Annotated in this window: 104 protein-coding genes and 1 riboswitch (1 of these 105 cut by a window edge); of the genes, 55 read left to right on the top strand and 49 right to left on the bottom strand. The window is 67.3% G+C overall.

The window, feature by feature from the left end; genetic code table 11:
• From gcvT to AC1DNE_RS08655, 3 genes are all read right to left on the bottom strand, one after another.
• On the bottom strand, positions 1–733 hold the 5' portion of the coding sequence (gcvT, locus tag AC1DNE_RS08665) for a glycine cleavage system aminomethyltransferase GcvT (protein ID WP_441468847.1). The gene continues 422 nt to the left of window position 1, outside the view; the window shows 733 of its 1,155 coding nt (coding positions 1–733); the start codon lies at positions 731–733; its stop codon lies off the left edge, out of view.
• A gap of 161 nt (positions 734–894) precedes the next feature.
• Positions 895–994, bottom strand: a riboswitch (glycine riboswitch).
• A 74-nt stretch (positions 995–1,068) separates the two neighbouring features.
• Positions 1,069–1,671 carry a hypothetical protein gene (locus AC1DNE_RS08660; RefSeq protein ID WP_441468848.1) on the bottom strand — a complete coding sequence of 201 codons (603 nt, stop codon included), beginning with the start codon at positions 1,669–1,671 and terminating at the stop codon, positions 1,069–1,071.
• A complete protein-coding gene (locus tag AC1DNE_RS08655; RefSeq protein ID WP_441468849.1) occupies positions 1,668–2,177 on the bottom strand; it encodes an invasion associated locus B family protein in 510 nt (169 codons plus the stop codon). Before AC1DNE_RS08655 ends, AC1DNE_RS08660 begins: the two co-directional genes overlap by 4 nt.
• 348 nt (positions 2,178–2,525) lie before the next feature.
• On the opposite strand from AC1DNE_RS08655, the gene coxB reads away from it, so the two are divergent.
• From coxB to AC1DNE_RS08595, 12 genes are all read left to right on the top strand, one after another.
• On the top strand, positions 2,526–3,404 hold the full coding sequence (gene coxB / locus AC1DNE_RS08650) for a cytochrome c oxidase subunit II (RefSeq protein ID WP_441468850.1): 879 nt from the start codon (positions 2,526–2,528) through the stop codon (positions 3,402–3,404).
• A 20-nt stretch (positions 3,405–3,424) separates the two neighbouring features.
• The gene (gene ctaD, locus AC1DNE_RS08645) at positions 3,425–5,050 is read left to right on the top strand and encodes a cytochrome c oxidase subunit I (RefSeq protein WP_441468851.1); all 1,626 of its coding nucleotides are present in this window, start codon (positions 3,425–3,427) and stop codon (positions 5,048–5,050) included.
• Positions 5,051–5,196: 146 nt separating this feature from the next.
• Positions 5,197–6,141: a heme o synthase gene (locus AC1DNE_RS08640; protein WP_441468852.1), complete on the top strand. Its 945-nt coding sequence runs from the start codon at positions 5,197–5,199 to the stop codon at positions 6,139–6,141.
• A complete protein-coding gene (locus AC1DNE_RS08635; protein ID WP_441468853.1) occupies positions 6,138–6,311 on the top strand; it encodes a hypothetical protein in 174 nt (57 codons plus the stop codon). The genes AC1DNE_RS08640 and AC1DNE_RS08635 overlap by 4 nt, the downstream gene beginning before the upstream one ends.
• Positions 6,311–6,922 carry a cytochrome c oxidase assembly protein gene (locus tag AC1DNE_RS08630; protein WP_441468854.1) on the top strand — a complete coding sequence of 204 codons (612 nt, stop codon included), beginning with the start codon at positions 6,311–6,313 and terminating at the stop codon, positions 6,920–6,922. Before AC1DNE_RS08635 ends, AC1DNE_RS08630 begins: the two co-directional genes overlap by 1 nt.
• Before the next feature lie 53 nt (positions 6,923–6,975).
• Positions 6,976–7,839, top strand: coding sequence for a cytochrome c oxidase subunit 3 (locus tag AC1DNE_RS08625; protein WP_441468855.1), 864 nt, complete (start codon positions 6,976–6,978; stop codon positions 7,837–7,839).
• A gap of 82 nt (positions 7,840–7,921) precedes the next feature.
• A complete protein-coding gene (locus AC1DNE_RS08620; RefSeq protein ID WP_441468856.1) occupies positions 7,922–8,296 on the top strand; it encodes a DUF983 domain-containing protein in 375 nt (124 codons plus the stop codon).
• Entirely contained in the window at positions 8,293–9,057 is a 765-nt protein-coding gene (locus AC1DNE_RS08615) for an SURF1 family protein (RefSeq protein WP_476764888.1), read from the top strand. Before AC1DNE_RS08620 ends, AC1DNE_RS08615 begins: the two co-directional genes overlap by 4 nt.
• A 71-nt stretch (positions 9,058–9,128) precedes the next feature.
• Positions 9,129–10,544, top strand: coding sequence for a threonine synthase (thrC, locus tag AC1DNE_RS08610; RefSeq protein ID WP_441468858.1), 1,416 nt, complete (start codon positions 9,129–9,131; stop codon positions 10,542–10,544).
• Positions 10,545–10,558: 14 nt separating this feature from the next.
• The gene (locus tag AC1DNE_RS08605; RefSeq protein ID WP_441468976.1) at positions 10,559–11,881 is read left to right on the top strand and encodes a M16 family metallopeptidase; all 1,323 of its coding nucleotides are present in this window, start codon (positions 10,559–10,561) and stop codon (positions 11,879–11,881) included.
• A 6-nt stretch (positions 11,882–11,887) separates the two neighbouring features.
• Positions 11,888–12,487: a GNAT family N-acetyltransferase gene (locus AC1DNE_RS08600; protein WP_441468859.1), complete on the top strand. Its 600-nt coding sequence runs from the start codon at positions 11,888–11,890 to the stop codon at positions 12,485–12,487.
• A gap of 77 nt (positions 12,488–12,564) precedes the next feature.
• A complete protein-coding gene (locus AC1DNE_RS08595) occupies positions 12,565–15,507 on the top strand; it encodes an EAL domain-containing protein (RefSeq protein WP_441468860.1) in 2,943 nt (980 codons plus the stop codon).
• Between the two features lie 120 nt (positions 15,508–15,627).
• Here the strand turns inward: AC1DNE_RS08595 and AC1DNE_RS08590 are convergent, their stop codons facing one another.
• A complete protein-coding gene (locus AC1DNE_RS08590) occupies positions 15,628–16,248 on the bottom strand; it encodes a YqgE/AlgH family protein (RefSeq protein WP_441468861.1) in 621 nt (206 codons plus the stop codon).
• 238 nt (positions 16,249–16,486) lie between these two features.
• On the opposite strand from AC1DNE_RS08590, the gene AC1DNE_RS08585 reads away from it, so the two are divergent.
• Together AC1DNE_RS08585 and AC1DNE_RS08580 are read left to right on the top strand one after the other, a co-directional pair.
• The gene (locus AC1DNE_RS08585; protein WP_476841009.1) at positions 16,487–17,350 is read left to right on the top strand and encodes a protein-disulfide reductase DsbD domain-containing protein; all 864 of its coding nucleotides are present in this window, start codon (positions 16,487–16,489) and stop codon (positions 17,348–17,350) included.
• A 51-nt stretch (positions 17,351–17,401) separates the two neighbouring features.
• Entirely contained in the window at positions 17,402–17,887 is a 486-nt protein-coding gene (locus AC1DNE_RS08580) for a peroxiredoxin (RefSeq protein ID WP_441468863.1), read from the top strand.
• A gap of 246 nt (positions 17,888–18,133) precedes the next feature.
• Here the strand turns inward: AC1DNE_RS08580 and AC1DNE_RS08575 are convergent, their stop codons facing one another.
• Positions 18,134–18,691, bottom strand: a complete 558-nt coding sequence (locus AC1DNE_RS08575; RefSeq protein ID WP_476764885.1) for a dihydrofolate reductase family protein — start codon at positions 18,689–18,691, stop codon at positions 18,134–18,136.
• 271 nt (positions 18,692–18,962) lie between these two features.
• Here AC1DNE_RS08575 and AC1DNE_RS08570 point away from each other — a divergent pair, with 271 nt between their 5' ends.
• Both AC1DNE_RS08570 and AC1DNE_RS08565 read left to right on the top strand, forming a co-directional pair.
• The gene (locus AC1DNE_RS08570) at positions 18,963–19,412 is read left to right on the top strand and encodes an N-acetyltransferase family protein (protein WP_476764884.1); all 450 of its coding nucleotides are present in this window, start codon (positions 18,963–18,965) and stop codon (positions 19,410–19,412) included.
• 199 nt (positions 19,413–19,611) lie between these two features.
• The gene (locus AC1DNE_RS08565) at positions 19,612–20,634 is read left to right on the top strand and encodes an LLM class flavin-dependent oxidoreductase (protein ID WP_441468866.1); all 1,023 of its coding nucleotides are present in this window, start codon (positions 19,612–19,614) and stop codon (positions 20,632–20,634) included.
• A 61-nt stretch (positions 20,635–20,695) separates the two neighbouring features.
• Here AC1DNE_RS08565 and rnhA read toward each other — a convergent pair whose 3' ends face one another.
• The 3 genes from rnhA to ispH all read right to left on the bottom strand — a co-directional run bounded on the left by rnhA (position 20,696) and on the right by ispH (position 23,274).
• The gene (rnhA, locus tag AC1DNE_RS08560; protein WP_441468867.1) at positions 20,696–21,142 is read right to left on the bottom strand and encodes a ribonuclease HI; all 447 of its coding nucleotides are present in this window, start codon (positions 21,140–21,142) and stop codon (positions 20,696–20,698) included.
• Positions 21,139–22,104 (bottom strand): homoserine kinase, encoded by a 966-nt coding sequence (locus tag AC1DNE_RS08555; protein ID WP_441468868.1) that lies wholly within the window; start codon positions 22,102–22,104, stop codon positions 21,139–21,141. Before AC1DNE_RS08555 ends, rnhA begins: the two co-directional genes overlap by 4 nt.
• 198 nt (positions 22,105–22,302) lie before the next feature.
• Positions 22,303–23,274 carry a 4-hydroxy-3-methylbut-2-enyl diphosphate reductase gene (ispH, locus tag AC1DNE_RS08550; RefSeq protein ID WP_441468869.1) on the bottom strand — a complete coding sequence of 324 codons (972 nt, stop codon included), beginning with the start codon at positions 23,272–23,274 and terminating at the stop codon, positions 22,303–22,305.
• A gap of 201 nt (positions 23,275–23,475) precedes the next feature.
• Here ispH and AC1DNE_RS08545 point away from each other — a divergent pair, with 201 nt between their 5' ends.
• The 3 genes from AC1DNE_RS08545 to AC1DNE_RS08535 are packed head-to-tail and all read left to right on the top strand — an operon-like array spanning position 23,476 to position 27,672.
• The gene (locus tag AC1DNE_RS08545; RefSeq protein WP_441468870.1) at positions 23,476–25,341 is read left to right on the top strand and encodes a monovalent cation:proton antiporter-2 (CPA2) family protein; all 1,866 of its coding nucleotides are present in this window, start codon (positions 23,476–23,478) and stop codon (positions 25,339–25,341) included.
• The gene (locus AC1DNE_RS08540; protein WP_476764883.1) at positions 25,338–26,756 is read left to right on the top strand and encodes an MATE family efflux transporter; all 1,419 of its coding nucleotides are present in this window, start codon (positions 25,338–25,340) and stop codon (positions 26,754–26,756) included. Before AC1DNE_RS08545 ends, AC1DNE_RS08540 begins: the two co-directional genes overlap by 4 nt.
• Before the next feature lie 22 nt (positions 26,757–26,778).
• A complete protein-coding gene (locus AC1DNE_RS08535; protein ID WP_476841008.1) occupies positions 26,779–27,672 on the top strand; it encodes a DUF937 domain-containing protein in 894 nt (297 codons plus the stop codon).
• 62 nt (positions 27,673–27,734) lie between these two features.
• Here the strand turns inward: AC1DNE_RS08535 and AC1DNE_RS08530 are convergent, their stop codons facing one another.
• Together AC1DNE_RS08530 and AC1DNE_RS08525 are read right to left on the bottom strand one after the other, a co-directional pair.
• Positions 27,735–29,624 carry a methyl-accepting chemotaxis protein gene (locus tag AC1DNE_RS08530; protein ID WP_476767042.1) on the bottom strand — a complete coding sequence of 630 codons (1,890 nt, stop codon included), beginning with the start codon at positions 29,622–29,624 and terminating at the stop codon, positions 27,735–27,737.
• Positions 29,625–29,784: 160 nt separating this feature from the next.
• The gene (locus AC1DNE_RS08525; RefSeq protein WP_476767041.1) at positions 29,785–30,144 is read right to left on the bottom strand and encodes a DUF1127 domain-containing protein; all 360 of its coding nucleotides are present in this window, start codon (positions 30,142–30,144) and stop codon (positions 29,785–29,787) included.
• Positions 30,145–30,328: 184 nt separating this feature from the next.
• Between AC1DNE_RS08525 and AC1DNE_RS08520 the strand changes: the two genes are divergently transcribed.
• The gene (locus tag AC1DNE_RS08520) at positions 30,329–31,210 is read left to right on the top strand and encodes a LysR substrate-binding domain-containing protein (protein WP_149130562.1); all 882 of its coding nucleotides are present in this window, start codon (positions 30,329–30,331) and stop codon (positions 31,208–31,210) included.
• Positions 31,211–31,237: 27 nt separating this feature from the next.
• Here the strand turns inward: AC1DNE_RS08520 and AC1DNE_RS08515 are convergent, their stop codons facing one another.
• From AC1DNE_RS08515 to AC1DNE_RS08505, 3 genes are all read right to left on the bottom strand, one after another.
• The gene (locus tag AC1DNE_RS08515) at positions 31,238–31,414 is read right to left on the bottom strand and encodes a Flp family type IVb pilin (RefSeq protein WP_476767040.1); all 177 of its coding nucleotides are present in this window, start codon (positions 31,412–31,414) and stop codon (positions 31,238–31,240) included.
• Positions 31,415–31,510: 96 nt separating this feature from the next.
• The gene (locus tag AC1DNE_RS08510) at positions 31,511–32,890 is read right to left on the bottom strand and encodes a glutamate--cysteine ligase (protein WP_441468876.1); all 1,380 of its coding nucleotides are present in this window, start codon (positions 32,888–32,890) and stop codon (positions 31,511–31,513) included.
• Positions 32,891–33,160: 270 nt separating this feature from the next.
• A complete protein-coding gene (locus tag AC1DNE_RS08505; protein WP_476767039.1) occupies positions 33,161–33,907 on the bottom strand; it encodes a 16S rRNA (uracil(1498)-N(3))-methyltransferase in 747 nt (248 codons plus the stop codon).
• Positions 33,908–34,100: 193 nt separating this feature from the next.
• Here AC1DNE_RS08505 and AC1DNE_RS08500 point away from each other — a divergent pair, with 193 nt between their 5' ends.
• Positions 34,101–34,580, top strand: coding sequence for a hypothetical protein (locus AC1DNE_RS08500; protein WP_476767038.1), 480 nt, complete (start codon positions 34,101–34,103; stop codon positions 34,578–34,580).
• 15 nt (positions 34,581–34,595) lie between these two features.
• Complete coding sequence (gene ubiA / locus AC1DNE_RS08495) at positions 34,596–35,567, top strand: 4-hydroxybenzoate octaprenyltransferase (protein WP_441468879.1); 972 nt, start codon at positions 34,596–34,598, stop codon at positions 35,565–35,567.
• A 44-nt stretch (positions 35,568–35,611) separates the two neighbouring features.
• On the opposite strand, the gene AC1DNE_RS08490 is transcribed toward ubiA, so the two are convergent.
• On the bottom strand, positions 35,612–36,133 hold the full coding sequence (locus tag AC1DNE_RS08490; RefSeq protein WP_441468880.1) for a DUF6101 family protein: 522 nt from the start codon (positions 36,131–36,133) through the stop codon (positions 35,612–35,614).
• A gap of 248 nt (positions 36,134–36,381) precedes the next feature.
• Here AC1DNE_RS08490 and AC1DNE_RS08485 point away from each other — a divergent pair, with 248 nt between their 5' ends.
• The 5 genes from AC1DNE_RS08485 to lpxK all read left to right on the top strand — a co-directional run bounded on the left by AC1DNE_RS08485 (position 36,382) and on the right by lpxK (position 40,742).
• The gene (locus AC1DNE_RS08485) at positions 36,382–37,209 is read left to right on the top strand and encodes a 3'(2'),5'-bisphosphate nucleotidase CysQ (protein ID WP_441468881.1); all 828 of its coding nucleotides are present in this window, start codon (positions 36,382–36,384) and stop codon (positions 37,207–37,209) included.
• Positions 37,210–37,298: 89 nt separating this feature from the next.
• Complete coding sequence (locus AC1DNE_RS08480) at positions 37,299–37,541, top strand: DUF4170 domain-containing protein (RefSeq protein ID WP_441468882.1); 243 nt, start codon at positions 37,299–37,301, stop codon at positions 37,539–37,541.
• Between the two features lie 28 nt (positions 37,542–37,569).
• The gene (locus AC1DNE_RS08475; RefSeq protein WP_441468883.1) at positions 37,570–38,310 is read left to right on the top strand and encodes a lysophospholipid acyltransferase family protein; all 741 of its coding nucleotides are present in this window, start codon (positions 37,570–37,572) and stop codon (positions 38,308–38,310) included.
• Positions 38,307–39,611 (top strand): 3-deoxy-D-manno-octulosonic acid transferase, encoded by a 1,305-nt coding sequence (locus AC1DNE_RS08470; RefSeq protein WP_441468884.1) that lies wholly within the window; start codon positions 38,307–38,309, stop codon positions 39,609–39,611. The genes AC1DNE_RS08475 and AC1DNE_RS08470 overlap by 4 nt, the downstream gene beginning before the upstream one ends.
• A 45-nt stretch (positions 39,612–39,656) precedes the next feature.
• Positions 39,657–40,742, top strand: coding sequence for a tetraacyldisaccharide 4'-kinase (gene lpxK / locus AC1DNE_RS08465; protein ID WP_476767037.1), 1,086 nt, complete (start codon positions 39,657–39,659; stop codon positions 40,740–40,742).
• On the opposite strand, the gene AC1DNE_RS08460 is transcribed toward lpxK, so the two are convergent.
• Entirely contained in the window at positions 40,714–40,935 is a 222-nt protein-coding gene (locus tag AC1DNE_RS08460) for a DUF2093 domain-containing protein (protein WP_441468886.1), read from the bottom strand. The two genes, lpxK and AC1DNE_RS08460, sit on opposite strands and share 29 nt — an antisense overlap.
• A 110-nt stretch (positions 40,936–41,045) precedes the next feature.
• Here AC1DNE_RS08460 and AC1DNE_RS08455 point away from each other — a divergent pair, with 110 nt between their 5' ends.
• Positions 41,046–41,858, top strand: a complete 813-nt coding sequence (locus tag AC1DNE_RS08455) for a dienelactone hydrolase family protein (RefSeq protein ID WP_441468887.1) — start codon at positions 41,046–41,048, stop codon at positions 41,856–41,858.
• A gap of 3 nt (positions 41,859–41,861) precedes the next feature.
• On the opposite strand, the gene xseA is transcribed toward AC1DNE_RS08455, so the two are convergent.
• Positions 41,862–43,457: an exodeoxyribonuclease VII large subunit gene (gene xseA / locus AC1DNE_RS08450; RefSeq protein ID WP_441468888.1), complete on the bottom strand. Its 1,596-nt coding sequence runs from the start codon at positions 43,455–43,457 to the stop codon at positions 41,862–41,864.
• A gap of 232 nt (positions 43,458–43,689) precedes the next feature.
• Here xseA and purD point away from each other — a divergent pair, with 232 nt between their 5' ends.
• The 3 genes from purD to AC1DNE_RS08435 all read left to right on the top strand — a co-directional run bounded on the left by purD (position 43,690) and on the right by AC1DNE_RS08435 (position 46,988).
• Positions 43,690–44,967 (top strand): phosphoribosylamine--glycine ligase, encoded by a 1,278-nt coding sequence (gene purD / locus AC1DNE_RS08445; protein ID WP_441468889.1) that lies wholly within the window; start codon positions 43,690–43,692, stop codon positions 44,965–44,967.
• 33 nt (positions 44,968–45,000) lie between these two features.
• Positions 45,001–45,915 carry an alpha/beta fold hydrolase gene (locus AC1DNE_RS08440; protein WP_441468890.1) on the top strand — a complete coding sequence of 305 codons (915 nt, stop codon included), beginning with the start codon at positions 45,001–45,003 and terminating at the stop codon, positions 45,913–45,915.
• A gap of 203 nt (positions 45,916–46,118) precedes the next feature.
• Positions 46,119–46,988, top strand: coding sequence for a patatin-like phospholipase family protein (locus AC1DNE_RS08435; RefSeq protein WP_441468891.1), 870 nt, complete (start codon positions 46,119–46,121; stop codon positions 46,986–46,988).
• Here the strand turns inward: AC1DNE_RS08435 and AC1DNE_RS08430 are convergent.
• Positions 46,948–47,706 carry an ArsR/SmtB family transcription factor gene (locus AC1DNE_RS08430; protein ID WP_441468892.1) on the bottom strand — a complete coding sequence of 253 codons (759 nt, stop codon included), beginning with the start codon at positions 47,704–47,706 and terminating at the stop codon, positions 46,948–46,950. The two genes, AC1DNE_RS08435 and AC1DNE_RS08430, sit on opposite strands and share 41 nt — an antisense overlap.
• A gap of 105 nt (positions 47,707–47,811) precedes the next feature.
• Here AC1DNE_RS08430 and AC1DNE_RS08425 point away from each other — a divergent pair, with 105 nt between their 5' ends.
• Positions 47,812–48,555, top strand: coding sequence for a sulfite exporter TauE/SafE family protein (locus AC1DNE_RS08425; protein ID WP_441468893.1), 744 nt, complete (start codon positions 47,812–47,814; stop codon positions 48,553–48,555).
• Positions 48,556–48,657: 102 nt separating this feature from the next.
• Positions 48,658–48,909 (top strand): hypothetical protein, encoded by a 252-nt coding sequence (locus AC1DNE_RS08420; protein WP_441468894.1) that lies wholly within the window; start codon positions 48,658–48,660, stop codon positions 48,907–48,909.
• Positions 48,910–49,031: 122 nt separating this feature from the next.
• Here the strand turns inward: AC1DNE_RS08420 and AC1DNE_RS08415 are convergent, their stop codons facing one another.
• Positions 49,032–49,496, bottom strand: a complete 465-nt coding sequence (locus tag AC1DNE_RS08415) for a nucleoside deaminase (RefSeq protein WP_441468895.1) — start codon at positions 49,494–49,496, stop codon at positions 49,032–49,034.
• 123 nt (positions 49,497–49,619) lie between these two features.
• Here AC1DNE_RS08415 and AC1DNE_RS08410 point away from each other — a divergent pair, with 123 nt between their 5' ends.
• From AC1DNE_RS08410 to AC1DNE_RS08395, 4 genes are all read left to right on the top strand, one after another.
• The gene (locus AC1DNE_RS08410) at positions 49,620–51,785 is read left to right on the top strand and encodes a pseudouridine synthase (RefSeq protein WP_441468896.1); all 2,166 of its coding nucleotides are present in this window, start codon (positions 49,620–49,622) and stop codon (positions 51,783–51,785) included.
• A gap of 3 nt (positions 51,786–51,788) precedes the next feature.
• Positions 51,789–52,349: a 16S rRNA (guanine(966)-N(2))-methyltransferase RsmD gene (rsmD, locus tag AC1DNE_RS08405; protein ID WP_441468897.1), complete on the top strand. Its 561-nt coding sequence runs from the start codon at positions 51,789–51,791 to the stop codon at positions 52,347–52,349.
• Between the two features lie 97 nt (positions 52,350–52,446).
• On the top strand, positions 52,447–53,184 hold the full coding sequence (locus AC1DNE_RS08400; protein ID WP_441468898.1) for a hypothetical protein: 738 nt from the start codon (positions 52,447–52,449) through the stop codon (positions 53,182–53,184).
• On the top strand, positions 53,181–53,552 hold the full coding sequence (locus tag AC1DNE_RS08395; RefSeq protein ID WP_441468899.1) for a DUF2019 domain-containing protein: 372 nt from the start codon (positions 53,181–53,183) through the stop codon (positions 53,550–53,552). Before AC1DNE_RS08400 ends, AC1DNE_RS08395 begins: the two co-directional genes overlap by 4 nt.
• A gap of 4 nt (positions 53,553–53,556) precedes the next feature.
• Here AC1DNE_RS08395 and mutL read toward each other — a convergent pair whose 3' ends face one another.
• From mutL to AC1DNE_RS08350, 9 genes are all read right to left on the bottom strand, one after another.
• Positions 53,557–55,362: a DNA mismatch repair endonuclease MutL gene (mutL, locus tag AC1DNE_RS08390; protein ID WP_441468900.1), complete on the bottom strand. Its 1,806-nt coding sequence runs from the start codon at positions 55,360–55,362 to the stop codon at positions 53,557–53,559.
• Positions 55,363–55,502: 140 nt separating this feature from the next.
• Complete coding sequence (locus tag AC1DNE_RS08385; protein WP_441468901.1) at positions 55,503–56,828, bottom strand: glucose-6-phosphate isomerase; 1,326 nt, start codon at positions 56,826–56,828, stop codon at positions 55,503–55,505.
• A gap of 37 nt (positions 56,829–56,865) precedes the next feature.
• The gene (locus AC1DNE_RS08380) at positions 56,866–58,161 is read right to left on the bottom strand and encodes a M16 family metallopeptidase (protein WP_441468902.1); all 1,296 of its coding nucleotides are present in this window, start codon (positions 58,159–58,161) and stop codon (positions 56,866–56,868) included.
• A gap of 54 nt (positions 58,162–58,215) precedes the next feature.
• Positions 58,216–59,505 (bottom strand): M16 family metallopeptidase, encoded by a 1,290-nt coding sequence (locus AC1DNE_RS08375; RefSeq protein WP_441468903.1) that lies wholly within the window; start codon positions 59,503–59,505, stop codon positions 58,216–58,218.
• Between the two features lie 121 nt (positions 59,506–59,626).
• The gene (locus AC1DNE_RS08370) at positions 59,627–60,283 is read right to left on the bottom strand and encodes a hypothetical protein (RefSeq protein ID WP_441468904.1); all 657 of its coding nucleotides are present in this window, start codon (positions 60,281–60,283) and stop codon (positions 59,627–59,629) included.
• Positions 60,284–60,354: 71 nt separating this feature from the next.
• On the bottom strand, positions 60,355–60,840 hold the full coding sequence (lspA, locus tag AC1DNE_RS08365) for a signal peptidase II (protein WP_441468905.1): 486 nt from the start codon (positions 60,838–60,840) through the stop codon (positions 60,355–60,357).
• Positions 60,840–63,854 (bottom strand): isoleucine--tRNA ligase, encoded by a 3,015-nt coding sequence (gene ileS / locus AC1DNE_RS08360; RefSeq protein ID WP_441468906.1) that lies wholly within the window; start codon positions 63,852–63,854, stop codon positions 60,840–60,842. Before ileS ends, lspA begins: the two co-directional genes overlap by 1 nt.
• Before the next feature lie 206 nt (positions 63,855–64,060).
• Entirely contained in the window at positions 64,061–65,059 is a 999-nt protein-coding gene (locus AC1DNE_RS08355; RefSeq protein WP_441468907.1) for a bifunctional riboflavin kinase/FAD synthetase, read from the bottom strand.
• Between the two features lie 95 nt (positions 65,060–65,154).
• The gene (locus AC1DNE_RS08350) at positions 65,155–65,610 is read right to left on the bottom strand and encodes a MaoC family dehydratase (RefSeq protein WP_441468908.1); all 456 of its coding nucleotides are present in this window, start codon (positions 65,608–65,610) and stop codon (positions 65,155–65,157) included.
• A 249-nt stretch (positions 65,611–65,859) separates the two neighbouring features.
• Between AC1DNE_RS08350 and AC1DNE_RS08345 the strand changes: the two genes are divergently transcribed.
• A complete protein-coding gene (locus AC1DNE_RS08345; protein ID WP_441468909.1) occupies positions 65,860–66,246 on the top strand; it encodes a response regulator in 387 nt (128 codons plus the stop codon).
• Between the two features lie 70 nt (positions 66,247–66,316).
• Here AC1DNE_RS08345 and AC1DNE_RS08340 read toward each other — a convergent pair whose 3' ends face one another.
• From AC1DNE_RS08340 to AC1DNE_RS08330, 3 genes are all read right to left on the bottom strand, one after another.
• Complete coding sequence (locus AC1DNE_RS08340; protein ID WP_441468910.1) at positions 66,317–67,186, bottom strand: TIGR01459 family HAD-type hydrolase; 870 nt, start codon at positions 67,184–67,186, stop codon at positions 66,317–66,319.
• Between the two features lie 102 nt (positions 67,187–67,288).
• Positions 67,289–68,782 carry an EAL domain-containing protein gene (locus AC1DNE_RS08335; RefSeq protein WP_476767035.1) on the bottom strand — a complete coding sequence of 498 codons (1,494 nt, stop codon included), beginning with the start codon at positions 68,780–68,782 and terminating at the stop codon, positions 67,289–67,291.
• Positions 68,783–68,949: 167 nt separating this feature from the next.
• The gene (locus AC1DNE_RS08330) at positions 68,950–70,752 is read right to left on the bottom strand and encodes a tetratricopeptide repeat protein (RefSeq protein WP_476841007.1); all 1,803 of its coding nucleotides are present in this window, start codon (positions 70,750–70,752) and stop codon (positions 68,950–68,952) included.
• Positions 70,753–70,929: 177 nt separating this feature from the next.
• Here AC1DNE_RS08330 and aptA point away from each other — a divergent pair, with 177 nt between their 5' ends.
• Positions 70,930–72,270 carry an omega-aminotransferase AptA gene (gene aptA / locus AC1DNE_RS08325; RefSeq protein ID WP_441468913.1) on the top strand — a complete coding sequence of 447 codons (1,341 nt, stop codon included), beginning with the start codon at positions 70,930–70,932 and terminating at the stop codon, positions 72,268–72,270.
• 123 nt (positions 72,271–72,393) lie between these two features.
• Positions 72,394–72,684: a GIY-YIG nuclease family protein gene (locus AC1DNE_RS08320; protein ID WP_441468914.1), complete on the top strand. Its 291-nt coding sequence runs from the start codon at positions 72,394–72,396 to the stop codon at positions 72,682–72,684.
• A gap of 90 nt (positions 72,685–72,774) precedes the next feature.
• Here AC1DNE_RS08320 and AC1DNE_RS08315 read toward each other — a convergent pair whose 3' ends face one another.
• From AC1DNE_RS08315 to AC1DNE_RS08295, 5 genes are all read right to left on the bottom strand, one after another.
• Entirely contained in the window at positions 72,775–73,269 is a 495-nt protein-coding gene (locus AC1DNE_RS08315) for a peptide deformylase (RefSeq protein ID WP_441468915.1), read from the bottom strand.
• Positions 73,270–73,283: 14 nt separating this feature from the next.
• On the bottom strand, positions 73,284–75,485 hold the full coding sequence (locus AC1DNE_RS08310) for an FAD-dependent oxidoreductase (protein ID WP_441468916.1): 2,202 nt from the start codon (positions 75,483–75,485) through the stop codon (positions 73,284–73,286).
• Positions 75,486–75,508: 23 nt separating this feature from the next.
• On the bottom strand, positions 75,509–76,717 hold the full coding sequence (locus AC1DNE_RS08305) for an acetyl-CoA C-acetyltransferase (protein ID WP_441468917.1): 1,209 nt from the start codon (positions 76,715–76,717) through the stop codon (positions 75,509–75,511).
• 138 nt (positions 76,718–76,855) lie between these two features.
• Complete coding sequence (locus AC1DNE_RS08300; RefSeq protein WP_441468918.1) at positions 76,856–78,652, bottom strand: acyl-CoA dehydrogenase C-terminal domain-containing protein; 1,797 nt, start codon at positions 78,650–78,652, stop codon at positions 76,856–76,858.
• A 190-nt stretch (positions 78,653–78,842) separates the two neighbouring features.
• Entirely contained in the window at positions 78,843–79,295 is a 453-nt protein-coding gene (locus AC1DNE_RS08295; RefSeq protein WP_441468919.1) for a MerR family transcriptional regulator, read from the bottom strand.
• Positions 79,296–79,639: 344 nt separating this feature from the next.
• Here AC1DNE_RS08295 and AC1DNE_RS08290 point away from each other — a divergent pair, with 344 nt between their 5' ends.
• The 3 genes from AC1DNE_RS08290 to AC1DNE_RS08280 all read left to right on the top strand — a co-directional run bounded on the left by AC1DNE_RS08290 (position 79,640) and on the right by AC1DNE_RS08280 (position 84,880).
• Entirely contained in the window at positions 79,640–83,005 is a 3,366-nt protein-coding gene (locus AC1DNE_RS08290; RefSeq protein ID WP_476767033.1) for a hypothetical protein, read from the top strand.
• Between the two features lie 178 nt (positions 83,006–83,183).
• Complete coding sequence (locus AC1DNE_RS08285) at positions 83,184–84,113, top strand: sulfite exporter TauE/SafE family protein (protein ID WP_441468921.1); 930 nt, start codon at positions 83,184–83,186, stop codon at positions 84,111–84,113.
• Positions 84,110–84,880 carry a TIGR02186 family protein gene (locus AC1DNE_RS08280; protein WP_441468922.1) on the top strand — a complete coding sequence of 257 codons (771 nt, stop codon included), beginning with the start codon at positions 84,110–84,112 and terminating at the stop codon, positions 84,878–84,880. Before AC1DNE_RS08285 ends, AC1DNE_RS08280 begins: the two co-directional genes overlap by 4 nt.
• 15 nt (positions 84,881–84,895) lie before the next feature.
• On the opposite strand, the gene AC1DNE_RS08275 is transcribed toward AC1DNE_RS08280, so the two are convergent.
• Complete coding sequence (locus tag AC1DNE_RS08275) at positions 84,896–86,143, bottom strand: molybdopterin molybdotransferase MoeA (protein WP_476767324.1); 1,248 nt, start codon at positions 86,141–86,143, stop codon at positions 84,896–84,898.
• A 178-nt stretch (positions 86,144–86,321) separates the two neighbouring features.
• Here AC1DNE_RS08275 and AC1DNE_RS08270 point away from each other — a divergent pair, with 178 nt between their 5' ends.
• From AC1DNE_RS08270 to AC1DNE_RS08260, 3 genes are all read left to right on the top strand, one after another.
• On the top strand, positions 86,322–86,549 hold the full coding sequence (locus AC1DNE_RS08270) for a sulfurtransferase TusA family protein (RefSeq protein WP_441468924.1): 228 nt from the start codon (positions 86,322–86,324) through the stop codon (positions 86,547–86,549).
• A 30-nt stretch (positions 86,550–86,579) separates the two neighbouring features.
• Complete coding sequence (locus AC1DNE_RS08265) at positions 86,580–87,695, top strand: Mrp/NBP35 family ATP-binding protein (RefSeq protein ID WP_441468925.1); 1,116 nt, start codon at positions 86,580–86,582, stop codon at positions 87,693–87,695.
• Positions 87,696–87,784: 89 nt separating this feature from the next.
• Positions 87,785–88,186 carry an SRPBCC domain-containing protein gene (locus AC1DNE_RS08260; protein ID WP_441468926.1) on the top strand — a complete coding sequence of 134 codons (402 nt, stop codon included), beginning with the start codon at positions 87,785–87,787 and terminating at the stop codon, positions 88,184–88,186.
• 15 nt (positions 88,187–88,201) lie between these two features.
• On the opposite strand, the gene mobA is transcribed toward AC1DNE_RS08260, so the two are convergent.
• Positions 88,202–88,816, bottom strand: coding sequence for a molybdenum cofactor guanylyltransferase MobA (gene mobA, locus AC1DNE_RS08255; RefSeq protein ID WP_441468927.1), 615 nt, complete (start codon positions 88,814–88,816; stop codon positions 88,202–88,204).
• A 45-nt stretch (positions 88,817–88,861) separates the two neighbouring features.
• Complete coding sequence (locus AC1DNE_RS08250) at positions 88,862–89,377, bottom strand: DUF2478 domain-containing protein (RefSeq protein ID WP_441468928.1); 516 nt, start codon at positions 89,375–89,377, stop codon at positions 88,862–88,864.
• A 188-nt stretch (positions 89,378–89,565) separates the two neighbouring features.
• On the opposite strand from AC1DNE_RS08250, the gene AC1DNE_RS08245 reads away from it, so the two are divergent.
• The 3 genes from AC1DNE_RS08245 (at position 89,566) to AC1DNE_RS08235 (ending at position 92,475) form a co-directional block, all read left to right on the top strand.
• Positions 89,566–90,822 carry a peptide ABC transporter permease gene (locus AC1DNE_RS08245; RefSeq protein ID WP_441468929.1) on the top strand — a complete coding sequence of 419 codons (1,257 nt, stop codon included), beginning with the start codon at positions 89,566–89,568 and terminating at the stop codon, positions 90,820–90,822.
• Between the two features lie 130 nt (positions 90,823–90,952).
• Positions 90,953–91,921: a threonine ammonia-lyase gene (locus AC1DNE_RS08240; protein ID WP_441468930.1), complete on the top strand. Its 969-nt coding sequence runs from the start codon at positions 90,953–90,955 to the stop codon at positions 91,919–91,921.
• Positions 91,922–91,953: 32 nt separating this feature from the next.
• Entirely contained in the window at positions 91,954–92,475 is a 522-nt protein-coding gene (locus AC1DNE_RS08235; RefSeq protein ID WP_441468931.1) for a GNAT family N-acetyltransferase, read from the top strand.
• Between the two features lie 18 nt (positions 92,476–92,493).
• Here the strand turns inward: AC1DNE_RS08235 and AC1DNE_RS08230 are convergent, their stop codons facing one another.
• The gene (locus tag AC1DNE_RS08230; RefSeq protein WP_441468932.1) at positions 92,494–92,805 is read right to left on the bottom strand and encodes a hypothetical protein; all 312 of its coding nucleotides are present in this window, start codon (positions 92,803–92,805) and stop codon (positions 92,494–92,496) included.
• A 450-nt stretch (positions 92,806–93,255) separates the two neighbouring features.
• Here AC1DNE_RS08230 and AC1DNE_RS08225 point away from each other — a divergent pair, with 450 nt between their 5' ends.
• Together AC1DNE_RS08225 and AC1DNE_RS08220 are read left to right on the top strand one after the other, a co-directional pair.
• A complete protein-coding gene (locus AC1DNE_RS08225; protein WP_441468933.1) occupies positions 93,256–94,431 on the top strand; it encodes a M20 aminoacylase family protein in 1,176 nt (391 codons plus the stop codon).
• A 10-nt stretch (positions 94,432–94,441) separates the two neighbouring features.
• Entirely contained in the window at positions 94,442–95,545 is a 1,104-nt protein-coding gene (locus tag AC1DNE_RS08220; RefSeq protein WP_441468934.1) for an NAD(P)/FAD-dependent oxidoreductase, read from the top strand.
• Between the two features lie 134 nt (positions 95,546–95,679).
• Here AC1DNE_RS08220 and eda read toward each other — a convergent pair whose 3' ends face one another.
• The 8 genes from eda to AC1DNE_RS08180 all read right to left on the bottom strand — a co-directional run bounded on the left by eda (position 95,680) and on the right by AC1DNE_RS08180 (position 104,069).
• Positions 95,680–96,324: a bifunctional 4-hydroxy-2-oxoglutarate aldolase/2-dehydro-3-deoxy-phosphogluconate aldolase gene (gene eda, locus AC1DNE_RS08215; protein WP_441468935.1), complete on the bottom strand. Its 645-nt coding sequence runs from the start codon at positions 96,322–96,324 to the stop codon at positions 95,680–95,682.
• 39 nt (positions 96,325–96,363) lie between these two features.
• Complete coding sequence (pgl, locus tag AC1DNE_RS08210) at positions 96,364–97,050, bottom strand: 6-phosphogluconolactonase (protein WP_441468936.1); 687 nt, start codon at positions 97,048–97,050, stop codon at positions 96,364–96,366.
• The gene (gene zwf / locus AC1DNE_RS08205; RefSeq protein ID WP_441468937.1) at positions 97,050–98,552 is read right to left on the bottom strand and encodes a glucose-6-phosphate dehydrogenase; all 1,503 of its coding nucleotides are present in this window, start codon (positions 98,550–98,552) and stop codon (positions 97,050–97,052) included. The genes pgl and zwf overlap by 1 nt, the downstream gene beginning before the upstream one ends.
• 169 nt (positions 98,553–98,721) lie before the next feature.
• Entirely contained in the window at positions 98,722–99,474 is a 753-nt protein-coding gene (locus tag AC1DNE_RS08200; RefSeq protein ID WP_441468938.1) for an ABC transporter ATP-binding protein, read from the bottom strand.
• Positions 99,471–100,343, bottom strand: a complete 873-nt coding sequence (locus AC1DNE_RS08195; RefSeq protein ID WP_441468939.1) for an ABC transporter ATP-binding protein — start codon at positions 100,341–100,343, stop codon at positions 99,471–99,473. The genes AC1DNE_RS08200 and AC1DNE_RS08195 overlap by 4 nt, the downstream gene beginning before the upstream one ends.
• Before the next feature lie 4 nt (positions 100,344–100,347).
• Positions 100,348–101,253: a nickel transporter permease gene (nikC, locus tag AC1DNE_RS08190; RefSeq protein WP_441468940.1), complete on the bottom strand. Its 906-nt coding sequence runs from the start codon at positions 101,251–101,253 to the stop codon at positions 100,348–100,350.
• 10 nt (positions 101,254–101,263) lie between these two features.
• Positions 101,264–102,328, bottom strand: coding sequence for an ABC transporter permease (locus tag AC1DNE_RS08185; RefSeq protein WP_476767321.1), 1,065 nt, complete (start codon positions 102,326–102,328; stop codon positions 101,264–101,266).
• A gap of 136 nt (positions 102,329–102,464) precedes the next feature.
• Positions 102,465–104,069 (bottom strand): ABC transporter substrate-binding protein, encoded by a 1,605-nt coding sequence (locus tag AC1DNE_RS08180; protein WP_476841006.1) that lies wholly within the window; start codon positions 104,067–104,069, stop codon positions 102,465–102,467.
• Positions 104,070–104,301: 232 nt separating this feature from the next.
• Here AC1DNE_RS08180 and AC1DNE_RS08175 point away from each other — a divergent pair, with 232 nt between their 5' ends.
• From AC1DNE_RS08175 to AC1DNE_RS08165, 3 genes are read left to right on the top strand one after another with little or no spacing between them, the layout of a single operon-like run.
• Positions 104,302–107,703: a transglutaminase family protein gene (locus AC1DNE_RS08175; protein ID WP_476841005.1), complete on the top strand. Its 3,402-nt coding sequence runs from the start codon at positions 104,302–104,304 to the stop codon at positions 107,701–107,703.
• An 8-nt stretch (positions 107,704–107,711) separates the two neighbouring features.
• Entirely contained in the window at positions 107,712–110,234 is a 2,523-nt protein-coding gene (locus AC1DNE_RS08170) for a circularly permuted type 2 ATP-grasp protein (RefSeq protein WP_441468944.1), read from the top strand.
• A complete protein-coding gene (locus tag AC1DNE_RS08165; RefSeq protein ID WP_441468945.1) occupies positions 110,231–111,109 on the top strand; it encodes a transglutaminase family protein in 879 nt (292 codons plus the stop codon). The genes AC1DNE_RS08170 and AC1DNE_RS08165 overlap by 4 nt, the downstream gene beginning before the upstream one ends.
• 5 nt (positions 111,110–111,114) lie before the next feature.
• On the opposite strand, the gene AC1DNE_RS08160 is transcribed toward AC1DNE_RS08165, so the two are convergent.
• Positions 111,115–111,477: a winged helix-turn-helix transcriptional regulator gene (locus AC1DNE_RS08160; protein ID WP_441468946.1), complete on the bottom strand. Its 363-nt coding sequence runs from the start codon at positions 111,475–111,477 to the stop codon at positions 111,115–111,117.
• Positions 111,478–111,576: 99 nt separating this feature from the next.
• Between AC1DNE_RS08160 and AC1DNE_RS08155 the strand changes: the two genes are divergently transcribed.
• Positions 111,577–112,590: a zinc-binding alcohol dehydrogenase family protein gene (locus tag AC1DNE_RS08155; protein ID WP_441468947.1), complete on the top strand. Its 1,014-nt coding sequence runs from the start codon at positions 111,577–111,579 to the stop codon at positions 112,588–112,590.
• A gap of 57 nt (positions 112,591–112,647) precedes the next feature.
• On the opposite strand, the gene AC1DNE_RS08150 is transcribed toward AC1DNE_RS08155, so the two are convergent.
• Positions 112,648–112,960: aldehyde dehydrogenase family protein (locus AC1DNE_RS08150; RefSeq protein WP_476841004.1), on the bottom strand; the 313-nt coding region annotated here is incomplete at its 5' end.

Genomic DNA, 112,960 nt, shown 5'->3' with positions numbered 1-112,960 from the left:
AATCGCGGGCCCCCAGCCCGATCGGCTTGACACTGGCGTCGAGCAGCAGCGTGTCCCAGATCTCGCCGATCTTGGCCGCGGCCGCGGAAATCTCGTAGCCGTCCTCACCGGTATAGCCGGAGCGGCTGACATTGGCCTTGATACCCGCGACCTTCATGGTGCGCGAGGACATGAAGCCCATCTCGGCGGCTTCCGGCGCGATCTTCGCGAGCGCGGCTTCGGCGCCCGGCCCCTGCAGCGCGATCAGGCCGCGATGCTCGGCCTTGACCAGCTTCACATTGGCCGGCAGCCGCGCCTCGATATGGGCGTAGTCGGCGTCCTTGCAGGCGGCGTTGACGACGAGATAGAGCGCGCCATCCTCATCGGGATCGATCGAGCGCGTCACCATCAGGTCGTCGAGGATGCCGCCCTCCTCGTTGAGAAGCTGCGAATAGCGCTGCTTGCCGGGCGCGAGATTGACGATGTCGGCGGGAATCAGCGCTTCCAGCGCCTTTGCCGTGGTCTCGTGGTCGGGGCCGACCAGGAAGGCCTGGCCCATATGCGAGACGTCGAAGAGCCCTGCCTTCTCGCGCGTCCAGTTGTGCTCGGTCAGGATGCCGGCCGGGTACTGCACCGGCATGTCGTAGCCGGCGAAGGGCACCATGCGGGCACCGAGCGCGACATGGCGGGCATGAAGCGGCGTCTTCAGCGGCGCGGGCGCGCCGGCGGTATCGATAGTGGCCTCGGCCGCCATGGCGTGCCCCTCCCAGAGTCAAGCGCAAGCCCCGGACAATATCGTCCGGAACGCGCCCCCTCTGTCTTGGGACCTGAGAGATTTCCCCGCCTGACCGTGAGGCCGGACGAGTTACACCCGTCGGTGGGCGGGAATCGCTTCCCGCCTCTTTCCAGAGCGCCAAATCCCCAGCGGTCCTTGTTGCCTGAGCGTTTCCGGGGCGGTTGCGCCTTCGGCGCCGGGTCCTGACGGATCAGGCCCGGTCTCTTCCGCGGGGATATGCGGCTTGGGCAGAGATACAGGAGGCGCCGCCCCAGTCAATCCGGGCGGCGCCTTCTTTCACGGCAAAGCTGCTTTTAACGGCGGCGATGCCGCGCCGGGGCGGCTGCACCACCCTGACCGAGACTGACGATGATCTCGACCTCGCCATTGCCAGCCGGCACGACGATGCCGTCCTCGACATGGGAGAAGTCGACGCCGCTCTGGCCGGACGGGATCGTGCCGCCGACGCGCGAGCCGCGGCGCGCAACCGTCGCCGTGCCGCGCGTCACCGTCGTGTTCAAGGTCGCACCGTAGCTGCCCGGGCTGCCGGCCGGGCCGAGAAGCACACGACCCTCGACACCGACCTTGAGGCGGAAGCCGCCATTGCCGGTCGGCGTGCACTCGCGCGCGACGTTGGTGATCGAGACCTGGTAGCGCAGACCGCTGCTGTCCTGACCGGCCTGAGCGCGGATCGCGGCGCCGCCATCGGCGATGATGACCTCCGGGCAGACCGTATCGTTCCGTTCCTCCTCCTTCGGCAGCTGGTCAGGCGCCGGCGGCTTCGAGGACTGGAACATCAGCATGTTGAGCGCCGTGCTGCCGGCGGAGGGCGATGAGGAGGAGCCGCAGCCGGCGAGACCCAGGCAAAGCAGCGGCAGGGCGAGCCAGCGGCCCGTAGTCAGAGTCTGGTCGATCAAGGCAGCGCCTCCACGCCGGGGCCGAAGCCGTTGAGCGAGACGGGCACGCCCACCCCCTCCTCCGGCGTCTGGAATACGATGAATGTCGCGCTCTTGCCGCCCTTGAGCTGGCCGAGCAGGTTGTCGTCCATGACGACCTCGGCAACGCAACCGGTGGTCAGGCAGCGCACGAAGCCGGCGCGGCCGATATCCTTGTCATCGATCTTGAGGCCGAGGCCGGATGGCAGCAGCACGCCAAGCGGCGCGACGACGCGCAGAAGCCGGCTCTTCTGATCGGCAGTCTTCAGCACGATGACGAGGAGCGTCAGATTCGGCCGGTCCTCGGCCGCGACGTTCTGGACCAGCGCGCATTGCTCCGCCTTGGCGCCGGGCGGCACTTCGCAGCGCATCTGCCAATCGCCATGTGTGGAACGCACCGCGCCCTGCGCGAGAGCGGAGCCGGCGTAGAGGCTCGTCCCCATGAGCGCCAGCGCCAAGGCGCCTGCCGCTCCGATGATCCTCATCATCCCTGCCATCCTTCGAAACCCGTCCAGAAACCGCAGCAAAAGCGCAAGATTCAGGCAAAACGCCGACAGCGCCAGAGAATCCTACCGCTCTTCACATAAAATGCGTTGGGACCATGCAGGCCCGGCCCTGTCAAGGCGTGCACGCGGGTGCGGGCGTGGTTCCGTCAAGGCCTCGCGCGATTATGCCGCACTGATGATGATGGACCGTGTCATTGCCCCACTGGCGCAAGCGTGATCTTTGATTTATCGCAATCCCGAAGAACGAGGCGACCTTCGCGGTCGCCCCTTCGTGCGTGGGGCAAAGCCGGTCGGTTCCCATGCAGGTCGATTGAGGAGCATGTCGGATCGATGCGATTTCTGAGCAGGACCTTTGCAACCGCGGCCGCCACGGCCCTTGCCGTCGCCGCGCTGGCGACCGTCCCGGCCGTCGCCGGCACCGGCATGCCTTCCCCCTGGCAGATGAACCTGCAGGGCGCCGCGACCCCCGTCGCCGAATTCATTCACTGGTTTCATGACTGGCTGAACATCATCATCGGCGTCGTCACGCTCTTCGTGCTGGCGCTGCTGATCTATGTCGTCTTCCGCTTCAACGAGAAGGCCAACCCGGTCCCCTCCAAGACCACGCACAACGCCCTGCTCGAAGTGTGCTGGACGGTGATCCCGGTCCTGATCCTCGTCGTCATCGCGATTCCCTCCTTCCGCCTGCTCAAGCTGCAGCTTGAGGTGCCGCAGGCCGACCTCACCCTGAAGGTCACCGGCAAGCAGTGGTACTGGTCCTATGAGTACGCGCAGGACAACGGCGCCTTCGGCTTCGACTCGCTGATGCTGGACGAGAAGCAGCGTGCCGAGGCGATCGCCAGCAAGAAGATCGCCGAGGCCGAGGCCCCGCGCCTGCTCGCGGTCGACAACGAGGCGATCGTGCCGGTCGGCAAGATCGTCCGCGTCCAGGTCACCGGCGCCGACGTCATCCACAAGTTCACGGTGCCGTCCTTCGGCATCAAGATCGACGCGATCCCCGGCCGCCTGAACGAAACCTGGTTCAAGGCCGAGCGCGAAGGCATCTATTACGGCCAGTGCTCGTTCATCTGCGGCCAGAACCACGCCTACATGCCGATCGCCTTCCGCGTCGTCAGCCAGGAGCGCTACGCCGCCTGGCTCGCCGAAGCGAAGCAGAAATTCGCCAATGCCGAAGACGCGGGCAGCAAGCTCGCCGCCGCGTCCAAGTAATTCGCCGAGGAGACAACACGATGGCAACAGCGGCTCAGCACGCTCACGGCCATGACGAGGCCCATCACGACCACCCGACCGGGTGGCGCCGGTGGCTTCTGTCGACCAACCACAAAGACATCGGCACGCTCTACCTGATCTTCTCGATCATCGCGGGCCTCGTCGGCGGCTTCCTCTCGATCATGATGCGTATCGAGTTGATGTACCCCGGCGTGCAGATCTTCGCGAACGGCCAGAGCTACAACGTGTTCGTCACCGGCCACGGCCTGATCATGATCTTCTTCATGGTCATGCCCGCGGTCATCGGCGGCTTCGGCAACTGGTTCGTACCGCTGATGATCGGCGCGCCGGACATGGCCTTCCCGCGCATGAACAACATCTCGTTCTGGCTCACCGTCGCAGCCTTCGTGCTCATGATCATCTCGATGTTCATGGAAGGCGCCCCGGGCGCGCACGGCGTCGGCACGGGTTGGACGGTCTATCCGCCGTTCTCGACCGCCGGCCACCCCGGCCCCTCGGTCGACTTCGGCATCCTGTCGCTGCACCTTGCCGGCGCGGCTTCGATTCTGGGCGCGATCAACTTCATCACCACCATCCTGAACATGCGCGCGCCTGGCATGACCATGCACAAGATGCCGCTGTTCGCCTGGGGCGTGCTGGTCACCGCCTTCCTGCTGCTGCTCTCGCTGCCGGTCCTCGCCGGTGCGATCACCATGCTGCTGACGGATCGCAACTTCGGCACAACCTTCTATGATCCGGCCGGCGGCGGCGATCCGATCCTGTACCAGCACCTGTTCTGGTTCTTCGGTCACCCCGAAGTGTACATCATGATCCTGCCGGCCTTCGGCATCATCAGCCACATCATCTCGACCTTCTCGAAGAAGCCGATCTTCGGCTACCTCGGCATGGCCTACGCCATGGTCGCGATCGGCGTGGTCGGCTTCATCGTGTGGGCGCACCACATGTACACGGCCGGCCTTTCGCTCAACACGCAGCGCTACTTCGTGTTCGCGACGATGGTCATCGCGGTGCCGACGGGCATCAAGATCTTCTCCTGGATCGCGACGATGTGGGGCGGCTCGATCCGCTTCACCGCCCCGATGGTCTGGGCGATGGGGTTCATCTTCCTGTTCACCGTCGGCGGCGTCACCGGCGTCGTGCTGGCCAACGCCGGTGTCGACCGCTCGCTGCATGCGACCTACTACGTGGTGGCCCACTTCCACTACGTGCTGTCGCTCGGCGCCGTGTTCGGCATCTTCGCGGGCTTCTACTACTGGTTCCCGAAGATGAGCGGCTATGTGATGCCGGACTGGATCGGCCGCCTGCACTTCTGGGTCGCCTTCATCGGCGCGAACCTGCTGTTCTTCCCGCAGCACTTCCTCGGGCTCGCCGGCATGCCGCGTCACTATGTGGACTATCCCGACGCCTTCGCCGGCTGGCATTATTGGTCGTCGATCGGTTCCTACATCTTCGCAGCTGGCCTGCTGATCTGGCTTTACGGCATCGCCGTGGCCTTCAGCCGCAAGCAGCTCGCCGGCGACAATCCGTGGGGCGAAGGCGCGACGACGCTGGAGTGGACCCTGTCCTCGCCGCCGCCCTTCCACCAGTTCGAGACGCTGCCGCGCATCACCGGCTCGGACCACTGAGACAAAGGCGGCGGGCCTCATGGGGCCCGCCGCCGCCCCTCCCCCGAGCGCCTTGCGAGGCGTTCCGGAGACGGGCGGCACGATCCAGCCGCGAACACCCTGCGCCCATGGGCGCTGTTCACAAGAGTACGAAGACGATCCAACCGATGTCTGCTGCGTTCGAAACCCGCACCGACGGCCTGACCGCCTCCACCGGAGAGGCGCGCGACTTCTTCGCGCTGCTGAAGCCGCGTGTGATGTCGCTTGTCGTGGTGACGGCGCTGACCGGCATGGCGACGGCACCGGGCTCCCTGCATCCCGTCCTCGGCTTCGCCGCGCTTTTGGCGATCGCAGTCGGCGCCGGCGCGTCGGGCTGCCTCAACATGTGGTACGACGCCGATATCGACGCGCTGATGAGCCGCACGGCCAAGCGCCCGATCCCGGCGGGCCGGATTCTGCCCTCTGAGGCGCTCGCCTTCGGGCTGACGCTCTCGATCGGCTCGGTGCTGGTGCTCGGCCTGATCGCGAATGCGCTCGCGGCCTTCATGCTGGCCTTCACGATCTTCTTCTACGCCGTCGTCTACTCGATGTGGCTGAAGCGCTGGACGCCGCAGAACATCGTGATCGGCGGCGCTGCGGGCGCCTTCCCGCCCATGATCGGCGAAGCCGTGGTGACCGGCAATTTCGGCTGGCACTCCCTCGTTCTGTTCGCGATCATCTTCCTGTGGACCCCGCCGCATTTCTGGGCGCTGGCGCTGATCAAGTCCGGCGACTACGAGCGCGCCGGCATCCCGATGATGCCGAATGTCGCCGGCCCGGCCGCGACCCGCCGGCAGATCGTGCTCTATTCGCTGATCATGGCTCCGGTCGCCGTCCTGCCGGCGCTGATGGGCTTCGGCGGCCTGATTTACCTGGCCGTCTCGGTGACGACCGGGCTGGCGATGATCTGGCTCGCGATCCAGGTCTGGCGCCGCACGGAGGGTCAGCCCGCCGTGAAGGCAGCCTGGTCGCTGTTCGGCTTTTCGATCATCTATCTTTTCCTGCTCTTCGCGGTTCTGCTCGTCGAAAACGGGCTCGGCCTGATGTGGGCCCTGCCGAAGGTGATCGGATGAGCGAGCAACGCCCCCAGAAGCCCGCGCCGGCGCCGTTCTCGCCGGAAGACATGGCACGCCGCCGCCGCCGCTCCATCGCGCTCGCGCTGGTGCTCGGCGGGCTCGTGATCTTCTTCTTCGTGGTGACGCTGGTGAAGACCGGCCCCGCGATCCTGAACCGGCCGCTGTGATGACGAATCCCGTCCCGCAGAAGCCCAAGGGCAATCCGGCGCGCACCGCACTGATCTGTGTCGGCGTCGCTTTCGGCATGCTCGGCGCTTCCTTCGCGGCGGTGCCGCTCTACGACCTGTTCTGCAAGGTCACCGGCTTCGGCGGCACGCCGATGGTGGGCACGGCCGGCGCCGGCAAGATCCTCGACCGGACGATGTCGGTGCGTTTCGACGCCAATGTCGCGCCGGGGCTCGGCTGGAAGTTCGAAGCGGAGAGCCCGGAGATCAAGGTTCGCGTCGGCGCGACCCAGACCGTGTTCTACAAGATGACGAATCGCTCGGACCGCACGGTGACCGGCATCGCGACCTACAATGTCGCGCCGGACAAGGCCGCGGCCTATTTCGTCAAGATCCAGTGCTTCTGCTTCACCGAGCACACGCTGAAGCCCGGCGAGAGCTTCGAGGCGCCGGTGGTGTTCTATATCGACCCCGAAATCGCTGGGAATCGCGAGCTCGACGGCGTCCACGCCATCACACTGTCCTATACCTATTTCGCCTCGAAGTCGGGCCAGCCCGTCGCCGAGGACAAGGCCGGCTCCGTCAAGGGTGACGCGGGCAATTCGAAACTGTAGAACGCGCTAGAGCAAAAGCGCGGACAAGACGTCGTACGCGGAGACTGAATACGATGGCCGGGGCCCATACGAAGCACCACGACTACCACCTCGTCGATCCGAGCCCGTGGCCGCTCGTCGGCGCCGCGAGCGCGACGATCATGGCGATCGGCGCCGTGATGTGGATGAAGGCGCTGCCCATCGGCGGCATGCATATCGGCCCGCTCGTCTTCGGCGCCGGCCTGCTCGGCGTGCTCTACACCATGCTCGCCTGGTGGATGGACGTCATCCGCGAGGCCGAGAAGGAAGGCCACCACACCCGCGTCGTGCAGTTGCATCACCGCTACGGCATGATCATGTTCATCGCCTCCGAGGTGATGTTCTTCGTCGCCTGGTTCTGGGCCTATTTCGACGCCAGCCTCTTCTCGGGCGAGCAGATCAACTATCTCCGCTACGAGTTCACTGGCGGGCATTGGCCGCCGAAGGGCATCGAGACCTTCGATCCCTGGCACCTGCCGCTGCTCAACACGCTGATCCTGCTAACCTCTGGCACGACCGTGACCTGGGCACACTACGCTCTGATCAACAACGACCGCGCCGGCCTGAAGCAGGGCCTGTGGCTCACCGTGATCCTCGGCGTCCTGTTCACGCTGTGCCAAGCTTACGAGTATTCGCACGCCACCTTCGCCTTCAAGGGCAACATCTACGGCGCCACCTTCTTCATGGCGACCGGCTTCCATGGCGCGCACGTCATCATCGGCACGATCTTCCTGGCGGTCTGCCTCTACCGGACCTATCTCGGCCACTTCAAGCCGCAGCAGCATCTCGGCTTCGAGTTCGCCGCCTGGTACTGGCACTTCGTCGATGTGGTCTGGCTGTTCCTGTTCGCCGCGATCTATGTCTGGGGCGCCGGCGCGCACGCAGCCGCTGCGCACTAGGTCACGAATCCTACCGCGCCCTCGCGGTTATCGTCTGGTGAAAGGCGGCCGCGAGGCCGCCTTTCCCGCTTTGGAGGCTGCGATGGCCGGTCCTGAACCTACACATCCCTCCCCCTATTCCACGGGGCTGGCCGGGCGCTGCCCGCGCTGCGGCGAAGGCGCGCTGTTCGACGGTTTCCTCAAGCTGAAGCCGCGCTGCAGCGCTTGCGGGCTCGACTATAAATTCGCCGATTCGGCAGACGGTCCGGCCGTCTTCATCATGCTGATCGCCGGCTTCGTGGTGCTGGGCTCGGCACTCTATGTCGAGATCGCCTATGAACCGCCGATCTGGCTGCACCTGCTGATGTGGCTGCCGCTGGCACTGGTCATCTGCCTCGCACTGCTGAGGCCGCTGAAGGGGCTGGCAGTGGCGCTGCAATACGCCAACAAGGCCGAGGAAGGCAGGCGGGCGAAGTGACCGCGCAACCCGCAAGCGACCGGAAACCCGGGCTGCTCCTGCCAACGCTCCTGACGATCATCGGCGCGGTGATCCTCTGCATCCTCGGAACCTGGCAGCTCGAGCGCATGCAGGAGAAGCACGCCTATATCGGGCGCCTGGAGGCGCAAGCCGCCGGAGCGCCCGCTCCGATCCCGCCCAGCACCGAATGGGCGAAGCTCGACGTAGCGGCGCTCGACCTCACCCGCGTCACCGCCAAGGGCACCTATGTTGATGGGCCGATCGCCGGCGTCCGCACCACGATTGCCGCCGGGCCGCCCGGCTCGCGGCAGCTCTCCGGCTTCGGCCGCTGGGTGTTCCAGGGCTTCAGACTCGAGGATGGCGGAATCATCCTGGTCAATCGCGGCTTCGTGCCGGAGAGCCGCATGGGCCAGGTCGGACCGGCGAGCGGCCCCGACACCGTCACGGGCTTCCTGCGGGCACCCGAGACCCGCAACAGCTTTACGCCGCAAGACCTGCCGGCCATCCGCGAATTCTACACTCGCGACCCCGCAGGGATCGCCGCCTCGCTCGGCTTGCCGCCGGCGCCGTTCTATCTGGAAGCAGAACGCGAGGGCAACGGCCTCAAGCCGCCGGCCGGCGTCGATGTGCGCGAGCTCATCGACCGTATTCCCGACAACCACCTGCAATACGCCCTGACCTGGTTCGGGCTGGCGCTGACGTTGCTCGGCGTCTTCGCGGCCTATGTCTGGCAGGCGCGGAAAGGTTCCGCACCGGCCTGATGTCGCTCAGGTTTTGCCGAAACCGCCGGACCGGCCTATAGCATCAGATTGAGATCACCGAGGCCAAGATCGTGTTGCATGTTTCCACCCGGGGTGAAGCCCCGGCGCTCAGCTTTTCCGACGCGCTGCTGACCGGGCTCGCCCGCGACGGCGGCCTCTATCTGCCGCAGAGCTGGCCGACTCTCGCGCCGGCGGAGATCGCCGGTTTCGCCGGAAAACCCTATACGGCGGTGGCCGAGCGCGTGCTCGGCGCATTGAGCGATGGCGACATCGAGAGCGGCGCGCTCTCCGGCATGATCCGTCAGGCCTATGCCGGCTTCCGTCATCCGGCCGTCTGCCCGCTGACGCAGATCGGCGACAATCTCTTCGTGCTGGAGCTCTTCCACGGCCCGACGCTCGCCTTCAAGGACGTGGCGATGCAGTTGCTCGGCCGGCTGATGGACCATGTGCTCGGCCAGCGCGGCCAGCGCGCCACCATCGTCGGCGCGACCTCCGGCGACACCGGTGGCGCCGCCATCGACGCCTTCAAGGGGCTGAAGAGCGTCGATGTCTTCATCCTCTATCCGCAGGGCCGCGTCTCCGACGTGCAGCGCCGGCAGATGACGACGGTCGATGCGCCGAACGTCCATGCCATCGCGGTCGAAGGCACATTCGACGACTGCCAGAACCTCGTGAAGGCGATGTTCAACCATCACGCCTTCCGCGACGAGATCGGACTGTCCGGCGTCAACTCGATCAACTGGGCGCGCATCGCGGCGCAGGTCGTCTACTACTTCACCTCGGCCGTTTCGCTCGGCGGGCCGGAGCGTAAGGTCTCCATCACGGTGCCGACCGGCAATTTCGGCGATATCCTCGCGGGCTGGGTCGCCAAGCAGATGGGCCTGCCGATCGAGCGGCTGGTGATCGCCACCAACAGCAACGACATCCTGGCGCGGACGCTGGAAACCGGCGCCTACGAGATGCGCGGCGTGGCGGCGACGACCTCGCCCTCGATGGATATCCAGATCTCGTCCAATTTCGAGCGGCTGCTGTTCGAAGCGCATGGCCGCGACGGCGCCACTGTCCGCCGGCTGATGCAGTCGCTGCAGCAATCCGGCCGCTTCGAGATCGCGGGTGAAGCGCTCCAGCGCATCCGCGGCGAATTCGACGCTGCCTCCCGGAGCGAGGAGGAGGTCGCGGCCGAGATCAAGAAGAGCTGGACCGAGGCCGGCTACCTACTCGACCCGCACACCGCGATCGGCGTCGGCGCCGCCCGGCAGGCGCTCAAGCGCAATCCCGCGACGCCGATGATCGTGCTCGGCACGGCTCATCCCGCCAAGTTCCCGGCGGCGGTGAAGGCTGCGAGCGGCGTCGCGCCGGAGCTGCCCGCCCATCTCGCCGATCTGATGGAGCGCAAGGAACGTCTGACGCTGCTGCCGAACGATCTCGGCAAGGTCGAAACCTTCGTGCGCGAGCATGCGCGCGCCGTCCGCGGAGCGGCAGCGTGAGCGCCACCACCCCGATCGAGGCCGTCGAGCTCGCCGCATCGGCGCGGCCTCAAGGCGCCCATGACCCCGACGTCCAGCTGACCACCTTGCCCTCGGGCCTGCGCATCGTCTCGCAGCGCATGGATCATGCCGCGACGGTGTCGCTCGGCATCTGGATCGGCGCCGGTTCGCGCGACGAGCTGCCGCATGAGCACGGCCTCGCCCATCTGCTCGAGCACATGGCGTTCAAAGGCACGGCCCGGCGCAATGCCCTCCAGATCGCCGAGGAGATCGAGGGCGTCGGCGGCGACCTCAACGCCGCGACCAGCGTCGAATATACCTGCTACACCGCCCGCGTCCTCGGCACCGATCTGGCGCTTGCCGTCGACATCCTCGCCGACATCGTCACCTCGCCCGCCCTCACCGAGGAGGAGCTGAAGCGCGAGAAGGGCGTGATCCTGCAGGAGATCTCTGCCGTTCAGGACACCCCGGACGACCTCGTCTACGACCGATTCCTGCAGGCAGCCTTCCCCGACCAGCCGATCGGCCGGCCGATCCTCGGCACGGCCCAGACGGTGCAAGGCTTCACGCCCGAAGCGATCCGCGCCTATCTCGCCCGCAACTACCACGCCGGCAACATGGTGCTCGCCGCGTCCGGCGCCGTCAGCCATGACGAGCTGGTGGCGCTTGCCCGCGAACATCTGTCGAAGCTGCCGGCCCGCCCCGCCAAGATGCCGGAGCGCGAACCCGGCAACTATCGCGGCGGTGAGGCGCGCATCGGCAGCGACGAGGAGCAGGTGCATCTCGTGCTCGGCCTGCCCGGCAAGCCCTTCACCGGCGGCATGCACTACCCCTTGCAGATCTTCGCCTCGGTGCTGGGCGGGGGGCTGTCGTCGCGGCTGTTCCAGGAGGTGCGCGAGCAGCGCGGCCTGGCCTATGCGATCGATGCCTTCCACTGGCCCTTCTCCGATTGCGGCATCTTCGGCATTGGCGCCGGCACCGCGCCTGAGGATGCGAACGAGCTGATCGAAGTCGCGCTCGGCTGCCTGCGCCAGGCGGCGGAGGATGTCAGCGAAGTCGAAGTGGCGCGGGCCCGCGCCCAGATGAAGGTGGGGCTGCTCGCCTCGCTCGAAAGCCCCGGCGGCAAGCTGGAGCAGATGGCCCGGCAGGTGCTGATCTTCGGCCGGGCAATCCCGCGCGAGGAACTGGCGGCCCGTCTCGACGCGGTGACGCTCGAGGACGTGCGCGCGGCAGGTCGCTCGCTGCTCGGCCACCAGCCGACCATCGCCGCGATCGGCCCGATCCACGGCATTCCCGCAGCCAAGCGCCTGCGCCAGGCGGCCCGGGCCGCGGACTGAACGGCGATGGCGCTCTTCCGTTTCCCGAGCGAGCCGCCGAGCCGCCCGCTGATACGGACGCAGAATCTCTATCTGCGTGCGCCGCAAGCCAGCGACTACTCCGCCTGGGCCGTGCTGCGCATCGAAAGCCGCGACTTCCTGACACCCTGGGAGCCGACCTGGAACGAGGACGATCTGACCCGGACCTCCTTCCGACTGCGCGCCAAGCGGGCAGCACGCGAGATCGCCAGCGACGAAGCCTATTCGCTCTTCATCTTCGAAGCCCATACGGAGGCGCTGCTCGGCGGGCTGACCCTTGGCCTCATCCGCCGCGGCGTGGCCCAAGCCTGCACGCTCGGCTACTGGATGGGCAAGCGCCATGCCGGCAGGGGCCACATGGCCGAGGCTGTGCGTGGCGCGGTGCGCTTTGCCTTTTCCGAGCTTGCGCTGCACCGGGTCGAGGCCGCCTGCCTGCCGAACAACGAGCCGTCACGCCGCCTGCTGGAGCGGGTCGGTTTCCAGCACGAGGGGCTGGCGCGCGCCTATCTCAAGATCAACGGCGTCTGGGCCGACCATCTGCTCTACGCTCTGCTTTCGGGCGATGCGTTGCCCGGAGGGAAGCCGTGAAGGCAGCGGTTGACCACAGCCACGCGCTGCCTTGCCCTTGCCATGAGCGCCCAGTAGGGATTTTCGTTCAAGTTCGAATGATTGTCTCCCGCCTGATAGCCGAGCACAGCTTGTCCATTTCCGAGCGCATCCTCCGGATCGGCCTCGCCGTCGCCGGCCTTGCCCTATGGTTCAGTTTCGCGATCGTGACGCCGGCCAGCGCCGTCGATGCGGTGCGTGTGCCGGTCGACGTGCCGGTGATCGATCTCACCAATGTCGTCGAGCGCAACAAATCGGACGGCGACGTCATCCAGATCTCGACCGCGCCGGGGCCGGACGGCATCGTCCGGCGCATCGCGGTCAAGGCGCGCGAATCGGGCGCCAGGCCGGACTGGATCGTCTTCGCGCTGACGAACGATTCCGACGAGCAGATCGACCGGCTTCTGGTCGCGCCCTTCCACCGGCTGATCGGCTCCGGCGTGGTCTGGCCCGACCTCGGCGACAAGCGCATCGAGGCGGTGACGGCGAGCCAGGGCCTCTCGCCGGACCGCGAGGCGAGCCCCGACGCCGACGTCTTCCTGATCACGCTCGACCCCGGCACGACCGTCACTTTCGTGGCGGAGCTGAAATCGCCGAACCTGCCGCAGCTCTATCTGTTCGAGCCGGAAGCCTATCGCCAGAAGACCAACGGCCTGACCCTCTACAAGGGCATCATCATCGGCATCGCCGGCCTGCTGGCGCTCTTCCTGACCATCATCTTCGTGGTCAAGGGCGCGGTGATCTTCCCGGCCGCCGCAGCGCTCGCCTGGGCGGTGCTGGCTTATGCCGGCCTCGATTTTGGCTTCTTCCAGCGCCTTTTCCCGCTCACGCCGGCGATCGAGCGCATCTACCGGGCGGGTGCGGAAGTCGTGCTCGCCGCGACACTGCTCGTTTTCCTGTTCGCCTATCTCAACCTGTCACGCTGGCATGTGCGCTACGGCCATGTCACCGCGATCTGGATCATCGGCCTCGCCGGCCTGATCGGCCTCGCCGTCTTCGACGCGCCGATGGCTTCCGGCATCGCGCGCATCTCGATTGCCGCCGTTGCCGCCGTCGGCTTCGTGCTGGTCGTGCATCTGGCGACACATGGCTACGAGCGCGCGGTCATGCTGATCCCGACCTGGTTCCTGCTTGCGGTCTGGGTCACGGCAGCGAGCTTCACCGTAACCGGGCAGTTCCAGCGCGACCTCGTGGCGCCTGCCCTGCTGGGCGGCCTCGTGCTGATCGTGCTGCTGATCGGCTTCACCGTGATCCAGCACGCCTTCGCCGGCGGCGCGATCTCGCAGGGCCTGGTCTCGGACACGGAGCGGCGGGCGCTGGCGCTTTCCGGCTCCGGCGACCTCGTCTTCGACTGGGACGTCAGCTCCGACAAGGTCTTCGTCTCGCCGCAGATCGAGACGCTGCTCGGCCTGCCCAAGGGCTCGCTCGAAGGCTCGGCCGCGCGCTGGCTGGAGCACATGCATGTCGCCGACCGGGACCGCTACCGCGTCACGCTCGACGCCGTGCTGGAGCAACGCCGCGGCAAGCTCAATCTCGACCTGCGCCTGCGCTCCGCCAACGGCGCCTATCACTGGTTCAACGTCAAGGCGCGGCCCGTCATCGGCTCGGACGGCGAAGTCATCCGCGTCATCGGCACGCTCTCGGACGTCACCGAGCAGCGCACGGCCCAGGAGCGCCTGCTGCACGACGCCGTCCATGACAACCTGACCGGGCTGCCCAACCGCAAGCTGTTCCAGGACCGGCTCGGCGCGATCTTCGGCTTCACCCGCGCCGACGACAACATCCGCCCGACCGTGCTCGTCATCGATGTCGACCGCTTCAAGCAGGTCAACGAATCGGTTGGTTTCTCAGCCGGCGACTCGATCCTGCTGACGCTGGCGCGGCGCCTTGGCCGGCTGCTCAGGGCGCAGGACACGCTCGCCCGCATCGGCGGCGACACCTTCGCGATGATCCTGGTCTCGGAGCGCGATCCCGAACGCATCCTGGCACTGGCCGAGCTCGTGCGCCGGGCCGTATCGACGCCGATCACCTATGCCGAGCGGGAGATCGTGCTGACGCCCTCGATCGGGCTCGCCCTGTTCGACCCCTCGCCTGCCGCGCGCAAGGACGATGCGCTGAAGAACGCCGAGCTCGCCATGGCTCATGCCAAGCGCCAGGGCGGCAACAAGATCGAGGTCTTCGTTCCGGCCATGCGGACCGACCGCAACGACAGGCTCGCGCTGGAAAGCGATCTGCGCCGGGCGATCGAGCGCAACGAGATCCAGGTCATGTACCAGCCGATCGTCCGGCTGGAGGACCGCACCATCGCCGGGTTCGAGGCGCTGGTGCGCTGGGACCATCCGCGTGAGGGGCGCTTGATGCCGCAGGACTTCCTCGCCATCGCCGAGGAAACCGGGCTGATCGTCGATCTCGGCGTCTACGTGATGGAGAAGACGGCACGCGAGCTCGAAGCCTGGCAGGCGGCACTCGAAGTCGACCCGCCGATCTTCGCCAGCGTCAATGTCTCGAGCCGGCAGCTGCTGCGCCACGACCTGCTGCACGACGTGAAGACCGTTCTCGGGCGGCGGCGCGTGCTGCCGGGCACGCTCAAGCTCGAAATCACCGAAAGCCTGGTGATGGAAAATCCGGAATACGCCGCGCAGATGCTGCAGCGCATCCGCGACCTCGGCGCCGGCCTCTCGCTCGACGACTTCGGGACGGGCTACTCCTCGCTGTCCTATCTGCAGCGCTTTCCCTTCGACACGATCAAGATCGACCAGAGCTTCGTGCGGCAGATGGGCAATGGCCGCCCGCCGGTGATCCTGCGCTCGATCGTGCAACTCGCCTCCGATCTCGGCATGGATGTCGTGGCCGAGGGTGCCGAGAGCGAGTCCGACGCTATCGAGCTCTACCAGATCGGCTGCCAGTACGCGCAGGGCTACATCTTCGGCCAGCCGATGACAGCGGCCGAGGCACGGCGGCTGATGGGCGCGGCAGCTTCGGCGGCAACCGAAGTGGCATAAACCTCAGCCGCCATTCTCGGACGAAGCGGAACGCAGGTCCGAGAATCTCAGGCAGGGTGAAACGCGATAGATCCCGGGTCACGAGATGCTCGGGTCAGGCCCGAGCATGACGGTGGCACCTCAGGCGTGGCCAGCGTCGCGAGAGAGAAACGCAGGTTCGATGCCGAGCTTGTGCAGCGCCCGCTGATACTTCGTCTCGACGCTCTCGTCGAACAGCAGGGCCGGATCGGCCGCGCAGTGCAGCCAGCCATTCGACTGGATCTCCGCCTCGAGCTGGCCGGCGGCCCAGCCGGCATAGCCTAGCGCGAGGATGGCGCTTTCCGGCCCGCTGCCGATGGCGATGGCGCGCAGGATATCGAGCGTCGCCGTCAGGCAGATGCCCTCATCGATGGGGAGCGTTGCCGATTCGAGGAAGAAGTCCGCCGTATGCAGCACGAATCCACGCTTGGTTTCGACCGGGCCGCCGCGCAGCACCTGCATGCGCTCGGCGCTGCTGGGCAGCCGGATGATCTCCTCGGACGGAATGACATCGAGCTGAACGAGCAGATCCGGAAACTTGGTGTCGCCGGCCGGCTTGTTCACGATGATGCCCATGGCGCCGTCCTCGGAGTGCGCGCAGACATAGACGACGCTGCGGCTGAAGCGCGTGTCGGCCATGCCGGGCATCGCGATGAGGCACTGCCCGTCGAGATAGCTGCGGCCGCCGAGGCGGGGTTGTGAGCCGATCTTCATCCCCCGCATGCTAGATGCTGTCGGGGAGTCTCGGCAAGGCTGGATATCAGTCCGCCGCCTTTCCGGCCTTGCCGCTTCGCAGAAATCCGGGTGGATCGCGGGCTCAGGCTGTGCGCGGCGGTGCGGTCCTTATCGCGATTGCGCCCCATTCCTGCGCAACGATGGATGTTTCGGGCGACCGGCCAATTCAGGACACGAGACGCAGGTTTTGTTCGCTTTTCAGTTTCGCAATGGATAATGCAGGGTCGTGAACCGCGTTTTTTCCCTGCTGGCCATGATGCCCCTCGCGCTCGGCGCCGCCGCGCATGCGCAGGAGGCCCCGACCGAAGCCGCGATATCGCCCTGGTCGACGAGCGAGCATGCGAAGCTGCGCCTGATCGCCGGCCCGACCACACCGACGGGCAAGCAGCGCGTCGGCGTCGAGATCGTGATGTCTCCGGGTTTCAAGACCTATTGGCGCAGCCCCGGCGAGTTCGGCGTACCGCCGAACTTCGACTGGTCGGGCTCGACCAATATCGGCGGGCTCGACGTGCGCTGGCCCGTTCCGGAGCGGTTTCAGGATTCAGCCGGCTACTCCATCGGTTATGTCGGGGAAGTCGTGATTCCGATCTCGGTTCAACCGGTCGATCCGTCCCGGCCCGTCATGATCGTGCTCAAGCTCGACTATGCGGTCTGCGAGAAGATCTGCATTCCCGCCAGGGGCGAGGCCAGCCTGTGGCTCGAGCCGGGCGTCACGACCGTGACATCGCCGCGGCTGGAGAGTTTCGAGGCGCGCGTGCCGGTCTCGGCGAAACCCGGCCCCCACAAGGAGAAGACCTCCATCCTCGAGGCCAAGCTTGACGACACCGTCGTCGATCCCGGTCTCAGGCTCGTCCTGCAGCCGCCGCCCGAGGGCAAGATCGAGGACATCTTCGTCGAAGGGCCCGGCCAATGGTCCTTCGGCAAGTCCCGGCTGACGCCGCAGAGCGACGGCACGGTCGCCGCCCAGATCCGCATCAACGAACGCCCGAAGAGTGCCGCGGGCCCCGTCCCCCTGATCTTCACCATTCGCGGGACGCCCAAGCCCGTCGAGACGCGGCTCGAACTCGACATCCCCGCCGGCAAGCCCTAATCCCTGAGGCGAAGCGGCCTTCGCGCCGCGGGCTTCACGGAGAAAGACGCAATGACGATCCAGGTGGGTGACAAGCTTCCGCAGGCGACGTTCCGCGTCATGACCGCCGACGGCCCGGCTGCCAGGACGACCGACGACCTGTTCAAGGGCCGGAAGGTCGTGCTCTTCGCCGTGCCAGGCGCCTTCACGCCGACCTGCCACAAGAACCATCTGCCCGGCTATCTGGCCAAGGCCGACGAGATCAAGGCCAAGGGCGTCGACGCCATTCTGGTGACCTCGACCAACGACGTCTTCGTGCTGGACGCCTGGTCGAAGGCGACCGGCGGCGCCGGCGTCATCGAGTTCCTTTCGGACGGCAACGCCGATTTCGCCACGGAGATCGGCCTGTCGATGGATGGCTCGGGCTTCGGCATGGGCACGCGCTCGCGGCGCTATTCCATGCTGGTGGAAGACGGCGTCGTGAAATCCCTCAACGTCGAGGAAGCGGCCGGCAAGGCCGACGCTTCCGGCGCCGAGACCATGCTCCAGCAGCTCTGAGTTTTTTCGATCGCCAGTTGCCAGGCCCGCGCGAGGTCATCGCGCGGGCCTTTCTATTGGGCCATTGGTATCAAGCCGCCAGACGTGGCGAATGTCTCAGATGGGTGGGAAGTCGCCATTGCCCAAGGCTTCGGCCTGATCAACCGAGCGCTCATGGCAGAAGCAGCGGATATGCCGTGTTGCGCGGCGAGAAGGCTGCCTATGACCCGCAGGCCCGCGAGTTGGGCGCGAAGAGGCTGCGCTGTGTCAGCGCGCGCGCCGGTAATGCATGGCGACCGCGCCGCTGCGGAGCGGCGTGGCCGAGATCAATTCGAGCCGTCGCGTGCTGGGCAGCCCGCTCTGGTAGAGGGTTGGGCCGTGGCCGGCGATCCTGGGGTGGACGAGGAGATTGTATTCGTCGATCAGATCCAGCCGGTCCAGTTCGGTCGCGAGCTTGCCGCTGCCGAGGAGCACGCCGGCCGGGGTCGCGTCCTTGAGCCTCTGCACGCCCGTGCGCAGGTCGCCGGCGATGTGGTGGCTGTTGGTCCACGGGAAGGCCGTTCGCGTCGACGACACCACGTATTTCGGCTTGGCCTCCAGCTTGACCGCCCACTCGCGTATCGCAGGCGGCACCTCCTCGTCGCCGCGGGCGACTGCCGGCCAGTAGCCCTCCATCATCTCGTATGTGACGCGACCCCACAACATCGCCCCGCCTTCATCCATAAGGCGGGTGAAGAAGGCGTGCGTCTCGTCGTCGGCAATTCCCTCCTGGTGGTCGACGCAGCCGTCCAGGGTGACGTTGATACTGAAGGTCAATAGTCCCATGCGGCAAATCTAAGCCATACAATGGAGAACATGTAGGCCAATTGCTCGTGGTTGATGTTGAACTTCCGCGACGGATCTTGAGGCGCCGGTCCCGCCAGGCGCCTGCCTTCCGTCCGAAGCCGGCGCGTCGGCCGCTTCCTGGGCGGGTCCGACAAGCAGCGGACCACGGTTTTTTTCACGGCTCCTGCCGACCGCTGATCGATCCGATCGCGGCTTGTCATGAGACAAGGCCGAGACCGCCGGCTAGCTTCCGCCCTGGAGGAGAGACCGCATGCCTGATATCATCATCCGCCCGCTCGAAGCCGCTGATCGCGCTGCCTGGACGCCGCTCTGGCGGGGCTATCTGACCTTCTACAAGGCGACGCTGCCACCAGAGCTCGACGAGATCACCTTCGGACGGCTGACCGGCGGTCAGGAGCCGATGGGCGGCTTCATCGCGCTACAGGGCGACAAGGCGCTCGGTATCACCAACTGGGTGATCCACCGCACGACCTGGAGTGAACGGAATATCTGCTATCTGCAGGATCTGTTCACGGTGCCGGAGGCGCGCGGCACCGGCGTCGGGCGCAAGCTGATCGAGGCCGTGAACGAGATGGCGCGCGCGAAGAACTGCTTCCGCGTCTACTGGCAGACGCATGAGTCGAACCTGCAGGCGCAGGAGCTCTACAACAAGGTCGCCGACAAGTCGGGTTTCATCGTCTACCGCCAGCCGCTGGCGTGACGAGCAGACGGCTGTCATCGCGTGAGCTGACGCACGCTGGGGCTGCACAGACGCACAGGCGCGCGTGCATCGGCGCAATCGCAACGGCCCTGCCAGCGCCTATATTGGGAGCAGGCTTGAGCGGAACCGCTTCGCGGCGCCCGCCGAGCTGTCCCCTTGCGGGGCGCATCTCGCGCCCGCAGCCAGCGACAGGCGCGTCATGAAGAAGATCGGCTTTCTCTCCTTCGGCCATTGGGCGCCCTCGCCGCAGTCCGGCACGCGCTCGGCCGGCGATGCGCTGCTCCAATCGATCGATCTCGCCGTGGCGGCGGAGGAGCTGGGCCTCGACGGCGCCTATGTCCGCGTCCACCATTTCGCCCGGCAGCTCGCCTCCCCCTTCCCGCTGCTGGCCGCGATCGGCGCCCGGACGAAGCGCATCGAGATCGGCACCGCCGTGATCGACATGCGCTACGAAAGCCCGCTCTACATGGCTGAGGATGCCGGCGCGGCCGACCTCATCGCCGGCGGACGGCTCCAGCTCGGCATCAGCCGCGGCTCGCCGGAACAGGTGATCGATGGCTGGCGCTATTTCGGCTACGAACCGGCCGAGGGCCAAAGCGACGCCGATATGGGCAGGCGCCATGCCGAGGTCTTTCTCGACATGCTGCGCGGCCAGGGCTTCGCCGAGCCGAACCCACGTCCAATGTTTCCCAACCCGCCCGGCCTGCTGCGGCTCGAGCCCCATTCCGAGGGCCTGCGCGAGCGCATCTGGTGGGGCGCCGGGTCGAACGCCACCGCCATCTGGGCGGCAAAGCTCGGCATGAACCTGCAGAGCTCGACCCTGAAGGACGACGAAACGGGTGAGCCGTTCCACATCCAGCAGGCGAAGCAGATCCGCGCCTATCGCGAGGCATGGAAGGAGGCCGGCCATGCTCGCCAGCCGCGCGTCTCTGTCAGCCGCAGCATCTTTGCGCTGGTCGATGACCGCGACCGCGCCTATTTCGGCCGCGGCAACCAGAGCGACGACCAGATCGGCTTCATCGACGAGAATACCCGCGCCATCTTCGGGCGCAGCTATGCGGACGAGCCGGACAAGCTGATCAAGGAACTGGGCAAGGACGAAGCGATCGCCGAAGCCGATACGCTATTGCTGACGGTGCCGAACCAGCTCGGCGTCGACTACAACGCCCATGTGATCGAGGCGATCCTGAAGCACGTCGCACCGGCGCTCGGCTGGCGCTGAGGAAGATCGTCCGAGCCGCGACGCCGCGTCGAGGCCGCAAGGATCGCTCTTCGATGAGCCGCTACCGCCCCGACTTGAACGGCGCCATGCCGGCGCGCGCCAGCGCGTCGGCGCGCTCGTTCATCTCGTCGCCGGCGTGGCCCTTGACCCATTTCCATTCGATCTTGTGGCGGCCGAGCGCGGTCTCGAGCCGCTGCCAGAGCTCGACATTCTTCACCGGCTTCCTGTCGGCCGTTTTCCAGCCGTTCTTCTTCCAGCCATGGATCCAGCCGGTGATGCCCTGCCGCAGATACTGGCTATCGGTATGCAGCGCGACGGTGCAGGGCCGCTTCAGCGCCTCCAGCGCCGCGATCGCCGCCATCAGCTCCATGCGGTTGTTGGTGGTCTGCGCCTCGCCGCCGGAAAGCTCCTTCTCGACGCCGTTATAGCTCAGGATCGCCCCCCAGCCGCCAGGTCCAGGGTTCCCCGAGCAGGCCCCGTCGGTCCAGACTTCGACAGTATCGCTCACCGCTTCAGCCCGTATTCGCGGGCATCGACGACGCGCTGGTGGAAGGCGAGCTTGCGGTCGTATTCGAGCGGATCATGCGGTTTAACCAGCGCGCCCGGCGGCACGTTCAGCCAGTCGACCAGGCGCGTGAGCAGGAAGCGCAGGGCCGAACCGCGGCAGAGCTGCGGCAGCGCCTCGATCTCCACCAAGCTCAACGGACGAACTGTCTCGTAGCCGGCGAGCAGCGCCTGTCCCTTGGTCAGATTGAACGAGCCATCGGCCTCGAAGCACCAGGAGTTCAGGCAGATCGCCAGGTCGTAGGCATAGGCATCCGTGCAGGCGAAATAGAAGTCGATCAGGCCCGACAGCCGGCTGCCGATGAAGAAGACGTTGTTGGGGAAGAGATCGGCATGGATCACGCCGCGCGGCAGGTCCTTGGGCCAGCTCGCCTCATGCACCGCAATCTCGGCCATGATCCGGCGTGCGAGGCCCGGCGAGACCTTGTCGACATCAGGGCCCGCCTGATGCGCCAGCGGTCGCCAGCCGGGCACGGACAGCGCGTTGACCCGCTCCATCGTGAAATCCGCACCAGCCTCATGCAGCAGGGCGAGGCCGCGGCCGAGTTCCTGGCAGTGGGCGGCGGTGGGGCGGCGAACGGAAAGCCCGTCGAGGAAGGTGACGATCGCGGCCGGACGCCCGGCAAGGCGACCGAGCATCTCGCCGCGGCTATCCTGAACCGGTTGCGGGCAGATCAGCCCGCGCGCAGCGAGATGCTGCATCAGCTCGAGGAAGAACGGCAGATCCTCCGGGTTCACCCGCTTCTCGTAGAGGGTGAGGATATAGGCACCCTGGGTGGTGTGCAGCAGGTAGTTCGAATTCTCGACGCCCTCGGCGATGCCCTTTGCGGAAAGCAGGTCGCCGATGCCATAGCGCGCCACAAAGGCTGCCATCTCGTCATCGGGCACTTCGGTATAGACGGCCAAGATCAGGCTCTCTTGCTAGATCACGTCGCATTTTGACGAAACCGTCAAAATGCGAAAAACGTGATCGATTCTAAAAGTTTAGAGCATTGCTTCTGCGAAAAACCGGCACCCACTTTTTCGCGCAATGCTCTAGTTGGTTTATCGCATTTTCTTCACGCGAACCGGCACCCACTTCGCTCGAAAATGCTTCTGCTGGAGTTATTCGGCCGCGGTCGGCGCCGCCTCGCCGCGCAGCTCGCGCGGCAGCGGGAAGAAGACGTTCTCGTCGGCGGTCGAGACGGTCTCGACGCGGACCTCGTAGCGCTCGGCGAAGGCATCTATGATTTCCTCGACCAGCACCTCGGGCGCGCTCGCGCCGGCGGTGATGCCGAGGCTGCGGATGTTGCCGAAGACCGACCAGTCGATCTCGTCGGTGCGCAGGACGAGCCGCGCGACCGGGCAGCCGGCGCGCTCGGCCACCTCGCGCAGGCGCTGCGAGTTCGAGGAATTGGGCGAGCCGACCACGATCAACCCGTCGACCTGCGGGGCGACGTGCTTCACCGCCTCCTGGCGGTTGGTCGTGGCGTAGCAGATGTCTTCCTTATGCGGCGCGATCAGCTCCGGGAATCGGGCCTGCAGCGCCTCGACGATCTCGCGCGTATCGTCCACCGAAAGCGTGGTCTGCGTGACGTAGGCGAGCGGCTGGCCGGTCGACGGCGTCAATGAGGCAACATCCTCCAGCGTCTCGATCAGCGTGATCGCACCCTCGGGGAGCTGGCCCATCGTGCCGATGACCTCGGGGTGGCCGGCATGGCCGACCAACAGGATGTGGCGGCCGCGCTTGTGATGGACCTCCGCCTCGCGATGCACCTTCGTCACCAGCGGACAGGTGGCGTCGATGGCGAAGAGATTGCGCGCCTTCGCCGCCGCCGGGACCGCCTTGGCGACGCCATGGGCGGAGAAGATCACGGGCCGCGTCTCGTCGGGCACCTCGTCCAGCTCGGCGACGAAAACCGCGCCCTTACGCTTCAGGGATTCGACGACGTATTTGTTATGGACGATCTCGTGGCGGACGTAGACCGGCGCGCCATGCAGGGCGAGCGCCTTCTCGACCGCGTCGATGGCACGCACGACCCCGGCGCAGAAGCCGCGCGGGGCACAGAGCAGGATGTCGAGCGGCGGCTTGGTCACGCGCGGAAAGAACTCCAGATGGTGCCGGCCTTCTTTCGGCGGGATGGCGGCGATGTCAAGGAAGCGAAGCGGTGCGGGCTCGGCAGACCTGTCGATTGCCTCTCGCAGTCTCGGCGCCGAGAGCCTAGATAGAGCCATGGCCGCCCGCTCTGCAGCACCGCACCAGGCCATCCCACGCCCGTTTCCGATCACGAGTTCCGTATGGCCGACGCCACTTCGCATGTCAGCTTCCTGCCGCCGATCCTGACCTTCTGCGCCGCGGCGGTGGTTGCCGTTCCGCTGTTCCGCAAGCTCGGGCAATCGGCGGTGCTCGGCTATCTCGCGGCCGGCATCGTGATCGGCCCCTCGATCCTTGGCGTCATCAAGGACCCCGACGCCATCCGCAGCACGGCTGAGATCGGCGTGGTGCTGCTGCTCTTCCTGGTCGGTCTCGAGCTGCAACCGGCGCGCCTCTATTCGATGCGCAAGGACATTCTCGGCACGGGCCTCGCGCAGATGGCGCTCAGCGCCGCCGGCATCGGTCTCTTCGGCTGGTATTTTGGCTTGTCCGCCGCGGGCGCTGTCGCGGTCGGCGTAGCACTGGCGCTCTCCGCCACCTCGATCGCGCTGCAGCAGCTCGCAGAACGGGGCGACAGCAGCGAGACCTATGGCCGGCGCACTTTCTCGATCCTGCTGTTCCAGGACATGGCGATTGCGCCCGTGCTGGCGCTGCTTCCCCTGCTCGCCACCACCGGCGGTGCTCAGGCCGGCACCCCGATGCGCGCGCTCGCCAGCCTCGGCATCGCGCTCGGCGCGCTGATCGCGATCATCCTGGCCGGGCGCTATGTGCTGAACCCATTCTTCCGCATCCTCGCCAATACCGGCGCCAAGGACGTGATGACGGCGGCCGCCCTGTTGATCGTGCTCGGTGCGGCACTGCTGATGGAGCATGTCGGCCTGTCGATGGCGATGGGCGCCTTCCTGGCCGGCGTGATGCTGGCCGACTCGCATTTCCGGCACGAGCTCGAAGCCGATATCGAGCCGTTCCGCGGCGTGCTGCTCGGTCTTTTCTTCATGGCGGTCGGGATGTCGCTCGACCTCAAGCTGGTCGCGTCCAATTGGATGCTGCTGGCGGTGGCGGCGCCACTGCTGGTGCTGTTCAAGATCGCGGTCGTCACCTCGATCCTGCGGATCTCCTGCTCCTCCTGGCTGGAGGCGATCCGGGCCGGCGCGCTGCTTTCGCCGGCCGGCGAGTTCGCCTTCGTCCTGCTGCCGCTCGGCCTGGCGCAGGGGCTGCTCACGCCGTCGCAGGCGGCGATGGCGACTGCGCTCGCCGCGATCAGCATGCTGCTCGGCCCGATCGTCGCCAAGCTGATCGATGCGGTGCTGCTTTCGCGCGTCACGCCGGAGACGATGGAGGAGGATTTCGACGGGATCAGCGACAGCCAGGTGATGGTGGTCGGCTTCGGCCGCTTCGGCCAGGTGGTGACGCAGGCGCTGCTCCTGCAGCACATCAACATCACCGTGATCGATTCCGACGTCGAGCAGATCAGGGCCGCCGCCCGCTTCGGCTTCAAGGTCTATTACGGCGATGGCACGCGCCTCGACGTTCTGCGCGCCGCCGGCGCCGGCCGGGTCAAGGTGATCTGTGTCTGCATCGACGACAAGGACGCCGCGCTGCGCATCGTCGAGATGGTCAAGGCCGAGTTCCCGCATGTGCGCGTGCATGTGCGCGCCTTCGACCGCATCCATTCGATCGAGCTGATGAAGGCCAATGTCGACTACCAGATGCGCGAGACCTTCGAATCGGCGCTCGGCTTCGGCCGCGTCACGCTCGAAACCCTGGGTCTGAGCCGCGACGAGGCCGATTTCGTGATCGACCATGTGCGTGATCGGGACGCCCAGCGCATGGAAATCCAGTTCCACGAAGGCATCGCCGCCGCACTGAACCGCGTGCCGCGCGTGACGCCGGAGCCCATCGTCAAGCCTAAGGGCAAGTCCAAGGCCCTCAATGCCGAGACCGAGCAGGTCATCGCCGATGGCGGGGCCGAGGTCTCGGTCGGCGGCGTCGGAGAGCCGGAACGGTGACCAGCGCCTCCTCCCGGCCGGCTCAGGCGATCTTTGTCGAAGGCCCGCTGATGCGCCACGTCGCCGTGATGACGGCGACGGGTTCGATCGGCCTGATGGCCGTCTTCGTCGTCGATCTCCTGTCGCTGCTCTACGTCTCCTGGCTCGGGCGGCCGGAGGCGACGGCCGGCGTCGGCTTCGCCACCATCGTGCTCTATCTGATGGTCTCGGTGAATGTGGGGCTGATGATCGCGGTAGCCGCCCTGACCTCACGCAGCATCGGCGCCGGTGACCGCGAGGGCGCGCGGCGCATCGCCGCCTCGACCATGGTCCTGATGGCGCTGGTCGCGCTGGTGCTGTCGCTTGCCGCCCTGCCGCTGCTGCCCTGGTTGCTGCGTGCCATCGGCGCGCATGACCAATCCTACGCCGTCGCCCTCTCCTTCCTGCACATCACCCTGCCCTCCAACGTGCTGATGGCGATCGGCATGGGCTTCTCCGGCGTGCTGCGCGCCATCGGCGATGCACGCCGGGCGATGTTCGTGACGCTCGGCGGCGGCATCGCCACGGCCGGGCTCGATCCCCTGCTCATCTTCGGCTTCGGGCTCGGGCCGGACGGCGCGGCGATCGCGATCGTGCTGGCGCGTATCATCATCGTCGCGATCGGCTTCCACGCGACCGTCGTCGTTCATGGCATGATGGCCCGGCCGCGACTGAGCTGGATTCGCCAGGACAGTGCCCGGACCTTCGCCATTGCCGGGCCGGCCATCCTGACGAACCTCTCCAACCCGATAGCCAACGCCGTCTTCGCCGGCGTCGTCGCCCGCTTCGGCGACGGGGCGGTGGCGGCGCTCGCGATCATGGACCGGCTGGTGCCGGTCGCCTTCGGCGCGGTGTTTGCGCTTTCGGGCGCGGTCGGCCCGATCCTCGGCCAGAACTGGGGCGCCGGGCGCTTCGACCGGATGAGACGCGGCCTGACGGATTCGGCGATCTTCGCGGCCGGCTGCGTGCTGGTTTCCTGGCTGCTGCTGCTTTCGCTGCGCGGCGTCATCGTCTCCGCCTTCCACGCCGTGGGGCTGACGGCGGAGCTGGTCGAGTTCTTCTGCCTGATCGCAGGGCCGATGTGGTTTTTCGTCGGCATGCTCTTCGTCGCCAACGCCGCTTTCAACAATCTCGGCATGCCGTTCCTGTCGACCCTGTTCAGTTGGGGCCGCGCCACGCTCGGCACCATGCCCTTCGCCTTCCTCGGCGCACAGATAGCCGGGCCGAAGGGTGCGCTGGCGGGCTCGGCGCTGGGCGCGGTCGCCTTCGGCGTGCTCGCGCTGATCTTCGCCTATCGCGGCATCGCCCGGCTGGAGCGCGAGGCCCTGCAACGGCGGGCTACCCTCGATTTGCCAGACAAGGACACCCTGCTATCGTCCACTCAGGCACGGAACTGAATGCCGGCCTGGGGAGGCGTCCATGATGAATCTGTTCGATATCATGCAATCGGCACAGAACGGCCGAGCGGTGCCGAATCTCGCCCAGCAATACGGCTTGAGCCTGCAGCAGACCCAGGCCGCGCTCGATGCGCTGCTGCCGGCCTTCTCGATGGGGTTGCAGCGGCAGACGCAGGACCCCTTCGCCTTCGGCGCGCTGGCGCAGATGATGACGGCCTCGCCCTATGCCCGCTTCTTCGAGACTGCCGGAAGCGGCATTCCCACCGGCGCGCAATCGGCCGGCAACGATGTGCTCAGCCAGCTCTTCGGCTCGCGCGAGGTCAGCCAGGCCATCGCAGCGCAAGCGGCAGCGACCAGCGGCGTCAGCCAGGCAATCCTGAAGCAAATGCTCCCGGTCATTGCCGCGATGCTGATGGGCGGCCTCTCCAAATCGAGCAGCAGTGAGGGGCTCGGCGGCATCCTCGGCCAGTTCGCCGAGATGATGCGCGGCCAGATGCCGGGCATGCAGCCCCCGCCGCCGCCGCAGCAGCAGATGCCGGCCAACCCGTTCGAAGCGATCCTGAAGGGAATGTTCGGCCAGGCGGGGGCCCAGCCCCAGGCCAATCCTCAAGCCAACCCGACCGACCCCTTCGGCGGCGCGCTCGGCCAGATTCTCGGCAGCATGTTCGGCGGCGCAGCTGCCTCGCAGCCTGAGCCCGCCCCCGCGCCGCGGAGCGCCCCGCCGCGCCGCGCGCCTGCCCCCGAACCGGAGCCGGAGGAGGCATCCCCCTCCTCTTCGCCTCCAGGTCCCGGCTCGATCGGACTCGACGCGCTCAACCAGATGTTCGAGCACGGCCGCCAGATCCAGGACGAGCACCAGAACGCGCTGAAGTCGATCCTGGACGCCATGCTCGGCGGCAACCAGGGACGCCGCTGAAGCAGAACGGCTGACGACGAAGCGGAACAGGAAGCCCCTCCGGCCGCCTGATCGCGCAAGCGTCAGGCGCGCCGACGCTCCTCGCCGGCCTGTGCCGCCATAGCGGCAGCCATGCTGCGCAGCTCCACGAGGTCGTCGCGCGTCCGGAAGCTGGCAACGAGATCGTTGAGGCGCTGGATCTGACTGGCCAGGGCCGTGGCGGACGCCGCGCTCTCCTCTGCGAGCGCCGCGTTCTGCTGGGTCATCTCGTCCATATGGGCAACGGCCTGGCTCATCTCGTCGATGCCATGGGCCTGCTCGGTCGCGGCAGCCGAAATCTCCGAGACCGTGGCCGATACCTTGCCCGAGGCCTCGACGATGCGCTCCAGTGCGGCGCCCGCCGAGCGGACAAGGCCGACGCCCTGCGCCACCTCCGCACCCGACTCGGTGATCAGCGCGGTGATGTCCTTGGCCGCAGCGCCCGAGCGTTGGGCAAGCGTGCGGACCTCGGAGGCGACGACGGCGAAGCCCTTGCCGGCGTCGCCGGCGCGCGCTGCCTCGACCGCCGCATTGAGCGCCAGAAGATTGGTCTGGAAGGCGATCTCGTCGATCACGCTGGTGATGTCCGAGATCTTGCGCGAGGCCGTCTCGATGCGGGCCATGGCATCGACCGCGTTCTGGACGATGGCACCGCCCTTGCGCGCGACGTCCATCGCCTCGTCCGCAAGCGCGACCGCCTGCTGCGAGGAGTGGGCGGAAGCCTTGACGGAAGCCGCGAGTTCCTCGGTTGTCGCGGCTGTCTCCTCCAGCGAGGAAGCCTGCTCCTCGGTGCGCTTCGAGAGGTCGTCGGCGCCGGTGTTGATCTCCAGCGCCGCGTTGCCGACATCGCCGGACGTCTCCTGAATCGTCCGCATCGTCTCGGCGAGATGCCCGACAGCAAGATTGAAGTCGTCGCGCAGCTTCTCGTATTCAGCGGCGAGTTCGGCATCGATGCGGCAGGTGAGATCACCGCGGGATAGCCGGTCGAGTCCTTCGGCGAGCGCGTCCATCACCTGACGCTGCTGGGCGGCAAGGCGCTCCTGCTCCTGCGAATGGGCGGTGCGCTCCTGCTCGACGATGCGGCGCTGCGTTTCCGAGACTTCGCGGTTCTCGGCCGTCTCCGCCTCGAGGCGCTGCACGGCGAGGCCGTTCTCCTTGAAGACCTGCACGGTCCGCGCCATCGCGCCGAGCTCGTCACGCCGGGCGTGGCCTTCGATCTCGACTGCGTAGTTGCCTGCGGCCAGATCCGCCATCCGTGCCTTGAGCTGATCGAGCGGCTTGGTGATCGACAAGCGGGCGAGCAGCATCGCGCCGGCCAGGCCGACCAGCGTGCCGACGACGGTCAGGATCAGCATCAACCAATCGAGCTGCTTGGCCTCGGCGTCGAGCGCATGCGCAGCCGTCAACGTGTCGCCCTTGATCTCACCGTTGAGCTTCACCGCATCGGCGATGATCGCGCCGAAAGCCCGGTCCAGCTCGGACATCACCGAGAGCGCCGGCAGATCCTCGTCGCGCGCCGCCTGCTTGGTCACGTCGTCGATCTTGGACTTGAGCTCGGCGATCCGCCGCGCCAGCACATCGAACTCGGCATGCTTCTCGGGAAAGCTGATCTTGGCGTTCATCAGCTGCTGCAGCGCTAGATCATAACCCTTGCGCACATCGTCGATCGCGGTGGCGTTCTGCTTCATGTACTCGGGATAGGCGATCGCCTTGTAGAGATCACGCAGGATGTAGCTCGTCGCCAGCGTCGACTGCGCCGAGTCGAGGATCGCCGTGGCGCGCTGGTCGATCAAATCCGAATAGGTCTTCTGGATACGGGCATATTCCTGGCCAGCATAGATCGCCGTGCCCAATCCAATCATTCCCATGACAACGAGCGGGATCGCGATCTTCGTGCGAATCCGCAGATCCTTGAGGCGCAGAGACAATTTCATGCCGACAGCCCAGATCCGACGCAGCCGCCATCTGAGCGGCGCGGCAGAGTTTCGCCAGAATCATGAAATTTGGGTTATTGCGGGCAATATCTGTTCAAAATTGCATAAAAAAGGGCGGAAGCACGAAGCTTCCGCCCGCAGGGACGCTGCTGCCAAGGGGTCAGGCGCAGCGTGCAACCGCTAGATCGGCATTGGTGGCCAGCTTCGGCCGTGTCGGCGCATGGAGCTGGGCGTGCTCGCGCCGCGCCGCGGCGGCATCCGCCTGCTCCTCCGAGCGATCCTGAAGCACGGCCGACGGGTCCTTGTACCAGGACGTCGCCAGCGCGCCGGCGATATCGGAACGCACGAGGCCGATATCCTTGAGGCCGCGCTCGTCGAGCTCGGCAAGGCGCATCACCTCGCGACGGTGAATAAGGGCGCGCACGAGTTGGGCAATCCCGCCGAAACCAGCAATGGCGATGCGCGTCACACCCGACGAGATGATCGAGAGCGGCTTCGCGACAAAGGTCATGATCAGCATGACAGCCTCCTGGGACGGAACGGACGGGAAAGGTTGGCTCGGCATCTCCGTCCGGCCCGGACGCGCCATTGACTGGAAAGATCGGAGACTGCGCAGACCTTAGCGAGGCTCTGGCCATCAGCCAAACGAATGGTTATGATGTCTCGCAACACTGATATTGATGAGCAGTGGATGGGGATCGCCAATGGCTCATGTGCTCGACGCCGATCAGCTCAAGACCTTCGTCGCCATCGCCGATACCGGGTCTTTCACCCGCGCCGCCGAGATCGTCTTTAAGACGCAGTCGGCCGTTTCCATGCAGATGAAGCGCCTCGAGGAGCGCGTCGGCCGCCCCCTGTTCGGACGCGATGGCCGCCATGCCAAGCTGACGGAGGACGGCGAGCGCCTGCTCGACTATGCGCGCCGCATCGTCCGGCTGAACCTCGAATGCGTGGCTTCCTTCGCCGATGCGGATTTGAAGGGCCGCATCCGCCTCGGCGTGCCGGACGACTATGCCGATCGCTATCTCCCGGAGATTCTCGCCCGCTTCGCCCATTCGAATCCGCGCGCCGAGGTCACGGTGGTCTGCGAGCCGACGCCGATGCTGGCGGAGCGCATCGCGACCGGCGACATCGATCTTGCCATCATCACCCATGTCGAAAGCCGCGGACAGGGCGAGATCATTCGGATCGAGCCGCTGCTCTGGGTCACGTCGGCGCGCCACGGCGTGCATGAGGAAGACCCGCTCCCGCTGGCGCTCGGCCGGCCGACCTGCAACTGGCGCCAGGCGGCGGTGGATGCGCTGGAGTCGAAGGGGCGCCGCTTCCGCGTGCTCTATGCGAGCTGGAACTCGACCGCCGTCGGAGCGGCCGTGCTGGCAGGGCTTGCAGTTTCTGTGCTGCCGGAAAGCGCGGTGAGGCCGGGCATGCGCATCCTCGGTCCCTCCGAAGGATACGCCACTTTGCCCTCGTGCAAGATCGGGCTGCTGCGCACGCGCTTCGACCCTTCAGTGCTGTCGAACGCGCTGGCCGAGCACATCATCCAGAGCCTGGATAATCTGGCGAGCTTCAAGGTGGCGGCGGAATAGGCCGGGAGCTGCCCTGTCGCCGGCAGGCTATTTCGTCAGGCCTGGGATGATCGCCTCGAACAGCACATTGAGGCGCGTGCCGATCAGCGTGGCGGCGCCAACGATGGCGATCGAGACCAGGCTGGCAATGAAAGCGTATTCGATCGAGGTGGCGCCCCGCTCGTCGCGAAGAAGTCCGGCAAAGCTGGCAGCGATCTGCTTCATGCCGTTAGGTTAGGCATGAGATTTCCGCCAACAGGTTAATTTCGGCAGAAAAATGCGCCGGAAATCACGATTTCCGGCGCCGCCCTGGCCAGAAACTCACACGGCCAGCTCGGTCATCACGGGCTCGACCTTGCCGTTCCACGCCGAGCGGAAGCGCTCTTCCAGGCGCTGGGCGAGAGTCTGCCGATGCGCCACGATCTCCTGCAGAGGCGCGAGGAAGACGCTCTCGTCCTGGCCCGAGGCATTCTGCCTTGCCCGCCGTGCGAGACCCGCGCGCGAGAACTCCAGAACCTCGGCGGCAATTTCACTCAACTTGCGACCGGCAATCGTCGCCGCAAGTCCCTGCTTCGGAACCACGTCGCGCAGGGCCTGGCGCTCCTGTGCGCTCCAGCCCTTCACGAGGTCCCAGGCGGCGTCGAGAGCCGATCGATCATAGAACAATCCGACCCAGAAGGCCGGCAGGGCGGCCAGCATCTCGGGCGGCCCGGCGTCGGCGCCGCGCATCTCGAGGAACCGCTTCAGTCGGACTTCCGGGAACATGGTGGAGAGATGGTTCGCCCAATCCGACATGGTCGCGTGTTCGCCAGGCAACTGCGGCAGCTTGCCGGCCAGCAGATCGCGGAAGGAAGCACCAGCGACGTCGTGATAGGTGTCGCCACGCTTGACGAAATACATCGGAACGTCGAGCGCCCAGTCGACATAGGCCTCGTACGACATGCCCTCGTCGAAGGCGAAGGCGAGCATGCCGGAGCGGTTATTGTCGGTGTCGCGCCAGATCTCGGAGCGCATCGACTGAAAGCCGTTCAGCTTGCGCTCCAGGAAGGGCGAGGAGGCGAAGAGCGCGGTTGCGAGGGGTTGGAGGGCGAGCGAAACCCGCAGCTTTCGCACCATGTCGGCCTCGGTGGCGAAGTCGAGATTGACCTGCACGGTGCAGGTCCGGAACATCATGTCGAGGCCCATCGTGCCGACTTTCGGCATGTAGTTCGCCATGATCTTGTAGCGGCCCTTGGGCATCACCGGGGTCTCGGCGCGGGTCCAGAGCGGTGAGGCGCCGAGTGCGGCGAAGCCGATGCCGTGCGGCTCCGCGACCGCCTTGGCGTCGTCGAGATGTGCGACGAGTTCGGCCTGCGTCTGATGGACGTCCTCCAGCGGCGCGCCGGACAGTTCGAACTGGCCGCCCGGCTCCAGCGAGATCGCGCCGCCGCCCTCGGGGCCGGCGAGGCCGATGATGTTGCCGTCATCGACGATAGGCTCCCAGCCGAGACGCTGCTGCATGCCTTCGAGCAGGGCGCGGATGCCGCCCGCACCGGCGCGCCCTTCATAGGGAACCGGCCCGAGATCGCTCCGGTAAAACGGGAATTTCTCGTGTTCGGTGCCGATCCGGAAAGCGGATTCCGGTTTCTCGCCGGCGGCGATCCAGGAGATCAGTTCATCCTTCGAACCGATCGGGGTCGAATCGGACACGTCGCGAGCCATGGGCGCTCCGGCAGAACAGACATGAATGACCCGCAGTCCGCCGGCGAGAGCCGGGAGCAGCAGGTTCGGGACGACAGACATAGGCGAGCGCCGAACGCTCGACAACGACCCCGCTCTTGCATTCGTGAAAGGCCGCCCGGCGCTGGCAGCAGATCCCGCGGAGCGCCGAGCCGGCTTTCAGCAGGCGCGGCGCAGGATGCGCGGCCTCGTGCAAAGCCCCGCGCACGCACGCTCCCTGATAGAAACGCCGCAGCAGTGACGACGTTCCGCTCAGCGCCGCGACCAGTCCCCGAGCGTAGCTTGCACGACGGCGAGCGCGGCGACGGCCGCGGTGTCGGCGCGCAGGATGCGGGGGCCAAGCGAGATCGGCAGCGTGTTGGCACGCGCGCGGATCAGCCGCCGCTCCGCCTCGTCGAAACCACCCTCCGGGCCGATCAGCACCGCCAGAGGGGCAGGCTCCCGCGCGGCCAGCGCCGCGACCGGGCTCGCCTCATCGGCCCCCTCGTCACAGAAGATCAGGAGTCGCTCGGGAGCGAGGCCCGCGAGGGCCGCTTCGAGGGGTTTCTCGGCCTCGACCGCAGGCAGGCTGAGAATGCCGCACTGCTCCGCCGCCTCGACTGCATTGGCACGCATGCGGTCGAGATTGAGCCGCGACACCTGCGTGCGCCGTGTGATGACGGGCTGCAGAATCCCGGCCCCCATCTCCACCGCCTTCTGCGCCATGTAGTCGAGGCGGGCGTGCTTCAGCGGGGCGAAGAGATAGTGCAGGTCGCTCTCCGGCGGCTGCGGCTTGACCTGCCGGATGAGCGCAAGCGTTGCCTGCTTGCGCCCTTCGGGAACGAGGCTTGCCAGCCACTCGCCGTCGCGCCCGTTGAAGACGAGCACGGTGTCGTCGGCCTTGAAGCGCAGGACGTTGAGCAGATAATTCGCCTGTTCCCGCTCCAGCGGAAGCGTCGCGCCCGGCGCAAAGGCGCGGTCGATGAACAGCCGGTGGCGGGCGAAATCGGGATCGGACATGTGGGCAGGCGCCTCCGCGGCTGATCTTGGCTGTGGAAAGTGGCATGAAAAACGCCACAATCTTGAACTAGCAGCGAGCTGCTCCCGACATAGGAAGAGTAGACTCGCAAGGGTCGTTCGCGTTAACAGCGCCTGCTGTTAAGGACATATTTAAGAACGGGCCAAATCGGCCGGCAAGCTGGAGAGGGACATCATGCGGCGCGGGTTGGCATATGGCGTGATGACGACGATCGGCCTAGCCGTGGCTTCTGTCATGTCTGCCGCACCGGCCCAGGCCCAGATTTCCGGCTGTGAGCAGATCCAGAAGCTGCTCGCCGAACGCCAGTCGATCGTCGCCAAACTCCAGGCTACGCAGAAGGCCAAGAAGAAGATGACGCCGCAGGATGCCTGCAGCACTTTCGGCCGTCTGGTCAACAATGGCGAGGCCGCGATCAAATTCGCGACCGCCAACCAGGACTGGTGCCAGATCCCGCCTACCTTCATCGACGGCATGAAGACCGACAACCAGAAGGTCGTGACGTTCCGGAGCCAAGCCTGCAATGCAGTGAAGCAGCAGGCCGCGATGCAGCGCAAGGCCCAGCAGCAGGCGCAGGGCGCCAATCCCTTCGGCGGCGCCGATTCGATCACCAGCGGCGCAGGCGGCGGCATGCGTGTTCCGCAAGGCGCGCTCTAACCGGCGGAGGCGGCCATGCCGGAGCCCCTGCCGCTCCACGCCACCTCCGGACCTGACGCCGTCCTCCCCGACGCACTCAAGGGCCATTGGGTCGATACCCGTGCGCCGCGCGCGGCCCGTCCTTTCCTGAAGCTCGCCCGCATCGAGCGGCCGATCGGCTGGTGGCTGCTGCTGCTACCCTGCTGGTGGGCGGCCGGGCTCGCCGCGATCGCCGCCGGCCGGCCCTATCCCGATCCCTGGCATTGCCTGCTTTTCCTGATCGGCGCGATCCTGATGCGCGGCGCCGGCTGCACCTTCAACGACATCATCGACCGCAAACTCGATGCGGAAGTTGCTCGCACGCGCGGCCGCCCGCTGCCCTCGGGCCAGGTGACGGCCAAGGCGGCGGCGCTGTTCATGGTCGCGCTGTCGCTCGGCGGGCTCGCAGTCCTGCTTCAATTCAACCGCTTCACGATCGTGCTTGGCATCGCCTCGCTCGCCATCGTCGCGATCTATCCTTTCATGAAGCGGATTACGAACATGCCGCAGTTCGTGCTCGGGCTCGCCTTCTCATGGGGCGGGCTGCTCGGCTGGAGTGCCGTGTTCGGGCGGCTCGATCCGCCGGCCTATCTGATCTATGCGGCAGCGATCGCCTGGACGGTCGGCTACGACACGATCTATGCGATGCAGGATATCGAAGACGACGTCATCGCGGGCATCAAGTCGAGCGCGCGCTATTTCGGCGATCATACGCGCGAGGCTGTGGCGCTGTGCTTCGGGCTGGCGACGGCATTGACGGCCATCGCGATCTGGCTCGTCGGAGGCGGCTTCTTCGCCTGGCTGGGCCTCGCCGCCTTTGCAGGCCATCTCGGTCGGCAGGTTGCGCGCATCGCCGGCGCGAGCGCGCCGGAAGCTCTCATGCTCTTCCGTTCGAACCGCAATGCCGGGCTGCTGCTGGCCGCCGGGCTGGCGCTCGACACAATCGGCCGCGCGCTTCTGGCCGGCTAGGGCACGCGCTGCCCGGATTGATTCAACCTGATCGGATCCCGGTCCTAGTCGGTCAGTCTCTCGCCTGAAACGATGTCCGGCAGCTCCGCCAACCGGCCCGTCTTGCGCCGTGTGAGAAAGCGGGGGCGGCGGCCGTTGAGCAGGCCATGACGGCGCCGGATCCGCACGGGCCCGAGCGCGACGCGGCCGATCTGCGGGAACGGCTCGCTCACCGCGCCGTCGGCGGTTTCGAGCAGCAACGGCAGACCGCTCGCCCGACCGAAATCGCGCCAGAGCGCGACGGCATCGGCCTCGTCGGCGCAGGCCACCACGATGGAGCGGCCATCGCCGGCCGTCAGCGCCAGTTCGAAGCGCTCGTCGTCTCCCGCCGGGTTGGCCAGACGCAGGGCAACGCCCCGCCAATTGGCCGAGCCGCGCAGGATACGCACGGAAGCCAGGCGTTCGATCGCCGGCGCGACCGGGCGGGCCGGCATCGGGTTGTGGGAAACGATCGCTGTGATTGTCGAGCCGCCGAGGAGATGCGGCGCAAAACCGACCTCCCCGGCGGCCGGCGTGACGCTGGCCATCGGTTATAACGCCTCTCTTGATCCCTGCCGCAGCGGAGCCCTCTGTCGATGCCGGGGCTCTCGTGCTTGCCATGCGAGATTGGGCGTCAGCCGTGTCCGAGCGCTTAAGGCGTTGGGTTAAAGGATGGTGTTTTCGCCGCTTCAGCGCCCTGACTGCCCTGTTTCCGGTCTGATGCTTGACGGAATCTTTCGCACCTTGACCGCATTTTCGGCTTGAAACAGCGACTTTCGCGGCCGATACGAAGGGCATGAGTGCAATGACGCTACCGATCGCGGCCGAACTGATGAAGGCGGCATGCGAAAGCTGCCTGGAAGCCGGCACCCTCGCACTCGATCTCTTCCGGCCCGGTACACAGACAGCGGCACGCACCTGGGCCAAGAGTGGCGGCTCGCCGGTGACGGAAGCCGATATCGGCGTCGACACCTTCCTGCGGATACGTCTCTCGTCACTGCTGCCGGAAGCCGCCTGGCTCTCGGAGGAGACTGTCGACGATGCGCAGCGCCTGACGCATCGCTTCGTCTGGGTCGTCGATCCCATCGACGGCACCCGCGCCTATATGAGCGGCTCGCCCGACTGGGCGGTCTGCGTCGCGCTGCTGGATGAGGGGGCGCCGGTCCTCGGCATCGTCCATGCCCCCGCCTGCGATGCTACCTACACGGCCGTGCGTGGCGCGGGCGCCAGGCGCAGCGGCGAAGCCATCCGCACGTCACTGGCAGACAGTCTCGCCGGCGCGAAGATCGCCGGCCCCAAGCCCATGCTCGATGCGCTGGCTCAATCCGAGGATTTCGAGGCCGCGGGCAAAATTCCCTCGCTCGCGCTCAGGCTGACGCGGATCGCGGACGGCACGATCGATGCCGGGCTGATCTCGCCCGACGCGCGCGACTGGGACCTGGCGGCCGCGGATCTGGTTCTGAGCGAAGCCGGCGGACAGTTGAGCGATGCGGCTGGACGATCCGTCGCCTATAACCGCCCCAACCCCGTTCACGGGATGTTGATCGCCAGCAACGGTGCGCTCGTGAACCCGCTGCTGCACGCGGTCGAGCGATTGCGCGACGGACGGACGCAGCCCGCCTGACGTTTTTTTTGGAAGCTAGCCGCCCGGCCGGCTCGCATGCGCGGCCCGGATGGCTTATTGGGGCGGCGCATGCCCCGCAGGAGATATCGATGAGCGTGGAACCGGATCAGAAGCAGCTTCTCCATCTCGTTTTCGGCGGCGAACTGGACTCGCTCGACAGCATCACCTTCAAGGATCTGGCGAAGCTCGACATCGTCGGGGTCTTCCCGAACTACGCCAGTGCGCATATGGCCTGGAAGGCCAAGGCCCAGCAGACCGTCGATCAGGCGCAGACGCGCTATTTCATCGTGCATCTCCACCGTCTTCTCGACCCGGAAGCAGCCAAGGGCTGAGCCAGCGCAAATTTTCGGCATCAAGCAGATGGGCTTTTCCATCCTCAAGACGCGCGTGGCGCAGGAAACGCTCGGCCGATTGCTGGCCGGCTATCTGCGCCTCGTGCAGCGCACCAACAAGATCGTCTTCGAACCGGCTGATGTCTACGATCACGTCCGGCCGGAGCTGCCGCTCATTTTCGCGATGTGGCACGGTCAGCACATCATGATCCCCTTCGCGCGGCCGGACTGGATGCCGGCCTGCTCGCTGGTCTCGCGCCATGGCGACGGCGGCTTCAACGCGGTGGCGCTGCGCGAACTCGGGATCGGAGCAATCCGAGGCTCCGGCGCACGGCCGGGGCACAAGGTCCGCGAGAAGGGCGGGGCCCCCGCCTTCCTCGCCATGCTGCGCCGGCTCGCCGCCGGGGAGACGATGGTGCTGACCGCCGACATACCGAAACGCGCCCGCGTCGTCGGCCCGGGCATCATTACCCTGGCGCGCGCCTCCGGCCGGCCGATCCGCGCGGTCGCCGTCGTCACCAGCCGCCGTATCGACTTCAACAGCTGGGACCGTGCCTCGATCGGGCTGCCCTTCGGACGCTGTGCYATCGTTGTCGGCGAGCCGATCCTGGTCGCGCGCGACGCCGATGAGGCGACGCAGGAGGAGGCGCGCCTCGCACTGCAGGCGAGCCTGGACGACGTCCACGCCCGCGGCTACGCGCTCGTCGGCAGCCGCGATCCGGGCGCCGGGCTGCGCGAGCAACACCGAACGGCCGGAGCGCCGGCATGAGCGGCAAGGGCGCGATCTTCAGGGCATATCGCTACACGACCGCGCTCCTCGAACCGGCCGCAGCGGCACTTCTGCTCATGCGCCAGCGCCGCGGCAAGGAAGACCCCGAGCGGATTTCGGAGCGACGCGGCTATCCCAGCGTAAAGCGGCCGAACAAGCCGCTGGTCTGGCTGCATGGCGCCAGCGTCGGCGAGACGGTGACGCTGCTGCCGCTGATCGCAAAGCTCCAGAAGCGCGGCCTCGCCGTGCTGGTCACCTCGGGCACGGTCACCTCGGCCAAGCTTCTGGCTGCGCGGCTGCCAGCGGGCGTCATCCATCAATATCTGCCGCTCGACGTGCCGCGCTACATGCGCCGTTTCATGGATCACTGGCGGCCCGAGCTCTGCCTGATCTGCGAATCCGAAATCTGGCCCAACCTGCTGATCGAGGCGCATCGCCGTTCGATCCCGGTGGTCATGGTCAACGGGCGCATGTCCGAGCGCTCCTTCGCGCGCTGGTACAAGATGCCGAAGACCTCGCGCTTCCTGCTCTCATGCTTCGAGGCCTGCCTTGCGCAGTCGCAGGCCGACGCGGAGCGCCTCGCCCAGCTCGGCGCGCCGCGCGTCAGCGTCGCCGGCAACCTGAAATTCGACGTGCCTGCCCCGCCTGCCGAGCCGGGCATGCTCGCCATCCTCGATGGCATGACCACCGGCCGGCCGGTCTGGATCGCCGCCAGCACGCATCCCGGCGAGGACGAGCTGGTGCTGGCCGCCCATCTCGCCATCAAGGCCTACTTGCCGAAGCTCCTGACCATCATCGCGCCGCGCCACCCGCAGCGCGGCCCGGACATCGAGGCGCTGGCCCAAGCTAATGACGTTGCCGTCTCGCGCCGGGCCGCCGGCGAGAATCCGGAACGCGACGTCGACCTCTATGTAGCCGACACCGTCAACGAGCTCGGGCTGTTCTACCGGCTGTCGCAGGTCGCTTTCCTCGGCGGCTCGCTGGTCGAGGGCATCGGTGGGCATAATCCGATCGAGCCTGCCAAGCTCGGCTGCGCGCTGCTGCACGGCCCCTATGTCCACAACAATGCCGAGATCTTCGCGGCCTTCGACCAGGATGGCGGCTCGCGCTCCGTCCCCGACGCGCAGACACTCGCCGGAGCGGTGCATCGCTGGCTGAGCGATCCGGCGAGCGCCCGGCAGGCCGCGCGGGCGGCGGCGCAGACGGCGAGCCAGCTCGGCGGCGCCCTCAACCGCACGCTCCACGCCATCGAGCCGTTGCTGATGCGCGCCGCGCTCGAGCAACGCGAGCCTATGGTCTGATGCCAAGGTCACGATCATTTCGGATCGAAGCGACCCGAAATCATCATGATCGATTCTAAGACTTCGGAGCGGGGCTTCGTGCGAAAAACCGGTTCCCACTTCTTCGCACCCGGCTCCAGCGCGCCGCGCTTCTGGTGGCAGACGCGCCCGACGCTCGCGGCCACGCTGCTTCGGCCGATCGGCTGGCTTTACGGCAGAATCACCCTGCGGCGCATGCGCCAACCCGGCGCCGAACTGCCTGTTCCCGTCATCTGCATCGGAAACTTCGTCGCCGGCGGTGCCGGCAAGACGCCGACGGCGATCGCCGTCGCGGACATGCTGGTGCGGTGCGGCGAGAAACCCTTCGTGCTGATGCGCGGCTATGGCGGCCGGCTTGCCGGCCCCGTCGAGGTCGACCCAACCGGGCACGCCGCTGCCGATGTCGGCGACGAACCGGTATTGATGGCGCGCCATGTCCGCACCGTCATCGCCCGCGACAGGCTTGCCGGGGCGCGGCTGGCCCACGGGCTTGGCGCCAGCGTCATCGTCATGGATGACGGGTTGCAGAATCCCGCGCTCGCGAAGCGGTTGAGGCTGGCCGTGGTCGACGGGGCAAGCGGCGTAGGTAACGGGCTCTGCTTGCCGGCCGGCCCCTTGCGGGCTCCGCTTGCGGAGCAGATCGGCAAGGTCGACGCCGTGATCGTTGTCGGCGAAGGCGAGGCAGGTCAGCGCGTGGCAACCGCCGTGCGTTCTCAAGGGCGTCCCGTCATCGACGCGCGACTGGAGCCGCTTGCCAGCGCGGCGCAGCAGCTGAAAGAGCGGGAGGTTCTGGCGCTTTCCGGAATCGGGAGGCCCGAGAAATTCGCCGCGACGTTGCGCGAGATCGGCGCCACCATTGTCGCCGAGCGCGCCTTCGGCGATCACCATCCCTATACGGATTGCGATGTCGCTGAAGTCATCGCCGAGGCCAAGACGCGCGGCGCGTTGATCGCGACGACCGAGAAGGACTGGACCAAGCTCGCCGCCCTCTGGCCCAATGCAGAAGCGGACCGGCTCGTCGTGCTGCCCGTCCGGCTGACCTTCGCCGAACAAGCGCCGATCGAAAGCCTGCTCGTAGAGGCGACTAAGCGCGCCCGGCCCGGCGCAGCCTGAGCATCACGGCTTCCGGTGTAGAATATGCTTCCTGCCATTCGATCGACCAATAGCGCAGATCCTCCAGCCGGATCGGCACCGAGGTCACCGCGCAGCGCACGAAGGCGCCTGGCTTCAGCACGCGGAACTCGCCGGGGCCGTAATCGATGACCGCCTCGGGGCCGCTCGGAGGGAGACGCTCGCTGATGTTCATCAAATTCGCATCAAATCATTGATCGGGAAACGGAAAGCCGGAATACTCCGCCGCTTGTGATAACCCTCTGGTCGACGATGTCCAGTCTCCAGCGCCTCGCGGCGTGCCTGATGAGCCTTGCACTGCTTGCAGCCCCGGCCGCCCTGGCGGCGGGCTATGAGCGCGTGTCGATTCCGATGGACGGAGGCCATCTCGCCGGCGTTTTCTACCGCCCGGCAGGCCCTGGCCCGTTCCCGGCTGTCGTCGCCCTGCATGGTTGCGGCGGTCTGTGGCGCGAGCAAGGCCAATTGTCGGTTCGCCACACGGATTGGGGCGAGAGGCTCGCCGCCGCCGGCTTTGCTGTGCTGATGCCCGACAGCTACGGCTCACGCGGTCTCGGCTCGCAATGCGGTGTCAAGGATCTGACGGTGCGTGCAGGGCGCGAGCGCGTGGCCGATGCCACCGCCGCTCGGGTCTGGCTGCAACAGCGCAGCGACATCAAGCCGGGCATGATCTCGCTCCTCGGCTGGTCGGGTGGCGGCTCGACCGTGCTGGCGGCGATCCGCATGGAACGTGCTCCCGCTGACGGTAAACCCGACTTCAAGCGCGCCGTCGCCTTCTACCCGGCCTGCCGGCTGCAATCGGAATCCCCGAGCTTCTCGGCCCGTCTGCCTCTGCTGATCCTGATGGGGGACGCCGACGACTGGACCCCGGCGGCGCCCTGCGGCTACCTTGCCAAGGCGGCGCAGGCGCGCGGCGAGCATGTCGGCATCGTGCTCTACCCCGGCGCGCTGCATGATTTCGATCATCCGCGTCTCGAGGTCCGGGAACGCGAGAACATCGCCTATTCCGCGAGCGGCACCGGCAAGGTCACCGTCGGCACCAATATGGCCGCCCGCGAAGATGCGCTGAAGCGCGTCAACGGCTTCCTCAACACGCCCTGATCGTCAGAACAGATCGCCTTGCGTGCCGGACGCCGGCCCCTTGCGGGCCGGACGCGGCGCCGTCGGCTTAGCCCCGCCGGACCCGCCCCCGGAAACGGTGACGCCGAAGCTGCCATCTGCGAGCTGGACCGAGAGAGCCTGCCCGGGCTGGGCCGCTCCGACACTGCGCACCAGCGCGCCGGCCTCGTCGCGGACCAGGGCGTAACCGCGCGACAGCACCGCCTCGGGGCCGAGCGAGCGGATCAGCGCCCAGAGCGAGGCGAGCCTGTCAGTGCGCCGATGCAGCGCCTGCCCGAAGGCGCGCTCGGCGCGCTCCGCCAGAACCGTACCGCGGTCACGGCGCTGGACCAGGCTCTGGCCGAAGGCATTGCGCGCTCGCTCTTCCAGTGTCGCCAGCCGGTCGCGGGCATGGGCGATACGTGTTCGCTCCTTCTCCAGTGCGTTCGTTCGGGCGTTTGCGAGGACACGTGCGAAACCTGCGAGTTCAGCCCTCAGACTGGCAAGCGCTACGCGTGGAGAGCGTGCCGTCAGCCGGCGCGACAGATCCTGCAGCACCAACTCATGCGCGCGAGCATTGCGGGCGAGCGCAGGCGCCAGCCGCGTCGCGGCGAGGTCGAGCCGCTGGCGCGGACCGGACAAGACCGCCTCAGGCCCCGGCAGCGCGCGGGCGAGCGCCCTGAGGTCGCTGCGGCGGCGATCCGACAGGCGGCGCATCGCCCCGGCATGGCGACGCGACAGATCGGAGACGAAGCTCATCAGCTCGGCCCGCACCGGCACGACTTTCTCGGCCGCCCCGGTCGGCGTCGGCGCGCGCAAATCCGCGGCGTGGTCGATCAGCGTCCAGTCGGTCTCGTGGCCGACGGCCGAAACGAGCGGAATCTCGGAAGCCGCCGCCGCACGGACCACGGCCTCTTCATTGAAGCTCATCAGGTCTTCGAGCGAGCCGCCGCCGCGCGCGACGATGATGACGTCCGGCCGCGGGATGCGCCCGCCCTGCGCCAGCGCGTTGAAGCCGGCGATGGCGTTGGCGACCTCAGTGGCGCTGGTTTCGCCCTGCACCCTCACCGGCCAGACCAGGACGTGGCGGGGGAAGCGGTCCTCCAGCCGGTGCAGGATGTCGCGGATGACGGCCCCCGTCGGAGAGGTCACGACGCCGATGACCGCGGGCAGATAGGGGATGAGCTGCTTGCGCTCCTCGGCGAAGAGCCCCTCGGCGGCCAGCCGCTTGCGCCGCTCCTCGAGCAACGCCATCAGCGCGCCGGCACCAGCCAGCTCCAGCGAATCGATGACGATCTGGTAGCTCGACTTGCCGGCGAAGGTGGTGATCTTGCCGGTGGCGATGACCTCAAGGCCTTCCTGCGGCCGCGTCTTCAGACGGCCGAACACGCCCTTCCAGATCACCGCATCGATCTTGGCGTTGGTATCCTTCAGCGAGAAATAGACATGGCCGGAGGCGACCGGGCCGCGATAGCCGGAAATCTCGCCGCGCACGCGCACGAAGCCGAATGAATCCTCGATGGTGCGCTTCAGCGCGCCGGAGAGGTCCGAGACGGACCATTCGGGGGCATTGTCGGTCGGCAGAGACGATTCGCGATCCATGGCCGGACCATAGCGGGACGGGCGAAGCAGCAGAAGCGTTGCCCGCGCGCCGCGGGGCAGCTATTGCGCCCATGACGATTTCACCCCGCCTCGTGCGGGTTATCCCGGGCGGCCGCAGGTCGACCCGGGATCCATGCCCGAACTTTCATCGGAAGCACTCAGGCATGGATCCCGGATCTCCGCTTCGCTCCGCCCGGGATGACGGCAAACGAGGCGAATGACGGAGGCGGCGATGAAGATTCTTCTGATCGGTTCGGGCGGACGGGAGCATGCGCTCGCCTGGGCGATTTCGGCCTCGCCCCTCTGCGACACGCTCTTCATCGCGCCGGGCAATCCCGGCACGGCGCAATGCGGCGAGAACGTCGCGGTCGATGTCGCCGACCATGCCGCCGTCGTCGCCTTCTGCCGGCTGCAGGGGATCGACCTCGTCGTGGTCGGACCGGAAGGGCCGCTGGTCGCCGGGATCGCCGACGATCTCCGGCAGGCCGGCATCAAGGTTTTCGGCCCGTCGAAGGCCGCCGCGCAGCTCGAAGGCTCGAAGGGTTTCACCAAGGAACTCTGCGCCGAATTCGACATCCCGACCGCCGGCTTCGGCCGCTTCAGCGACGCTGCCTCCGCCAGGGCCTATGTCGCGGACAAGGGCGCGCCGATCGTGATCAAGGCCGACGGGCTCGCCGCCGGCAAGGGCGTGATCATGGCCGAGACGCTGGACGAGGCGAACGAGGCCATCGAAATGATGTTCGCAGGCGGGCTCGGCAGCGCCGGCGCCGAGGTCGTGATCGAGGAATGGATGATCGGCGAGGAAGCGAGCTTCTTCGCGCTCTGCGACGGTGCGCATGCGCTGGCGCTCGCCTCGGCGCAGGACCACAAGCGCGTCGGCGACGGCGATACCGGCCCGAACACCGGCGGCATGGGCGCCTATTCGCCAGCGCCCGTGATGACGCCCGCGCTGGAAGAGCGGGTCATGGCCGAGATCATCAGGCCGACGCTCGCCGGCATGGCCAAGCGCGGCACGCCGTTCCAGGGCGTGCTCTTCGCCGGGCTGATGATCACGGCGCAGGGGCCGAAGCTGATCGAATACAATACCCGCTTCGGCGACCCCGAATGCGAGGTGCTGATGCCGCGCCTCAAGAGCGACATCGTGCCGGCGCTGCTCGCAGCCTGCGACGGCATACTCGACACTGTCGACCTGCGCTGGCGTGACGAGGCGGCCCTGACCGTCGTGCTCGCGGCCAGGGGATATCCCGCCAAGCCGGAGACCGGCAGCGTCATCCGCAGCCTCGAAGAGGCAGAGGCGCTGGACGAGGTGCTCGTCTTCCATGCCGGCACGAAGCTGGCGAATGGCGAGCTCATCGCCAATGGTGGGCGCGTGCTCAACGTCGTCGCGCTCGGCAAGAACGTCGGCGAGGCGCAGGCGCGCGCTTATGCGGCGGTCGACAGGATCGACTGGCCTGAGGGCTTCTGCCGTCGCGACATCGGCTGGCAGGCGGTGAAGCGCGAGCAAGGCTGACAGGACGCCGTGGCCGGAGCTATGCTTGCGGCCATGGCGAACATCGACTCCCTCTTCCCCGGCTTCAAGGCTCATTGGATCGATGGGCCCATCGGCAAGATCTTCGCGCGCGTCGGCGGCGAAGGGCCGCCGCTGGTGCTGATCCACGGCTTTCCGCAGACCCATGCCGAGTGGCACAGGATGGCGCCGGAGCTGGCCAAGACCCACACCGTCGTCTGCCCCGATCTACGCGGCTATGGCTGGTCGGCTGCGCCGCATGGCGACGGCGGCAAGGAGATCTACACCAAGCGCGGCATGGGCGAGGACATTGTCGCCGTGATGCAGGCGCTCGGCCATCTGCGTTTCGACGTGATCGGCCACGACCGCGGCGCGCGGGTCGCTTATCGGCTGGCGCTCGACCACCCCGGCCGTGTCGAGCGGCTGGCGCTGCTCGACATCCTGCCGACCGTCTCAATGTGGGAAGGCATGAACGCGGCCCGCGCCATGCAGGTCTATCACTGGACCTTCCTGGCCCAGCCAGAGCCGATCCCTGAGAACCTGCTCAAGGCCGATCCCGTCGGCTGGCTCGACAGCACCATCGCGAGCTGGAGCAGGGCGAAGAACCTCGATCTGTTCGACCCGCTGGCCATTCGATCGTACGCGGAGTCGTTCAGCGATCCGTCGCGCACCCATGCCGCCTGCGAGGATTATCGCGCCGGCGCCACCACCGACGTCGAGCACGACAGGGCCGACCTCGCTGCGGGCAAGCGCATCCTCTGCCCGACGCTGGTTCTCTGGGGCGAAGCCGGCATCCCGGCCAAGGGCGCGAGCCCGCTCGAAATCTGGCGGAAGACCTTCGCGCCGCAGGCAGAAGGCCAGGCGATCGACAGCGGGCACTTCCTGCCGGAGGAGAACCCGCAGGCCACGCTCGCGGTGCTGAAGCCCTTCCTGGCGCAGGCCGTCGCCTGAGCCGGCGCGGGCCTCTTCGAAAGGGACGTCATTGCGAGCCCAGCGAAGCAATCCCGGGGGACCTGGTTGAACGCTTCATCCAGCCCCCCTGGATTGCTTCGTCGCTTCGCGCCTCGCAATGACGATGACGGTCCGTCGTGTTCATGGGTCCCGGGCTCAGGGCGGTGGCCTGCACCGGAATGACGATGGGGATGTCGCCAGATATGAAGTCAGCCCCGAAGCCAGAACGCAGGCCGGGCAGCACGCCCGAGATCGCGCTCGTCCTGGGCGCCGGCGGGGCACGGGGCCTGAGCCACATCGCGGTGCTGGAGGCCTTTGACGAGCTCGGCCTGAAGCCCGCGCAGATATCCGGCTGCTCGATAGGTGCCATCGTCGGCGCTGCCTACGCCGCCGGGCTCTCCGGCCGCGATCTGCGCGAGCATGCGCTGCAGAGCTTCCGTGACCGGGCCCGCGTGATCGGGAAGCTGCTCGATGCCCGGGTCGGCAAGCTCGCCGATCTCGTGCGCGGCCTCGGCAACCCCGTCCTGATCGATGGCGAACGGCTGCTCGACCTCTTCTGGCCGGAGGCGGTGCCCGATCGCTTCGAAGAGCTGGCGATCCCGTTCACCGCCGTAGCGGCTGATTACCACCGCCACGCGGAGGTCGTACTGAGCGACGGGCCGCTGACGCCGGCCGTTGCTGCCTCGCTCGCCATTCCCGGGCTGGTGCGGCCGGTCGCGCTCGGCGGGCGCGTGCTGATCGACGGCGGCGCCATCGATCCCCTGCCCTATCGGGCGTTGCTCGCGCCCGGCCGCATCGTCGTGGCCGTCGATGTCAGCGCTCCCACGACCGCGTCGAGCGACACGCGCATTCCCGGCGCGATGGAGGCGATCGTCGGCGCCTCGCAGATCCTGACCCGCACGCTGGTCCAGCGCATGGTCGAGCAGCAGCCGCCCGACATCCTGATCCGGGCCGGTGCCGACCGCATCGGCGGGCTCGACTTCTTCAAGGCGAAGGCGATCCTCGCGGCGGCGGAGCCGATCAAGGACGAGGTCAAGCGAGCGCTGGCGCGGGCTCTCGAAGCGCGGGACTGACCGGCTCCGGCTCATCGCAGCGGAAGCCGGGGAGCGCGGCCGCGAGCATCGCCCTGCCCTCCTCGGTCAGGACAACCGCACGGCTGTCCTTGCGGCGGCGGACCCAGTCCATCTCGAAGCAGCGGCAGGCCAGCGCCGCAGCGAGATGGCCGGCGAGGTGCGGCCGGCGCTCGCTCCAGTCGAGGCAGGGCCGCAGCGCCGCACGGCGGCTCCGGCCGCTCGCATCCGGATCGACGCCGAGGGCCGAGAAAATCGCCTTGCCCGACGGCGTCAGCGCATAGCCGCCCTCGCTGACGGCGAGATGGCGGCCGGCCATCAGCGCGTCGTGTATGCCGATGCCGAGCCGTCCGGCAAAATGGTCGTAGCAGGTGCGGGCCTGGCTCAGCTCCGCACCGACGCGCGAGGGCAAGCGCCGGCTCGTCCCGTCCAGGCCGGCCAGAACCATCAGACCTTCCAGCGCCGCTGCCACTTCAGATCCGGCGAGCCGGTAGTAGCGGTGGCGCCCCTGCACGGCGACCGCGATCAACCCGCCCTGCATCAGTTTGGCGAGGTGGCCGCTCGCCGTCTGCGGTGCGACGCCGGCAATCCAGGCCAGTTCCTTGGCCGTCAATGCACGGCCGTCCATCAGCGCGTGCAGCATGTTGGCACGGGCCGGGTCGCCCATCAGATGGGCGATCTCCGCGAGATAGGGGCCGGAATAGCGACTTGGCGTGCTCATGGCGCCATGATGCGCCATCGCCGCCGCGCCGCAAGCAGGAACACTACGGCGCCGGCCGTAGCATCGGGCGGCGACAGCCGCCGCGGGCGATGCCACAAGCGGGGCATGGACAACACAACTCTCCTCCTCTTCGTCACCGCGACCTTCGTGCTCGCCGGCTTCGTCAAGGGCGTGATCGGGCTGGGGTTGCCGACGATCGCTGTCGGCATCCTCGGCGTGGTGATGGCGCCGGCGCAGGCGGCGGCGCTGCTGGTGGTGCCCAACCTCGTCACCAATGGCTGGCAGCTCACGACCGGCCCTAAGCTCGGCGCAACGCTCCGGCGGCTCGCGCCAATGCTGGCCGCCATCTGCATCGGCACCTGGGCCGGCGCCGGGCTGCTGCAGCAGGAAAAGGACGGCACCGCCACGCTCTGGCTCGGCCTTGCGCTCGTGCTCTACGCGCTCGTCGGCCTGAAGGCGGCGAAGCTGCGCGTGCCACCGGCCTGGGAAGGCTGGCTCGGCCCCGTCATCGGGTTGACGACCGGTGTCGTCACCGCTGCGACCGGCGTCTTCGTGCTGCCGGCCGTGCCCTATCTGCAGACACTCGGCTTCGACAAGGACGAACTGGTGCAGGCGCTCGGCATCTCCTTCATCGTCTCGACACTGGCGCTTTCCCTCGGACTGATCGGAGCCGGGGCGCTCAACGGCGCTGCCGCCTGGCAATCCTTCCTTGCCCTCGTTCCGGCGCTGGCCGGCATGAGCGCCGGACAGTTCATCCGCAGCCGCATCTCACCGGCCACGTTCAAGGTCTGCTTCTTTGCCGGCCTGCTGGCGCTCGGCACCTATTTGTGCTGGCGCAGCCTTGCATAACGGCCCGCATCTTGCTTAAGGACGCGGGGGGCACATCGCCGGTCTAAACCAAGCGCTAACCATAGGCGCGCAGTTTCGACCGGCCGCAACAGGAGCGCCTGCATGGATGCCTTCACCATGGTCATCATGGCCTGCGTCACCGGCGAGGTACATTGCGCCACCAGCCGGATCAGCGAGATGGAGTTCACCTCCGCCCAAGCCTGCGAAGCGCGGATCGACGACATCACCCGCTCGATGACCAAGGAATTCAGCAAGCGCCCGGAATTCAAGGGCCGGCAGGTGACCTATGACGTCTCCTGCATGGATCGCGCGCAGCTCGCGCAGAAATTCGGCATCGACTCGTCGGATACCTGATCGTCCCCTCCACCGTCATTCGGTACAAGCCCCGCAAGCGGCGCCGATCCGGAATCCCGCTCTATGATGGATTCCGGATCTGCGCTTCGGTCAGCCCGGAATGACGGCCTGAGAAGGGCTGCCTACCGCCGCTCGCGGAAGAAATCCCGCAGCAGCGCCGCAGCCTCGGTCTCGCGCAACCCGCCATAGACCTCCGGCACATGGTGGCAGGTCGGGCTCTCATAGAGCCTGACGCCATTCTCGACGGCGCCGCCCTTCGGGTCGGCCGCGCCGAAATAGAGCCTCCTGATCCGGGAAAACGAGATCGCCGCCGCGCACATCGGGCAGGGTTCGAGCGTGACATAGAGATCGCAGCCGATCAGCCGCTCGCTGCCGAGCGCCTCGCAGGCGAGCCTGAGTGCCATCATCTCGGCGTGCGCAGTCGGATCCTTCAGCTCGAGCGTGCGGTTGCCGGCACTGGCGAGGACCGCGCCGTCCCGCACCACCACCGCACCGACCGGCACCTCCCCGCGCTGCGCGGCGGCCTTCGCCTCGTCGAAGGCCAGCGCCATGGCGTCGAGCGCGGAGGATGATTGCGGTTTCGACATCATAAACCCCAGTTTTGGCGCTCGCAGCGAGGGAAAGCCTCTGCTACAAGCGCCGGTCATAGCGAATAAGCGAGCCAGGCCTTTCCCGCAAAGCGGTTGTGCTCGGCCGGCTCAGGAGCAACCATGAAAGACGACGACAACAACAGAGGCCGCGGCCCGCGCAAGGGCGGTGGCGCCGGCGGCCGTGGCCCCGGTTCCGGCGGTAAAGGCTTCGGTGGCAAGAGCTTCGGCAGCCGCTCAGGCGGCGAAAGCCGTGGACCCGCACGCGATGGCGAGCGCAAGCCGTTCCGCAGCCGCTCGTCCAGCGACGACCGGCCGCCCCGCGACGGCGAGCACAAGCCCTTCCGCGGCCATTCGACCGGCGACGAACGTCCCACCCGGCGCTTCGAGCGGCCAGCCGGCAGCGAGGGCGACGCCCCGCGCCCGCGCCGCTTCGACGGTGACAGGCCGGCCCGCTTCAAGGCCGAAGGCGAAGGCCGCGGCTTCCGTGAACGCTCCGGCGAGGAGCGCCCGCGCCGTCCGGCACGCACCGGCGATCGCCCCTTTGCCGGCCGCGACCGTCCGCAGGGCGATCGGCCGCCGCGCGGCGAGGGCCGCGATGGCGAAAGGCGCTTTTCGCGCCCGCGCGCGCCGCGCTTCGAAGGGCATGAGGACCGTCCGCGCCGCCCGCGCGAGGACGCGCCCGAGCGCAAGCTGATCACGGCGGAGGAGCCGGAGCGGATCGCCAAGGTGATGGCGCGCGCCGGCGTCGCCTCGCGCCGCGACAGCGAGGCGATGATCGCGGAAGGCCGCGTCAGCGTGAACGGCTCCGTGCTGGAAAGCCCGGCCTTCGACGTGAAGCCGACGGATGTCGTGCTGATCGACGGCGAGCCGCTGCCGGCCCGCGAACGCACCCGGCTGTGGCTCTACCACAAGCCCCGCGGCGTGGTGACGACCAATTTCGACCCGGAAGGCCGGCCGACCGTCTTCGACGTGCTGCCGGAAGACCTGCCGCGCGTGCTGACCATCGGCCGGCTCGACATCAACACCGAAGGCCTGCTGCTCCTGACCAATGACGGCGGGCTGGCGCGGGTGCTGGAGCTGCCGGAGACCGGCTGGCTGAGGCGCTACCGCGTGCGCGCCTTCGGCGAGGTGACGCAGGACGTGCTCGACACCGTCAAGGACGGCGTCACCATCGACGGCATCCAGTACGGGCCGGTGATCGCCCGCTTCGAGCGCCAGCAGGGTTTCAACACCTGGCTGACGGTCGACCTGCGCGAAGGCAAGAACCGCGAGGTCAAGACCGTGCTCGAGCATCTCGGGCTGACGGTGAACCGGCTGATCCGCATCTCCTTCGGCCCGTTCCAGCTCGGAGAACTCGAAGAGGGCGAGGCCGACGAGATCCGCTCGCGCGTGCTGCAGGACCAGCTCGGCACCGAACTCGCCAGCAAGGCCGGCGCCGATTTCGAATCGCCGCGCCGCGATGCCCTGCCCGCAGCGCCGCGCCCTGCCCCCGCTGGCGACGATCGCCCGCGCCGACGCCGCGACGCCGCCGAGGATCCGCACGAGGCGCGCCGCGATGCGGTGCGCGAATTGCGCGGCGACAAGCCCTGGACCCGCACGGTCTGGCGGGATGCCGAGACCGAGCCGCAGCGCGAACGCAAGACCCCGCCGCGCCGCGGCGCCGATCCGAAGCTGGAGCGGCTGCAGCGCGAAGCGTCCGGCGACATCAAGCGCCGCCGCGACACGCCGATCTCCGACCCCAAGGGCCGGCGCGTGCTGGTCGAGCGCGTCAGCGCACCCGTTTCGGAAGAGCACGCCGCTCCTGCGCGCGACAGCAAGCGTCGTCCCGACCGCAAGCCGCGCCACGAACGAGGCGGCGACGAGGCTCGTGCCCCCCGCGCCTTCGGCCGCCCCAGCGGCGGCGAACGGCCGGCGCGGCGCCCGCGCGAGGATGCCGGTGGCCGCGATCGTGCCGATGAGCGGCCCTGGCAGGATCGCGCGCCGCGTGGCGAACGCCCCGACCGCGCCCCTCGAGACGGGGCGGAGCGCCCCGCCCGGCGCTTCAGCGAGCGACCGGCAGAGGACAGGCCGCGCGGCCGCAGCTTCGGTGACCGGCCGGAAGGCAAGGGGTTCGGGGCCAAGAACTTCGGCGCTCGCTCCTCGGAGCGGCCGGCTGGCGGCGGGCGCCCCTTCGGCGGCAAGCCGGGCGGAGGACGTCCCTTCGGCGGCAAACCCGGTGGACGGCCGGGCGGCGGCAAGGGTCCGCGCCCCGGCGGCGGCGGCCCGCGCGGCGGTAATCGCGGCTAAGCGATGCGGATCGTCGGCGGACGCCTGGGCGGCCGGCCTCTGGCCGGCCCAAAGCCGGGGATCGGCAGCATCCGGCCGACCTCGGACCGCCTGCGCGAATCCCTGTTCAATGTGCTCGCCCATGCCTATGGCGACGCGGTGGAGGGCGCGCGCGTGCTCGACCTGTTCGCCGGCACGGGCGCGCTTGGCTTCGAGGCGCTGTCGCGCGGAGCCGGCTTCGCGCTTCTGGTCGATGACGGCACCGAGGCGCGCGGCATCATCCGCGAGAACCAGATGGCGCTCGGGCTCGCCGGCTTCAGCCGCATCTTCCGCCGCGATGCGACGAAGCTCGGGGCGATCGCCGGCATGGCGCCGTTCGGCCTCGTCTTCTGCGACCCGCCCTATCGCAAGGCGCTGGGCGAGAAGGCGCTGGTCTCAGCCCGCGAGGGCGGCTGGCTGGAGCCGGAAGCCCTGATCGTACTGGAAGAGGCAGCGGATGCCGAGATCAGCCTGCCTGATGGATTCGAGGAACTGGAGCGGCGGAGCTATGGCGAGACTCTCGTGATCCTGCTGCGGAACTCATAGGTCATAGGTCGTCGCTAATAGGCCGGCGACAGCGAACTTATCCCCAGCTCCTGTTCCGCGCTTAATCTCCGCATCCGCCGCGGAGACCAAGCGCCGGATGCCAATCCTAAGATCCATCGAACCTAACGGGCGCGCCCTGGCGGCGCGCCGCCATGCCGTCGCCTGCCACATCGCCGGTGAGCGCATGATGCGCACCCTTGCGCGCCTGCAGGCGCTCGTCGAGAAGGGCGGCTTCAATTCGGACCAGCCACGCGTGCCGGCGGGCAGCCCGGAGGGAGGGCAATGGGCCGGTGGCGAGGGCTCCGGCCAAAGCCGGCAGCCGGGCGTCGGCGACAATGGCGGCCCGGCGCTCGACCCCATAAAGGACCCACCCCAAGACCGACAGTCGAAGATCAGGGCCGCGAAGGCGCTGGCAAAGGCGATCGCACGCCAAGTGCTGAGAAGGGCTGGCCCGATCGGCGCCGTCGTCACGGCGATCGAGGTCGGGCACTGGCTTTACACGGAATGGCCCTCGATCCGATCGTATCAGGACGAGCCGAGGTCGCTCATGGAGCTTCAGGAGCAGGCCGGCAGGAGGCGGCCGGGTTATGACGACCATCATATCGTCGAGCGAGGAGCCGGATCGCGCGAAGGCTTTCCGGGCTCCACCATCGACGGCGTGGACAACATCGTCAGCATTCCGCGATACAAGCATCATGAGATCACGGGATGGTATAATCGCCCGAACCCGGAATTCGCCATGCAATCGCCCCGCGAGTACCTTCGCGGCCGGGATTGGTCAGAACATGTACGGATGGGCCATCGAGCGTTGCGACAGAGCGGAGTGCTCAAATGATCGGCCGTAATCTCAGCTCCCTGTCGACCGCAGATATCGTCAAAGATTTCGAGCGGCGTTGCATCGAACAGTACGACGCGATGGAGGGCAATGAAAACACCCGCGCCAATCGGCTGGTTTGGCAGGTTCACGCGCTGGAAATGGAACTCAAATCTCGTGCCGGCGATCAGAGACGCGTCCTGATGAAACTGTTTGGACATCCCAACATGCAGGTCCGCCTAGCTGCCGCTCGTGCCAATCTGGCGGTAGATTGTGTCGCTGCGCGGCGCGAGCTTCAGGCCATCGTCGACGAGCAATGGTATCCGCAAGCGGCAGAAGCGAGCATGGCATTGGAGAGCCTCGATTCCGGCTTCTACCGGCCGACCTGACCCCTCACCGCCGCCCGAACAGCCGCTCGATATCGCTGAGCTTCAGCTCGACATAGGTCGGCCGGCCGTGGTTGCACTGGCCGGAATTGGGCGTGACCTCCATCTCGCGAAGCAGCGCGTCCATCTCCTCGGGGCGCATGCGCCGGCCGGCGCGGACGGAGTTGTGGCAGGCCATCGTCGCCAGCACATGGTCGAGCCGGCGCTCAAGCGAGCCGGCCGTGCCGTGCTCGGCCAGCGCATCGGCGACATCGCGGACGAGGCGCTGGAGATTGCCGCCGGCGAGCTGGCTGGGGGCCTCGCGCACCAGCACTGCGCCCAGCCCAAAGGACTCCAGGACGAGGCCGAGGCTTTCGAGCTCGCTACCGGCCGCGATCAGGCGGTCGGCATCGACAGGATCGAGCTCGACCACCTCGGGCAGCAGCAGGGGCTGGCGGGCGATGCCGTTGCGGGCGCGCTCGGCCTTCAGCCGCTCATAGACCAGCCGCTCATGGGCGGCGTGCTGGTCGACGATGACGACGCCCTCACGCGTCTGCGCGACGATGTAGGTCTCATGGACCTGGGCGCGGGCGGCGCCGAGCGGCCGGTCGAGCGCGTCTGCCGAAGGCTCGGCGAGATGGGCGCGGGCATCGGCGGAAGGCGCCGCGAAATCGGAGAAGCCGGGTTGAGGGGCGCTCGCGGAAACCGGGGCAGGCGCGCTCCAGTTCGATGTCGCAGGAAAGGCCGGGCGCGGGATCGCATTCCCGCTACCGCCCATCGAGAGCACGGCGCGGAAGGCGTCGAGCGTGCGGGCGCCGCCCGTCGTGGTCGCGCGGTGTCCGGCGGCAGCGAGCGCCGCCTTCAGCCCGGAGACAACGAGGCCGCGCACCAGGGCGGGGTCGCGGAAGCGCACCTCGCTCTTGGCGGGGTGGACGTTGACGTCGACCGAGCGCGGGTCGCAGCCGACATCGAGGAAGAGCACCGGATGGCGATCGGAGGGCACGACGTCGGCATAGGCACCGCGCACCGCCGAGAGCAGCAGCTTGTCGCGGACCGGGCGGCCGTTGACCGCAAGATGCACGCCGGCCGAGGTGCCGCGATGGAAGGTCGGCAAACCGGAAAAGCCGAAGATGCGGAAGCCTTCGCGCTCGGCCTCGATCTTCAGTGCGTTCTCTGGGAAGTCGCGGCCAAGCGCCCGGCCGAGACGGCGCAGCAGGCCCTCTTCCCCGATCGGCTCGCCCGGCCAGTCAAAGGCGCTGACATGCTCGCCTTCCAGCGAGAAGCGGATTTCGGGATGGGCGATGGCGAGGCGCCGCAGCATCTCGGAGACGGCCTGGGCCTCGGCCCGGTCGCTCTTCAGGAATTTGAGGCGGGCCGGGGTGAAGATGAAGAGGTCGCTGACCTCAATGCGGGTTCCGACGGCCGCGGCGACCGGGCGGACGACGCCCTTCTCGCCCGCCTCGACGACGAGGCCGGAGCCCTGGGATGCGTCATGCCGGCGTGTCGCGATCGAGAGCCGCGCCACCGAGCCGATCGAGGGCAACGCCTCGCCGCGGAAGCCCAGCGTCCCGATCGCGAAGAGGTCCCCGTCCGGCAGCTTCGAGGTGGCGTGGCGCTCGACGGCGAGCTCGAGGTCCTGCGGCGTCATGCCGGCGCCGTCGTCGACGACACGGATCAATTCGCGCCCGCCGCCGGTGATGGTGACCGCGACCGAGCGCGCGCCGGCGTCGATCGCGTTCTCGACCAGTTCCTTCACGGCCGCAGCCGGCCGCTCGATCACCTCGCCTGCGGCGATGCGGTCGACCAGGACGGGATCGAGGCGGCGGACGGTCATGGGCTCGACATGTTCTCTTGGTCGCGAGCACCGCGCCCGTCATTCCCGGGCGGCGCAAAGCACAGACCCGAGAATCTCGATCAAGAGATGCTCGGGCCGAGCCCGAGCATAACGTGCCCTGCCGGCAAACCCCGATTCGCTCAGCTGCGCCCTTCGGCAAGATAGCGCTTGGCGAGGAGCTTCGCCTCCTCCACCGCCGGCTGGTCGAAGGGATCCACACCCATCGCGTAGCCGGTGAGAATCGTCTCCAGCATGAAATGCATCAGCATCTCGCCATGGCTGGTCTCGTCGATCCGCTCGACGTGGAAGCGGCGGACAGCACAGCCGTTCTTGGCGAAGGTGTCGATCATGGCGATGCCTTGCGCCGCAACCATGTCGCCGATCGTCTTGCCGGCGAAATCGGCCTGCCCGATCTTCTCCGCCAGAGCCGCGTCGATCTGCGGCCCCTTGCCCTTCACGCCGGTGGTGATCACGGTGAAGAACTTGTCCTTAGGCCCGGCGAGATAGAGTTGCTGCTGCGAGTGCTGGTCGACGGGGCCGAGCGCGCCGACCGGCTGCGTCCCCTGCCCGTCCTTGCCGAGGCTCTCGGCCCAGAGCTGCATCCACCAGCGGGTGAGCAGCGCGAGCTTGTCGGCATAGGGCATCAGCACGGCGATATTCTTGCCCGATCGCATTGCGGCGAGATGCAGCGCAGCGCCGACCGCCGAGGGCGTCTCGCGGACGTCCTTGCCGGCGAAGAGCGGCGCCACCGCCCGCGCTGCGCCCAGCCGCAGCGCTTCGATGTCGAGGCCGAGCACGGCGGCCGGCAACAGGCCGCAATTGGTCAGGACCGAGTAACGACCGCCGACATCGGTGTGGTGTTCGAGGAAGGGCGTGCCGAAGGGCTCGAGCAACGCGCGCAGCGGATGCAGCTTGCCGGGCTTGCCCGGCTCGGAGAGCCCCTGGAAATGTTCGCCAATCTGCTGATCGGTGAGATGCGCGCCCCGCAGCGCCTCGATCGCGGCGATCGACTGCAGGAGGGTCTCGCCGGTGCCGCCGGATTTCGAGATCGCGACGAACTTGGTCGTCTTGAGCGGCAACCTGGCGAGCAGCGCCGCATAGGTGGCCGGGTCGAGATTGTCGATGAAATGGACGCGCGGGCCGTGCGCGAACTGCGAGAGGCCGGCGATGCCGTAGCCGGTGAGTTGAGCGAGCGTCTGGCCGCCGAGGCTGGAGCCGCCGGTACCGAGCACCAGGACATCGGTGGTGCCGCCAGCCTTCAACCGGTCGGAGGCAACCTTCACGGGGCCGAGGTCGGCGGTGTCGCTCGGCAGCTTCAGCAGCGGCAGCGAACCGTCCTTCGCCTGCCCCTGCAGCTTCGCCAACGCGGGCTTGAGATCGGCCAGCGCCGTCTCGAAGGCCGCGTCGGGAATGCCTCCCTTGCCGACCTTGGATTCGAGCGCGAGATCGAAGCTTTGCTGAAGCATGAAGACTACCCGTATCGACAAAGAGACGAAGGCTATTTCAGACCAGCCCGACCGGCTTGCCAACCGCCTGAACGAGCAGGTCGGGGTTGCCGAAGAGGCGCTGCGCGACGCGCTTGACGTCATCGAGCGTCACGGCCGCGAAGAGACCGTTGCGGCTGGCGAGGAAGTCCGGCGTGTCGCCGCGCAGCGCAAGAGCCAGCAATTCCCCGGCGATCTTCGGCGAGGTGTCGAAGCGCAGCGGATAAGAGCCGATGATATAGCGCTTGGCTTCCTCGACCTCATGCTCGGTCGGCCCGTCATGGGCGAGCTTCAGCATCTCCTCGCGGATCACCTTCATCGATTCGGCAGCGCGGTCGTTGCGGGTGGCGGTGCCGCCGACCAGCATGGCGCTCTCGCGCAGCGGCATCAGGCTGGAGGACACGCCATAGGCAAGGCCACGCTTCTCGCGCACTTCCATGAAGAGCCGCGAGGTGAAGGCCGAGCCGCCGAGGATATGGTTCAGCACGCTCGCGGGGATGAAGTCCGGATCATGCCACATCAGCCCCGGTCCGACGAAGCGCAGTACGGTCTGCGGCACGTCGAGATCTATGACATGGGTCTGGCCGAGCCCCTGGATCGGCAACGGCTGAGACGGGCGCGGGCGGGACACGCCCTGTGGCAGCGCACCGAACAACAGATCAAGGCGCCCTGCGAGTTCCGCCGCGGTGATGTCGCCGACCACGACGACCTTGAGGCCGCCGCGATCGAGCAATGCCGGCGTCAACGCCTTCAGCGCCGGAGCCGCGAGCTTCGAGACGCTGTCGACATCGCCCTTCTCGGGCCGGCCATAGGCATGGCCGGGGAAAGCCGCGGCGAAAAGCGCGTTGCGGCACATGACTTCGGGGTTCTTCGCTTGGCGCTGCAGCCCGGCGATGATCTGGGCCTGGACACGCACGACCGCGTCGGCATCGAAGCGCGGCTTGTTCAGCGCCAACGCCAGCAGCTCGAAGGCGGTGTCGCGATGGGTCGACAAGGTCTGGATATGGCCGTGGAAGTCGTCGCGGCGGGCTTCGAAGCCGAGGCTGATCGCATGATCGGCCAGCTTGCCCTGAAAAGCTTCGGCATCGAGATCGCCAGCGCCTTCGTCGAGCAGCCCCGAGATCAGATAGGCGCTGCCGGCCGCGTTTTCCGGATCACGGCTGGCGCCGCCGTCGAAGGCGAAATCGACCGCGATCAGCGGCAGGCTGTGCTCCTCGACGAGCCAGGCCTCGATGCCGCCCGGCGAGCGGACGCTCTGGACCGCGATGGCGGGGCCGGCCGTGTTGAGCTTGGGTGTCGGAATCGGCGCGTTCATGTCGCTTCCTGTCGGCGGAGCATGGCGTCCGCCCGTTCGGTGAGACGGCAAGTGTCAGGCGGGCAGCAGCAGGCCGGTGACGCTGCGATCAGGCTTCAGATAGCGGCGTGCTGCTTCGACCACCGCATCGCGGCCGACGGCCTCGATGCGCTGCGGCCAGGCGAGCACGTCTGCGACCGTCTCGCCGACGGCGAGCGCCGAGCCGAAGATGCGCGCCAGCGAAGCCTGATTGTCGCGGGCGAAGACCGTCTCGGCGACGAGCCGCGTGCGGGCCCGCGCCAGCTCCAACTCGGTCGGCCCCTCGGCCAGGAAGCTGGCGAGCACGGCGTCGAGCCCCGCCTCCATCGCCGCCATCTCGACACCGGGGCGCGGGCTGGCCGAGAGCTGGAAGGCGGCGCGGTCCACCATCGAGCCCATGAAATAGGCGCTGGCGCCGGCGGCGAGCTCGTCCTCGACACAGAGCTTGCGATAGAGCCGCGAGGTCGTGCCGCCGCCGAGGATCTCGGCGACGAGTTCGAGCGCCAGAACCTCTTCGCGATCTCCGGTCGTATAGGTCGGGGTCAGCCAGCCGCGGCGCAGCGAAGGCTGCTGCACGCGCGGGTCGTTCAGCGCAACCCGGCGCGAGGCGCGCGGCTCAGGCTCGATCGGGCGGCTGCGGACGGGTGGCGCGCCGCGGGCCGCGATCTTGCCATAGCTCTCCTCGGCGAGACGGCGCACCTCGGCGGCATCGGTATCGCCGGCCACAACGAGGATCGCGTTCTCGGGCGTGTAGAAGCGCTGATAGTAGGCGAAGGCGTCGTCGCGGCTCAGGCGCTCGATCTCGTGCTCCCAGCCGATGATCGGGGTGCCATAGGGGTGGTGGAAGAACAGCGAAGCGGAGAATTCCTCGCCGAGCTGGGCAGCCGGATCGGAATCGACGCGCATGCGCCGCTCCTCCAGCACCACGTCGCGCTCCGGTCCGACCACGCTCTCGTCGAAGGAGAGGCCGGTCATCCGGTCAGCTTCGTAATCCATCATCGCGCGCAGATGCTCTTTCGGCACGCGCTGGAAATAGGCGGTGTAGTCGTAGGAGGTGAAGGCGTTCTCCTGCCCGCCGTAACCGGCGACGATCTTCGAGAACTCGCCCGCCGGCCAGCGCTCGGTGCCCTTGAACATCAGATGCTCGAGGAAATGCGCGATGCCCGATTTTCCGGCCGGGTCATCGGCGGAACCGTTGCGATACCAGACCATATGGGTGACGACCGGCGCCCGATGGTCCTTCACGACGACGACGTCGAGGCCATTGTCGAGGCGGAAGGCTTCGACGGGGTCAGCCAGACCGGGCTGGCGCGCATGGATGTTCACCTGACGCGATCTCCTGCTCAGACACAAAGGGGCGGGCACGATGCGCCCGCCCCGAAAGAGAACTTGGTCAGCCGAGCCCGCTTCGGCAAGTGGCTTACCTCGGCCGATCTTGCAGATCAGCCTAGTCAGGCCTGACCAGCATCACCGGCCCCTGGCCCGTCGCGAACTCGCGCTGGCCGACAGCCTGCTTGTCCTCGACCGGGCCACCGCGCCCCGGGCCGATCGCAGCCGTGTCAGCCGGGCGGCGATAGCCGGTCGGCGGCTCGGTCAGCAGGCGGCGCTGCGGCTCGACGCCATAGGCCAGCGACTCTTCGGCGGCCTGACTGCGGCGAGAAGCGAGTTCGCGGCCGATGCGGATCGGCTGGATCTGGTTGTTGTAGTTGCCGTGTTCCTCGACGATCGTCGGCGCCTGTTCCGTGCGCGAAGTGCGGCCGCGACGCAGCTCTTCCTGCGACAGGACCGGGTTGTTGCGCGCTCTTTCCGACAGCGCATAGGGCGGACGATTGGCCTCGTCCTTGCGGCGCTGCACATCCGGATCGTTCGGCCAGGCGGCACTGCGAGCGCTCGCCGGATCCTGCGGGCGCGGCAGCGCCGAATTCGGCGGCACTACCAGCGGCGCACGCTCGCGATAATCGATGTCGTCGCCGGCCCCCTTGCCGCCGAAGGTGCCTTCGAGCAGGTTCTTGAACAGCATGCCCTCCTGCGCGAAGGCAGGCTGGGCCGCCAGCACGAGCCCGCCGGCGAGCAGCAGATGCGACACGCGGATGCGTTGCGCCATATCAAATCTCCCTTTGGACAATCTCGCATTCGCCTCAAGCATGGACGAGCGGCGAAAGGATGGCGAGACCGTCACTCAGCTGTCTTTTCCCCAGCCGGTCGGAATGACTCATACAGGAGCCCGACCACACCGACAACGATCGCGACATCGGCGATGTTGAAGATGTACCAGCTGAAGCTACCCCAATGGAAGTGAACGAAGTCCACCACCGCGCCGTAGACGGCGCGGTCGACGCCGTTGCCGAGCGCACCGCCGATGATCAGCGCGAGACTCAACACCGTCAGCGCACCCTCGCTGCGCCACATCCAGCGCCAGAGCCAGACGGCCGCGACGAAGGAGATGACGACCAGAAACCAGCGGCCGAGATCCGTGCCCTGCTGGAACAGGCCATAGGAAATGCCCCGGTTCCAGGCGAGCACGATCGTCAGGAAAGGCGCGAGATCGAACGGGCCGTTCTCGGCCAGCCCGACACCATAGAGCAGCCAGCATTTCAGGAGCTGATCCGAGACGAAGACGATCAGGACCGTGGCGAGGCCAAGGCGGCGGGCAGGCGTCATCAGGCGGACACCCCCAGCTCCTTCAGCGCCTTGGCATCGCGCGGCGTCACCTCCGGATAGGCGGCATCGGCCGTCTTGGGATCGAAATACTTCCAGGAACGAGCGCATTTGATGCCGGCGGCGCGATTCGACACCACCGCGACGCCCGGAACCTCGGCGAGGCGGAAGGCCTCGGCCGGCCCCTCCCCGTTCGTGATGCGGATATCGGAGGTGATGCTGATCTCGGCGAGGTCGACGCCGGAGAGAGCGGCATAGAGATCCGCATCGGAAACGAAGACCTGCGGCGCAGCCTCCAGCGAGGAGCCGATGCGCTTGGCGGCACGCTCCAGCTCCAGCGCGCCGGTGACGACGCGGCGCACGCGGCGGATCTTGCCCCAGCGCTCCGCCAGCTCGGGATTGAGCCAGCTCTCGGGCGCCTCGGCGAAGCGCTCCAGATGCACCGAGCCTTCGCCCGCCTTCTCCGCGGGATAGCGTTCGAGCCAGGCCTCTTCGGCGGTGAAGACCAGGATCGGCGCGAGCCAGGTCGTCAGGCAGCGGAAGAGGTGATCGACCACCGTCAGCGCGCTGCGGCGGACATGGCTCGAGGTCGGATCGCAGTAGAGCGCATCCTTGCGCACGTCGAAATAGAAGGCCGAGAGCTCTGTGTTCATGAACTGCGACAGCAGGAACACCACCTTCTTGTAGTCGTAGGTGCGATAGGCTTCCTCGACCTGCGGCCCGAGCTCGGCGAGGCGATGGAGCATCAGCCGCTCGAGCTCCGGCATGGTCTGCGGCTCCAGGACGCGGCTTTCCTCGCTGAAATGGGCGAGCGTGCCGAGCATCCAGCGCATGGTGTTGCGCAGCTTGCGATAGGTCTCGACGAAGGTCTTCAGGATCTCCTTGCCGATGCGCAGATCGTCGGAATAATCCGCCGCCGCGACCCACAGGCGCAGGATGTCGGCACCGGAATCCTTGATGATGTCCTGCGGCGCGGTGACGTTGCCCTTCGATTTCGACATCTTCTCGCCCTTCTCGTCCAGGCAGAAGCCATGGGTGAGGACGACGTCGAACGGCGCGCGGCCGCGCGTGCCGCAGCTTTCCAACAGGCTCGAATGGAACCAGCCGCGATGCTGGTCCGAGCCTTCGAGATACATCACCTTGTCGCGGCCGCCATCGACGACGCGATGCGTCTTGAGGTCGGCGCGCTTTTCCAGGGTGAAGGCGTGGGTGGAGCCGGAATCGAACCAGACATCGAGCACGTCGGTGACGCGCTCGTATTTCGCCGGGTCATAGCCGAACGGCTTCAGGAAGCGGGCGCCGTCGGTGTCGGTGAACCAGGCGTCGGCGCCTTCGGCCTCGAAGGCCTCCGCGATCGCGGCGTTGACGGCGGGATCGACGAGGACCTCCTTCGTCTCCTTCTCGACGAAGACGGTGATCGGCACACCCCAGGCGCGCTGGCGCGAAACCACCCAGTCCGGGCGGTTGGCGATCATGCCGGTGATGCGGTTCTCGCCCACCGCCGGCACCCACTCCGTCTGCTTGATGGCCTTCAGCGCGCGGTTGCGCAGCGTATCGGTGTTGCCGCCGGCGACGGGCTTGGGATCGGCCGCATCCGGCGCGCCACCCTCGCCGATCGGCTTGTCCATGGCGATGAACCATTGCGGCGTGTTGCGGAAGATGACCGGCTTCTTCGAGCGCCAGCTATGCGGATACTGATGCTTCAGCCGCCCGCGCGCGATGATGTTGCCTGCCTCGACCAGCGCCTTGATGACGACGTCGTTGGCGTTGCCCTTGTCGCCCTTGTCGGTGATGACCTGTGCGCCCTCGAAGCCCGGCGCCTCCTTGGTGAAGCGACCATCGGCATCGACGGTGTAGGGGATGCGCGTCTCGATGCCGCGCTCGGCCAGCATGCGGCCGTTCGCCATCCAGATATCGAAGTCCTCGCGGCCATGGCTCGGCGCGGTGTGGACGAAGCCGGTGCCGGCATCGTCGGTGACGTGGTCGCCGTCGAGGAGGGGCACGTCGAAGTCATAGCCCTTGCCGCGCAGGGGATGGGCGGCGATGAGCGCGGCAAGCTGCTCGGCCGGAACATCCGCGACCAGCTCGAAGGCTTCGACCTTGGCGGCCTTGAAGACGCTCTCGGCGAGGTTCTTGGCGAGGATATAGGTCGCGCCCACCTTGGCCCAGTTGTTCTCGGGCGCCGCCGTGACGCGGTAGAGGCCATAGGTGATCTTGTTATGGAAGGAGATCGCGCGGTTGCCCGGGATCGTCCAGGGCGTGGTCGTCCAGATGACGATCGACGCGCCTGCGAGCGCAGCAGGCGCATTCAGCACCGGGAACGGCACATAGATCGTGTCGCTCGTATGCTCCTCGTACTCGACCTCGGCCTCGGCGAGCGCTGTCTTCTCGACCACCGACCACATCACCGGCTTGGAGCCGCGATAGAGCTGGCCGGTCTCGGCGAACTTCATGATCTCGCGAGCGATCTGCGCCTCGGCCGGATAGGCCATCGTCAGATAGGGATCGTCCCAGTCGCCCTCGACGCCGAGGCGCTTGAACTCCTTGCGCTGGATATCGACCCAGTGCTCGGCGAAGGCGCGGCATTCCTTGCGGAACTCGACGACATCAACGTCGTCCTTGTTCAGCCCCTTGGCGCGGTACTGCTCCTCGATCTTCCATTCGATCGGCAGGCCGTGGCAATCCCAGCCCGGCACATAATTGGAATCGTAGCCGAGCATCTGCTGCGAGCGCGTGACGAGGTCCTTGAGCACCTTGTTCAGCGCGTGGCCGATATGGATGTTGCCGTTGGCATAGGGCGGCCCGTCATGCAGGACGAAACGGTCCCGGCCCTGGCCTGCCTCGCGCAGCTTGCGGTAGAGGTCGATCTCAGCCCAGCGGGCGAGCAGCTCCGGCTCGCGCTGCGGCAGGCCCGCACGCATCGGGAACTCGGTCTGGGGCAGGAAGAGCGTCTGCGAATAATCGATGCCGTCACCTGCAGTCTGGGCGGCTTTGGCGTTGTTGGTCTTGTCGGTCATCTTCCGGCTCGGACAGTCGGGACGGCGGGCCATTCGGCGAGCCCAAGCGCGTCCACTCATGAAACGGGAAAAGCGGTCTTCAACCCGGACTGCGCAAGCGCCCACGCCTGTCTAGCGCGAGGCGGCAGCCGGGCCCGTAATTCGCCGGGAAAGATCGATCAGCATGGCGCGTTCAGCGGGCATGGAGGGCTTCTAGCAGGCGTGGCTCACGGAAGGAAGGGCGGCGCGTCGAAAGCGGGGGTCCTGGCCAGAATGTCGCGCGCGCGGGCGCTGTCGGCATCCATCTGCGTGATCAGAGCCTTGAGCGAGTCGAATTTCTCCTCGCCACGCAGCCAGTCGACGAAGGCCACGTCGACGCGCTTGCCGTAGAGATCGCCGGAAAAATCGAAGACGAAGGTCTCCAGCCGTGGTGCGCCGTCATCGAAAGTCGGGCGGCGGCCGAAGCTCGCGACGCCGTCGTGCCAGACGCCGTCGATCCTCATCCGCACCGCATAGATGCCGTGCCGCAGCTTGCAGTCGCGGGCGAGCTGCATATTGGCGGTGGGATAGCCGAGGTCTCGGCCACGCTTGTCGCCATGGGCGACGAGGCCGCGCACGAACCAGGGCCGCCCGAGGAACGCCGCGGCACGGGCAACATCGCCTTCTTCCAGCGCTGCGCGGATCAGCGTCGACGACACGGCCTCGCCCTGCCAGGCGAAGGGAGGCACGACGCGGACCGGGACGCCGGCCGTCAGGCAGTGAGCCTGCAACATCTCCGGCGAGCCGGTGCGGCCCTTGCCGAAATGGAAATCATAGCCGCAGACAAGGCCGGCAGCGCCGAGCCGGCTGACGAGCAGGTCGTCGACGAAATGCTCGGCCGTGATCGCTGCAATCTCGCGGTCGAAGGGCAGGACGAAGACCCGAGCCAGGCCCGCATCGGCCAGCAATTCGAGCTTGATCTGCGGAGGCGTCAGCCGGAAGACGGGTTCCTCGGGGCGGAAGACGCTGCGCGGATGCGGCTCGAAGGTGAAGGCGGCCGGCACCGTACCGAGATCGCGCGCCATGGCACCGGCCATGCGGGCGAGTTCGGCGTGGCCGCGGTGGACACCGTCGAAATTGCCGAGCGCGAGGACGGCGCCGCGCAGGCCGTCGGGAATGGGCTTGTCGAGGTCGAGGACCACGGCCGCCGGCTCGGAGCGCAACGGCGCATCGGCTGGGGAAGACATCGATGAGAAACGTCCGTCTGCCCGTGAAAGCCGGGCGATGGTCGTCTTTGCGGCGAAGCCCGGCAGGGCGTCAAGGCCGCCCCCCTCCGAACCTCTCAGGATTTGGGCTTCGGCGGCATCGCCACCCAGGCCTCGCCCTCCATCACCGCCTTGCCGTCGACGAGGCACTCGCAGAACAAGCGTGCCCGGCGGCGCTCGGCGACGAGTTCGACGACCTCGACCCGAGCCGTGACGACATCGCCGATCTTGACCGGGGCCAGAAAGGTCAGCGTCTGCGAGAGATACACAGCACCGGGACCGGGCAGGCGCGTGCCGAGCAGGGCGGAAACCAGGCTTGCCGTCAGCATGCCGTGAGCAATGCGCTGGCCGAACCTGGTGCCGGCGGCGAAATGGTCGCAGAGATGGATGGGGTTGGCATCCCCCGAAAGCTCGGCGAAGAGTGCGACATCGCGCTCCATCACGGTCCGCATCAAGCTCTCGGACTGGCCGATCGCCAGATCCTCGAAAGCGTGAACGGTGTAGAGTGTGCCGGGCCTCGGCTGAACGGTCATTGATCTCTCGTGGCTTGCAGGCGCACCCCAGCCCCTGTGCTCGATTGGCTTCATCATCTCGCAACTGCAAAATAACAGCAATTGGACTTTGGTGCGGAGCACCACCCTGCCCCACAGTCACTCGGCGATCGGATTAACCGCTTCGCAACACGCCGTCGGTATCACCGAATGCGAGTGGAGACCGCCTCGAACGGGCGGCGCGGTGTCGGTATGTTCCGACGCCACAACTGCCCTGCCTGGAGCATCGCAATGGCCCTCGATCCGTCCATGCCGATCCTCGTGGTCGACGATTACCAAACGATGATCCGCATCATCCGCAACCTGCTGAAACAGCTTGGCTTCGAGAACGTCGACGATGCCTCGGACGGCTCGGCCGCGATCGCGAAGATGCGCGACAAGAAATATGGCCTCGTGATCTCCGACTGGAACATGGAGCCGATGAGCGGCTTCGAGCTGCTGCAGAAGGTGCGGGAAGAGACCACGCTCTCCGAGACGCCCTTCATCATCGTCACGGCCGAGTCGAGAACCGAGAACGTCATCGCGGCCAAGAAGGCCGGCGTCAGCAACTACATCGTGAAGCCGTTCAACGCGCAGATGCTGAAGACCAAGATCGAATCGGTGTGCGTCGCCGCCTGACGCATCGGACCGACAAGTAGTATCCACTTTCCGGAGACATCCGGCGCGGCAGTGGAGAGCTAGATCACCCTCACCAGACCAGATGCGGCATGGCATAGGCGGGGCGATGCGCCTGCCGGCCGAACCAGCCGTGACGCTCCTCCCAAGACGCCTCCATCAGATCCTGGGCATGGATACCTGCGAGCACCATGATGCCGGCGGCGCCGAAGCCTGAGGCGCCGGCGATATCGGTGCGGATGGCATCGCCCACCGCGCAGATCCTGTCCCGGGCGATCGCCGCTCCGCGCTTCTCCTCGGCTGCGGCCAGAGCCGCCTCATAGATCGGCCCGTGGGGCTTGCCGGCATAGACCACCTGCCCACCGATCTCCTCATAGGCCAACGCGACCGAACCGGCGCAGGGAATGATGCGCCCGCCGCGCTCGACGACGAGATCGGGATTGGCACAGATCAGCGGCAATCCGCGTGCGGCGAATCCGGCCAGCAGCTCGGCATAGGTCGCCGCCGTGTCGTTCTCGTCGTCGAACAGCCCGGTGCAGAGCACATAGGCGGCTTCGGCCGGGGCGGTTTCCCGGACATCGAGACCGGCGATCAGCGGCAGGTCCCGATCGGGACCGAGCCGATACATCGGCTCGCCGGCGCGCGCGCGGATCAGCGAGCGGCAAACATCGCCGGAGGTAACGATCGCATCCCAGGCTTCCCGCGGCACGCCGAAACCGTCGAGCTGATCGATGATGACATCGCTCGGACGCGGCGCGTTGGTCACGAGAACGACGCTGATCCCGCGCTCGCGCATACGCATCAAAGCCACGAGCGCGTCGCGATAGGCGGCGACGCCGTTATGAACCACGCCCCAGACATCGCAGAGGCAGAGATCGAAGCGGTCAGCGACCTCGGAGAAGCCCGAAAGCGGGATGGTGGAAGCGATCCCCAATGGCGACACTGTCTCGATCTCCGGCGGCTAGAGGAGGCATCCACGCCTCACCGAAGCTGGTCTAGACGGGATTCGCCGGGAGCGGAACCGGATGTTGCACCGCGGCGCGCATCAGGCGCTGGCCCGGCGCAGCACCGAGCGGAACGGCAGCCGTTCGGGCCGGCTTTCTGCGGGCGCTGCGGCCGGAACGGAAGACAGCCCGGCAACCGCGGCCGGGCGCACGACGTCGTTGGCGGCTCCAGGCTGCGGAACCTGCGGAGCCGAGACGGCAGGAGAAGGCGCAGGGGCCGCCTCCGGTTCCGCGAAGACTTCGGGCTTGACCGGGCGCGGCGGGGAGAACGCCTGGCCCTGCCCCATCGTGACGCCGAGCTCGATCATATCTGCAGCCAGCGGGTTGTCCTCGACATGCTCGGCGACAAGCGTGATCGACGCTCTGCCCAGCATCGCCGCAAGATCGCCAGCTGCGATATCGCTGACGACCTTGCCCTCGGCATGGTCCCGGAGCAGCGTCGCCGGAGCCTTGATATAGCGCATCCCGCGGTCGAACAGGGCGCGCGGATCGAGCCGCAGGTCGACGACATGATCGAGCGCGAACCGCACGCCATTCGCCGACATCGCGCCGAGCAGGCCGAGGCTCGTCGGATCGAGGCTCCGGAAGACGGTCTGAGGCATCTCGATGACGAGATGCCCGGTGTGTTCGCGATATTTGTCGAGGATGCGCGTCAGTGCCGCCAGGGCACGTGACGAGCCCCAGGTCGCTGCGCTGAAATTGCAGGAGACGAAGATGCCTCCATCCTTCGAGGCGAGATGGCGGGCGATCGCCAGGGCCCGTGTCAGGACAAGCGCGTCGAGCGTCGGCCCGAAGCCGCGGGTCTCGACGGTGTCGAGGAACTCGTGCGGCAGGAGCAGGGTGTTCTCATCCAGTCGCAGACGCGCCAACGCTTCGTAGCCCTGTGTGCGGCGCTGCGGCAGCGACACGACCGGCTGAAGATGGACCTCGATGCGCCCTTCGCTGAGCGCCCGGCCGATGAGCGCGGCGCGCTCGGCCTCGGCCTCTTCCTGCGCCGCCTTGGCGGCGGCGGCACGCTCGGCGGCCTGCTGCTCGGCGCGGGCGCGTCGCACCGCCTCGGGATCGAGAACCACTTCGGGAATGGAGGGTGCGGGAAGCGCCGGCGCGGCAGCGGCCGGTTCGGGCAGCCGCGCCAAGACCGCTTCATGGTCGGAGAGCGTCGTGGCTACCTGATGGATCAGATCGCCGAGCAACCCAACCTCGGCGGTTAGCTCATGAATTGCGGCCCGAGCCGGCGCGGCATCGACATCCCGCATGGGCATCTGCTCGACCCGCTGCGACAATGCGTCGAGCCGGATCGCGTTGGTGGCCAACCTGACCTTGACCTCTCCGAGTCCGGCCAGCGCCTGCTCGTGCCTGGCAAGACCGCGACGCTCGAACGTCCGCATCGCGACCAATACGCCGGCGCCGGAGGCAAGCAGTCCCAGCGCCGTCCCCAGCCCGCCGGGCAAGAGAATCGTCAGGACCGCGCCAGCGGAAAGCCCGGTGATGGCACCGGCGAGAGGAGGCAGGGCTTTCAGGCGCAAAGGGGCCACGGCAGCGTTCGCGCTAGAAGGGTTGATCGGAAATTGGGAACGAATCAGAACATTAAGCGGCAGATTACCCGTGCGCGCCGCGTTATGCGAGCAACCTTGTCCGCGCCCCATCACCATGTTCCGCAGAATGGCGCGAAGCTGAAGGCGTAGCGATGCGCGGGGCGATCTCAGGGCTTGTCGAGACCGAGCGGCGCCAGAATCTGGTTCGCCACCTCGTCGGCGAAGCCCTTCCGGGCCAGATATGCACGCGGATCCTTCTTGAAGAGCGGCGCCTTGTCCCCAAGCTGCGCGATGGCTTTCGCCTGGGTCGCCGTATCGTCATCCGACGCAGCGCTGAGTGCCTGGGCCAGGAGGCCGAAGGGGCTCGTATCGGCTCCCAGCATGGCGGCATAGGTCTCCGAAACCCGCTTGGCGCCGATCAGATAGGCCCCGAGAAAAGCATAGAAGTCATAGCGCGGCGGGCGCCCGACACTGAGCGCTGCCGCGCGCTCGAGCATCGGCAAGCCCTCTATCGACCGGCCGCGCCGAACATAGAGCGCGCCGAGATCTGCCATGATGTCCGGATCATAGGGATTGCGCGTCAGAGCCTCCCGCCCCTTCTGAAGCGCTTCCTCGGTCGATCCGCGCAGGAACAGGACTTTCATCATGGCCTGATAGGCCCGCGCACCTGATGGAGCCAGGCGAATGGCCGTCAAAGCCGCAGCGAGGGCGCGATCGAGCGGCGACTTGTCCCTTTGGGCACTCCCCTTGGGAACGAGGTCGTCCGGATTGAAGCCCGATCCGTATTCTCCGAGCGTCATGATGGCGAGATGAGCCCATGCGGGATAGAAGCTCGGGTCCTGCTCGATCAGCCTTTCAAGACAAGACCGGGCGAGGACATGGTCCTCCGGCTCCATGGTTCGACGCGCATCGAAAGCCTGCAGGATGCAACGAACCGCCGATGATGGCTGCGATTGGCGTGCGTCGGCCGGGATGATGCCGAACGGCTCCGTCAGCCTCGTCGCCAGGCTGCGCGCCATCTCGGCAAGCTCGGACTCCTGCAGGAGTTCGAGCGATGGCCGGCCGGAGGACGCGGTCCAGACGATGCGCCCGTCCCGAACGGAACGCAGGCGCCCCAGCCCCTCCACGCCGCTGTCGACAGTCTGGACGTTCATCTCGAAAACATAATCGACATCCCCGACCGCCGCGGTTCCCGGCGGCGGGGCTTTGATCGTCACGAGATCGTCGAAACGGGCCATGGCATCGACAAGCAGGTCGGAAAACCGGTGCAGGATGCCCGCCAGCTTGGGATCCGATGGCACCACTGGAATCGTGATGGCTACACGGACGAGCTGGAGAGGAGCTACGATTCCCTGCTGCGCACCCGCAGCCTGTTCGCTTCCCGTTGTCCTGGCCGAACTGAGCTCGGTCGGCGTGTCACCCGGCGCCAGGTACCACCAGCCGAGCGCGAGAAGCCCCAGCGCGAGGGCAAAAGCCGTGACCACGGACCACCGCCGCGTGGCGACGCGATCGGCGGCCTTTGCGACCGGGAGCGCCTCCACAGCTGTGAAATCATCGCGAACCGCGAGGAGCGGGGTCGGTTCCCACGTAATCTCCGCATCCGGGTCGACGACCTCGAAGACGGGAACATACCCGCCAACGGGCATCGAGATCACGACCGGGTCGCCCTGTCCCTCCCCGGCATAGTACTGTGTCAGGGCACGCCTGAGCCGCCCCGCCTCGACCCGAACGATCGGGTCGATCTGCGGGTTGAAATCGGCTGGCCGCCCAAGGCCTTCGACCGCGATGGTGTAACCCTTCAGTTCGGCCGCGCGACCCTCGATCGTGCGCTCGACGATGAAGCTCAGAAAGGCCGAAAGCTGAGGCGCGGCGCGAAAGGCATCGGAAGCGAGGACACGGGCCAACTCCGCACGAAGGATCGCCGCGGCCCGTTCGTCCAGCCGTCCAGGATCACTATCGCCTTCCGTCATCGGGGTCCGTTCGCATATGCCCCAAGCGGGGAGATTACGCCATCGGCGACCTAACGTCACCTACGACCTTCGCTCTGGCCGTCATCCGTTGGGCGCAGCCATGGCGTGCCATCATGGCGATTTACAGTCCGCTTTCGCCTGCTAGGTTCAACCAAGGTTAATCCACAGGGGCCTTCGATGACTTCCGCATCTTCCGCCATCGGCACGCCAAACGACCTCGAAGCCTACTGGATGCCGTTCACGGCCAATCGGTCGTTCAAGAAGAACCCCCGCATGGTCTCCCGCGCCGAGGGCATGTTCTATTACACGCCCGAGAACAAGCCGGTGATGGACGGCACGGCCGGTCTCTGGTGCTGCAATGCCGGCCACGCCCGCGAGCCGATCATCCAGGCGATCCAGGCGCAGGCGCGCGATCTCGACTACGCTCCCTCCTTCCAGTACGGCCATCCCAAGGTCTTCGCCGCCGCCGCGCGCATCGCGGCGCTGGCGCCGGGCGACCTCGACCACGTCTTCTTCGCCGGCTCGGGCTCGGAGGCCGCCGACTCGGCCCTCAAGATCGCCCTCGCCTACTGGAACGTCTCGGGCAAGGCGGCCAAGACCCGGCTGATCGGCCGCGAGCGCGGCTATCACGGCGTCGGCTTCGGCGGCATCTCCGTCGGCGGCATGTCGAACAACCGCAAATTCTTCGGCTCGCTGCTCACCGGCGTCGACCATCTCGCCCATACCTATGACCGCGAGAAGCAGGCCTTCAGCAAGGGCGAGCCGGAATACGGCGCGCATTTCGCCGATGATCTCGAGCGGATCGTGGCGCTGCACGACGCCTCGACCATCGCCGCCGTGATCGTCGAGCCGATGGCGGGCTCCACCGGCGCGCTGCCGCCGCCGAAGGGCTATCTCAAGCGCCTGCGCGAGATCTGCGACAAGCACGGCATCCTGCTGATCTTCGACGAGGTCATCACCGGCTTCGGCCGCCTCGGCTTCGCCTTCGCCGCCGAGCGCTACGGCGTCATTCCGGACATGATCACCTTCGCCAAGGGCGTGACCTCCGGCACGGTGCCGATGGGAGGCGTGATCGTGCGCAAGCACATCTACGATGCCTTCATGGGCGGGCCGGACAACGTCATCGAGCTGTTCCATGGCTACACCTATTCGGGCCATCCGCTGGCGGCCGCGGCGGCGCTCGCCTCGCTCGACATCTACCGTGACGAGGGCCTGTTCGAACGTGCCCGCGCCATGGAAGGCGCCTGGGCCGATGCGGTGATGAGCCTGAAGGGCGAGCCCAACGTCGTCGACATCCGCACGCTCGGCCTCGTCGGGGCGATCGATCTCGCGCCACGTGCCGAAGGCGTGGGCAAGCGCGGCTACGAGGCGATCGAGCGCGGCTTCCACGAGGAGGGGCTGATGATCCGCACCGCCGCCGACACCATCGCCTTCTCGCCGCCGCTGATCATCACCGAGTCCCAGGTCGAGGAGCTGATCGGCAAGCTGCGCCGGGTGATCCGGGCCGTGGCAGGCTGAGATCGCCCCCCGTCATTGCGAGCGTAGCGAAGCAATCCAGGGGCGGCAGGGCTCGACGCTTCACTTGGCCCTGCCAAGCCGCCGCGTTCGTCATGGTGAAGCTGCAAGCGCGGGGCGCAGAGAATGAGGGAGCCCGTCGTCTACATGATGGCGAGCGGGCGCAACGGCACGCTTTATGTCGGCGTGACCTCAAATATCAGGGAGCGTGCGTGGCAACACAGGACCGGGCTCGTTCCCGGCTTCACCAAGCGATATGGCTGCCGGTTCCTGGTCTGGTACGAGCTTCATGATCGGATGAATGAGGCAATCACGCGCGAAAAGCGGATCAAGGCCGGCTCTCGGATCAAGAAACTGGCATTGATCGAGTCGATGAATGCAGGTTGGCGTGACCTCTACGAGGATTTCGCTCCTTGAGCCGCGCTGCGGTCGGAGGCGATAGCGCCCTACCTCCCCTGGATTGCTTCGCTTTGCTCGCAATGACGGAAAGCCGCAACCCTGACGAATTCACCCCCGCCGCAGCTTGTTGTAGCGCGCGATCAGCCTGTCGCGCTTGAGGCGCGACAGGCGATCGATCCAGAAGATGCCGTCGAGTTGGTCGATCTCGTGCTGATGGCACACGGCCAGCAGGCCGCCCGCCTCCTCGATCTGCTCCGCCCCCTCCAGATCCCGGTAGCGCACCCGCACCTGGGCATGGCGCTCCAGCTCATCGGTCACGCCCGGCATCGAGACGCTGCCTTCGACATGGCGGATGGTCTCGCGCGAGACGCCGTCCAGCTCTGGATTGACATAGGTCCGGACGTCGCCCGGCGTCAGCTCGAGCACTACCAGCCTCGACAGCACACCAACATGCGGCGCCGTGATGCCGATGCCGGGCGCCGCCCGCATCGTGTCGAGCAGATCCGTAGCAAGCTCCCGCAGATCGGCATCGAAGCGCGTGACCGCCGTGGCGGCCACGCGCAGGCGCGGATCGGGAAAACTCAGGATCGGGCGGGTGGGCATGGCTGTCCGCCCGCTCAGGCCGCCTTCTTCTCCGTCGTGCCGTAAAAGCTCTCACCGGTCTTGGCCATGCGCTTCAGCAGCCGGTTCGGCTTGAAGCGTTCGCCATGGGCCTTCGCCAACTTCTCGCAAAGCTTCACGAAGGCGGCCGCGCCCATATTGTCGATGTAGGAGAGCGTGCCGCCGGAGAAGGGCGCGAAGCCGAAGCCGATGATCGAGCCGACATCGGCCTCGCGCGGATCGGTGACGACGCCTTCCTCATAGGTCCGCGCGGCTTCGAGCGCCTGCGTCACCAGCAGCCGGTGCTTCAGCTCCTCCATGTCGACGCTGTCGGGATCGAGCTGCTTGCCGACGAGATCGGCGAGGCCCGGCCAGAGCCGCTTCGGCCCGGCTTCCGGATAGTCGTAGAAGCCCTTGCGGTTCTTGCGGCCGAGACGCCCGTGCTTCTCCACCATGTCAGAGAGCAGCTTCTCCTGCGCCGGATCGACGGCAGCGTCGCCGAGCTGGGCCTTCGTCGCCTTCAGCACCTTCCAGGCGAGATCGACCGCGACCTCGTCATTGAGCGAGAGCGGGCCGACCGGCATGCCGGCCTGCTTGCCGGCAGCCTCGATCATCGCCGGCGGCACGCCTTCCATCAGCATGAGATGGCCTTCGCGGATATAGTTGCCCACGCAGCGATTGGCGTAGAAGCCACGGGTGTCGTTGACCACGATCGGCGTCTTCCTGATGGCGCGGACATAGTCCAGCGCCATGGCGAGCGCCTTCTTGCCGGTCTTCTTGGCCATGATGACCTCGACCAGCAGCATCTTCTCGACCGGCGAGAAGAAATGAATGCCGATGAAGTTCTTCGGCCGCTGGCTGTTCTCGGCGAGGCCGGTGATCGGCAGCGTCGAGGTGTTCGAGCCGAAGATGGTGCGCGGGCCGACCACGGCCTCGACCTCGGCGATCACCGCGGCCTTGACCTTCGGGTCCTCGAAGACGGCCTCGACGATCAGGTCGCAGCCCTTGAGGTCGGCAAAATCGGCGGATGCTTTGATGCGGCCGAGCAGCGCGTCGCGATCGGCAGTCTTGGCGCGGCCCTTCATGATCTGGTCGGAGACCAGCTTGTGGGAATAGGCCTTGCCCTTCTCGGCCGCCTCGATGTCCTTGTCGATCAGCACGACCTCGAGGCCCGCCTGCGCCGTGACATAGGCGATGCCGGCGCCCATGAAGCCCGCGCCGATGACGCCGACCTTCTTGAGCTTGGAGGGCGGCACGTCGGCCGGGCGGCGGGCGCCCTTGTTGAGCTCCTGCATCGAGACGAAGAGCGAGCGGATCATCGAGGCCGCCTCCTTCGTCCGGAGGATCTTGGCGAAGTAGCGGCTCTCGACCTTGAGCGCGAGGTCGATCGGGAGCTGCAGGCCTTCATAAACCGCCGAGAGGATGGCACGGGCGGCCGGGTAGTTGTCGTTGGTCTCGCGGCGATAGATCGCATTGGCCGGCGGCCAGATTTGCATGCCGGCCGGCGAGTGCACCTTGTTGGAGGGCAGCTTGAAGCCCTTCTGGTCCCAGGGCTGCGTCGCCTGCGGATTGGCCTTGAGCCAGTCCTTGGCGTTCTGGACGATGTCGGCGCGGGCTGCGACCGCGTGGACGAGGCCGGAATTGCGCGCCGGGAGCGCCTTCACCTGCTCGCCCTTGAACATCATCTGCAGAGCGTCGCCGGTCTGCATCAGGCGGGCCACGCGCTGGGTGCCACCGGCGCCTGGAAACAGACCGACCTTGATCTCGGGCAGGCCGACGCGGGTCGAGGCATCATCCGAGACGACGCGATACTGGCAGGCGAGCGAGAGCTCGAAGGCTCCGCCGAGGCAGACACCATGGATCGCGGCGGCGAAGGGTTTCCCGCAGGTCTCAAGCTTGCGGTAGAGCAGCGAGAGCTTGCGGCTCTCGTCGAAGAAGCTCTGCATCGCGACGGCCTCGCCCTTCTCCTTGGCGAGCTTCACATAGAGATCGCGCAGGCCCTGGAGCATGGTGAGGTCGGCGCCGCCGGAGAAGCTCTCCTTGCCCGAGGTGATGACGCAGCCCTTGATGGCTTCGTCGGATGCGACCTTGTCGACGATCTGGTTCAGCTCCTCCATCACCGCGGGGGTGATGACGTTCATCGAGCGGCCGGGCATGTCCCAGGTCGCAACGGCGATGCCGTCGGAGTCGGTCTCGAAGCGGAAATTGGTGAGGTTCATGATGTCTCTCCCTGCCCTTCCGCTCAGACGCGCTCGATGATGGTGGCGACGCCCATGCCGACGGCGACACAGAGCGTCACCAGAGCGGTCTGCTTGTTCGTCCGCTCCAGCTCGTCGAGCACGGTGCCGAGCACCATCGCGCCGGTCGCGCCGAGCGGATGGCCCATGGCGATGGCGCCGCCGTTGACGTTCAGGATCTCGTCGTCGATGTCGAGCGCCTGCTGATAGCGCAGCACCACCGAGGAGAAGGCCTCGTTCAGCTCGAATAGGTCGATGTCCTTCTTGGACATACCGGCCTTCTTCAGGACGAGCTGGGTGACGTCGACCGGGCCGGTCAGCATCAGTGCGAGATCGGAGCCGACCGTGGCGAAGGCCTTGATGCGGGCGCGCGGCTTCAGCCCGGCGGCCTTGCCGGCCCGCTTCGAGCCGACGAGGACCGCGGCGGCTCCGTCGACGATCCCGGAGGAATTGCCGGCATGGTGGACGTGGTTGATGAACTCGACATCGGGATGCGCGGCGGTCGCCACCGCATCGAAGCCCCCCATCTCGCCCATCTGGACGAAGGAGGCCTTGAGCGCGGCGAGCGCCTGCATGTCGGTGCCGGGGCGGATGGTCTCGTCATGGTCGAGGATGGTGAGGCCGTTGACGTCGGTGACCGGGATCACCGAATTCTTGAAGCGGCCTTCCTTCCAGGCGCGGGCGGCGCGCTGGTGCGAGCGCACGGCGAAGGCGTCGACATCGTCCCGCGAGAAGCCGTATTTCGTCGCGATCAGGTCGGCCGAGACGCCCTGCGGCATGAAATAGGTGTCGATGGCGACGCTGGGGTCGACCGCGATACCGAAGCCCGAGGCGCCCATGCCGATGCGCGACATCGACTCGACGCCGCCGCCGATCGCCATTTCCTTCTGGCCCGACATGACCTGCGCGGCGGCGAGGTTCACCGCGTCGAGGCCGGAGGCGCAGAAGCGGTTGATCTGCACGCCCGGCACTTCCTTGCCGTAGCCGGCCTTTAGCGCGACGGTGCGGGCGATGTCGGCGCCGGCCTCGCCCACCGGATCGACGCAGCCCATCACCACGTCCTCGACGAGGAGCGGATCGAGATTGTTGCGGTCCTTGATGGCACGCAGCGCCTGCGTGCCGAGCTCGATCGCCGTGACCTCGTGGAGCGAGCCGTCCGCCTTCCCCTTGCCGCGCGGCGTGCGGACGTGGTCGTAGATGAATGCGTCTGCCATTTGGTGGCCTCCCGGGGCGCCGTCGGCCGGCGCGTTCTGGTGCCGGACGTCATGGTCGGGCTTGCCCCGACCATCTCGTCATCCAGCGGGTTCTGCAAGAGATGCCCGGGTCAAGCCCGGGCATGACGGTCAAACCCGTCAGAACTGCTCAGGCGCCAGCGCCATGGTCGTGTCGGCCCCGGCGGTGATCCGCGCCAGATGCGCGGCGGTCTCCGGCAAGGTGCGCTCCATGAAGAAGCGAGCGGTGACGAGCTTGGCGCTCATACGCTCGGTCGCGCCGTTGGGGTCGGCCTTGAGCTTCTCCAGCGCCGCCTTGGCGATCTTCGCCCACATGTAACCGAGCGAGACCAGTCCGAGCAGATGCATGAAGTCGTTCGCGCCGGCGCCGGCATTGTCGGGCTTGGCGAGCGCGTTATTCATGAACCACATCGCCGCCTGCTGGAGATGGCCCAGCGAAACCTGGAGAGGGCCAAGCAAGGGCTTCAGCGCCTCGTCGTCGGCATTCTCCTTCAGGAAGCCGCCGACCTCGTTGAAGAAGGCCATGATGCCACGGCCGCCGTCGCGGCCGAGCTTGCGGCCGACGAGATCCATCGCCTGCACGCCGTTGGCGCCCTCGTAGATCATGGCGATGCGGGCATCGCGCACGAACTGCTCGACGCCGGTTTCGGCGATGTAGCCGTGGCCACCGAACATCTGCTGCGCCTTCACGGCATTGTCGAAACCGATATCGGTGAGCACGCCCTTGAGCACCGGCGTCATCAATCCGAGCTGGTCGTCGGCAGCCTGACGCTCGGCCGCATCGCCCGAGCGATGGGCGATATCGGATTGCAGCGCATTCCAGAGCACGAAGGCGCGCGCGGCCTCATTGAAGGCCTTGATCGACATCAGCGTGCGACGCACGTCGGGATGGACGATGATCGGGTCGGCCGGTCCCGCGATATTCTTGGGGCCGGTGAGCGAGCGGCCCTGCAGGCGCTCCTTGGCATAGACGACGGCGTTCTGATAGGCGACCTCGGACTGGGCGAGCCCCTGGATGGCGACGCCGAGACGGGCCTCGTTCATCATCACGAACATGGCGTTGAGGCCCTTGTTCTCGGCCCCGACCAGCCAGCCCTGCGCGCCGTCATAGTTCATGACGCAGGTCGAATTGCCGTGGATGCCCATCTTGTGCTCGATCGAGCCGCAGGAGACGCCGTTATTGGCGCCGACAGAGCCGTCCGCGCCGACCTTGTTGCGCGGCACGACGAAGAGCGAGATGCCCTTGGTGCCGGCCGGAGCCCCCTCGATGCGGGCGAGCACGAGGTGGATGATGTTCTCGGTGATGTCCTGCTCGCCGGCCGAGATGAAGATCTTGGTGCCGGAGATGGCGTAGGAGCCGTCGCCATTCGGCACGGCCTTGGTCTTGAGCAGGCCGAGATCGGTGCCGCAATGCGGCTCCGTCAGGTTCATCGTACCCGACCATTTGCCCTCGATCATCTTGGGCAGGTAGGCATGCTTCTGTTCGTCCGAGCCATGGACGTAGAGCGCGGCGATCGCGCCCATGGTCAGCCCCGGATACATGGCGAAGGCCATGTTCGCGGAGGAGGCATATTCGTTCATCACGGCGCCGAGCGTGTAGGGCAAGCCCTGCCCGCCATATTCCGGATCCATGGCAAGGCCGATCCAGCCGCCGCCGGCATAGGCCTCATAGGCTTCCTTGAAGCCCTTCGGCGTCGTGACGCTGCCATCGGAATGGCGCGTGCAGCCCTCCTGATCACCGGAGTGGTTGATCGGCTGGAGCACTTCCTCGCAAAGCTTCGCGCCCTCGCCGAGCACGGCCTCGATCACGTCCGCGCTCGCATCGGCGAAGCCCGGCAGGTTGTTGTAGCGCTCGATGTTGAAGACGTCGTTGAGCAGGAAAAGCGTATCGTCGACGGGCGCCTTGTAGACCGGCATGTGGTCCTCCCTCTCGTCGCGGGCCGCTCGCCTCTGTCGGGAGCGCCTCAATATAGTTCACATATAAACAATCTCGTTCGACTTGCAACGGGTACACCGGCATTTTGTCAGCCTGCGGACGGGCGCTGTCCATGCGACAACAAAAAACCCCGGCAAAGCCGGGGTTTCATGAAGGTCGATGCGGGAGCAATCAGGCTTTGGGCAACCGCGCCAGCGAGGCCTCGAGCTCGGTGATCGCACCCTCGATCTCGGCGCGCTGGCTGCGCAGCAGATCGAGCTGTTCTACGATCTGGTCGCGGCTGAGCTGCAGCCCGCCGACATTGGCGGCCTTGTCGCCAGCGCCCTTCTTGTCCTCGTTGGCGAGCATCGCGCGGATCTCGACCAGCGTGAAGCCAAGCTGCTTGCCCTTGAGGATCAGCGCCAGACGGGCCCGATCACGGGCCGAATAGACACGCGCCATACCCGAGCGCGTGGGCGCGATCAGGCCGCGCGACTCGTAGAAGCGAAGGGTGCGCAGTGTTACGCCGAAATCGCGGGCGAGATCGCTGATGGTGTATTCGCCGGCCTCATCAGCTTGGGTAGGCGTCGCGGAGCGGGCTTCATGACTCGAAGAACCCGCCATAGCCAGATTTTGGCGTGACATGGAGGTTTCGTTCCTTGCGGTGATCGAATCGCTGCCCGTAAGGCAGCATCGATCGGGATACCTCCTCATAGGGAAGGCGCTATCGTTGCGTCAGGTAATACGTCCCCTTGCCGGGGTAAGTTACCGTTACATCAGCGCCGCCAAAGGCTTCCCAAGCCCCATTCGGAAAAAATTAACGGTCTCGGAGCCGTTTCTTAACCCGCTGTTTACCATGCCGGCCAAATGTCGGGAACGCGCATCGGCATCGTCAACGTTGTCTTCACGACTGCCAAGGTTCGCGCGGAGGTCGGCGGCATCAGGGGGCCGCGTCCTCCGGGAGACAAGCCCCGTAGGCGAGCGAGAACATGGCCACCAGCTTGCCCTGGAGCGTCAAAGGCGTCGATCCCCGGACGCGCGACGCGGCAAAGGCAGCAGCTCGCCGCGCCGGCATGACGCTCGGCGAATGGCTCGACCACAAGATCCGCGACGAGAGCGAGGCACCCGCCCCGGCTGACGCGATGCCCGAGCAGCTCGACATCGCAGCCTTGTCGGAACGGCTGGCACGTATCTCCCAAGCCCAGACGGATACGGCCTCGCGCAGGCCCGACCCCGCCCCGTCACGTTCAGAACTCCACGCTTTCATCGGCCAGGCCGCGAACATCGAGCGCCTGACCCGCGATGCCAACAGCCGTACCGCCGGCGCGCTCGATTCCATCACGCGCTGGATCGAGAAGACCGAGGATCGCCTGTCATCGAGCGAGCGCGGCGCCGCCGAGCGGCAGGAGCGCGCGACCAACGTCATCGCCGAAGCGATCAAGACGATGGGCGAACGCATCGCCGAGATCGAGCGCCGCAGCCATGAGGCCCAGAATCGGCCGGAGCCGTCGCCGCGCCTCGCCTTCAGCCGCGACGGACTTGAGGCGGCCGTCACCAACATCCGCACACGCCAGCGCGTTCTCGACAACGAAGAGATCATTCCTTCCCCTTCGCGGGCGGCCAACGTCACGCCGGAGCGCATTTCGGCACTGCGCGAGGATCTGCGCGAGCTTGGCTCGCGGCTGTCTTCGGAGGGCCGGCGCGCTGGGCAGCGCCCTGCAGCGCCGCAGCCACGCCAGCCTGACACCAGCGCGATCGAGACCAAGATCGCTGCCCTGGCCGAGCGCCTCGACCGCTTCGACCGGCGCGACCAGTTCGAGCCGCTGCTGAAGCCGTTGACACGGATCGAGGCCGAGGTTTCCCGGCTATCGCAGGATCGGGCCGGCGACAGCTACCAGCGCTTCCAGCACGAGATCGCGCATCTGGCCGCCAAGGTCGACGCACTGGCGGCGCGCGGAAATGAAACGGCCAATCTCGACCCGGTCCTGCGCGACATCGCCGAGCTGCGGAGCCTGATCCCTTCCAGCGGACAGGATCACCGGCTCGATGATCTCGCCCAGCAGGTCGCTTCGCTGGGCTTCGAGATCGGCCGGCTGCGCGAAACCCAGCCGGACCTGCGGGAGATGCGTAATCTCTCGGCCGCGATCGAGGATGTCCGCAGCGCGGTCCTGACCAGCCGCCCGCAGGATTTCGACACCGCTCCCCTGGCCTCGCTCGCAACCCAGATCGACCTGCTGTCGCGCAAATTCGACGATGTCACCGCGCAGCGGCATGACAACCATCTCGATGACCGCATCGACGCGCTGCAGCACCGGATCGAGCTGCTCGCCGAACAGGGGCCGTCCGCCGTCACCCGCCAGATCGAAGCGCTGGCCGGCCGGATCGAGAGCCTGGCAGCATCGAGCCAGCTCAGCCGCATGGTCGGCACCGGCGAGTCCGCCGCCTCGGTCGATCTCAGCCCGATCGAACAGATGCTGCGTCATCTCGCCGACAAGATCGACGAGGCCGGCGCCCCCGGCGCAGGCGCGGAATCCTTCGAGGCGCTGGAACAGCAGATTTCGGGCATCGCCTCCCGGCTCGACGAGGCGGCGGCGACCCGCTCGGCCGAGAACGGCATCGAGCGCACGCTGCAGGATCTGGTCGTCCATCTGCGCTCGATGCGCGAGGAGACGGCGGCCGAACGCGCGGCCCTCGTCCAGGCGGCCAGCACCTCGGCGCCGGGCAAGAGCATTGCCGAGCTGTCGAGCCTCGTCACCGGCATGCGCGACACCCATGTCTCGTCGGAGCGCCTGACCCAGGACGCGCTGGGCGCAGTCCATCTGTCGCTCGAGGCGATCATGACGCGGCTCGCGGGCCTTGAATCCGAGCTGCAGGGCGAGCGCCGGAACGCGCCGCAGCGTCCGGCCGCTGCCGCCCGTAGCGAGGAGCCCGCAGTCCGTGCGCCCGCCTTCGCTGCTCGCGATCACGCCGGCCCGGCGGTCAGCGCAGCTGCTCAAGATCGCTTCGGTGCGCCCACCGCCCCGGTCCGGAGCGAAGCGGCTCCCGCGCTGCCGAACACGGCCTTCGACTTGCCGCTGGAGCCGGGGTCGGGCCGCCCGCGGCCTGAAAGCGCCGCCAACGCCGGGCAGGACGCCCAATCGGTGCGGCAGAGCCTGATCGCTGCCGCCCGGCGCTCGGCCAAGGCCGCCAGCGAAGCCGCCGCGAGCGCTCCCGCAGCAGCCTCCGAGCCCGCTGCGAAGAGCTCCGGCAAGCTCAAGGAGATCCTCGAGAAGCGCAAGCGCCCGCTGCTGCTCGGCCTCGCCGCGCTGATCCTGGCCATGGGCACGGCCCATGTCGTCACCGGCGTGGTGCGCGGCGACGGGACCAAGACCGCAAGCACCACGGCGCGTAGCCTGATCGCCCAGCCGGAAGCCCCGGCCGAGGGCGTGCAGGCCCCGGCCAAGGACCCCGGTCCGGCCAGGGACCCTGCAGCCGCCAAGGACCAGTCCTCGGCGCTCTCGCCTGCACCGCTGGCGGCGCCCGCCAGCCTGATTACGGGCCAGGCTGTGCCGGATCAGCCTGCCGCCGTGCCGCCGCCCCTCGTGGCACCGGCGCCAGCCGCGGCGCAGGCGGAAGCCTCCGCGGCCGTCGCGCCCGAGTCTGTTCAGAGCGTCACCGGGGTTGGCGATCTGCCGACCGGCTTCGGCAGCGCCGGACTGCGCAAGGCCGCCTTCGACGGCGATGCCCGCGCGGTCTACGAATTGGCAAGCAAAGCCGCCGACGGCCCGGCCGCGCAGCGCGACGCCAAGCTCGCCCTGCGCCTGTTCGAACGCGCCGCCGTCGCGGGGCTCCCACCCGCCCAGTTCCGTGTCGGCAACATGTTCGAGAAGGGTATCGGCACGCAGCGCGATCTCTCCCTCGCCCGCATCTGGTACCAGCGCGCAGCCGAGCGCGGCAACGCCAAGGCGATGCACAACCTCGCCGTGCTGCATGCCGAGGGCGTCTCCGGCAAGCCGGACTATGCCATTGCGACGGAGTGGTTCCGGCGCGCCGCCGAACTCGGCGTGCGCGACAGCCAATACAACCTCGCGGTCCTGCTCGGCCGCGGCCTCGGTGCGCCGACCGACCTCGCCCAGTCCTTCGTCTGGTTCTCGGTTGCAGCGAATCAGGGCGACGAGGACGCCGCCCGCAAGCGCGACGAGGTTGCCCAGCGCCTGAAGCCGGAAGAGCTCGCCGCCGCCAAGACGACCGCCGCGAACTGGAAGCCCAAGACGCTGGACACGATCGCCAACGAGGTCACCCCGCCGGCCAAGGGCTGGGACGCGGGCCCGACCGCGGCGGCGGCGACCAAGCCCGCCAGGCCCGCGCGCAGCTGAGTCAACCGCCGCGGCGTCATGCTTTCGACGTGTTGACGCGGCAAGGAAAACGATAGTCCTTTAAGACGGGCCGGTAACGGCCCGTCTTCCATTTCAGCAACAACTCTTAACCTGGACGGTTCAGTCTGGGACAAATCGGTGCAAGCAACGGCTATGCACCCGCCTGCGAGGGGTAGTAGTGCAGATTTACCTGCCGATCGCCGAGCTTCCGATCAGCGTGCTGATGGTGCTTGGCCTGAGCGGCGCGGTCGGTTTCATCTCCGGCCTGTTCGGCGTCGGCGGCGGCTTCCTGCTCACCCCCCTCCTGATCTTCCTCGACATCCCGCCTGCGGTGGCGGTCGCAACCGTGGCGGCGCAGGTCGCCGGCTCGTCGATGACCGGCGTGCTGACCTATTTCCGGCGCAGGGCCCTCGATCTCAAGCTTGGCGGCGTCCTGGTCAGCGGCGGCATCGTCGGCACGGTGCTCGGCGTCTTGTTCTTCAACACCATGCGCCGGCTCGGCCAGCTCGAGCTCGTCATCACGCTCTCCTATGTGACACTGTTCTCGATCATCGGCGGGCTGATGCTCTACGACGCGCTGCGCGCGATGCTGCGCGTGCGCGCCGGCAAGCCGGCACGGCTGAAGCGGCGCGGCGGCATGCATCCCTGGTGGATGGGCCTGCCCTTCCGTCAGCGCTTCTATCGCTCCGGCCTCTATTGCAGCGTGCTGCCGATCGCCCTGCTCGCCATCGTCATAGGCTTCATCGGCGCCGTTCTCGGCGTCGGCGGCGGCTTCATCCTGGTGCCGGGGCTGATCTACTTCTTCCGGATTCCACCGGCCGTGGTGGTCGGCACCTCGCTCTTCCAGATTCTGGTGACGATGACGGGCGCGACAATTCTGCACGCGGTCACCAACCAGTCGGTCGATCTCATCCTCGCCACGCTGCTGCTGGTCGGCGGCGTCATCGGCGCGCAGTTCGGCGGCCGGGCGGCGCGCAACCTCAACGTCGAATCCTTCCGGCTGCTGCTGGCGCTGCTGATCCTCTCGGTCGGCCTGCGCTTCGCCATCGAGCTCTTCATTCCGCCGACCGAACGCTTCTCTGTGGTCGTGCCGGAGAGCGCGCGATGATGCGGTTCCTCGCCTTCTTCGCCGCCCTGTGGATCGGCCTCGCCACGGGGACGGCCCGGGCCGAGACGCTGATCGCGGCGATGTCGAGCCACCAGATCCAGATCACCTCGAACTACACCGGCAGCCAGCTGACGGTCTTCGGCCTGGTCGAGCGCGACGGCCGCACGGTCGCGCGCGGCGATCCCTATGACATCATCGTCACCGTCCGCGGCCCCCGGCGCATGCTGCTGGTCCGTGAGAAGGAGCGCCTCGGTCCGATCTGGATCAACCGGTCGCAGCGCCGCTTCCCGGACAATCCGGTCTTCCTGCACGTCGCCAGCAACAGGCCGATCTCGGAGATGATGAGCCCCGAAACGGCGCGGCGCGGCCGCATCGGCCTCGCCAATGCCGAGCTGCCGCAGGGAAATTGGGTCGATCTCGACCCGAACTCCATCCGCTTCCGCGAAAGCCTGGTGCGGATCATGCAGGCCAAGGATCTCTACGGCTACGAGGAGCGCGGCGTCACCTTCCTGTCGAACAGCCTGTTCAGCGCGCCGATCGACATCGCCGCCACGGCGCCGACCGGCTCCTACAGCGTCGACATCGTGCTCTATTCCGGCGGGGTCCCTCTGGCGCGCCAGCAGACCAATTTCGAGGTGATCAAGACCGGCATCGAGCAGCGGCTCGCCTCCGCCGCCTATGACTGGTCGTTTCTGTACGGTCTCGCGACCGTGCTGCTGGCGCTCTTCCTCGGCTGGGGGGCGAGCGTGATCTTCCGGCGCGACTGAGACGCCCCGTCGAGCTCAGCCCAGCAAGCCGGCATAGGGCAGGAAGGGTACGGTGCTGCCCTCCTCCAGCTGCTCCAGTTCCTCAGCCAGTACGACGAGCCCATCCGATTGCGCGAGCGAGGCGAGCGACGCCGCCCCCTCGCCGGGATGCTTGCGCGCGATTACGGCACCATCGTCCCGCCGTTCGAGCGTAACGCGCAGGAACTCCCTGCGCCCGGCCTTTTTCCGATGATGGAAGCCGGCCTTGGCGGGGAAGACAACCGGTGCTTCGGCCGTCGCCCCGGCAAGGCGCGCCAGCAGCGGCCAAGCGACGAACACAAACCCGACGAAAACCGCGACCGGATTGCCCGGCAAGCCGATGAAGGGCGTGCCGGCCGCCTCGCCGATCGCGATCGGCTTGCCCGGCTTGATCGCGACGCGCCAGAGGTCGAGCGAACCGCAGGCCGAGAGCGCAGCCTTGACGTGATCCGCGTCCCCCACGGAGACACCGCCCGAGGTGACGATGAGGTCGCAGGCGCCGGCGGCCTCGCGCAGATGCCGCTCCAGATCAGTGGGTTCATCACGCAGAATGCCGAGATCGACGACGTCGGCGCCGCCCCGCGCCAACAGGGCACGCAGCATCGCCCGGTTGGCATCGTAGATCGCCGCCGGTTTCAGGGGGCGCCCCGGCTCGGTCAGTTCGTCGCCCGTCGAGAACAGCGCAACGCGCGGACGATGCCTGACCCGGACCCGCTCCAGCCCCAGGGCGGCGAGCAGCCCGAGATCCCGCGGCCGCAGGCGCCGGCCCGCTGGAAGAACCTCCTGACCGCGGGCGACATCCTCCCCCGCCCGGCGCAGATTGGCGCCAAGCCTCGACTGGGACGGCAGGATGACCTCGTCGCCACTCAGCGTGACATCCTCCTGCATCACCACCGTGTCGGCCCCGTCGGGCACAGGAGCGCCGGTGAAGATGCGCCAGGCACCGCGCCCGAGCGTACCGACCGGATCGCCAGCCGCCGTTCGGCCGAGGACCGGCAGGCGGGTCTCGGCACCGGGCCGGAGATCGGCGAAGCGGACGGCATAACCATCGACGGCGGAATTCGCGAAGGGCGGCAAATCAACGCGTGCGACCACGGCCTCCGCCAGCACACGCCCATCCGCCTCGACGAGCGGCAGTTCAAGCACACCCGGCACCGGCGCGACGCGGGCAGCCGCGCGGGCTCCCGCTTCGTCGAGGGAGATCAGCCCGATATCCGTCCCGGCTCCGCCCGGCCTACCCGTCACGGCACTCGTCCTTTCCGGACCTGCGCCCGCATCGCCGCCCCTGGCGCGCTTTGGTCCGCTGCACCTTCATCCTCGCCGGAACGAGGCCGGTCAAGCATGCGGCATGGCGCGCGGTTGCTCCCACCCGAGCAGCCGTCCTATGAAGCAGCGACGACAACGGCCCGGTGGGCGCGAGACCATGGACACCATTCCGCTCGATCTGCGCGGCCTGAAATGCCCTCTTCCGGTGCTGCGCGTGCGCAAGGCTCTGAGCGCGGTGCAGGCCGGCACGCTGCTCGTCGTGCAATGCACCGACCCGATGGCGGCGATCGACCTGCCCAACCTCGCACGCGAAACCGGCGACGTCATCGAGCGGCAAGGGGATGCGGACGGCGCCATCGTCTTCCATATCCGCAAGGCGGCCTGACGGCCGCGCCAGCGAACGGAGTTCAACGACGTGACCGTCTCCCAAGCCGATGTCCTGCGCGCTCTCGAACTGGTGAAATTGCCGGCGAGCGGGCAATCGCTCGCCGCCTCCGGCCGCATCGGCGATATCCTGGTCGATGGCGGCAAGGTGATCTTCGCGATCGGCATCGACCCGACCGAGGCCACCGCGATGGAGCCGGTGCGCAAGGCTGCGGAAAGCGCCGTCGGCGGCCTGCCAGGCGTGACGCAGGTGCTCGTCGGGCTGACTGCCGACAAGGCGCCGCCCTCGGCCGGCATGCAGGCCCGCCAGCAGGCGCAGCGACCCGGCCCCGGCGGCGCACCCAAGCCCAGCGGCGTGCCGGGCGTTAAGCAGATCATCGCTGTCGCCAGCGGCAAGGGCGGCGTCGGGAAATCGACCACCGCGGCCAATCTCGCCGTGGCGCTCTCGACGCTCGGCCTCAAGGTCGGCGTGCTCGATTCCGACATTTACGGCCCGTCCATGCCGAAGATCTTCGGCATCACCGGCAAGCCGCAGATCGTCTCGGGGCGGACTCTGGCGCCGATGGAGGCCTATGGGCTCAAGGTGATGTCGATCGGCTTCCTCGTCGACGAGGAGACGCCGATGATCTGGCGCGGGCCGATGGTGATCTCGGCGATCACGCAGATGCTGCGCGAGGTCGCCTGGGGCGAGCTCGACGTCCTCGTCGTCGACATGCCGCCCGGCACCGGCGATGCGCAGCTCACCATGGCGCAGCAGGTGCCGCTTGCCGGCGCCGTCATCGTCTCGACGCCGCAGGACCTCGCTTTGCTCGATGCGCGCCGCGGCGTCGCCATGTTCAGGAAGGTCGCGGTGCCGATCCTCGGCCTCGTCGAGAACATGAGCTATTTCATCTGTCCGGAATGCGGGCATCAATCCGACATCTTCGCCCATGGCGGGGCGCGGCACGAGGCTGAGCGGCTGCATATCCCCTTCCTCGGCGAGATCCCCCTGGCCATGCCGATCCGCGAAACCTCGGACGGAGGCCGGCCGATCGTCGCCAGCGATCCGCAGAGCCCGCATGCCAAGGCCTATGTCGCGCTGGCGCGGCAGGTTCAGGCCGGCCTCGGCGGAGCCTCCAGAGCAGCGCCGCGCATCGTCATCGAGTAACAAGATCGGCCCGAGACGCCCATACGCTCGCGCTTGACAGCACATTACGCATGTTCTCTTTTTGTTCTTTTGCATAAGGAGAAATGGCGATGGCTGTTCAGCGTGCCCGGCATATCGGCATTGGCATCGATCGCCCGGTGGAGCAGGTTTATGCCTTCCTGGCCGAGCCGGAGAACTTCCCGCAATGGACGGAGGGACTCGGCCACAGCTTCGTCCATGTCGAAGGCATGACCTGGCGCGCCGAAACCCCGATGGGATCGATGCGCATCCTGTTCAGCGAGCCGAACCGTCACGGCGTGCTCGACCATGCGGTGATCTCCGAACACGGCCCGGCCATGCACAATCCGATGCGTGTGGTGCCCAATGACGACGGCGCCGAGGTCGTCTTCACGCTGTTTCAGCGCGACGGCATGTCCGACGACGAGATGGCGGCCGATGCGGGCATGGTGGCGCGGGATCTCGCGGCGCTGAAGGCCTTGCTGGAACGCTGACGGCCGCCGCGATGGCTAGGCCGATAATCCGGCGAGACGCTGCGCCTCGCCTAGGTCGTTCGGCGTGTTGACGTTGAAGAAGGGATCGACAGGTTCCGCAGCCCATTCCGCGACGGCGACGCCATGCTCCTGCGTCCAACGGCTGATCTTCCGCTCGCCGGCCGCCAGTGCCTGCCGCAAATCCTGCCGCAGCGAGACCGGCCAGAGGCCGATGGCATGATGCGCCTGCCGGGCCGAGGCGGCGCAGGCCAACGGAAGCTGGGCCGCGATCCGCGCTTCATGCAGACGCTGGACGAGATCGTTCGGAATGAAGGGCGTATCGGCCGGGACGCTCAGCAGCCATGCCGTTTCCGGCCGGTGCTCGGCCAGCCAATCAAGCCCGGCGAGGATGCCGGCAAGCGGACCGGCGAAGTCCGGCACCGTATCGGCGACAACCGGCAACCCGAAGAGTGCAAAGCGCGCCGGATCGCCATTGGCGTTGAGGACAAGGCCGTCGCACTGCTCGCGAAGCCGCTCGATCACATGGGCGAGGATCGGTCTGCCGGCGAGCTGCTTGAGCGGCTTGTCGCCGCCGCCCATGCGACGGGCGAGGCCGCCCGCAAGAACGAGGCCGAGCGTTGGAGGCGGCATCGCGACCCTCATGCCAGCGAGCCGAGAAGCTGTGTCACGGCAGCGTCAGGCCGCAAGCCGGGTCGCCTCACCGACCCAGCGCTCCACCGCCGCCATGTGGGCGTCCAGTTCAACCCACTCGTCTCCGGCGAAATCGCGCCAGGCCGGCAGGAAATCACGGCGCACCGCGATCAGCACGGGCAGGCCCGCCATCACGGTATTCGCGATCTCCTCGCGCAGCCCCTCGCCCAGAGCCTCCTGCTTGCCAAACTTGTTGACCATGACGAGATCGACGCGCTCTGCCAGCGCACCGGCGAAAACCGCCGCGGCCGCGGCGAGGCCGGCTGCATCGAGATGGCAGCCCGCGGCACCCGCGCCGAGATCCTGGCTGATCGGGAAGCGATGGCCGCTGCCGAGATCTTCCAGCGACATCGCCATGCAGCGATCGTCGCAGGCGGCATCATTATGCTGAACCACGCCGCCAAGCCGGAGGCCGCGCCGCTTCAACTGCGTGGCCACGCCCTGCATGAAGGCGTCGATCGGGAAACCGCTCGTATAGGGAATGGCAGCCAGCATGGTCATGCGGGATTCCTCTCACGAACGCTCCCCTCGCGCCAGAGGCACCGGCAGCGCAGGTTTATTCTCCGCATGAGAGATGCCGCGACAGTGTTGCGCCGCACCTACAGTCGTGCGCCCGTACTCTCGCTAGGGTGGCATCGGTTCGTTTCGGGCAACCGGGCGGGCCGCCGCCCGTTACCCCGCCGGAACGCATGATCCGCCACAACGCTCAAGCTCCGCTCGACCCGGCCACCGATGCCGCGCTGCTGCTGCGGCGCATCGGCTTCGGCACGCTCGCGCTCGTCCTGCCGCTGGCCGCATTGGTCTCACGCCGCGCCGCGGTCGTCCTCGTGCCGATCGGCATCGCATTGCTGATCATTGCGATGCTGATCGAGGAACCCGCCAAATTCGTCGGCTCCCTCAAGGAGTCCGTTTTCAGCCGACCGGGACTGATCCTGCTCGGCCTCGTCGCCTGGGCGCTGCTCTCGCTGGTCTGGAGCCCCTTCCCCACATCGGCCGCCGAAAAGGCCGGAAACCTGATGCTCGCCGTCGTGCTCGGCTTCGCCGGCCTGTCGGCACTTCCGGAGCGGATGCGCTCCTCGAATCTCAACCTTTCCCCCCTCGGCACCGGCACCGCCGGTATGTTCGCGCTCGGACTGATCATCATCGCGGCCCTGCGGCACGCGGAAACACCGCCCGGCGCTGTCGAGCGCGGCGTCTCGATCATCCTGATCACCGCCTGGCCGGCTCTCGCCTGGCTCCTCTCGCGCGAACGCGGGATGAGCGCCCTCGGGCTCGCCCTCGTCGTGGCACTGCTGGCACTGACGCGGTTCGACGACGGCGAAACCGTCGCGATGCTCTTTGGCGCAGTCGCCTTCGGCGCCGTCACCGCCAGCCGCCAGCGCGCTGCGCAGGTGATCGCCACCATCGTCGCCGGGCTGATGCTGTTCGCCCCCGTCCTGCCCTTCCTGCTCGCGCCGTTGGTTTCGGCGTTGCCGGACAGCGCCGACGATTTCGCGCAGATGCTCTCGATCTGGGCCGACGTCATTCGGCAGTCGCCGATCGAACTCGTCACCGGGCACGGGCTCGACACCGTGGTTCGCGACCAACTCAGGGGCATGTTGCCGCAGCCGGCGCCCGCCACTCTGCTGTTCGAGACCTGGTACGAGCTGGGTCTCGTCGGCGCCGCCGCCGCTGCCGCTTGCCTGTATTTCGCCATCCGCGCCGCCGGCCGCATGCCGGGCGCGCTCGCGGCCGGCGGCGTCGGCGCCTTCACCACCGCTTTCGCGCTCGCGGTTTTCGGCTTCGCGCCACTGCTGCCGTGGTGGCTGATGACGTTGACCGCCGTGGTGCTCCTGTTCGGCGCCATCGCCCGCGGCCAGTACCGCACCGACAGGCCCGCCGTGCCGCTGCCGATGCGCTCGACCGGCCGCTCGCGCCCCAAGGCGGGCGAGCCGCCGGCGGACTGACGTCTCCCCCGTGCCGGATATCGGCGAGGAGGCGTAGCGCGCCTCCCCGGTGCTTGACGGCCTTGCGCCTGACGCGCTCTCGTGCGGCCTAGAAGCCCGCCGCGCAGCGGGCAGAGGACAGAAGGCACCCATGCCGTTCGACGTCACCCTTACCGATATCCAGGCCGCAGCCGGGCGCATCGCCGGCAAGGTCCGCCGCACGCCGACCTATTACAGCGCCGGCCTGTCCGAGCGGTTGGGGGTCGAGACCTGGGTGAAGCTCGAAGGCCTGCAGCTCGGCGGCTCCTTCAAGGTGCGCGGCTGCTTCAACAAGCTGATGGGCCTGAGCGAAGCCGAATTGAAGCGCGGCGTCGTCACCGTCTCTGGCGGGAATCATGCCATCGCGGTATCGCTCGTCGCCCGCGCCATGGGTGCCCGCGCCCTCGTCCTGATGCCCAAGGCGACGCCCGCGCTCAATATCCATCTGACGCAGCAGGCGGGTGGAGAGGTCGAACTCTGCGACGATTCGATCGCCGCCTTTGCCAAGGCCGAGGACTATGCCGCGCAGGGAATGGTCCATGTCCATTCCTATGACGACCCGGCGATCATTGCCGGCCATGGTACGCTCGGCCTGGAACTCGCCGCCGATGCCGGAGGGCGGCTCGACCATGTCTTCATCTCGATCGGGGGCGGCGGCTTCTCGGCCGGGGTCGGCGCGGCGCTGAAGGGGCTCGACCCAGCCGTGCGGCTGCACGGCGTCGAGACCGAGGGCGCAACGACGATGACGCAGGCGCTTGCGGCCGGCCAGCCGGTTCCGATCCGCCCCACCTCGATCGCGCGCACGCTGGGCGCGCCCTTCGCGACGGAGCGCACCATCGCGGCTGCCCGGCAGTTCCTTGAGGAAATCCTCGTGGTGCCGGATGCGGAGGCCGTTCGCGAACTGGTCTGGGTGCTGCAGAACGAGCGCGTGCTGGTGGAGCCCGCCGCGGCCTGCGTGGTCGCGGCTGCCATGACGCGCAGGGAGGCCTTCGGGTCCGGCGAACGCGTCTGCCTCGTGCTCTGCGGATCGAACGTGGCTCTGGACGACATCGCCCGCTGGCGCGGCGAATTCGCGATCTAGCCTCGGCGACGGCGCGGCTCTAGAAACCGCGCATGAGCGACCATTCCGTTCCGACACTGCGGACCCAACGCCTTACATTGCGGCCGATGGCGAAGTCGGATTTTCCCGCCTATGCCGCGTTTCTGGCGTCGCCTCGCTCGACGGGAGTGGGCGGCCCCTATTCGACGCGGCAGGCCTGGGGGATCTTCTGCCACGACATCGCCTGCTGGCCGCTGTTCGGGCACGGCGCGCTGATGATCGAGCTTCAGTCGACCGGTGCCTGCATCGGGCAGGTCGGCATCAATGACGGCCCGCTCTTCCCCGAGAAGGAACTCGGCTGGCTGCTCTATGACGGCCAGGAGGGCCATGGCTATGCCAGCGAGGCTGCCCGTGCCTTGCGGGATTGGGCGACACGGAACCTGAAGCTTTCCAGCTTGGTGAGCTATGTGGCGCCGGGCAACACCGCATCGATCGCGGTGGCGGAACGCCTCGGAGCGGTGTGCGATACGCGCGCCGATAGACCCGATCCGAACGATCTGGTCTATCGGCATCCGCTCAACATCACCGCCCGCTGAGGGCGACGGAAGGCTCGATCAGTTGCTGTTACGCGCTAGCCTGGCATAGCGGCTGCGCTTGCTGGCATAAGCGTAGCGGCTGCGCTTTTGGCCGTACCAGGAGATCTCGCGCTCGCCCACGTCGGCATGAACGAGGCCGTTCGAATAGGTGCCGACGCCGCCGACATTGGCGAGCGCACGCGCGGCGGCCGCAGCCTTGCGCGGCGAGGCCGCCAGCGGCCGGAAGTCGACCGCCTTGCCGCTGTAGTGCTGCGAGTGCCGCGCATGGCGGCCGCCGCAGGTCGAGGTGATCTGGATCGGACCGATCTTGGCGACGAGTTCGGCGATCATCGCCTTCGTCTCGGACTTCAGGCAGCCCAGGCCTTTGACCTGCGGCTGAAAGGAGATTTTCTCAGGAGCGATGTCAGCCAGAGCGACTGAAGGCAAGAAACCAAAAACAAACGCAAGCAACGACAAGCGACGCATCATCTACCAGACATGTAAGGGGAAACGAAAAGGATCAGGCCAGATATTCTCGATGGCCTGAGCGAAGGACGCCTCCGCTATTCGTCAAGGAAGGCCAAATCATGGCTGCGGCCTTTCCGGACTATTTCACAGACGTAATCCAGATCGCTCACTGCCTTTGGTCAAGGCGGCGTTCATCTTCCCGGCCTGCCCGCCATTCCGCCAAAGCCAACCCCCTGCGCGCTGCCGGCTTGGACAGGTGGGCCGGGGCTGGGCTAGCGTGCCGTACGGCACCCGCTTTCTGCGCGGTCGCCCCATGTCATCTCAGAGGATACGATGCCCAAAACCGACCTCATCGCGGCGCTGACCCCCGAAATCACCGCGATCCGCCGCGACATCCATCGCCACCCCGAACTGATGTACGACGTTCACCGGACCGCGGGTCTCGTGGCCGAAAAGCTCAGGGAATGGGGCGTCGACGAGGTGGTGACGGGCATCGGCCAGACCGGCGTCGTCGGCATCATCAAGGGCAAGGGCCAGGATTCCGGCAAGGTGATCGCCATGCGCGCCGACATGGACGCGCTGCCGATCCATGAGGAGACCAATCTCGAACATCGCTCGACCATTCCCGGCAAGATGCACGCCTGCGGCCATGACGGCCACACCGCCATGCTGCTGGGCGCCGCGAAGTATCTGACCCAGACCCGCGACTTCGACGGCACCGCCGTGCTGATCTTCCAGCCCGCCGAAGAAGGTGGCGCCGGCGCCAAGGCGATGATCGATGACGGACTCATCACCCGCTTCGGCATCCAGGAAGTCTACGGCATGCACAACAAGCCGGGCATCCCGGTCGGCCGCTTCGAGATCGCCAAGGGGCCGGCCATGGCCGCCGCCGACCGCATCCACATCAAGATCGAAGGCAAGGGCGGACATGCGGCGGCGCCGCACAACGTCAACGACCCGATCGTCGCCTCCTGCGCGCTGGTCAGCGCTCTGCAGACTGTCGCCTCGCGCAATGCCGACCCGCTCGAGTCGATCGTCGTCTCCGTGACCGCACTCAATGCCGGCGAGGCCTTCAACGTCATTCCGCAGACCGCGGAGATCAAGGGCTCTGTCCGCACGCTGACGCCGAAGATTCGCGAGCTTGCGCAGAAGCGCATCACTGAGATCGTCGACGGCGTGATGAAGGCCTTCGGCATGAAGTACGAGCTGGAATACCATCTCGGCTATCCCGTCACCTTCAACCATGCCGGCCAGACCGACTTCGTCACCAGCGTGACCAAGGAAATCTTCGGCTCGGAAGCGATCAAGACCGATATCCCGCCAACCATGGGCTCGGAAGACTTCTCCTATATGCTGGAGGAGCGCCCGGGCGCCTTTATCAACATCGGCAACGGCGACTCGGCGGGCCTGCATCATCCGGCCTATGAGTTCAACGACGCGGCGATCCCCGTCGGCGTGAACTACTGGACGAGCCTCATCGAGATCGCCATGCCGCCGCGCGCGGCCTGACGACCACGCGATGAGCGACATCGATTGCCTGGTGATCGGGGCCGGCGTCGTCGGCCTCGCGGTAGCCCGCGAACTGGCGCTCGCCGGGCGCGAGGTCGTCATCGCCGAAGCGGCCGAAGGCATCGGCACCCAGACCTCGGCGCGCAACTCCGAGGTCATCCACGCCGGGATCTACTATCCGCCCGGCTCGCTGAAGGCGCGCGTCTGCGTCGAAGGCCGCAAGAAGCTCTACCGCTATCTGGAAGGGCGCGGCCTGCCGCACAAGGCCTGCGGCAAGCTGATCGTCGCCACCTCCGAAGCACAGAAACCGGCGCTGGAAACGATCATGGCCCGCGCCCAGGCCTCGGGCGTCGACTCGCTGCGCTGGCTCTCCGGCGCCGAGGCGAAGGCGATGGAGCCGGAGGTGCGCTGCGAGATCGCCCTTCTCTCGCCCGAGACCGGAGTGGTCGACAGCCATGCACTGATGCTCTCGCTGCTTGGCGAGTGCGAGGCGGCCGGCGGTTCGCTCGCGCTCAACACGCCGATCACCGGCTGGCGGCACGGGGCGGACGGGTTCAGCGTCGATTTCGGCGGCGCCGATCCTGCGACCTACACTGTCCGCACGGTGGTCAATTCGGCCGGGCACGGTGCGCCAAGGCTGCTCGGCCTGCTCGCGGACTTCCCCGCCGAGCATGTGCCGGTGCAGCACTACGCGAAGGGCAACTATTTCGCCCTGACCGGCAAACAGCCCTTCAGCCACCTCGTCTATCCGGTACCGGAAGCCGCTGGCCTCGGTATCCACGCCACGATCGACATGGGCGGGCGCGTCAAATTCGGGCCCGATGTCGAATGGGTTGAAAGCGATCAGGATCTGGTCGTCGATCCGGCGCGCGCGGAGAAGTTCTACGCCGCGATCCGAACCTACTGGCCAGCCCTTCCTGACGGTGCACTGGTCGCCGACTACGCCGGCATCCGGCCGAAGCTGCACGGTCCGACCGAGCCGATGCCGGACTTCCGTATCGACGGGCCGGAAGTCCATGGCGTCGCCGAGCTGGTCAATCTGCTCGGCATCGAAAGTCCGGGCCTGACGAGCTCGCTCGCGATCGCGGAGATGGTGCGGGAGAAACTGGCGTAGGGCGCGTCATGCTCGGGCTTGCCCCGAGCATCTCATGCCGAAAGAGGCTGCGGCGCCGTATCCTGCCAGAGATTCTCGGGCCTGCGCTTCGCTCCGCCCGAGAATGACGCACGGCCTACGCGCGTGAGGCGAAGTCAGGCACGCGCCTTCAGGAAGGCTTCCTTCGCCTCGCGCGCCAGCGTGGTGATGCGGTTCCAGTCGCCGGCCGCAATCGCGTCGGCCGGAACGAGCCAGGAGCCGCCGACGCAGATCACCTGCGGCAAGGCGAGGTAGTCGCCGAGGTTCTTCAGGCCGACGCCGCCGGTGGGGCAGAAGCTCATCTGCGGGAACGGACCGGAGAGCGCCTTCAGCGCCGGCGGCCCGCCCGCCTGCTCGGCGGGGAAGAACTTGGCGGTGTTGCGCCCGGCCGCGACGGCCCGCATGCAGTCCGACGCCGTGGCAACGCCCGGCAACCAGGGCAGGCCCGCCTTGCGCAGCGCCTCATCGACGCTCTCGCTGAAACCGGGGCTGACCACGGCCTGGGCGCCTGCGTCCTTGACCTGCGCGACCTGAGCGGGCGTAACCACCGTACCGGCCACGGGGAGCGCCTTCGGCACTGATTTCGCGATGGCTGCGAGCGCTTCCATCGCAGCCGGGCGGCGCAGTGTGACCTCGACGACATCAACACCGCCAGCGACGAGCGCATGGGCGAGATCGACCGCGCGCGAGGCATCCTCGATCACGACGACGGGGATCACGCCGCAGCTCTTCAGCCGGGCAATCGCGACAGTCTCGTCCATGGCCTCATCTTTCAAACGATTTGAACGGATAACCGGGCTCTACTCCTTAGCCCAGTAGACGTCGAGCCCCTGCTCCCGGCGGAGCAGCATATCGACCGGCAGCGGCGTCTCGCGGGCGGCTGCCTCTTTCAGGACCGCCTCCTTCGCGCCGCCTGAGACGAGCAGGCTCGCCCAGCCCGCATCGCGCAGGCGCACCGGCGAAAGCGACAGTCGTGGCGGCAGGCCCGGCGGCTGGGCCACGACGATGCCGCTGTCCGGCACCGTATCGAAGGTGGTTTCAGCGCCGGGGAAGAGCGAGGCAATGTGCCCATCCGCTCCCATGCCGCTGACCAGCAGATCGAGCGGCGGAAGCGCTGCCAGCTCCGCGCACAGCAGGGCCGCGGCCGCCTCGATGTCGCTGCCATGACCGTGGAAGGACAGGAAATCGGCACGCCCCTCCGCGAGCGGCGCGAATTGCGCGCGGATCATGCGCTCGTTCGAAGCGCTGTCGTCGGCCGCGACGAAACGTTCGTCCGTCGGCAGCAGCGTAACCTTCTCCCATGGTAGATCGCGCTGCCCGAGCGCTGTGAGAAAGCGCGCCGGCGTCGTGCCGCCGGGCACGGCCAGCAGCGCCCTGCCCTTCTCGGCGAGCAGTTCCGTCAGCCGCAGCGCGACGGTCTCGGCCAAGGCCTCCGAGGCATCGGCCAGTGTGGCGAAGCGGTGCCAGGCGAGCGGGCCGGCCGGCATCAGACGAAATCCGGATCGGCCCAGGAGCGGCCGTCGCGCTCGATCAGGCCGATCGCCTGTGACGGTCCCCAGGAGCCGGCGGCGTAGCGATGGGGATGCGGATAGTAGTCCTGCCAGCCGGATATGATCGGATCGACCCAGCCCCAGGCCTGCTCGACCTCGTCGCGATGCATGAACAGCGTCTGGTCGCCGCGGATCACATCGGTCAGCAGGCGCTCATAGGCGTCCGGCGTGCGCTCGTCGAAGGCGGTCGAATAGCGCAGATCGAGCTGGCGCGGCACGATCTTGAGCCGGCCGGAGCCCGGCACCTTCATCATCAGCTGGAGCTGGACGCCGTCGTTCGGCTGCAGGCGGATGAAGAGGCGGTTGGCGTCGAGCCGGTCGCAGGTGCCGTTGCCGAAGATCGAATGCGGCACCGGCTTGAAGGTGACGGCGATCTCGGAATAGCGCTGCGCCATGCGCTTGCCGGTGCGCAGATAGATCGGCACACCGGCCCAGCGCCAGTTGTCGACCTCGCAACGGATGGCGACGAAGGTCTCGGTGTTCGAGCCATGGCCGAGTTCCTCGGCATAACCGCGAACGCGCTGGCCGTCGATCTGGCCCGGCCCGTACTGGCCGCGCACAGTGTAGCGCTGCACGTCGGGGCCGACGATGGGGCGCAGCGCCTTCAACACCTTGATCTTCTCCTCCCGAACCGCGCCGGCCTCGAGCATGTTCGGCGGCTCGATGGCGAAGAGGGTGAGCAGCTGCATGAGATGGTTCTGCACCATGTCGCGCATATGCCCGGCCTTGTCGTAATAGCCGGCACGACTTTCGAGGCCGACCGTCTCGGCGACGGTGATCTGGACATGGTCGATGTCACGACTCGACCATGACCGTTCGAACAGCGTGTTGGCGAAGCGCAGGACGAGCAGGTTCTGCACCGTCTCCTTGCCGAGATAATGGTCGATCCGGTAGGTGCGGCTCTCGGGCAGGATGCGCGCGACGGCATCGTTGATCTGCTGCGCCGAAGCGAGATCGCGGCCGAGCGGCTTCTCCAGGATGACGCGCGAGGTCGGCGTCAGAATATCCGCCTTGGCCAGGTTCTCGCAGATCGGGATGAAGAGGTCGGGCGGGGTCGAGAGATAGAAGGAGCGGACGCGCTCGCTCTCGCCCAGGGCCTGCTTCAGCGCCTTGTAGGTCTCGGGCTGGACCGCATCGAGCATCACCATCGTCAGGCGCCGCAGGAAGGGCTCGACCTGATCCTTCGGGATGCCCTCCTCATCCAGGCGCCTGGCGATCTGCTTCGGCAGCCCCTCGACATCCTCCTCCTTGCGGACGACGGCGAGGATGCGGCTTTCCTCCGGCAGGACACCATCGCGGTTACGCTGGGCGAGCGCCGGGAAGAGCTTGCGCAGGGCAAGATCGCCGCCGGCTCCAAAGATCACCAGATCGAAGGGCGGAACCGGCGTCCGCTCGGGGGCAGTCTCGGGTCGAAGCGCGTTGTCGACGATAGCGTCCATGGGACTGAAACTCCGTAAGGCGGTGCCGGTTTCAAACGACCGGCGTGAGCCCTGCCGCCCGGCCGAGGTTCGGCCGGACGCGCAGCTTTTAGCGCAAGGCTACGACCAGAGTGAGACGGTTTTGCCGCGCTGCAAAGAGGGAACGGCGCAGGGCCGCTACCCCTACCGCTCAGCCCGCGCGCCGGAAGCCCGCGCTCGCCGCCAGCAATTGCTGCGCATAGACCGTCTGTGGCTGGCGCGCCGCCAGCGTTTCGACGGTCATTTCCTCGACGGCACGGCCGAACTGCATGACGAGCAGCCGCTCGCACATATGCCCGACCACGGCGAGGTCATGGCTGACGAGGATATAGGTCAGCTTCCGCTCCTGCCTGAGCGCTGCGAGCAGGTTCAGCACCTCCGCCTGGATCGAGACGTCGAGCGCCGAAGTTGGCTCGTCGAGCAGCAGAATCGAGGGTTCGAGCACGAGGGCGCGTGCGATGGCGACGCGCTGGCGCTGGCCGCCCGAGAGCTGATGCGGATAGCGGAAGCGGAAGGAGGCGGGCAGGCCGACATCGGAGAGGGCCTTGCCGATGCGCGCTTCGGCATCACGGGCACCGTGGATCGCCAACGGCTCCGCAAGGGTGTCATCCACGGTCTTCTTGGGGTGAAGCGAGCCGTAGGGGTCCTGAAAGACCATCTGGACATTGCGGTAGAAGGCCTTGTCCCGGACCTTGGGCTGCACGGCACCCTCGATGGAGACGGCACCGCTCCAGTCGCGGTTGAGGCCGGAGAGCACGCGCAGCACGGTCGACTTGCCGGAGCCCGACTCGCCTACGAGGCCGTAGCTCTCGCCCTTGCGCACCTCGAAGGAGAGATCCTTCACGACATGGGAGTCGCCGAAGGACACGTTGAGCTTGTCGACGGAGATCGCAGCGTTCGTCATGCCAGCCAGGCCGGGTCGCGGTTGAGGGTGGAGAGCTTCGCCCGGGGATGGTCGAGGTCCGGAAGGCATTCGAGCAGGCCGAGCGTATAGGGATGGCGGCGGCTGCGCGCGGAGGGGTCGGCGAGCTCGGCCGCCGGCAACGTCTCCATCACCTTGCCGCCGTACATGACGATGACGCGGTCGCAGAAGGACTGCACCAGATGCAGGTCGTGGCTGATGAAGATCAGCCCCATGCCGCGCTCGGTGACGAGATCGTCGAGGATCTTCAGGATCTGCAGCTGGACGGTGACGTCGAGCGCCGAGGTCGGCTCGTCGGCGATCAGGATCTCGGGCTCGGCGATCAGCATCATCGCGATCATGACGCGCTGGCCCATGCCGCCCGAGACCTCGTGCGGATAGAGGTCGTAGACGCGGGCGGGATCGCGGATCTGCACCGCTTCCAGCATGGAGAGGCTGCGCTCGCGCGCCTCACGGGTACCGGCCTTGCGGTGGATGCGATAAGCCTCGGCGATCTGGCTGCCGACCGTCTCGACCGGGTTCAGCGAGAACTTCGGATCCTGCATCACCATGGAGATGTGGCGGCCACGCAGCTTGCGCCGCACGCCCTTGTCCATCGTCGTCAGGTCCTGGCCGCGGAAGCGCATGCCATCGGCGCTGACGACGCCGGGATGCGGGATCAGGTCGAGGATGGCACGGCCGGTCATCGACTTGCCGGAGCCGGACTCGCCGACGATGCCCAGGCGCTCCCGCCCCAGCGTGAAGGACAGGCCCCGCACGGCGCGCACGATGCCGGTCGGGGTGTGGAAATCGACCTTGAGATTGTCGACCTCGAGAAGAGGCTGCTCGGCTTTATTCGTAAAGGCCTGCATCGCCTCACCTCGCATCCATGACGTCACGCAGCCCATCGCCGAGCAGGTTGAAGCCGAGCGCGACGACGCAGATGGCGAGGCCCGGGAAGGTCGCGACCCACCACTGGTCGAAGATCTGCTCGCGCCCGGCCGAGATCATCGCACCCCATTCCGGCATCGGCGGCTGCGCGCCGAGGCCGAGGAAGCCGAGGCCCGCGGCGGTCAGGATGATGCCGGCCATGTCGAAGGTGGTGCGCACGATCAGCGAGGGCATGCACATCGGCACGACGTGCTTCCAGATGATGCGGGCGCGCGAGGCACCCTGCAGGCGCATCGCCTCGATGTAATCCTGGTTGCGGATCACCATGGTCTCGGCGCGGGCGACGCGGGCATAGGGCGGCCAGGTCGTGATCGCGATGGCGATGATGGCGTTGACGATGCCCGGCCCCAGCGCAGCGACGAAGGCCAGCGCCAGCACGAGGCGCGGGAAGGCGAGGAAGACGTCGGTGATGCGCATCAGGAGCCGGTCGACCCAGCCGCCGAAATAGCCGGAGACCGCGCCGATCAGCAGGCCGAAGGGGCCGACGGTCACCACGACCAACAGCACGATGACCAGCGTGATGCGCGTACCGTAGACGATGCGGCTGAAGATGTCGCGCCCGAGCGCGTCGGTGCCGAACCAGTTGGTTGCCGACGGCGGCAGCAGCCGCTTGTCGAGCGCCTGCGCAAGCGGGTCGAACGGCGCGATCAGCGGCGCGAAAGCGGCGACCAGCAGCAGCAGGACGATGATGGCGAGGCCCGCCACCGCCATCGGATTGCGCCTGAAGGCGAGCCATTGCCGGTAGAGCTGGCCGAGGCGGGCCTGGCGGCGCGATGCCGGGGAATCGCTGATCAGCCAGGCATGCAGGCCGGCGGAGGAGGTGTCACTCATATCCGCCTCCTCAGCGCACGCGCGGATCGGCCAGCCGGCCGATGATGTCGGTCAGCAGGTTGACCGCGATGAAGACGACGCCGACCACCAGCGTGCCGCCGAGCACGGCGTTCATGTCGGCGTTGAGCAGCGCGTTGGTGAGATAGCGGCCGAGCCCCGGCCAGGCGAAGATCGTCTCGGTCAGCACCGAGCCTTCGAGCAGATGCATGTAGGAGAGCGCGATCACGGTGAAGAGCGGCACCGCGGCGTTGCGCAGGGCGTGGCGCCAGATGACGGCGGTCTCCGAGACGCCCTTCACACGGGCCGCGATGACGTATTGCTGCTGCAGCTCGCTGATCATGAAGCTGCGCGTCATCCGGCTGATATAGGCGACGGAAAGCAGACCGAGGACCAGCGCCGGCAGGATGAGATGCGAGAAGGCGTCCCAGAACGCCTCCCATTCGCCTTCGAGCGCGGCGTCCAGCATGATGATGCCGGTGCGGGTGGTGACGATGTCCTGCCAGACCACCGAGATGCGGCCCGGGCCGGAGACCCAGCCGAGCTTGGCGTAGAACAGCAGCAGCGCCATCAGGCCGATCCAGAAGACCGGCACGGAATAGCCGACGAGGCCGACGACGCGGGCGACCTGATCCTGCCAGCGGCCCTGATTGACGGCTGCGAGGATGCCGAGCGGAACGCCGATCAGGACGCCGATCAGCGTGCCCAGCGTTGCGAGCTCGAGCGTCGCCGGAAAGACGCGCTTGATGTCTTCGGTGACCGGGTTCGAGGTCAGCACGGAGGTGCCAAGATTCCCGGTGAAGACCTTGGCGATATAGATCGCGAATTGCTGCCAGAGCGGCTTGTCGAGGCCGAGCTCGATGCGCGCCGCCTCATAGGTCTCGGGACGGGCATTGTCGCCGACGACGGCGAGCACCGGATCGATCGGGATGACCCGGGCGATGAAGAAGGTGACGAGCAGCAGGCCGAACATGGTGATCACCACGGTCGTCAGCTCGCGCGAGAGGGCGCGGCCCCAGCGACCGAGCCTCCCCGGCGATGCGCTCTTGCGCGCAGGCGCTTGCATCACGGCCGTCATGACTCGCCTCCGTTTCTGATCGACATGGGCAAGGATGTCTCCTGCCTGGGCGCCGGTTGCGCCGGGGCGTACTCTGCGGCAACGCAAAGACCCGCCCGAGGCCGGGGGCCGGGGCGGGTCTCCTGCGTCACGAACCTCAGTTCTTGACGATGGTCGCGTAGCGGTTGGTGTCCGAGCTCGGTCCGATGACCCAGCCATTCACGTTCTTGCGCTCGGCCGAGACCTCGATCTGCTGGAACATGATGACGAAGGGCGAGATCTTCTGATGCTCGCGCTGCAGCGTCTCATAGGTCGCCTTGCGTTTGGCGGCGTCGGCTTCCAGCACCGCGCCCTGCGTGACCTTGGTCATTGCCGGGATATCCCAGGCATTGCGCCAGGCCAGCGTCTTCGACTTCGCATCCTCGCCATTGTCCTCGTTGATGGCGAAGGTTTCGGCATTGGTGTGCGGGTCGAGATAGTCCGGGCCCCACTGGCCGATATAGATGTCGTGGGTGCGGGCGCGGTACTTGGTCAGGGTCTGCTTGCCGTCGCCCGGGATGATCTCGAGCTTGACGCCAGCCTGGGCCCAGGTTGCCTGGATCGCCTGGGCGATATCGGTGATCGGCGCAACCGAACGGGTGTCCATGGTGACGGTGAAGCCGTTGGCGAGGCCTGCCTTGGCGAGCAGTTCCTTCGCCTTGGCTACGTTGAGCTGGTAGGGCTTGTCCGAGATCGCGCCGAGGAAACCCTGCGGCAGGAAGGATTCATGGCCCTTGTAGGTGCCTTCGAGGATGTTCTTCTCGATCGAGGCGTAATCGACCAGCAGCTTCAGCGCTTCCCGCACCTCGGGCTTGGCGAGGTTCGGGTTCTTCTGGTTCAGGCCGAGATAGAGGATGTAGCCCTTGTCGCCCTGGACGATCTTGATCGCGTCGTTGCCCTTGACCGCCGCGAGCTGATCCTTGGAGAGGTTGCGGGCGATATCGGCGTCGCCCTTCTCGACGAGGAGACGCTGCGAGGCCGGCTCGGCGACATGGCGCACGACGACGCGCTTGCTCTTCGGCGCGCCTTTGTACCAGCTCTCATTCGCGTCGAGCGTGTACTGCTCGTTCGGGCGGTAGGCACGGACCTTGTAGGCACCGGAGCCGGCGGAATTGAGCTTCAGCCAGGCATTGCCCCAGTCGCCGTCCTTCTCATTCGCCTTGACCAGCTTGGAATCGACGATCGAAGCGACGCCGGAGGTCAGGCAGTTGTAGAAGAAGGTCGGCGCGAAGGGCTTGGAGACAGTGATCTGGACGGTGTTCTCGTCGACAGCCTTGACCTTCTCGAGCACGTTCTCGGCGACGAAACCGAACTGGCGCAGGATGAAGCCCGGCGACTTGTTCAGCGTCACCGCACGCTGGATCGAGTAGACCACGTCGGCAGCGGTCAGCGGGTTGCCGGAGTGGAACTTGACGCCTTTGCGCAGCTTGAAGATGTAGGTCAGGCTGTCGGGGCTGACGGTCCAGCTCTCGGCGAGATCCGGCACCAGCGCGTTGTTGTTGGCGATATCGACGTTGATCAGCTTGTCGTAGACGTTCGCGACAACCTCGACGCCCGAGAATTCGAAAGCCTCGGCCGGGTCGAGCGTGATGATGTCGTCGATCTGCTTGGCCATGACGATCGTATCCTTCGGCGTCTGCGCGAAGGCGACCGTTGTCGACATCAGGGCTGCAAAGGCCGAAGCCGCCATCAACTTGGCTACGTGACGCATCGAATTCCCCATTGTTCGTGTCTCTGGAGCCATCGATGGCCCCTTGCGCGCTATCTGCAACCAGTCCGGCTCGGCTGTCCAGCCGACCGCAGGCCATCCGCACGCCATTATGCACATCTCTTGGGCAGAGGTTCTGCGGCCTGCCGCCACCCTGCCCACCGGCCGCCTTGCGCGCGCGTGCGGGCTCGCTAACCTGACCCGGTGGGCGGATTCCGCCTTTGCCAGCGTCACGGGGAGCCGAACCTTGGCCATCATCGCCGCGCTGAACCACGTCACCCACTATTCCTATGATCGCCCGGTCACGCTCGGGCCGCAGATCATCCGCCTGCGGCCTGCGCCGCATTGCCGGGCGGCGATCAACAGCTATTCGCTGAAGGTGACGCCGGCCCAGCATTTCGTGAACTGGCAGCAGGATCCGGCCGGCAACTGGCTGGCGCGCTTCGTCTTCCCCGAGCCCGTCAGGGAATTCCGCATCGAGGTCGATGTCGTCACCGAGCTGTCGGTGATCAATCCCTTCGACTTCTTCGTCGAGGCGGAGGCCGAGATCTTCCCCTTCGCCTACACGCCGGAGCAGCGCGCCGAGCTCGCACCCTATCTGGTGACGGAGCCGGCCGGGCCGCTGCTCGAAGCCTTCCTCGCGGAGCTGCCGAAGGAGCCGGTCAACACCGTCAACTTCATCGTCGATCTCAACGCCCGCCTGCAGCAACGCATCGCCTATGGCATCCGCATGGAGCCCGGCGTGCAGGAGCCGGAGCATACGCTCTCGATCGGGTCCGGCTCCTGCCGCGACACGAGCTGGTTGCTGGTCCAGGCGCTCCGGCATCTCGGCCTCGCGGCGCGCTTCGTCTCCGGCTACCTGGTCCAGATGAAGGCCGACGTCGACCCGCTGGAGGGCCCCCGCGGCACCGACAAGGACTTCACCGACCTTCACGCCTGGGCCGAGGTCTATATTCCCGGCGCAGGCTGGGTCGGTCTCGACCCGACCTCCGGGCTTCTCACCGGAGAGGGCCACCTGCCGCTGGCGGCGACGGCGCATTATCGCTCGGCCGCGCCGGTCTCGGGTGTGGCGAGCTATGCCGAGACGACTTTCGACTTCCAGATGAGCGTGACGCGGGTGCACGAGGTGCCGCGCATCACCCTGCCCTTCTCGGATGAATCCTGGCAGGCGCTCGATGCGCTCGGCGACAAGGTCGAGGCCGATCTGCAGGCGCAGGACGTGCGGCTCACCATGGGCGGCGAGCCGACCTTCGTCTCGATCGACGACCAGACCGGCGCAGAATGGAACATCGCCGCGGTCGGACCGACCAAGCGCGAGCGCGCCGACGTGCTGATCCGGCGCCTGCGCGAACGCTTCGCGCCGGGCGGAATGCTGCATTACGGGCAGGGCAAATGGTATCCTGGCGAGAGCCTGCCGCGCTGGGCCTTCGCGCTCTACTGGCGCCGGGATGGGCAACCGATCTGGCGCAATCCCGACCTGATCGCGCGCGAGCCCGGCGCCAGGACCGGCGGCGACCGCGAGCTCGAAGCCGGCGCCACCGTCCAGGATGCCGAGGCGTTGGCGAGGGAGCTTTCGGACAATCTCGGCCTCGGCGCCGACTACGTTATCCCGGCCTATGAGGACACCGGTCACTGGCTGCTGAAAGAGGCGCAGCTTCCCGACAATGTCGACCCGCTCGATTCCCGCCTCTCCGATCCCGAGGAGCGGGCGCGGATGGCACAGGTCTTCCAGCTCGGTCTCGGCCATCCCCGCGGCTTCGTCATCCCCGTGCAGCGCTGGCAGGCGGCGGCCCACGACCGGCGCTGGCGCTCGGAGAAATGGCGACTGCGGCGCGGCAAGCTGTTCCTCGTTCCCGGCGATTCACCGGTCGGCTACCGATTACCGCTCGGTTCCCTCCCCGACATACCGAAGGCCGAATACCCGCATATCCATCCGCAGGATCCGATGGAGCCGCGCGGGCCGCTGCCGCCGGCCGGCGTCACGCAGGCCGCGCCGGCGCCGGGCGCCGGAAGCCCACCGGCGCCGGCGGCCCCGACCAGCTTCGGAGCGCCGCCGCAGATGTCCGTCCAGGTCGATCCCGGCGTGGCAGGTACAGCCCAGCAGCGCACCGAGCAGGAGATCGGCGGCGAGCATGTGCGCACGGCGCTCAGCCTCGAAATCCGCGACAATGTGCTCTGCGTCTTCCTGCCGCCGGTCGAGCGGCTGGAGGATTACCTCGATCTTGTCGCCTCAATCGAAGCTGCCGCCGAAGAGACGGGCCTGCCCGTCCATATCGAGGGCTATGCGCCGCCCTTCGATCCGCGGCTCAGCGTCATCAAGGTCACACCCGACCCCGGCGTGATCGAGGTCAACATCCATCCCGCGGCCGATTGGCGCGAGGCAGTGGCGATCACGCAGGGCGTCTACGAGGAGGCGAGACAGGCCCGGCTCTGCGCCGAGAAATTCATGGTCGACGGGCGCCATACGGGCACAGGCGGCGGCAACCATGTGGTGCTCGGCGGCGTGACGCCTGCGGATTCGCCCTTCCTGCGCCGGCCGGACTTGTTGAAGAGCATCGTGCTCTACTGGAACCGGCACCCGTCCCTGTCCTATCTGTTCTCCGGGCTGTTCATCGGCCCGACCAGTCAGGCGCCGCGCATCGACGAAGCCCGGCAGGACCAGCTCTACGAGCTGGAGATCGCACTGGCGCAGGTGCCAAAACCGGACGAAGCGCCGATTCCGCTCTGGCTGGTCGATAGGCTGTTCCGCAACCTTTTGGTCGATGTCTCCGGCAACACGCACCGCACCGAGATCTGTATCGACAAGCTCTATTCGCCGGATGGGCCAACCGGACGGCTCGGGCTGCTGGAGTTCCGCGGCTTCGAGATGCCGCCGGATTCGCGGATGTCCCTGGCGCAGCAATTGCTGCTCAGGGCGCTGATCGCGTGGTTCTGGCGCGAGCCGCAGGCAGGCAAGCTGGTGCGCTGGGGCACCGCCCTGCATGACCGCTTCATGCTGCCCGAGCTGGTCTGGCAGGATTTTCGCGAGGTGCTCGCCGACCTCCAACGCGCTGGCTATGCCTTCGATCCGGTCTGGTTCGAGGCACAGGCGGAGTTCCGCTTCCCCTTCTTCGGCAAGGTCGCGCATGGCGGCGTCGAGATCGAGATCCGGCAGGCGCTGGAGCCCTGGCATGTGCTCGGCGAGGAGGGTGCGATCGGCGGCACGGTGCGCTACGTCGATTCCTCGGTGGAACGTCTGCAGGTCAAGGCGAAGGGCTTCGTTCCCGGCCGCCACCTGATCACCTGCAACGGCAGGCGGCTGCCCATGACAGAGACGGGCACCTCCGGCGAAGCGATCGCGGCCGTGCGCTTCAAGGCCTGGCAGCCGTCCTCCGGCCTCCATCCGACGATTCCGGTCCATGCGCCACTGACCTTCGATATCGTCGACCTCTGGTCCGGCCGCTCGCTCGGCGGCTGCGTCTACCATGTCGCCCATCCCGGCGGTCGCAATTACGAGACACCCCCGGTCAATTCCTATGAAGCGGAAGCAAGACGGCTCGCGCGTTTCGAAGCGATCGGTCATAGTCCGGGCGCTCTGGCGATTCCGCCGGAAGAGCGCAGCGCCGAATTTCCGCTCACGCTGGATCTGAGGCGCCAAGCCGGGGTCTGACAAGGCGAATGGCAGTGCAAGGCCGCACCCGATCGGGACGCAGCAGGGCAGACCGACGCGCCGCGCTGCTCGCCGGCTATCGCCCCCTGCCCGGGGCTTTCGACGAGTTCATCGACGAGGCCGGCGAAGTCAGGCCCCATTGGGAGCCGTTCCTGTCGGAATGGTGCGCGCTGACGCCGGGCGAGCTCTCGCAGCGCTTCGGGCTGGCCGACCGGCATGTTCGGGACACCGGCGTGTCCTATCGCGTCCATGGCGACATCGATGCCAACGATCCGGGCTTCGGCGAGCGCTCCTGGCCACTGTCGCATGTGCCGCTCGTCATTCCCGAGGCGGAATGGCAGGTGATCGCAGCCGGCGTCACGCAGCGCGCCGAGATCCTGTCGACGTTGCTCGACGACATCTACGGACCGGGCGAGCTGATCGCCAAGGGGCTTCTCCCGGCCGCGGTCGTCGCCGGCAGCCCCGACTACCTGCGCCCGCTCCACGGCGCGCCGGGCGGGGGCACGCTCCAGCTCTACGCCGCCGATCTCGGCCGCGGCCCGGATGGGCGCTGGTGGGTGCTGCAGGATCGGACCCAGGCGCCGTCCGGCACCGGCTACGCGCTGGAGAACCGGCTGGCGCTCGCCCGCGCCTTCCCGGACATGTTCCGCAGCATGAACATCGAACGGCTCGCGGCCTTCTTCCAAAGCTTCCGCGCCGGGCTCGTGGCGCGCTCCAAGCGGGTCGAGCCGCGCATCTGCCTGCTCACCCCCGGCCCGCTCAACGAGAGCTATTTCGAGCAGGCCTATCTCGCGCGCTATCTCGGCTTCCTGCTGGTCGAGGGCGGCGACCTGCTGATGCGGGAGGGCCGCGTCCATGTTCGCACCATCGCCGGCCTCAAGCGCGCCGATGTGATCTGGCGGCGGATCGACGGCGACTTCACAGACCCGCTCGAACTCAATGCGGGCTCGGCGCTGGGCGTGGCCGGGCTGGTCGAGGCTGTCCGCCAAGGCCATGTCCATGTCGCCAATGGTCTCGGCTCCGGCGTGGTCGAGGCCCGCGCTCTGATGGGTTTCATGCCGGCTTTGGCCGAGCAGCTCACCGGCGAGGAACTGATCCTGCCGAATGTCGCGACCTGGTGGTGCGGCCAGCAGCCGGAGCGCGAGGTCGTCCTCGACCGGCTCGAGGAGATGAGCGTGGCGCCGGCCTTCCGCAGCGCCGGCGGCGGGCTGGACACGGCACCGATCGTGGCCGGCGAACTACCTCCGGCCGAGCGGGAGGCGCTACGTCGGCGCATCGAGGCGCGCGGCATGGACTATGTCGGGCAGGAAGTGGTGCGGCTCTCGACCATGCCGGTCTTCCAGAACGGGCGTCTTGAACCGCATCCGATGACGCTGCGCGTCTTCGCCGCGGCGACACCCGACGGCTGGGCGGTGATGCCCGGCGGCTTCTGCCGCATCTCCGACGAACCCGACGCACGCGCGGTCAGCCTGCGCAACGGGGTGCGCTCCAGCGATGTCTGGATCACCTCGGAGGAGCCGGTTGCCCAGCTCAGCCTGTTGCCGACGCCGGACCGTACCAGCATCCGGCGCGTGACCGGCACGCTGCCGAGCCGCGCCGCCGACAATTTGTTCTGGCTCGGCCGCTATCTGGAGCGCGGCGAGGCGACGCTGCGGCTGGTACGGGCCCTGCTCGGCCGGCTGATCGATCCGGACCCAGCGCCGGGACACGGCGACACGCTCCGCCAGCTCGCGGGCATGCTTGTCGCCTGGGGGGCCGCCCCCGGCGGCACCGGGCACAAGGATCCGGCGGCGCAGGCGCGCGCCGCGCTCTTCAGCCTGGACGATTACGGTTCTGCGGCCGCCTCGATCCGGGAGGCCCGACGCACGGCTTCGGTGATCCGCGAGCGCCTTTCGGTCGATGCCTGGCGCCTGTTCAGCGACCTGCAGCGCCAGCTGGTACCTGAGGAAGGGCGCAAGCCGAGCGAAGGCGAGACCTACGAAAGCGCCGACCGGGCGCTGAAGACGCTCGCCGCCTTCTCGGGACTGAGCCAGGAAAACATGGTGCGCGGCGCGGGCTGGCGCTTCCTCGACATCGGCCGGCGCCTGGAGCGCGGCGTCGCGACCTGCCGCTTCGCCCGACAATTCGCCGACAGTCACGCCTCCGGCGACAGCCTCGACGCCCTGCTCGACCTGACGGATTCGCAGATCACCTACCGCTCGCGCTACCTGCTCGGCGCCAGCCTGCAGCCGGTGCTCGATCTGGTGATGCTCGATCCCTACAATCCCCGCTCGGTCGCCTTCCAGATCGAACGGCTCGACGCCGAGATCGCCGCCCTGCCCGCGCTCTCCGACGACGGCATGCTGGAAGCGCCGCGCCGGCTGGTGTTGCGGCTGGCCGCCGATTGCCGCACGACCGAGGCTAGCCGGCTCGACCGCACCAGCATCCTGCTGTTCGAGCAATTGCTGATGGGTGTCTCCAGCGCGATCGCCGACCGCTATTTTCTCCAGAACAGCGGCCCGGAAGGCTCGCGGATGACGGGCATCGCGTGATCTACGAACTGCGCCATGTCACCACCTATGGCTATAGCCGGCAGGTGCCTTTCTCCCGCTGCATCCTGCGGCTCCTGCCGCATGACGGCCCCGGCCAGATCGTGCGCAAGGCCGAGCTCTCGATCTCGCCGCGGCCGGCCGAGCGCGGCGACGGCATCTGCTTCTTCGGCAACCGGATGACCACGATCACGATCACCAAGCCGCATCGCGAGCTGAAGGTGGAGATGCGGGCCCGGATCGAGGTGCACCGGCAGACCCCGCCCCATGCCGGCCTGACCCGGAACTGGGAGGAGGTCGCACAGCTCGCGCTGGCGTCGAACAGCCTTGCCCCGGATTCACCAGCGCATCACCTCTATCCGAGCCGGCTCGTCCCCCCCGTCGCGGCCGTTATCGCCTATGCGGCCGAAAGCTTCGGCGCGAGGCGACCGGTGCTCGAAGCGGCCAGCGAGCTGATGGCGCGCATCCGGCGCGACTTCACCTATGATCCGGAGGCGACTGAGGTCACCACGCCCATCGCCGAGGCCTTCGCCCAGCGCCACGGCGTCTGCCAGGACTTCGCCCATATCATGATCGGTGGTTTGCGGGGCCTCGGGCTGCCGGCCGCCTATGTCAGCGGCTATATCCGCACCATCCCGCCGCCCGGCGAGAAGCGTCTCGAAGGCTCCGACGCCAGCCATGCCTGGGTCCTGGTCTGGTGCGGCCCGGAAACCGGCTGGGTCGGGCTTGACCCGACCAACGACCTGATCGTTGCCGACGACCATATCGTCACCGCCATCGGGCGCGATTACGCCGACGTGTCCCCGCTCGACGGCGTGGTGATCGGCCCCGGCACGCAGAAGATCAGTGTCGCGGTGGACGTCATCCCGGTCGGCTGAGCCTTTCAGGCAGCCTGAGCGGCCGATCGAGGTTGCGGCGCATGGGCGTGCGCCTCGCCCCAGGCCTTCAGCGCCAGAATGACCGGTTCCAGCGTGCGGCCCTTGGCCGAGAGGCTGTATTCGACGCGCGGCGGCACTTCCGGGTAGACCACACGGACGATCAGCCCGTCCGCCTCCAGCTCGCGCAGCTGCGTGGTCAGCATGCGCTGGGTCACACCCGGAACCCGTCGACGGATCTCGTTGAAGCGCAGCGTTCCGCCCATCAGATGATAGAGCGCGATGCCTTTCCATTTGCCGCCGATCAGCCCCAGCGTCGCTTCGACCGGGCAAGCGGCGGAGCAATAGGGCTCCTTGAAACGCGGCGGCATTACAGTACCCTTTTCGACACTATAGGCTGAAATTGTGCGTTCTTGCGCCAATCGACAGTTATCCGCATCTCGACTCCATCGCAATGCAGGAGAGACGCCATGCGCGCCGTCGGATATCGCCAGTCACTGCCCATCGCAGCCGAAACCAGCCTGATCGACATCGATCTGCCCGAGCCCGTCGCGACCGGGCGCGACCTGCTGGTCGAGGTCAAGGCCATCTCGGTCAATCCGGTCGACACCAAGATCCGGGTGCGTAGCCAGCCGGCGGAAGGCCAGACGAGCGTGCTCGGCTGGGACGCGGCGGGCATCGTCAAGGCGGTGGGGCCGGAGGTGACCGGCTTCAAGCCGGGCGATGCCGTGTTCTATGCCGGGGCGATCGACCGGCCGGGCTCGAATGCGGAATTCCATCTCGTCGACGAGCGTATCGTTGGGCCCAAGCCGAGGAGCCTCGGCTTCGCCGAAGCCGCCGCCCTGCCGCTGACCGCGATCACCGCCTGGGAAATGCTGTTCGACCGGCTCGACATCCGCAAGCCCGTGCCCGGCGCGGCGCATGCCCTGCTCATCATCGGCGGCGCGGGCGGCGTCGGCTCGATCGCGATCCAGCTCGCGCGCCAGCTCAGCGATGTCACGGTGATCGCCACCGCCTCACGGCCTGAAACCCGCGCCTGGGCGCAGGAACTCGGCGCGCATCATGTGATCGACCATACCAAGCCGTTGCCGGCGCAGGTCGCGGCGCTCGGCATCGGCGCGCCGGCCTTCGTTTTCTCGACGACGCATAGCGACACTCATCTGGAGGGTATCGTCGAACTGATGGCGCCACAGGGGCGGTTCGGCCTGATCGACGATCCGAAGACGCTCGATGCCAATCCGCTGAAGCGCAAGAGCCTGTCGCTGCACTGGGAGCTGATGTTCACGCGCTCGCTGTTCAAGACCGCGGACATGGGCGAGCAGGGCAAGCTGCTGGCGGAGGTCTCGCGGCTTGTCGATGCCGGCCAGATCCGCACGACGCTGGCCGAGCATTTTGGCACGATCAACGCGAGCAATCTCAAGCGGGCGCATGCCCTGATCGAAAGCAACCGCGCCAAAGGCAAGATCGTCCTGGAAGGCTTCTGAACGACGAGGGCCGCGCCTTCCGGCGCGGCCCTCAAATCTTCATCGGTTCCGAGGCGATCAGGCCAGCGTATAGGCGGTCTTGACGGTTGTGTAGAACTCCTTGGCGTAGGCGCCCTGTTCGCGCGGGCCGTAGCTGGAGCCTTTCCGGCCGCCGAAGGGCACGTGATAATCGACGCCCGCCGTCGGCAGGTTGACCATCACCATGCCGGCCTCGCTGTTGCGCTTGAAATGCGTGGCGTGCTTCAGCGAGGTCGTGCAGATGCCCGACGAAAGGCCGAACTCGGTGTCGTTGGCGAGGCTGAGCGCTTCCTCGTAGTCCTTGACGCGGACGATGTTGGCGACCGGGCCGAAGACCTCCTCGCGCGAGATG

Source organism: Allobosea sp. 05L423, assembly GCF_056397745.1.
Note: the sequence above shows the minus strand (reverse complement) of the source record. Positions and strands in the feature narration are given on the sequence as shown.

Coding starts and splice junctions, on each gene's coding strand:
- AC1DNE_RS08655 (WP_441468849.1), bottom strand. CDS start 2,177: ATGATGAGGATCATCGGAGCGGCAGGCGCCTTGGCGCTGGCGCTCATG.
- coxB (WP_441468850.1), top strand. CDS start 2,526: ATGCGATTTCTGAGCAGGACCTTTGCAACCGCGGCCGCCACGGCCCTT.
- ctaD (WP_441468851.1), top strand. CDS start 3,425: ATGGCAACAGCGGCTCAGCACGCTCACGGCCATGACGAGGCCCATCAC.
- AC1DNE_RS08640 (WP_441468852.1), top strand. CDS start 5,197: ATGTCTGCTGCGTTCGAAACCCGCACCGACGGCCTGACCGCCTCCACC.
- AC1DNE_RS08635 (WP_441468853.1), top strand. CDS start 6,138: ATGAGCGAGCAACGCCCCCAGAAGCCCGCGCCGGCGCCGTTCTCGCCG.
- AC1DNE_RS08630 (WP_441468854.1), top strand. CDS start 6,311: ATGACGAATCCCGTCCCGCAGAAGCCCAAGGGCAATCCGGCGCGCACC.
- AC1DNE_RS08625 (WP_441468855.1), top strand. CDS start 6,976: ATGGCCGGGGCCCATACGAAGCACCACGACTACCACCTCGTCGATCCG.
- AC1DNE_RS08620 (WP_441468856.1), top strand. CDS start 7,922: ATGGCCGGTCCTGAACCTACACATCCCTCCCCCTATTCCACGGGGCTG.
- AC1DNE_RS08600 (WP_441468859.1), top strand. CDS start 11,888: ATGGCGCTCTTCCGTTTCCCGAGCGAGCCGCCGAGCCGCCCGCTGATA.
- AC1DNE_RS08595 (WP_441468860.1), top strand. CDS start 12,565: ATGATTGTCTCCCGCCTGATAGCCGAGCACAGCTTGTCCATTTCCGAG.
- AC1DNE_RS08590 (WP_441468861.1), bottom strand. CDS start 16,248: ATGCGGGGGATGAAGATCGGCTCACAACCCCGCCTCGGCGGCCGCAGC.
- AC1DNE_RS08580 (WP_441468863.1), top strand. CDS start 17,402: ATGACGATCCAGGTGGGTGACAAGCTTCCGCAGGCGACGTTCCGCGTC.
- AC1DNE_RS08575 (WP_476764885.1), bottom strand. CDS start 18,691: ATGGGACTATTGACCTTCAGTATCAACGTCACCCTGGACGGCTGCGTC.
- AC1DNE_RS08570 (WP_476764884.1), top strand. CDS start 18,963: ATGCCTGATATCATCATCCGCCCGCTCGAAGCCGCTGATCGCGCTGCC.
- AC1DNE_RS08565 (WP_441468866.1), top strand. CDS start 19,612: ATGAAGAAGATCGGCTTTCTCTCCTTCGGCCATTGGGCGCCCTCGCCG.
- AC1DNE_RS08545 (WP_441468870.1), top strand. CDS start 23,476: ATGGCCGACGCCACTTCGCATGTCAGCTTCCTGCCGCCGATCCTGACC.
- AC1DNE_RS08535 (WP_476841008.1), top strand. CDS start 26,779: ATGATGAATCTGTTCGATATCATGCAATCGGCACAGAACGGCCGAGCG.
- AC1DNE_RS08530 (WP_476767042.1), bottom strand. CDS start 29,624: ATGAAATTGTCTCTGCGCCTCAAGGATCTGCGGATTCGCACGAAGATC.
- AC1DNE_RS08525 (WP_476767041.1), bottom strand. CDS start 30,144: ATGCTGATCATGACCTTTGTCGCGAAGCCGCTCTCGATCATCTCGTCG.
- AC1DNE_RS08520 (WP_149130562.1), top strand. CDS start 30,329: ATGGCTCATGTGCTCGACGCCGATCAGCTCAAGACCTTCGTCGCCATC.
- AC1DNE_RS08515 (WP_476767040.1), bottom strand. CDS start 31,414: ATGAAGCAGATCGCTGCCAGCTTTGCCGGACTTCTTCGCGACGAGCGG.
- AC1DNE_RS08510 (WP_441468876.1), bottom strand. CDS start 32,890: ATGGCTCGCGACGTGTCCGATTCGACCCCGATCGGTTCGAAGGATGAA.
- AC1DNE_RS08505 (WP_476767039.1), bottom strand. CDS start 33,907: ATGTCCGATCCCGATTTCGCCCGCCACCGGCTGTTCATCGACCGCGCC.
- AC1DNE_RS08500 (WP_476767038.1), top strand. CDS start 34,101: ATGCGGCGCGGGTTGGCATATGGCGTGATGACGACGATCGGCCTAGCC.
- ubiA (WP_441468879.1), top strand. CDS start 34,596: ATGCCGGAGCCCCTGCCGCTCCACGCCACCTCCGGACCTGACGCCGTC.
- AC1DNE_RS08490 (WP_441468880.1), bottom strand. CDS start 36,133: ATGGCCAGCGTCACGCCGGCCGCCGGGGAGGTCGGTTTTGCGCCGCAT.
- AC1DNE_RS08485 (WP_441468881.1), top strand. CDS start 36,382: ATGAGTGCAATGACGCTACCGATCGCGGCCGAACTGATGAAGGCGGCA.
- AC1DNE_RS08480 (WP_441468882.1), top strand. CDS start 37,299: ATGAGCGTGGAACCGGATCAGAAGCAGCTTCTCCATCTCGTTTTCGGC.
- AC1DNE_RS08470 (WP_441468884.1), top strand. CDS start 38,307: ATGAGCGGCAAGGGCGCGATCTTCAGGGCATATCGCTACACGACCGCG.
- lpxK (WP_476767037.1), top strand. CDS start 39,657: ATGATCGATTCTAAGACTTCGGAGCGGGGCTTCGTGCGAAAAACCGGT.
- AC1DNE_RS08460 (WP_441468886.1), bottom strand. CDS start 40,935: ATGAACATCAGCGAGCGTCTCCCTCCGAGCGGCCCCGAGGCGGTCATC.
- AC1DNE_RS08455 (WP_441468887.1), top strand. CDS start 41,046: ATGAGCCTTGCACTGCTTGCAGCCCCGGCCGCCCTGGCGGCGGGCTAT.
- xseA (WP_441468888.1), bottom strand. CDS start 43,457: ATGGATCGCGAATCGTCTCTGCCGACCGACAATGCCCCCGAATGGTCC.
- purD (WP_441468889.1), top strand. CDS start 43,690: ATGAAGATTCTTCTGATCGGTTCGGGCGGACGGGAGCATGCGCTCGCC.
- AC1DNE_RS08440 (WP_441468890.1), top strand. CDS start 45,001: ATGGCGAACATCGACTCCCTCTTCCCCGGCTTCAAGGCTCATTGGATC.
- AC1DNE_RS08435 (WP_441468891.1), top strand. CDS start 46,119: ATGAAGTCAGCCCCGAAGCCAGAACGCAGGCCGGGCAGCACGCCCGAG.
- AC1DNE_RS08430 (WP_441468892.1), bottom strand. CDS start 47,706: ATGAGCACGCCAAGTCGCTATTCCGGCCCCTATCTCGCGGAGATCGCC.
- AC1DNE_RS08425 (WP_441468893.1), top strand. CDS start 47,812: ATGGACAACACAACTCTCCTCCTCTTCGTCACCGCGACCTTCGTGCTC.
- AC1DNE_RS08420 (WP_441468894.1), top strand. CDS start 48,658: ATGGATGCCTTCACCATGGTCATCATGGCCTGCGTCACCGGCGAGGTA.
- AC1DNE_RS08415 (WP_441468895.1), bottom strand. CDS start 49,496: ATGTCGAAACCGCAATCATCCTCCGCGCTCGACGCCATGGCGCTGGCC.
- AC1DNE_RS08410 (WP_441468896.1), top strand. CDS start 49,620: ATGAAAGACGACGACAACAACAGAGGCCGCGGCCCGCGCAAGGGCGGT.
- rsmD (WP_441468897.1), top strand. CDS start 51,789: ATGCGGATCGTCGGCGGACGCCTGGGCGGCCGGCCTCTGGCCGGCCCA.
- AC1DNE_RS08400 (WP_441468898.1), top strand. CDS start 52,447: ATGCCAATCCTAAGATCCATCGAACCTAACGGGCGCGCCCTGGCGGCG.
- AC1DNE_RS08395 (WP_441468899.1), top strand. CDS start 53,181: ATGATCGGCCGTAATCTCAGCTCCCTGTCGACCGCAGATATCGTCAAA.
- mutL (WP_441468900.1), bottom strand. CDS start 55,362: ATGACCGTCCGCCGCCTCGATCCCGTCCTGGTCGACCGCATCGCCGCA.
- AC1DNE_RS08385 (WP_441468901.1), bottom strand. CDS start 56,828: ATGCTTCAGCAAAGCTTCGATCTCGCGCTCGAATCCAAGGTCGGCAAG.
- AC1DNE_RS08380 (WP_441468902.1), bottom strand. CDS start 58,161: ATGAACGCGCCGATTCCGACACCCAAGCTCAACACGGCCGGCCCCGCC.
- AC1DNE_RS08370 (WP_441468904.1), bottom strand. CDS start 60,283: ATGGCGCAACGCATCCGCGTGTCGCATCTGCTGCTCGCCGGCGGGCTC.
- lspA (WP_441468905.1), bottom strand. CDS start 60,840: ATGACGCCTGCCCGCCGCCTTGGCCTCGCCACGGTCCTGATCGTCTTC.
- ileS (WP_441468906.1), bottom strand. CDS start 63,854: ATGACCGACAAGACCAACAACGCCAAAGCCGCCCAGACTGCAGGTGAC.
- AC1DNE_RS08355 (WP_441468907.1), bottom strand. CDS start 65,059: ATGTCTTCCCCAGCCGATGCGCCGTTGCGCTCCGAGCCGGCGGCCGTG.
- AC1DNE_RS08350 (WP_441468908.1), bottom strand. CDS start 65,610: ATGACCGTTCAGCCGAGGCCCGGCACACTCTACACCGTTCACGCTTTC.
- AC1DNE_RS08345 (WP_441468909.1), top strand. CDS start 65,860: ATGGCCCTCGATCCGTCCATGCCGATCCTCGTGGTCGACGATTACCAA.
- AC1DNE_RS08330 (WP_476841007.1), bottom strand. CDS start 70,752: ATGACGGAAGGCGATAGTGATCCTGGACGGCTGGACGAACGGGCCGCG.
- aptA (WP_441468913.1), top strand. CDS start 70,930: ATGACTTCCGCATCTTCCGCCATCGGCACGCCAAACGACCTCGAAGCC.
- AC1DNE_RS08320 (WP_441468914.1), top strand. CDS start 72,394: ATGAGGGAGCCCGTCGTCTACATGATGGCGAGCGGGCGCAACGGCACG.
- AC1DNE_RS08315 (WP_441468915.1), bottom strand. CDS start 73,269: ATGCCCACCCGCCCGATCCTGAGTTTTCCCGATCCGCGCCTGCGCGTG.
- AC1DNE_RS08310 (WP_441468916.1), bottom strand. CDS start 75,485: ATGAACCTCACCAATTTCCGCTTCGAGACCGACTCCGACGGCATCGCC.
- AC1DNE_RS08305 (WP_441468917.1), bottom strand. CDS start 76,717: ATGGCAGACGCATTCATCTACGACCACGTCCGCACGCCGCGCGGCAAG.
- AC1DNE_RS08300 (WP_441468918.1), bottom strand. CDS start 78,652: ATGCCGGTCTACAAGGCGCCCGTCGACGATACGCTTTTCCTGCTCAAC.
- AC1DNE_RS08295 (WP_441468919.1), bottom strand. CDS start 79,295: ATGTCACGCCAAAATCTGGCTATGGCGGGTTCTTCGAGTCATGAAGCC.
- AC1DNE_RS08290 (WP_476767033.1), top strand. CDS start 79,640: ATGGCCACCAGCTTGCCCTGGAGCGTCAAAGGCGTCGATCCCCGGACG.
- AC1DNE_RS08280 (WP_441468922.1), top strand. CDS start 84,110: ATGATGCGGTTCCTCGCCTTCTTCGCCGCCCTGTGGATCGGCCTCGCC.
- AC1DNE_RS08270 (WP_441468924.1), top strand. CDS start 86,322: ATGGACACCATTCCGCTCGATCTGCGCGGCCTGAAATGCCCTCTTCCG.
- AC1DNE_RS08260 (WP_441468926.1), top strand. CDS start 87,785: ATGGCTGTTCAGCGTGCCCGGCATATCGGCATTGGCATCGATCGCCCG.
- mobA (WP_441468927.1), bottom strand. CDS start 88,816: ATGCCGCCTCCAACGCTCGGCCTCGTTCTTGCGGGCGGCCTCGCCCGT.
- AC1DNE_RS08250 (WP_441468928.1), bottom strand. CDS start 89,377: ATGACCATGCTGGCTGCCATTCCCTATACGAGCGGTTTCCCGATCGAC.
- AC1DNE_RS08245 (WP_441468929.1), top strand. CDS start 89,566: ATGATCCGCCACAACGCTCAAGCTCCGCTCGACCCGGCCACCGATGCC.
- AC1DNE_RS08240 (WP_441468930.1), top strand. CDS start 90,953: ATGCCGTTCGACGTCACCCTTACCGATATCCAGGCCGCAGCCGGGCGC.
- AC1DNE_RS08235 (WP_441468931.1), top strand. CDS start 91,954: ATGAGCGACCATTCCGTTCCGACACTGCGGACCCAACGCCTTACATTG.
- AC1DNE_RS08230 (WP_441468932.1), bottom strand. CDS start 92,805: ATGATCGCCGAACTCGTCGCCAAGATCGGTCCGATCCAGATCACCTCG.
- AC1DNE_RS08225 (WP_441468933.1), top strand. CDS start 93,256: ATGCCCAAAACCGACCTCATCGCGGCGCTGACCCCCGAAATCACCGCG.
- AC1DNE_RS08220 (WP_441468934.1), top strand. CDS start 94,442: ATGAGCGACATCGATTGCCTGGTGATCGGGGCCGGCGTCGTCGGCCTC.
- eda (WP_441468935.1), bottom strand. CDS start 96,324: ATGGACGAGACTGTCGCGATTGCCCGGCTGAAGAGCTGCGGCGTGATC.
- pgl (WP_441468936.1), bottom strand. CDS start 97,050: ATGCCGGCCGGCCCGCTCGCCTGGCACCGCTTCGCCACACTGGCCGAT.
- zwf (WP_441468937.1), bottom strand. CDS start 98,552: ATGGACGCTATCGTCGACAACGCGCTTCGACCCGAGACTGCCCCCGAG.
- AC1DNE_RS08200 (WP_441468938.1), bottom strand. CDS start 99,474: ATGACGAACGCTGCGATCTCCGTCGACAAGCTCAACGTGTCCTTCGGC.
- AC1DNE_RS08195 (WP_441468939.1), bottom strand. CDS start 100,343: ATGCAGGCCTTTACGAATAAAGCCGAGCAGCCTCTTCTCGAGGTCGAC.
- nikC (WP_441468940.1), bottom strand. CDS start 101,253: ATGAGTGACACCTCCTCCGCCGGCCTGCATGCCTGGCTGATCAGCGAT.
- AC1DNE_RS08185 (WP_476767321.1), bottom strand. CDS start 102,328: ATGACGGCCGTGATGCAAGCGCCTGCGCGCAAGAGCGCATCGCCGGGG.
- AC1DNE_RS08180 (WP_476841006.1), bottom strand. CDS start 104,069: ATGGGGAATTCGATGCGTCACGTAGCCAAGTTGATGGCGGCTTCGGCC.
- AC1DNE_RS08170 (WP_441468944.1), top strand. CDS start 107,712: ATGGCAGTGCAAGGCCGCACCCGATCGGGACGCAGCAGGGCAGACCGA.
- AC1DNE_RS08160 (WP_441468946.1), bottom strand. CDS start 111,477: ATGCCGCCGCGTTTCAAGGAGCCCTATTGCTCCGCCGCTTGCCCGGTC.
- AC1DNE_RS08155 (WP_441468947.1), top strand. CDS start 111,577: ATGCGCGCCGTCGGATATCGCCAGTCACTGCCCATCGCAGCCGAAACC.